Source organism: Pseudomonas sp. GW821-FHT03E01, assembly GCF_059420765.1.
On record NZ_JBWKUI010000005.1, the window covers coordinates 1 to 115,343 of the forward strand.

A 115,343-nucleotide genomic window follows, 5' to 3' on the forward strand; every position below is an offset into this window, starting at 1 on the left:
GTGTCAATCAATATTTACGTAGACTGACACGCCGCCTTCGCGGGCAAGCCTCGCTCCTACAAGAGGTCACTCAGTGGCCGGAAGCAGCCGGCCCCGCCTTCGCCGCAAACGGCGGTTTCGCCAGCCATACCAGCAGAATCAAGCCCATGAACGCCCACCCCAGCAACGTGAAGTAATCCACGGTGGAGAGCATGTACGCCTGGCTGGTCAGTACATGATCCAGTTGCGCGTAGGCCGGGTTGCCCGCCCCGCCCAGCGTGTTCAACGCCTCCCGGGTTGCCGGCTCATAGGTGGTGATGCTTTCACTCAGATACGCATGGTGCTGATCGGCCCGGCGAATCCAGATCCAGGTGGTCAACGACGCCGCAAAACTACCGCCCAGGGTCCGCAGGAAGGTCGCCAGCCCCGCGCCGTCGGCAATCTGGCTCGGCGGCAGGTCCGACATCAAAATGCTCAAGGTCGGCATGAAGAACAGCGCCACGCCAATGCCCATGAACAGCTGCACCAGGGCGATGTGCTGGAAGTCCACTTCGTTGGTAAACCCGGCGCGCATGAAACAACTCAAACCGATGCACAGGAACGCGCCACCGGCCAGCAATCGCAGGTCGAATTTGTGCGCGTACCTACCGACAAACGGCGACAACACCACCGGCAAAATGCCGATCGGTGCCACCGCCAGGCCAGCCCAGGTGGCGGTGTAGCCCATCTGGGTTTGCAGCCATTGCGGCAGGATCAGGTTGATGCCGAAGAACCCGGCGTATCCGCCCACCAGCACGATGGTGCCGATGCGGAAGTTGCGGTAGGCGAACAGCCGCAGGTTGACCACCGGGTGTTTGTCGGTCATTTCCCAGATCACGAACACTGCCAGCGCAATCACCGAAATAGCCGCGCCGATGATGATGAAGTTCGACTCGAACCAGTCCAGGTCATTGCCCTTGTCGAGAATCACCTGCAATGCGCCAACGCCAATGATCAAGGTGATCAGACCCACGTAATCCATCGGCTGGTAACTGGTCTCCACAGGACGCGCCTTGAGTTGCTGGCGCACCACCATCACGGCGAAAACCCCGATCGGCACGTTGATGAAGAAGATCCACGGCCAGCTGTAGCTGTCGGTAATCCAGCCACCGAGGATCGGACCGGCAATCGGCGCCACCACCGTGACCATCGCCAGCAACGCCAGGGCCATGCCGCGCCTGGCGGGCGGATAGACCGCGATCAACAGCGTCTGGGTCATGGGGTACAACGGCCCGGCCACCAGGCCTTGCAGTACCCGAAAGCCGATCAGCTCCGGCATCGAAGTCGAGATACCGCACAGAAACGACGCCAGCACGAACAGCATCGTCGCCCAGAGAAACAGTTTCACCTCACCAAAGCGCCGGCTGAGCCAACCCGTCAGCGGCAGCGCGATGGCGTTGCTCACGGCAAACGAGGTGATCACCCAGGTGCCCTGCTCCGAACTCACGCCCAGGTTGCCGGAAATCGTCGGCAAAGCCACGTTGGCGATGGTGGTGTCGAGCACTTGCATGAACGTCGCCAGCGACAGGCCGATGGTGCTGAGCACCAGGCTGGGCGGCGAGAAAGAGGCGTTATGGCTCATCGCGAATCCTTTGGAGCTGATTTTTTTGGAGCGGGATTGGCACAGCGCCTGTCACTGACGCAGCTGACCTTGTGGGAGTGAGCTTTGTGGAGAGGGAGCTCGCTCCCACAGGGTCGGTGTGATGGCGAATCAGCGGTGCGCGGTTTTGCTGACCGCGGCGCTGTTATCGTGGATCAATTGGGTGATCATCGCGTCGGCCTCGACCAGCTGACGGTCATACACATTGGTACTGAACGAAGCCTTTTGCGGTGGCTGCTGCGCCAGCACCGGACCGCTCTGGTCGCGCAGGTTCACCTCGACCTGAGTCGACAGGCCGACCCGCAACGGGTGCTTGGCCAGTTCTTCGGCATTGACGTGAATCCGCACCGGCACCCGCTGCACGATCTTGATCCAGTTACCGGTGGCGTTCTGCGCCGGCAGCAAGGCAAACGCGCTGCCGGTCCCGGCACCGAGGCTGTCGATGGTGCCGCTGTATTTGACGTTGCTACCGTAGAGATCGGCTTCAATGTCCACCGGCTGCCCGATGCGCATGTCACGCAGTTGGGTTTCCTTGAAGTTCGCGTCGATCCACAGCTGATCCAGCGGAATCACCGCCATCAGCGCGGTGCCCGGCTGGACACGCTGACCGAGTTGCACGGTACGTTTGGCGACATAACCGGTGACCGGCGCGATCAAGGTGCTGCGGGCATTGTTCAGGTACGCCTGACGCACTTGCGCAGCGGCGGCCATCACGTCCGGGTGCGACGACACCACTGTGTCATCGACCAGCGCGCTGGTGGTCTTGAGCTGTTGTTGGGCGTTGGCCAGGGCGTTCTGCGCCGAGGTCAGGTCATCACGGGCGTGGGACAGCTCTTCCTGGGAAATCGCCCCGCCGGCAGCGAGGTTTTTCCGCCGATTGAAGTTCTCCTGAGCCTTTTGCACTTCGGCCTGCTGCGCATTGACCTGGGCTTTCATGCCGTCGACGTCACTGTACAAACCGCGCACCTGGCGCACAGTGCGGGCCAGGTTGGCCTGGGCGCTTTGCAGACCGACTTCGGCGTCGTTCGGATCGAAGTTGATCAGCACCTGGCCTTCATGGACCAAATCGCCATCGTCAGCGCCGATGCTGACCACGGTGCCGGTGACCAGCGGCGTGATTTCCACCACGTTGCCGTTCACGTAGGCGTCATCGGTGCTTTCGCTCCAGCGGCCGAAGAATTGGTGATAACCCCAGACGCCGGCTCCGGCGAGGATCACCATGATGGTCAGGACAAACAGCATCACTTTGCGCTTGCGCGGGTTGCTCGTGTCTTGAGCGTTGTCAGGGGCTTGAGTTGTATCGACAGTGGCCATGACGAGTACCTTGAATTAGTTGTGCTGCGTGGCTGGGGTTGCGTTGGCGGCGGTCAGGGTGTCGCCCTGAAATCCGCCACCCAGCGCTTGCATCAGTTGAATCGACAGGTCGATCTGCTCGGCATTCAGGTTGGCCAGCTGACGCTGGGCCTGGAGCAACTGCTGCTCGATGCTGAGCACGTCGAGGTAGTTGCCGATGCCGGAACCGTAGCGCTGGACCACGGTGTTGTAAGAATCCCGGGCGATGTCGGTGGCGTGTTGCTGGGCACCGATTTGCCGGCCGATATCGTGCAACTGGTTGATGGTGTCGCTGACATCGCCTAAAGCTTTCACCAGGCTTTTGTTGTACTGCGCCACCGCGAGGTCGTAATCGGCGTCGCGGGAATCGAGGTTGGCACGCAGGCGGCCGCCGTCGAAAATCGGCACCGAGATCGTCGGCGCGATGTTGAAGAAACGGCTCGCCGATCCAAACATCGCATCGCCCAGTAAAGATTCGGCACCCGCCGCCGCGCTCAAGTTCAAGTTGGGATAGAACTGTGTTTTGCCAGCGGCGATGTTCTTGCTCGCGGCCTCGACCCGCCAGCGCGCGGCCACGAGGTCGGGACGACGACCGAGCAGTTCGGCCGGCAATACCGACGGCAATGCAACGGCGCTGGCCTGAAGGACTTTCGGCCGGGCGATTTCGTTGCCGCGATCCGGGCCTTTGCCCAGCAGCACCGCCAAGGCGATTTTCGCGCTTTGCAGGCGTTTCTCGGCGTCGATCAGGCTGGCTTCGGCGCTGGCTTCAAGGCTTTCGGTTTGCTGGAACTGGTACTGACTGTCGATCCCCGAGCTCAGGCGACGCTGGCTGAGGTCGAGCATTTGTTTGGTGCGCTTGAGGTCTTCGCTGGCCAGGTCATGGATGATGTGCGCCTGCCCCAGATCGCTGTAGGCACGGGCGACGTCGGCGGACAAGGTCAGTTGCGCGGCCTGCTGATCGACTTCGGCGGCGCGGGCCTGGCCCAACGCGGCTTCCCAGGCATCGCGCTGGCCGCCCCAGAGATCGAAGGTGTAATTGAAGCTGGCGCCGAGATTACGCACGGTGGAGTAAGTGCCACCCTGCCCGCTCGGGTCTTTGTCGCGGGCCAGACGCGAACGGCTGACACCGGCATTGGCATCGAGGGTGGGCATCCGTGCAGCATCGGCGGCGTAGGCGGCAGCACTGGCCTGGTGAGCGCGGGCGTCGGCGATTTGCATGTCGGGGCTGTCGTGCAGGGCTTCGCGGATCAGGCCGTCGAGCTGCGGGTCGCCGAGGCTTTTCCACCAGTCGCTTTTCGGCCATGCGGCGGGTGTCAGGGTCACGCCATTGAGCGACTGCCCGGCCTTGAGGTTCTTCGCATCGAGGCTGACACCTTCGGTGCTCAGGCCACTGTAACTGGCGCAACCGGCGACGCTCATGGCCAACAGCACCAGGCTCAGTCCGGTACGCAGGCGTTTACTGTTCATTGCCACCTACCCGCAGCAAGGTGATCGAGTCACCCGCCGCTACCAGGATTTTCTTCAGGATGTGTTCCAGGGCTTTCAATTCTTCCGGGGTGATGGCCCCGGCCAGTTCATTCATGGCATCGGCGCCGATTTCCGGCAGACGGTCAGTCAACTGTTGACCTTGTTCGGTCAGCACCAGTTGCACCTGACGGCGGTCTGCTTCGGAGCGTTGGCGGGCGAGGAAACCTTTCTGTTCCAGACGATCGAGCATGCGGGTCATCGAACCACTGTCCAGCGACAGGTGGCGGCACAGCTCGGCCGGGGTATCGACGCCGAACTGGGCCATGATGATCAACACTTTGAACTGCGCGGCGGTGATGCCGTGGGGTTCCATGTGAGTGTCGATGATCCGGTCCTTGAGCAGCGCGGCGCGTCCGAGCAAGAGGCCGAGATGGCAATTATGGAAATCGTATGAGGAGAAATGTTTCATCGGACCACCAATTAGCTGCCTAGGCAGTGAATGTATGTCGAGATATTACTGCTTAGGCAGCCAATGTCAACGCAATAGTTAGGATGCTTTGTATTCGACTGATAAAAGGCGCACGACCGACCACCACAAATCTCTGTGGCGAGGGGGCTTGTCGGAACGCCGCACCGCCCCGTTCGGCTGCGAAGCAGTCGTCGCTTTTCGATTTGCAGGGTTTCAGAAGGAATGAAATGGCAAGTTTTGGGGCCGCTGCGCGGCCCAACGGGGGCAAGCCCCCTCACCACAGGGATCGCGCAGGGGGTTAGAAATCCCGCTTGTAGAAGATGTCCAGCGAACTGGCCACGCCGCTGGCGGCTTCGAGGTAGACTTTTTTGCTCAGCTTGTAACGCAAGGCGATGGTGTTGGCCGGTTCAAACACGCCTACGCCATAACGCAGGCTGAGCTTCTCGGAGATGTTGCCGCTGGCCACCACACTGGTGGTATTGCCGCTGCCTTGGGTATCGAGCTGGAAGTCCTGAATGCCCAGATCCTTGGCCAACCCGCTAGTGACCCCGGAGCTGCCCATCAAACCCAAGCCGAGGGCGGCCTGGGCGAGCATGTTGTTGTCTTCACCGGTGGTACTCAGCGGACGCCCCAGCACCAGGTAGGACAACGCCTGCTCCTGACTCATCGCCGGCTCGGAAAAAATCTGCGTGGTCGGCTGTTCGGCACTGCCGCTCAAGCGAATGCCGGCAATCACGTCGTCGGTCTGGCGAATCGCTTCGATGTCCAGGTACGGCTGATCGATGGGACCGGCAAACAACAGGCGGGCCCGGCGCACCGTCAGGCGCTGGCCGTAGGCGCGATAACGCCCGTCGTTGAGCCAGAGCTCGCCGCGTGTGTCCATGTTGTCGCCGATGTGCACATGACCTTGCAGGTTGGCGGTCAGGCCGAAGCCGGCAAAGCTGAGTTTGTCTTCCCCGACCACCACGTCGATGTCCATCGCCATGGCCATCGGCGGCTTGCCCTCTTCGGTCTGCTGGCCGACGATCACCGTGTCATCGGAGACCTTGACCGTCGACGGCGGCAGCTCACGCACGGTGATTTCGCCCTTGGGCACCAGCACTTTGCCGACGATTGCGAGTTTGTCGTCCTTCATGGAGATTTTCAGGTCCGGCGCGACTTCCAGCGCGGCGTAGGGTTCGACGGTGACCGGCAACTGCGAGCCCTTGAGCGCCAGGTCCACCACCAGCGCCTGGCCCCAGGCGATATTGCCATTGAGAGTGCCCTGCCCGGCCTTGCCGCTTTTCCAGCCGCCGTTCAGCTGTACGGTTTCGCCGGCAATCACCGCTTGAAGTTGCAGGGCCTGGAGCGCCATCGGCAGTTCCGGCCCGGAGATTTCACCGTCGCGCAGCTCAAGGTTGCCGTTGACCAGCGGCGCCAGCAACCCGCCAGACAGCGTGCCGCTGCCGTTCAAATGCCCGGTGAGTTTCTCGACCATCGGCACAAACGGCCGCGCCACCGACAAATCCAGGCCATTGAGGCGGAATGAGCCGGTCAGCGGTTTGTTCTTCGGCAACGGGTTGATCTGCGCCTGCAGCATCAGCTCACCAAGCTTGCCACCGACGAAGCTGAGGTCGGTGTCGATGCGTTTTGGCGTGAGTTTGCTGGTGAGTTTCAGGGTCTGGTACGGGAAGTCCAGCCACTGGTCCTTTTCCTTCATGCGCAATGTGCCACCGCTGGCATCGACGCTGATCTGGCCGTTCGGGCCGCTGGCCGGCAAGTCCAGTTGCAGGTCGGCGTTGAGCCGGCCCTGCCAGGCAAAATCCTTCGGCAGCCATTGCGCCAGGCTGTCGATCGGGAACTGCTTGAGGTGGTAACGCAGCTTTGGCTCCGGCATCAAGCGCTGGTCTTCGCCACACAGGCTGGCCGGGCCGGACATCCAGCAATGGGCACCGAAGTTGATTTTGCCGTCCGCCAGCCGTTCGAGTCTGGCCGGGTTTTGCAGCTTCCAGTCCTGACCACCGGCCTGGATATCGCCACTGGCCAGACGCCCGCGCCAGTTACCTTTATCCAACGCGCCGTCAAGACCGAGCGCCAGTTTCAGTTTCGGTCCTTGCAGGTCGAGGGTCAGCTTCTGGTTTTTGATGTCGCCCTGGCCGCTGGCGGTCAAGGTGCCCAGTGACGTGTCGCCGGTCTGAATGCCGCTGCCCTTGAGGTCGATCTTCGCCCGTTGGGCACTGTCGAGGGTGGCATCCAGATTGAGGCTTTGCAGGCGGTTGTCTTCGAAAACCAGTTGCGTGCCTTGCAGGGCGAGCTTGCCTTGCGGTGCCTTGAGCGTGCCGGCGACATTGACCCGACCATTGAGCTGGCCGCGCAGTTGCGGCCAGAGTTGGGCGAGGCGCGGCATTTTGATGTCGATCTGGCCGGCGAGTTTCTGTTGCAGGCTGCCTTGGCCATTGATGCTGTTGTCACCCAGGCGAATCTGCAACGCGCTGAGGTTCCATTGCTCGCCGCCGCCATCAGCCTTGGCTTGCAACACCGCCGGCTGCCCGCGCAGTTTGCCTTTCAGGTCCAGGTCGGCGGTCAGGCTGAGCCTTTCATTCTTCATCTCGCCTTTGCTGCGTAACGGACCCGCCAAGGTACCCGGCAACTCCGCGAGCCAGTACGCCGGGTTGATCGCCGAGAGGTCCAGCGCGGTATCCCAGGCGATGCCGTCGGCAAATTGCAGGTTCAGGTGCCCTTCGGCCTTGCCCTGCCCGGCTTCGAGCTTGAATTGCGGCAGATGGATTTGGCTCAGGTCGCCGCTGAACGGGCTGTTCAGGCTGAACGCCCCGGCCGGACCATCCAGTGCGGCCTTGAAGTTACCGATGTAGTTGCCGTCGGTGTAGGAGACTTCACCGTTGAAGCTGCGCAGTGCCACTTGCGGCTCGTCGATCAGCGGATAGAGGCGGTGCCAGGGGAAATCCAGCCAGTCGATTTTCGCTTCGGCACTGAAGCCTTTGCTCCAGTCCAGTTGCCCGGTGAGCTTGAGGCTTTGTTTGTCATTGGCGGTCAGGTCGAGACCCGCGATTTGCGCGCCCTTGGCGTCAACCTTGCCTTGCAGCGACAACGCGACCGGGCCAAGTTCGGCAGGCAACGTGGCTTTGCCGAGCAACTGGTAGCCGTTTTTCAGGTCGCCATCGCCGGTGAGTTCCAGTTGATTGAGTTGCAGGGTGTCCGGCAGCTCGGCGCTGGCCTTGAAGCCGTCAGCGGTGATGCGCACTTTTGCCGGCAGGTTTTCCACCAGTGGCTGCAATTCGCCAGTCAACTGCCCGTTCAGGTAACCGCTGCTGTCGGCTTTCAGGTTCAAGGTTTTCAGCAGATCGCCGTCGACCTTCAAAGCCAGTGCCCAGGGTTCGGTGCCCGGCGCCGGCAAGGTCAGCTTGCCTTCGGCGGTCAGCGGCCAGTTGCCGATCGGTTGCAACAGGCCAGACAGGTTCAGGCTCAGTTCATCCCGCTGCAAGTGCACCGAGTCGATCTTCAAACCCTGTTCGGTCCAGTGCGCCGCCAGTTGCAGGCCTTTGAGCTCTTCGCTGCCATTGAACAGCAAACGGCCGACCTTGACGTCACCCAACTCGATGGCCAGCGGCAACTTCAAGTCCGGAAGGCTGATCGGCCCGCTGCTTTGCTCTTCTGCGCCTGGCGGAAATTGCAGGCTGACCTGCTCAGCCTGCAATTGCTCGATGCACAGCGTCATGCGCGTCAGGCACAGCGGCGACCAGGCGAAAATCGCCTGGTTCAGCTCAACCCGGCTGTTGTCCTGCTGCCACAGCAGATGGTCGGCGCTCCACTGTCCACCCAAACGGCCCTGGAAATTCTCCACGGTCAAACCCGGCACAAACCCGAGCGCCCAGCGACTGCCCGTCGCCGTACCCAGCACGATGATCAAGGCCAGCACGACCAGCATCAGCAGCGCCGGGATCGCCAGCAGCGCTATTTTCAAACCACGCTTCACAGCTCAGGCCCCATGGAAAAGTGCAGTCGAATGCCGCCGTCGTCGTCCATCGCGTGGGCCAGGTCGAGGCGAATCGGCCCTACCGGCGAAACCCAGCGCACGCCAATACCGACGCCGGTCTTCAGGTTCGGCAGTTCGAGGGTGTTGAAGGAGTTGCCCTGGTCGATGAAGGTTGCGACCCGCCATTTTTCGGCGATGGAGTATTGATACTCGACGCTGCCGGCCACCATGTAACGGCCACCGATACGGTCGCCATCGGAGTTCTCCGGGGACAGGCTCTGGTAGTCGTAACCGCGCACGCTCTGATCACCACCGGCAAAGAAGCGCAGAGACGGCGGCACCGATTTGTAACCGTTGGTGGCGCTGCCGCCGACCTGCACCCGACCGAGGAAGCGGTGTTTATCGAAGACCGTGGTCAGGCCTTTGACCAGTGCCGTGCCATACACCAGGTTGGTGTCCGAACCCAATCCTTCCTTGGCCACCTTGGTTTCGAATTGCAGGCGATAGCCATTATGCGGATCGATGCGGTTGTCGCTTTTCAGGTACGAATAGCTCACGCCGGGCATTAGCAAGGTACTGAGCCCCGAGTCGTCACCGAGTGTGTATTCCTCGCGTTGCCATTTAAGCGACACCACCCGCTGCCAGCCGCTGGGCAACTTGCTGTGCCATTCGGGGCCAAGGGTCAGCAATTTGCTGCGGGAGTCGGTGCCAGCGATATCTTCATATTGATAGCCAGCGGCCCAGCGCAGTTTGTCGGTCAGCGGTGGGTCCAGGGGAATGTCGTAAAACACCCCGACGTTCTGCCGTGGTGCCGACAGTTCGGCTTCCCAGCCATAGCTGTCGCCTTGCGGGTTGACCCAGTGCCGGGTCCAGTTGGCCTTGATTCGCGGGCCGACGTCGGTGGAAAACCCCAGACCCAAGCCCATGGTCCGAGGCTTGCGGGTGTCGAGTTTGACCGCCACCGGGATCACGTCGTCCTTGGAGGCCGTTGGCGCCGCGTCGACGCGCACGCCTTCGAAATAACCGCTCGATTGCAGCGCCTGATTGAGTTCGGCGATCAGTTCCGAGTCATAGGGCGTACCGGCCTTGAACGGCACCATGCGTTGCAGCAGGTCTTCGTCGAACGGCGTGTCGCCTTCAAAACTGACTTTGCCCAGCGCATAACGCGGGCCGCTGTCGTAGATCAATTCGATATCGGCGACGCCCGCGCGCGGGTCCACCAGCAGCTTCTGGCGAGTGAAGCGCCCACTGAAGAAGCCGAAACGCGAGGCCTGGTTCTGGATCAGCCGCTTGGCGTCTTCGTAACGGCCATGGTTAAGCACCGCGCCTGGCATTAGCAGGTCGCTTTTGGGCACACGAAAGGATTTGAGCGAGGCGGCAGGACCGTCGACACGTATCGTGACGTTGCGCAAATGGATCGGCTCGCCGGGATCGATGTTCAGCACCAGGCGCGGCGTCTTGCCGCCCTTCACGTCGCTGTCGATTTGCGGCTGGTAATACCCCAAGGCCTGGGCGGCCTTGCGCGCCTGTTCTTCGGCGCCGCGACTGAAGCGCAGCAAGGCTTCTTCATCGCGATCGCCGAGGCTACCGATATAGCCCTCTATATTGGCCTTCAGTTCATCGTTGGACGGTTTGATCCGCACATCCAATTCACTTTGCGCCAGCGCCGCGCAGCTGGATAACAGCATCAACAGGCCGCTGGTGATTCTTCCTGGAACATTCATAGGCGCGGATGCTATCACGAGCTTGGGAGCCTGATAGAGCCGGACTTGTCCCATAAGTTCGGCGATTACGCTGTTGCTGTTTGTAACACCTGCGGGTTGGCGTGGAAAAACACGTGCTCACGAATCGGTCCTACGGCCACTTCGCCGATTTCCTCATAGCCCTGACGCTTATAGAACTCCAGATAGCGAGGATTCCCGGTGTCGAGGATCACGCCTTGGGAGTGCTCATCGACTGCGCACCAGTTGTGCACCGCTTGCAGCAACTGTTCGCCAAAGTGCTTGCCCTGGAATTGCGGGTGAACCCCCAGCAATGGCAGGACGTGCACCGAGTCGGACGGCACGCACGCCATCACGGCGGCGTGGTAATCGAGGTAGCGTCGGGTACAGCGAAACCCGGTGCTGAGCACCATCCGCAGGCGCCAGGCCCAGCTTTCGGTGATGCCCAGGCGGCGTTGCGGCGGCGCGATCAGGGCGATGCCGATCAAGCGGTCATTCACCAGCAGGCCGATGGCCGGCAAATCCTGCAGAAAGTGCTGTTTGATCAGTTCGCGCACCGTCGCCCGGACTCGCTGTTCATAACCGGGGCGTTCGGCTTCGAACAGGTAGCCGAACGTCGGCTCGTGCCGGTACGCCTGGTACAACAGGGAACGCGCTTCGCGGGAATAGCCGCTGTCGAGCATGTGAATATCGGCGATGGCGGTCGAGGTTTCGGGCATAACGGCGGATCTCCCTGGGGCACAGCTCAGATGGCTGCGCTCTTCTTGGTACGAGCCTTGGGGTGGCTTCACAGTTCCCCAGACAGGTATAGACCAAGCGAGGAGCTTCATCGACCGGGCTTGCCCGCGAAGAGGCCGGATCTGCCAACACATCTCTGACAGGACACAACGAATCCCCTCACCCCAAAGCTGGCCCCATTCCTACATGTCAGCTAGCATCGCACTTTTGCCAGGACTGCCGACCATGAAGATCGTCTCCTTCAACATCAACGGGCTGCGCGCTCGCCCGCATCAGCTGGCGGCGCTGATCGAAAAGCATCAGCCGGACGTGATCGGGTTGCAGGAAACCAAGGTCCACGACGACCAGTTTCCCCTGGCCGAGGTGCAGGCGCTGGGGTATCACGTGTATTTCCACGGCCAGAAGAGTCACTACGGCGTGGCCCTGCTCTCGCGCCAGGAGCCGATTGCGCTGCACAAAGGTTTCGCCACTGATGAAGAAGACGCTCAACGGCGCTTTATCTGGGGCACGTTCGCCGACGCCAATGGCGTGCCGGTGACCATCATGAACGGCTATTTCCCACAGGGCGAAAGCCGCGATCACCCCACCAAGTTCCCGGCCAAGGAACGTTTCTACAGCGATTTGCAGCAATTGCTGGAAAGCCAGTTCAGCAACGACCAGCCGATCGTGGTGATGGGCGATGTGAACATTTCCCCGGAAGACTGCGACATCGGCATTGGCCCGGATAACATGAAACGCTGGCTGAAAACCGGCAAATGCAGCTTCCTGCCCGAAGAACGCGAATGGATGGCACGCCTGAAGAACTGGGGTCTGGTGGACAGTTTCCGTCACCTGAACCCGGAGGTTGCCGACCGTTTCAGCTGGTTCGACTACCGCAGCCGCGGTTTTGAAGATGAGCCCAAGCGTGGGCTGCGGATTGACCTGATCATGGCGTCCAACGGGTTGTTGCCTCGGGTCAAGGACGCAGGCGTGGATTACGAACTGCGCGCAATGGAAAAGCCTTCCGATCACGCGCCGATCTGGCTTGAGTTGAGCTGATAACGTTTTGCTGATTATTCCCACGCTCCGCGTGGGAATAATCACTGTCATCGTTCAGAAACCTTACTGACTTATTCTCCCGGCACTTTCTTTGGCTTATTAAGGTGCCGGCATGTCCCTGCGCGTGTTGTTCCTGCTGCTCGGCGCCGTGCTGCCGTTGACAGTATCGGCCGGTGATCTGCCGACGCCCGAACGCGGCCCGGTGCTGCGCATCCAGGGTTCCAACACCATTGGCGCGGCGTTGGGGCCGGCGCTGGTCGAGGGGTTGATGCATGAACAGGGCCTGCTCAAGGTGCACCGCGAAGCCCCGGACAAAGCCAACGAACAACGCATCGTCGGAGAAACCGCTCAGGGCCGCCGAGTGGAGGTGGAAGTCGCGGCCCACGGTTCCAGCACCGGATTCAAAGCCCTGAAAATCGCCTCCGCCGATCTTGCGGCCTCGTCACGGCCGATCAAGGACAGCGAACGACTGGATCTCGAACCGCTGGGCGACCTGAAAAGCCCGGTTGCCGAACAAGTCATCGCCATCGACGGGCTGGCCATCATCCTTCATCCGCACAATCCGCTGAAGCAGCTCAACACCGAGCAACTGGCGCGAATTTTCAGCGGCGAAACGAAAACCTGGGAAGAGCTCGGCGGCACCGGTGGGACGATTCATCTCTACGCGCGGGATGACCAATCGGGCACCTACGACACGTTCAAGGAGTTGGTCCTCAGCCCGCGTGGGAAAATGCTGAGCGGCAACGCGAAACGCTTCGAATCCAGTGAGCAATTGTCCGACGCGGTGAGTCTGGACCCGCAAGCCATCGGCTTCATCGGTTTGCCTTATGTGCGCCAGGCCAAAGCCGCGGCCATTGTCGATGGTGACTCCCAGGCCATGCTGCCGCTCAATAGCCTGATCGCGACGGAAGATTACCCGCTGTCCCGTCGGCTGTTCTTTTACCTGCCGCCGAACGGGAAAAATCCCTGGGCCAAGGCCTTGGTCAAGTTCGCCCAAAGCAGCAAAGGCCAGGCGATTGTCGCGGCTAACGGTTTTATCGCGCAGACCGTTCAGGCCATGGCGGTCACACCGAATGCGCTGATGCCCGAGGGTTATCAGGCACTCAGTCGGCATGCCCAGCGGCTGACGGTGAATTTTCGTTTCGAAGAAGGCAGCGCGACGCTGGACAACAAGGCCCGCCAGGACCTGTCGCGGGTGCTCGACTATATAAGGCAGCACGACAAAGCCAATCGGCAGGTGACGCTGGTAGGGTTTGGCGATGCCAAGAGCGACCCCGCGCGGGCCGACCTGCTGTCGAAACTGCGGGCCATGGCGGTGCGGCGAGAACTGGTGAAAAGCGGCGTGGTGTTTCGCGAAATTCGCGGTTTTGGCGCCGAGATGCCGGTGGCGGCCAACAGCGGGGATGAAGGGCGGATCAAGAATCGGCGGGTTGAGGTTTGGGTGTATTGAAGTAAGCACCAAACATTGTGGCTTGGGGGCCTACTGTGGCGAGGGGGCTTGCCCCCGTTGGACTGCGAAGCGGGCCTCAAACCGGCCACCGCATTTTTCCTGGAAAGACGCGGTGTACAATTTACGACTGCTGCGCAGCCGAACGGGGGCAAGCCCCCTCGCCACAGGTCTCAGTGCCCGCTGCGCATCATTTCCTTAGGCACGTACTTGCCGATCTCGAACTTGCCAATCGCCGCGCGGTGCACTTCGTCCGGGCCGTCGGCCAGGCGCAGGGTGCGTTGCATGGCATACATGTAGGCCAGCGGGAAATCGTTGGACACCCCTGCCCCGCCATGGATCTGGATCGCCCGGTCGATCACCCGTAACGCCACGTTCGGTGCAACCACTTTGATCTGCGCGATCTCGCTCTTCGCCACTTTGTTGCCGACGGTGTCCATCATGTACGCCGCTTTCAACGTCAGCAGTCGCGCCATGTCGATCTCCATCCGCGAGTCGGCGATTTTGTCAATGTTGCCGCCCAGACGCGCCAGAGGTTTACCGAATGCAGTGCGGTTGACCGCCCGTTTGCACATCAGCTCCAGCGCACGTTCAGCCATGCCGATCGAACGCATGCAGTGGTGAATCCGGCCCGGGCCGAGGCGACCCTGGGCGATTTCGAAGCCGCGTCCTTCGCCCAACAGGACGTTTTCGTACGGCACCCGGACGTTCTCGAATAGCACTTCGGCGTGGCCGTGAGGCGCGTCGTCGTAACCGAACACCGGCAGCGGACGCACAATCTTCACGCCCGGCGTATCCACCGGCACCAGAATCATCGAGTGCTGAGCGTGGCGTGGTGCATCCGGATTGCTCAGGCCCATGAAGATCAGGATCTTGCAGCGCGGATCGCAGGCCCCTGAAGTCCACCATTTCTTGCCGTTGATCACCCACTCATCGCCATCACGCACGGCACGGGCAGCCATGTTGGTGGCGTCGGACGAGGCCACGTCCGGCTCGGTCATGGCGAACGCCGAGCGGATCTCGCCGCGCAACAGCGGTTCGAGCCAGCATTGCTTCTGCTCTTCGTTGGCGTAACGCACCAGCACTTCCATGTTGCCGGTGTCGGGCGCCGAGCAGTTGAACGGCTCAGGGCCCAGCAATGAGCGACCCATGATTTCCGCCAATGGCGCGTATTCGAGGTTGGTCAGGCCGGCACCCAGTTCAGACTCAGGCAGAAACAAATTCCACAGGCCTTCGGCCTTGGCCTTGAGTTTGAGTTCTTCCATGATCGCCGTCGGCTGCCAGCGATCGCCCTCGGCGACCTGGCGTTCGAACACCGCTTCGGCGGGATAAACGTAGGTGTCCATGAACGCAGTCACGCGCTCACGCAGTTCCTGGACCTTGGGCGAATAAGCGAAATCCATGGCAGCTCTACCTTTTTAACAGGGGTTCAGAGGAGTTGTTCAGGTCATGCAATCGATGCTAGAACAGCTACGAAAATTTACCTAACCTATTCTCGGCGTGTATTAACATTCATCACCGATATATGATCGGCTGATTGCCAAGGCCCTCGGGTCCGATCAAGACGCCCCTGATAACAAGAGTGCAGCGCATGAATCTGAGCAAGGTCGACCTCAACCTTTTCATCGTCTTCGACGCGATCTACACCGAAGCCAACCTGACCCGCGCCGGGCAGATCGTCGGCATTACTCAACCGGCGGTGTCGAACGCTCTGGCCCGCCTGCGCGAAACCTTCAACGACCCGCTTTTCGTGCGCACCGCCCAGGGCATGGTGCCCACACCGATGGCGCAGAACATCATCGGCCCCGTGCGTAACGCCCTCTCCCTGCTGCGGGTGTCGGTGCAGGAAAGCCGCATCTTCAACCCGTTGCAGGCGGTCAAGACCTACCGCATCAGCATGACCGACCTCACCGAAGCGGTGATCCTCCCGCCATTGTTCCAGCGCCTGCGCCGCCTGGCGCCGACGGTGATCATCGAAAGTTTCCTGTCCAAACGCCGCGAAACCACCAAGGAACTGGCGGCCGGGCGCCTGGATTTCGCGGTGGATGCGCCGCTCAACACCGACCCGCAGGTGCGCCACGTCAAGTTGATGGAAGACCGTTATGTGTGCGCCATGCGCAAGGGCCATCCGCTGGCGGGCAAAGAGAAATTCACCCTCGACGATTACCTGTCCCTGACCCACATCCATATCTCCAGCCGCCGCAGCGGCCTGGGCTATGTCGACCTGGCCCTGGGCAAAATGGGCATCCAGCGCAAGATCGCCCTGCGCTCCCAGCATTACCTGATGGCGTCCCAGGTGTTACAGCAGACCGACATGGTCATGACCGTGCCGGAACGCTTCGCCCGTCGCCATGATTTGTACTCGGTGAACCTGCCGGTCAAAGAAGTTCCGCCGGTGGAAACCCACCTCTACTGGCACGAAAGCACCGACCAGGACCCGGCCAACCGCTGGATGCGCGAGCAGATGATCGAGTTGTGCCAGCAGGTCACGGCGCACGAGAAGAAGCTGGATACGGTGTAGGACGTTAATCCGTGTCATTGTTCTTCGCGGGCAAGCCTCGCTCCTACAAGGTTAGCGTCGAACCACGATTAAATGATCGACACCAAACCTGTAGGAGCGAGGCTTGCCCGCGAAGAGGCCCGTCACTACACAGACAATTCATGCCCCTTGACGTAAACGTCAACCTGACATTAGCTTAGCGCCATGACCTTTTTCGAGCGCTTCCATGAGCAGCCAGACCTATAGCATTTCCGACCTCGCCCGCGAGCTCGACATCACCACCCGGGCCATTCGCTTCTATGAAGAGCAAGGCCTGCTCAGCCCCGAGCGTCGCGGTCAGGAACGCATTTATTCGCCCCGTGACAAGGTCAGTCTGAAGCTGATCCTGCGGGGCAAGCGCATTGGTTTTTCCCTGGCCGAATGCCGCGAGCTGATCGAGCTCTATGACCCCTCCAGCGGTAACACCAAGCAATTGCACAGCATGCTGGCGAAAATTGCCGAACGTCGGGAACAACTCGAGCAGCAACTGCTGGACATCGAACAGATGAAGCTGGAACTCGACACAGCCGAGGAGCGCTGCACCCAGGCGCTGGAGCAAACGATCAAGAGCCAGCAGCTCGTGTAGGAGCTGAGCTTGCTCGCGAAAGCGGTATGTCCTTCAACATGGATGTCGACTGACCTAACGCTTTCGCGAGCAAGCTCAGCTCCTACAGGGCTCTGTGAACATTCATACAATCTCAACAGGTCGATTCCCATGTCCCTCCCCACCCACGTACGCCTGGTCGAAGTCGGCCCCCGCGACGGTCTGCAAAACGAAGCCCAACCCATCAGCGTCGCGGACAAGGTGCAACTGGTCGATGCGCTCACCGCCGCTGGCCTCGGCTATATAGAAGTCGGCAGTTTCGTCTCGCCCAAATGGGTGCCGCAAATGGCCGGTTCCGCCGAGGTCTTCGCGCAGATCCAGCGCAAACCAGGGGTGACCTATGGCGCCCTCGCCCCCAACCTGCGGGGCTTTGAAGACGCTATCGCCGCCGGGGTCAAGGAAGTCGCGGTGTTCGCCGCAGCGTCCGAAGCGTTCTCCCAGCGTAATATCAATTGCTCGATCAGCGAGAGCCTGGAGCGCTTCGTGCCGATCATGGACGCCGCCAAACAACACGGCGTCAGCGTGCGCGGTTACGTGTCCTGTGTGCTGGGCTGCCCTTATGAGGGTGATGTCAAGCCTGCACAAGTCGCCCGGGTCGCTCGCGAGCTCTATGCGATGGGCTGCTACGAGGTTTCGCTGGGAGACACCATCGGCATCGGCACCGCTGGCGCGACCCGCAAGATGTTTGAAGTGGTTTCGGCCGACGTGCCACGGGAAAAACTGGCCGGGCACTTCCACGACACCTATGGCCAGGCCATGGCCAATATCTACGCCAGCCTGCTGGAAGGCATTTCGGTATTCGACAGCTCCATCGCCGGCCTTGGCGGCTGCCCGTACGCCAAGGGCGCCAGCGGTAACGTCGCCACCGAAGACGTGGTTTACCTGCTCAACGGCCTGGGCATCGAGACCGGGATCGACCTGGACGCCTTGATTCGCGCCGGCCAGCAGATTTGCGCGGTGCTGGGGCGCCCTACCGGTTCTCGCGTGGCCAAGGCTCGCAGCGCACAGTGACAGTGTGGATGTGTCCGGGTGTTACCGCGTGTTCTGGCACGTGGGGCGGAAACGAGTAACACGGAAACAAATTGTCAGGTTTGGTACGGGTGAAAAATCTCACAAAAAATCAAATCATTGATTTTAAAGGACTTTTCAAAGTTGGCATGGCTTCTGCTATCTCTATGGCATAACAAGAATAAAAAGCTGCAAACCAATAAAAATAAGACGTAACGACTCTGACATAACAAGAACAACACGGCAGAGACGCAGCTAACAGATTTTTTTGGAGAAGGTGTGCTTTTCAGGGTGCTTTTCGGAGTAACCCGCAACCGGGCAGAGAACAATAAAACTACCTTCAGGTAGCTCCCGAACTGGTTGGATCGCTTGGCGAAAAAGTAGATCAGCGCTCAAAAAAATACGTTTGCTCTTGATCCCGGATGGGGATCGACAAAAACAGCGGTAAAGGGCCACGGTTGCCAAAAACAACAACAGACCGCCCCTCAATAATAAAAAAAGAGCACGTAACGACAAAATTAAAGGGGAGCTTCGGCTCCCCTTTGTGCTTTCTTGTCTTTCTATTTTTCTCGACCCACATGTGGAAGCAGGCTCGCCCCCACACTGGTTATGTGTCAGGCGTTTTTGCTGCGCAGCTCCTCGATGCTGATCTCGCGCATCCGAAACTTCTGGATCTTGCCGGTCACGGTCATCGGAAACTCCTCGACGAACTTGAAGTAACGCGGCGTCTTGAAGTGCGCGATACGCTCCTTGCACCAGGCCTGCAACTCCTGTTCGGTGGCGCTGTGGCCGGGATGAAATTTGATCCAGGCGACAATCTCTTCGCCATACCGGGAGCAAGGAATGCCGATCACCTGCACATCGGCAACCGCCGGGTGGGTGAAGAAGAACTCTTCAAGTTCGCGCGGGTAAATATTCTCACCGCCGCGAATGATCATGTCCTTGTTACGCCCGGCGATGCACACGTAACCCTCTTCGTTCATGCTCGCCAGATCGCCGGTGTGCATCCAGCCAGCGTCATCGATAGCCTCGGCGGTGGCTTGCGGGTTCTTCCAGTAGCCGAGCATCACGCTGTAACCCCGAGTGCACAGCTCGCCAATGGTGCCGCGTGGCACCAGATTGCCCGCCTCGTCGATGATCTTGCTTTCCAGTTGCGGCTGGGTGCGGCCGACCGTGGTGACGCGCAATTCCAGGTCGTCCGACGGACCGGTCTGCAAAGACACGGGGCTGGTTTCCGTCATGCCGTAGGCAATCTGCACTTCGCTCATGTGCATTTCGCCGATAACCCGACGCATCACCTCGATCGGACACGTCGCCCCGGCCATGATCCCGGTGCGCAGGCTCGACAAATCAAATTCGGCGCGCTTGGGCTGATCGAGCATGGCGATGAACATGGTCGGCACGCCATAAAGCGCGGTGGCTTTTTCTTCGGCGACGGTGGTCAGGGTCAACAGCGGATCGAAGGCATCGTTGGGGTAAATCATGGTGCTGCCGTGGGTGACGCAGCCGAGGTTGCCCATGACCATGCCGAAGCAGTGATACAGCGGCACCGGAATCACCAGCCGATCATCGGCGGTCAGGCCGAGGCTTTCGCCGACCATGTAACCGTTGTTGAGAATGTTGTAGTGGCTGAGGGTCGCGCCCTTGGGGAAACCGGTGGTGCCGGAGGTGTACTGGATGTTCACCGCCTGGTCGAAATGCAGGCTGTCCTGGCGTTCGTGCAATGGCTCGATCGACACACTGGCTGCCAGATCGGCCAATTGCGACCACGGCAGGAAACCCGAGGGTGGCTGCGCATCCAGGCTGATGACCCCACGCAGTTCCGGCAGGCGTTCGCTCTGCAAGCGGCCGATGGATTGCTCCGCCAATTCCGGTACCAACCCTTGCAGCATGCCGTGATAGTCGGAGGTCTTGAAGGCCCCGGCGCAAACCAGCCATTGGCAGCCGGATTGCTTCAATACGTATTCGAGTTCCGAACTGCGATAAGCCGGGTTGATGTTGACCAGGATCACGCCGATTTTCGCACTGGCGAACTGGCTGATGCACCACTGGGCGCAGTTCGGGGCCCAGATGCCGAGCCGGTCACCGGTTTGCAAACCCAGCGCCAGGAATGCTCTGGCGTGCAGATCAACAGCATCCGACAGCTGCTGCCAGGTGTAACGCAGCTGTTGGTGGCGCACGACCAGCGCCTCCCCGTTCGGGTATTGCGCGACGGTGTTATCAAACGCCTGGCCGATGGTCATCGCCAGCAAGGCTTTGTCCTGGGAACCACGGGTATAGCTGCGCTGCGGGTTTGCACTGGGTTGATCCATGACGACCCCTATTGTCTTTATTAGTGGGCTGTACCGGCGACCTGTAGGAGCCGGCTTGTGTGGCGAGGGGCTTGCCCCCGTTGGGCCGCGCAGCGGACCCAAGATCTGCGAGCGCTGCGCACTCGAACGGGGGCAAGCCCCCTCGCCACAGTCTTTCAGAACTGGCTCTACTCTCGCTCAAGTTGACGTTAACGTAAAGGGTGATTGACAGCCATTCGTCACAGGCTTACGTTAACGTAAAGGTGAGAGCTGAATCACTGCCCTCCCCACCCTACAAAAAAGCCAAAAGGTGCCCCATGAGCTACCCATCCCTGAACTTTGCCCTCGGTGAAACCATCGACATGCTGCGCGATCAGGTTCAGTCCTTCGTCGCCAAAGAGATCGCCCCGCGCGCCGCTCAGATCGACATCGACAACCTGTTCCCGGCCGACCTGTGGCGTAAATTCGGCGACATGGGCCTGCTGGGCATCACCGTGCCGGAAGAGTACGGCGGCGCGGGCCTGGGTTATCTGGCGCACGTGGTCGCCATGGAAGAAATCAGCCGCGGTTCGGCGTCGGTCGCCCTGTCCTACGGCGCGCACTCCAACCTCTGCGTCAACCAGATCAACCGCAACGGCACTCATGAACAGAAAAGCAAATACCTGCCGAAACTGATCAGCGGCGAGCACATCGGTGCCCTGGCCATGAGCGAGCCGAACGCCGGTTCCGACGTGGTCTCGATGAAGCTGCGCGCCGACAAACGCGGCGATCACTACGTACTCAACGGCAGCAAGACCTGGATCACCAACGGCCCTGACGCCAACACCTACGTGATCTACGCCAAGACCGACCTGGAAAAAGGCCCGCATGGCATCACCGCGTTCATCGTCGAGCGCGACTGGAAAGGTTTCAGCCGCAGCAACAAATTCGACAAGCTCGGCATGCGTGGCTCGAACACCTGCGAGCTGTTCTTCGATGACGTCGAAGTGCCGGAAGAAAACATCCTCGGCGTACTCAATGGCGGCGTGAAAGTGCTGATGAGCGGCCTCGACTACGAGCGCGTGGTGCTTTCCGGTGGCCCGACCGGGATCATGCAGGCCTGCATGGACCTGATCGTGCCGTACATCCATGACCGCAAACAGTTCGGCCAGAGCATCGGCGAATTCCAGCTGATCCAGGGCAAAGTCGCCGACATGTACACCCAACTCAATGCCAGCCGCGCTTACCTGTATGCCGTGGCCCAGGCCTGCGAACGTGGCGAAACCACTCGCAAGGACGCCGCCGGGGTGATCCTCTACAGTGCCGAGCGCGCCACGCAAATGGCCCTCGACGCGATCCAGATTCTCGGCGGCAACGGCTACATCAACGAATTCCCGGCCGGTCGTCTGCTGCGTGACGCCAAGCTGTATGAAATCGGCGCCGGCACCAGTGAGATCCGTCGCATGCTGATCGGTCGCGAACTGTTCAACGAAACCCGCTAAACGGAGCTGTCCATGGCTATCCTGCATACCCAGCTCAACCCCCGTTCGGCAGAGTTCGCGGCTAACAGCGCGGCGATGCTCAAACAGGTCGACGCCCTGCACACCCTGCTCGCGCAAGTGCAGCAAGGTGGTGGCCCGAAGGCGCAAGAACGTCACACCTCGCGGGGCAAACTGCTGCCCCGTGAGCGGATCAATCGCCTGCTCGATCCGGGTTCGCCGTTTCTCGAGATCAGCCAACTGGCGGCCTACGCGGTGTACGGCGAAGACGTTCCCGCCGCTGGCGTGATTGCCGGGATCGGCCGGGTGGAAGGCGTCGAATGCATGATCGTCGCCAACGATGCCACCGTGAAAGGTGGCTCGTACTACCCGCTGACCGTTAAAAAACACCTGCGTGCGCAAACCATCGCCCAGCAGAATCGCCTGCCGTGCATTTATCTGGTGGACTCCGGTGGAGCCAACCTGCCGCGCCAGGATGAAGTGTTCCCGGACCGCGAACACTTCGGGCGGATCTTCTTCAACCAGGCCAACATGAGCGCCATGGGCATTCCGCAAATTGCGGTGGTCATGGGCTCTTGCACCGCCGGGGGCGCCTACGTTCCGGCGATGGCCGACGAGGCGATCATGGTTCGTCAGCAGGCCACCATCTTCCTCGCTGGCCCACCGCTGGTGAAAGCCGCGACCGGTGAAGTGGTCAGCGCCGAAGACCTCGGCGGGGCCGATGTGCACTGCAAGATTTCCGGGGTCGCCGACCACTACGCCGAAAGCGATGAACATGCCCTGGCATTGGCCCGGCGCAGCGTGGCCAACCTCAACTGGCGCAAGCTCGGCGAACTGCAACAACGTACGCCGATCGCGCCGCTGTATAGCAGCGACGAGTTGTACGGCGTGGTCTCGGCCGACGCCAAGCAACCGTTCGATGTGCGCGAAGTGATCTCACGACTGGTGGACGGCTCGGCGTTCGATGAGTTCAAGGCGCTGTTCGGGACGACGTTGGTGTGCGGCTTCGCCCACCTGCACGGCTACCCGATCGCGATCCTCGCCAACAACGGCATCCTCTTCGCCGAGGCCGCACAGAAAGGCGCGCACTTCATCGAACTGGCCTGCCAGCGCGGCATTCCGTTGCTGTTCCTGCAGAACATCACCGGGTTCATGGTCGGCCAGAAATACGAGGCCGGCGGCATCGCCAAGCACGGCGCGAAATTGGTGACCGCCGTGGCTTGTGCCAAGGTGCCGAAGTTCACCGTGATCATCGGCGGCAGCTTCGGCGCCGGTAACTACGGCATGTGTGGCCGGGCCTACGATCCACGCTTCCTGTGGATGTGGCCGAACGCGCGAATCGGCGTGATGGGCGCCGAACAGGCGGCGGGTGTGCTGGTGCAGGTCAAGCGCGAGCAAACCGAGCGCAGCGGGCATCGTTTCAGCGCCGAGCAGGAAGCCGAGATCAAGCAACCGATCCTCGATCAGTACGAAGAACAGGGGCACCCCTACTACTCCAGCGCCCGGCTGTGGGACGACGGCGTCATTGACCCGGCGCAGACCCGCGACGTGTTGGCCCTGGCCTTGTCGGCGTCGCTGAACGCACCCATCGAACCGAGCCGCTTCGGCGTGTTCCGGATGTGATCTGGAGAAAACCATGAGCGACTTCAATACCCTTGAGCTGCAGACCGATCCCCGTGGTTTTGCCACCCTGTGGCTCAGCCGAGAAGAAAAGAACAACGCGTTCAACGCCGAAATGATCCGCGAACTGATCCTCGCGCTGGACAAAGTGTCGAGCAATGCCAGCCTGCGTTTTCTGCTGATCCGTGGGCGCGGCAAGCATTTCAGCGCCGGTGCCGATCTGGCCTGGATGCAGCAATCGGCCGAACTCGATTACCACACCAACCTTGATGACGCCCGGGAACTGGCGGAGTTGATGTACAACCTCGCCAAACTGAAAGTCCCGACGCTGGCCGTGGTGCAGGGCGCGGCGTTTGGCGGCGCGCTGGGCCTGATCAGTTGCTGCGACATGGCGATTGGCGCCGACGACGCGCAGTTCTGCCTGTCGGAAGTGCGCATCGGCCTGGCGCCAGCGGTCATCAGCCCGTTCGTGGTGCAAGCCATCGGCGAACGCGCGGCGCGGCGTTATGCCTTGACTGCCGAACGTTTCGGCGGGCAACGGGCACGGGAAATCGGCCTGTTGTCGGAGAGCTATCCGATGGCTGAGCTGGAGCAGAAAGTCGATCAGTGGATCGACAATCTACTGCTCAACAGCCCGGCAGCCATGCGCGCCAGCAAGGATCTGCTGCGTGAAGTCGGCAACGGCGCGCTGACTCCGGCGCTGCGCCGCTACACCGAGAATGCCATCGCCCGAATTCGCGTCAGCCCGGAAGGCCAGGAAGGCCTGCGCGCCTTCCTGCAAAAACGTTCGCCCACCTGGCAAGCCGAAATCACCCTCAAGGAGCCGCGTTGATGAGCGCACCTGTTCTCACCACCCTGCTGGTGGCCAACCGTGGCGAAATCGCCTGCCGGGTGATGCGCACCGCCAAGGCTCTGGGCCTGACCACTGTGGCCGTGCACAGCGCCACCGACCGTGACGCCCGGCACAGCCGCGAAGCGGATATCCGCGTCGACCTGGGCGGCAGCAAAGCCGCCGACAGTTACCTGCAAATCGACAAACTGATCGCCGCCGCGAAAGCCAGCGGTGCTCAGGCGATTCATCCCGGTTATGGTTTTCTCTCGGAAAACGCCGGGTTCGCCCGGGCGATCGAGGCGGCTGGCCTGATCTTCCTCGGCCCGCCCGCCTCGGCCATCGACGCCATGGGCAGCAAGTCTGCGGCCAAAGCCTTGATGGAAACCGCCGGTGTGCCGCTGGTGCCCGGCTATCACGGCGAAGCCCAAGACCTCGACACCTTCTGCGATGCCTGCGAACGCATCGGTTATCCGGTGTTGCTCAAGGCCACGGCGGGCGGCGGCGGTAAGGGCATGAAAGTGGTCGAGGACGTCAGCCAACTGGCCGAAGCCCTGGCCTCGGCGCAGCGTGAAGCACAATCGTCGTTCGGCGATTCGCGGATGTTGGTCGAGAAATACCTGCTCAAGCCACGTCATGTGGAAATCCAGGTATTCGCCGACCAGCACGGCAACTGTCTGTACCTCAACGAGCGTGACTGCTCGATTCAGCGTCGGCATCAGAAAGTCGTCGAAGAAGCACCCGCTCCAGGCCTGACCCCGCAATTGCGTCGGGCCATGGGCGAAGCCGCCGTACGTTCGGCTCAAGCGATCGGCTATGTGGGCGCCGGCACCGTGGAGTTTTTGCTGGATGCGCGCGGTGAGTTCTTCTTCATGGAAATGAACACGCGCCTGCAAGTCGAACACCCGGTGACCGAAGCCATTACCGGCCTCGACCTGGTGGCCTGGCAGATTCGCGTAGCCCGCGGCGAAGCGCTGCCGATGACACAGGATCAGGTGCCGCTGATCGGCCATGCGATCGAAGTGCGGTTGTACGCCGAAGACCCGGGCAACGATTTTCTGCCGGCCACCGGACGCCTGGCGTTGTACCGCGAATCCGCCGAAGGGCCGGGGCGTCGTGTGGACAGTGGCGTCGAAGAAGGCGACGAGATTTCGCCGTTCTACGACCCGATGCTTGGCAAGCTGATTGCCTGGGGCGAAGACCGTGAACAGGCGCGGCTGCGATTGCTGAGCATGCTCGAGGAGTTTGCCATTGGCGGGCTGAAGACCAACATCAACTTCCTGCACCGGATCATCGGCCACCCGGCGTTTGCCGCCGCCGAACTGGATACCGGGTTCATTCCGCGTTATCAGGAGCAACTGCTGCCAGCACCTTCGCCGCTCAGTGATGAGTTCTGGCAAGCGGCGGCCCAGGCGTTTGCGCAAAGTCAGCCGGCTGTGTTGCGCGCCGATGATCCGAGTTCGCCGTGGGCCTTCAACAATGGTTTCCGTGCCGGGTTGCCGACAGAAATCACCCTGCATTTGAGTTGCGAAGGGCAAGACCGGGCGCTGACCCTGGGCGATGCCGACGCGCATACCGCACGGCTCAAGGGTGAATACCTGCTGACCGAGCACAGCGGTTTGCGCCGCCAGCACCGGGCCATCCGCCGTGGCGATGCGCTGTATCTGCAATGGGACGGCGAGCTGCGCCGCATCGAGTCGTATGACCCGATCGGCGCCGTCGAAGCCAGTCACAGCCATCAAGGCGGGCTTACCGCGCCCATGAACGGCAGCATCGTGCGGGTGTTGGTGGAGGCCGGGCAAACGGTCGAAGCCGGGGCGCAACTGGTGGTGCTGGAAGCGATGAAGATGGAGCACAGCATTCGCGCGCCCCACACCGGGGTAATCAAGGCGTTGTATTGCCAGGAAGGCGAAATGGTCAGCGAAGGCAGTGCGTTGGTGGAGTTGGAGCAAGCGTGAAATGAAGATCGGTCCTACGCGTTGCGAGGACCGATCCGATTAGAATTTGGCAGTCGCCTGAACCACCACGCCGATGATTCGGCATTCCTCGGTGTAAAGGGCTTTCGGATACGTCGGATTGAGCGGGACCAGGTAACGCTGCCCGCCCTCTTCGATCAGTTTGCGAAAGACCGCCTCGGCGCTGCCGGGCCATTGGGCGATCACCAGTTTGCCAGGCTCCGGCACGATCGCCGGGTCGACCAGAATCAGCATGCCCTCGGCAATGCTCGCTCCCGTAGGGGCGGTCATCGCGTCGCCGACCACCACCAGCCAGAACGCCGCGCCCTGTGCGTGGTAATCGGACAGCTCGAAACGTGGCTTGCTGACAGCCAGCGAAGTACCGTAGGTCGATAGCTCGCCGTCGCGCACCTCCCCGGTTTCCCGCCAGTCACTGACCGGGTAGCGAAAGTACGGGTTGTACTTTTGCGCCAGGGAGATCTCCTCATCCTCTGAGGGCAGCGGCTCCCTGATCACCATCGCCACTTCCAGATAGTCCATGCCGAGCGCCCGCAAGACACGATTCATCTCTGCGATGCCGGGCTGACGACGTTTATTGAGCCAGTGGCCGACGCCACCCTGGGACATCCCGATGCGCTCGGCGAGTATTTCCTGAGTGACTTTGAGTTCACTCATTTTGGCCTTGACCAATTCAATCCATTTATCCATGTGCGGCACGATACGTGGGGTACTCCGACCATCAAAACACAAATTGTAGTATTAAAACTGAAGACACAAATACAGTAAGTACTAAGCTGGGCTCACGGATTTGAATTTCTCACGGAGCTCGCCATCGTCATGACCATCCCCAGCAATACCTTGCCCGATATGCAAATCGACACCAGCCTCACCTCGCCAAAAGGCTCTGCCGCGGCGCAGCGCGCACTGGACTATTACTTGAAACCAGCTGTGTCAGAAGTAGCCAGCGAAGAACGTTTCTTTGATGTGAACCGTAACATCAGCAGCGAAGAGGCGCTGGTCCATGCTTCGGATCTGCTGCGGTGTGCCGTCGCCACCGCGCATGAGTCAGCCAACCAACTGCAGGGCGCAAGCCGGGATCTGGCGTTTTCGACGGTGCACATGATCGACATGGCCAAGGCGATGGTCGAACGGGCCCTGGAGGGCAATCAGAACAATTGAGGCGGGAGCGCATTGGAGGAGGACAGGAAAATTTTTCCAATCGCGCAGGTAGAAACATTTGACTTGCAAATGATAATGATTATTATTGCATCAACTGGTCGCGAGATCAGTCGATAGTCCAAGAGACCTTAGGTCGGACTCCTGGACTATCTCCTCATCAGGCTAATCACGGTTTTTGACCCGGCTTTTTGCCGGGTCTTTTTTTTGCCAGTCAGGCTGGCTTTGGCTTCAGGCTAATGAAGTCTGTAGGTGCTGCAAAATTCGATTGGCGCGGATGATATCAAAAGAATATCTACTGCCAAGAGAAGCCCGGCAGCACTGGGCCAAACTAACGAAAAATAGCACTTGAGAATCAATTGCGCAGTCTCTAAGCTGCATCGGCGTCAAGGAGGACGCCCCCCTTTTACCCCCCCGTAATTTCCCCCCGGTTTCTCCCCCTCTTGCGTGTAAAGTAGCAGCCATAAAAATCGTATTCAGGAAATGATTATGGCCGGGGCTAAATCTTCTTTCGACATCAGCGCTAACTTCGACAGCGGCAACATTGATGTGCTGGACATCAGCAATCCTCTGCAAGCATTGCTGGCCATCAGGCCAGACACTCGCAGCCAGCATTTCCAGTGGTTCCATTTCAAGGCCAGCGGCCTGCATGTGGGTCAGGAGCATTGGTTTCGTCTGAACAACGCCAGCAAATCCTCATACAACAAGGCCTGGGATGGTTATCAGGCGGTGGCGTCCTACGACCACGTCAACTGGTTCCGGGTGCCGACCATCTTCGAAGGCGACTGCCTGCGTTTCAGCCTTGAAGCCACTGCCACCCATGCCTGGTTCGCCTACTTCGAACCCTACAGCCGTGGCCGTCACGATTGGCTGATCGAACAGGCACTGACCAAGGCCGGCACCGAACTGTTGGCCACCGGCAAGAGCGTTGAGGGTCGTGACATCCAGCTGTTGCGCAAAGGGACTGGCGCCGAAGGTCAGCGAAAGGTCTGGATCATCGCCCAGCAACACCCCGGCGAACACATGGCCGAATGGTTCATGGAAGGCGTGATCGAACGCCTGGAAAAACACGACGACCCGGTGCTGAATAAGCTCCTGGCCAGCGCCGACCTGTACCTGGTGCCGAACATGAACCCGGACGGCGCCTTCCACGGTCATTTGCGCACCAATGCCATGGGCCAGGACCTGAATCGCGCCTGGCAGAACGCCAGCCAGGAAATCAGCCCGGAAGTGCTGTTCGTTCAGCAGCAAATGGAAAAATACGGCGTCGACCTGTTCCTCGACATCCATGGCGATGAAGAAATTCCCTACGTGTTCACCGCCGGTTGCGAAGGCAACCCCGGCTATACACCGCGGATCGAAAAACTCGAAGAGCGCTTCCGCAGCCATCTGAAGCACCTGACCAAGGACTTTCAGACCAAACACGGCTACACCCGCGACGAACCGGGCAAAGCCAACATGACCCTGGCCTGCAACAGCGTCGGTCAGAAGTTCGACTGCCTGTCCTTTACCATTGAAATGCCCTTCAAGGACAACAACGACGCGCCGAATGCGCTGACCGGCTGGTCTGGTAAGCGCTCGAAGCAGTTGGGCAAGGATGTGCTGACGACCATTGCCGACATGGTCGATACCTTGCGCTGATCACCCTTGGACAAAAGATCGCAGCCTTCGCAGCTCCTGCAAGGCGGCGATTTTTTGATGTTTTACTCAGCCGGGATCCGCACACAATCCTGGGGCCCCAACAGCCGCCCATCCTCGGCGCGCAATTCCAGCGGCCGCACCGGTCGACCGTTCTCACGATCGACAACCTGCGAATGCGCCTCCCCCGCCTCATAGAAAAACGCCTCGCCCCACTGCCGCAACCCGATGATTAACGGGAACAAGCCCTGGCCCTTCTCCGTCAGCACATATTCCTGATACGCGCTGCCATCCGACGCCGGCACCAGATCGAAAATCCCGTGGGCCACCAATGTGCGCAGGCGTGCCGAAAGAATGTTCTTGGCCATGCCGAGATTGCGCTGGAACTCACCGAAGCGTCGCAGGCCATCGAACGCATCGCGCACGATCAATAGCGACCACCAATCCCCAATCGCATCCAGTGAACGAGCGACCGGGCATTCGGCGCCTTCCATGCTTGTACGTTTAACCATGACCGCGTCCGCCGGCAACCAATGTGGTTGCAATATAAAACCAGAATCCTTACCGTACAACTGGTTTTATATTGCAACCACACAAGGAAGCCTGTGATGAAACCTGACCACCCGTTAAGCGGCGCCGTGGTGCTGCTGTTTGCCGTCGCCTGCGGCCTGGCCGTCGGCAATGTGTATTACGCACAACCATTGCTCGATGCCATGGCCGAAGCCTTCGCCATGGACCCGGCAACCATCGGTATCATCATCACCCTCACTCAGATCGGTTATGGCGTGGGCCTGTTGTTGCTGGTCCCTCTGGGGGATCTGCTCAACCGCCGCCGATTGATCGTCTTGCAAACCCTGCTGTCGGCACTGGCCTTGTTGATGATTGCGTTAGCCCCGAGCAGCACCTGGCTGTTGCTCGGCATGGCGCTGACCGGGTTACTGGCGGTCGTTACGCAAGTCCTGGTGGCCTACGCCGCGACGCTGGCCATCCCGGCGCAACGTGGACGTGTGGTAGGCGTGATCACCAGCGGCATTGTCGTCGGCATTCTATTGGCACGAACGGTGGCCGGCGGCATGGCCGACCTGGCTGGTTGGCGTTCGATTTATCTGCTGTCCGCCGGGTTGACCCTGGTGATGGCGCTGCTGTTGTTTCGTGTGCTGCCCAGGCACGAAGACGCGCGACCGGATAGCGCTTACGGCGCGTTGATCGGCTCAGTCTTCACGTTGTTCAAGGAAGAACCGGTGTTGCGTCAACGGGCCATCCTTGCCCTGCTGACGTTCGCCAGTGCCATGGTGCTGTGGACCCCTTTGGTATTGCCGTTGAGCGCCCCGCCGCTTTCACTGTCCCACACCGAAATCGGACTGTTCGGGCTGGCCGGGGCTGCCGGCGCACTGGCCGCTGCTCGCGCCGGGCATCTGGCCGATCGTGGCCTGGGTCAATGGACCAGCGGACTGTCGTTGTTGCTGATGCTCGCCTCATGGCTGCCCATCGCCCTCACTCAATCCTCGCTGTGGGCGCTGCTGCTCGGGGTGATTACGCTGGATCTGGGTTTGCAGGCCGTCCATGTCACCAGCCAGAGCATGATCTACAGCGTGCGCCCCGAAGCGCAAAGCCGACTCACCGCCGGCTACATGCTGTTCTATTCGATCGGCAGCGCCTTGGGCTCTATCGGTTCGACGGCGATGTATGCCTGGGGCGGCTGGATCGCGGTGTGCTGGCTGGGTGCGGGCATCAGCGCCGTAGCGTTGATCTATTGGTGGCTGACGCTGGCCACCAAAACACCCAACACCTGTGGCGAGGGAGCTTGCTCCCGATCGGCTGCGCAGCAGGCGTAAATCGATCAGACGCAGGAGCGTCTGACCAACCGCATTTGGGGCTGCGTTGCAGCCCAACAGGGGCAAGCCCCCTCGCCACAGTTATCGGCAGTCGCCCAACTCACCCACGGTCCCTGCCCCGCAACATGCTGTCCAGCACCTCATCGCGGCGCACCCAACCGTGAAACAACGCCGCCGCCAGGTGCAGCAGCACGGTCAGGAACAGTAGATACGCCAGATACCTATGTGCCTTGCGCAGGAATGCAAACACCTGCGCATTCGCCGGCAGGATCGACGGCAGTTGCAACGAGCTGCTGAGCATCACCGGATCGCCAGCCGCCGAAATCATCGCCCAGCCCAGCAGCGGCAAAATCAGCATCAAGGCGTACAGCAAGACATGCGAAGCCTTCGCCGCGAGCACTTGCCAACCCGGCAAGTCCGCCGGCAGCGGTGGTTGCCGGGTCGAAAAACGCACGGCCAGACGCACGACCACCAACAGCAGAATGGCGATGCCCAACGGTTTGTGCAGGTGGATCAGCCACTCGTGACGCTCGGACACCGAGGCCACCATGCCGGCGCCGATGAACAGCATCGCGATGATCATCAGCGCCATCAGCCAATGCAGCAGCCGCGCCAGGGGAGCGAAATGGTTCGGTTGAGCGCTCATTGATGAGCCTCCTGCTTGGCGTTGGGCAACTGATTCACTTCGCTGGTGCGACGCAGATAGGAATTGGCATAGCCCGCTGAACGAGCGGCGAGCAGCGGGTCGTCGGAGCCTTCGATACCGCTGGGCAATACCAGTGGGTCGTAGTTGATGTCACGGCACTCGCCATTGAGTTGTGGCTGGGTGCTTTCGAGCACCAGAGTGCCGGCGTTCACAACTTTTCGGTCGCCGGGCCAGGCCTTGCTCGCGTCGTTGACCGGGTCCCCCGGGTTCGCCAGGGTGATGTTCAACTGCCAACGCAGCGGTCCGGCGGACAAACGCTGAACCAGATCCTTCTCCAGAAAGTCAGCGCCCTCCGGTGCCGTCGCGCCCGCCGCATCCTGAGCAACCGGGGTCATGCTCCAACGCACCGCTTGCCGCTGCCCCGCTGCGTTCACCAGGTAAAACGCATTGACGCTGTTATACGTCTCGGTCGCATAACTGGCAGAAGGTTTGGCAGTCTTGATCCAGGCAAGAAAAGGCGCGGCTTCCGGGTGAGAACCGAAGAACGCCGGCACTGCCGCAGGATTCGGTTTGCCGGTGGCCGGGTCCGGTGACTGCGCCTGTTGCAGCTGATAGAACGCCTCGGGCGTGCCCACCGGGAACACCGGCATGCTGTTCATCCCGGTGCGCCACTGCTGACCGTTGGCCTGGGTAAAGCGCAACGCCAGGCTGCGGATCGGCACGCTGTTGTCCGGTGCGTAAGGGTTGCCGGCAGGCAGCGCGAAACGCCCGACCACCGGGGTCCGCGCTTCATTGAACACTTGGGCGCTGGAATACTCGCGCACCTGGCCGCTACTCTCGAAATGCCCGATAACGCACACCCCTTTGGCGTGGTTACGACGGAACCCCGGGTGCACGCCGTTGTTTTTCTCCAGCACATTGATCAACGCTTTCGGCGTCAGGCGCTGTGGGTCGAGTGTGCCGTTGACGTAGGCAAAAGCCCCGGCCAGCGCGGCGACCACCACGGCAATGCCGGTCAGGCGCAACGTCAGGCTCGCGGTGCTCAGGGGCGGCCGAGACGGCCCTGTTGTAGATGAGCGATCAACCATGAAAGTCTCCGGGGCCATAGGCCACAGGGGGAAAGAGCTATGAGACGAACGTCACGTAGGATTATTCCCCCTGAACTGTAGTTTCTTTCAAAGCACCGCCAGCGACGAATCCTCAAGGTTGGTCAAACCGGGTTAAAACTCGGCTCACGCTTCTGCAAAAAAGCCTGCATACCTTCCTGTTGCCCCCCCGTGGCAAACAAACCATGAAACACTCTTCGCTCGAAAAGAAGGCCATCGCGCAATCCTGACTCCAGTGCCCGGTCCACTGCTTCTCGCGCAGCCAGTGTGGCGGTTTTGGCGAAACCGGCAATGATCTGCGCTGCGGCCAAGGATTGCTCCAGCAGATCGCTGGCAACGATGACCCGCGACACCAATCCTGCCCGCTCGGCCTCTTCGGCCGACATCGAGCGTCCGGTCAAAATCATGTCCATGGCCTTCGACTTGCCGATCAGGCGCGTGAGACGTTGGGTCCCGCCCATTCCAGGCATCACCCCCAACCTGATTTCCGGTTGGCCAAAACGAGCGTTATCGGCAGCAAAGATCAGATCGCACATCATGGCCAACTCACAGCCGCCACCGTATGCATAACCGGCAACAGCGGCCAGCTTGGGCGTACGCAACGCGGCAAAGGCTTCCCAATCGGCGAAATAATCCTCATGGACCATGTCCAGGTAAGATTTTCCGTACATCTCCTTGATGTCGGCACCCGCCGCAAAAAAATCCGCTGTCCCGGTGATCACGAAACAGCCGACTCCGGGGTCGCGATCCAGCCGTTGCAAGGTGTCCAGCAGTTCGCGCATCAAGGCCGAACTCAAAGCATTCTTGGCCTGCGGCCGATTAAGACGAATCAATACGACTCGATCATGACGTTCGATCAATGTGTGCATGGTGATCTCATTAAATAGATGTGAAATGTTTGAATGAAAAAACGCTCTTGGCACACTTCAGGAATCCCAGATTGCGCCATACGCCGGAATGCCCCGCCCCTCCATTTCCTCAACCACTCGCTGGGTGAGCGTCTGGTTCGAAATGCAGATCACCGCCTCGGCACCGAACGAGCGAACCGCGTCATAAGCCAGTTGCACAAGGTCTGGCTTGCCGAGCACATCGGTGTCCCAGATCAAGGCATCAGGATTGGCCCGCAGGATCTCTTCCACCAGTTCGTCACCGTAGGTTTTTCGCGGGCTGCGGGTCGACCAGACCAGCCGTATCGGTACTTGCCTGGCCAACAAATGGGGCAACACCGGGCCGATGCCGCTGCCCGTGGCGATGTACACCACCGATTTGAACAGGGTTTCGATGTGCGCCACGCCAGCGGTGGTAATGCCTTTGACCCAGACATGCGTCGGCATTTGCTCGATGAACTCGCCGGTCCAATCACCTGCCCGGGAAATGATCAGGCGAAAACCCGCTTCACCCGGTGCGGGAATATTGGCAAAGGAATGCCACTCCATCAGCGGGTTGAGACTGATAGCGTTGGAGGAGCCGGCAAACGGCGTGACATGGCCAAAACGGGCTATTACCGCATGAGAAGAAGGCCTGATCAGTTGCACCGGCACTTTGCGCAGACGAAACCATGGCAAGGCGATGCTGAACGTCAGCACAATCAGCATCCAGAATGCCACCGACGTCGACAGCGCCTCGCTCACGAAGGCCTGCGGGTTCTGGTCCCGGGTAAACAGAACGCTCCATACCCAGAACAGGGCAAGTGCGGTCCACCCACCAAAGCGGTGCATTCGCTCGAAGCCGTTGTGAAAACGCCCGCGAATCCGCGGATGAGCCATGACGGCCACCAGCAGCAAGATCCCCAGCAACCCGGCGCTCACCCCGAGCAGCGCCAGAGAAACGCCGCCCAAACTTTCAGTCCAATGCCAGGCCAAAGAGCCGCTCAACACCGCGAACCAGCCAATCGCCGCCAGCGCCCCGCCACTGTGCAAGCCGCCGAAGTGGTAAACCTTGGCCAGTGATCGGCGTATCGCAAGCGGCCAGGAAGTGGGCGCCCGGGTTGCCAGCCAGAACAGCAGATTGATGATGTATTGCTGGCGAATCAAAATCGCCAGCGACAGATTCGCCACCACCAATCCCGACAGCGCCTCAAGGACTATCCCCGTGGATGTCCACCATTGCCCGGCGGTCAACCCATGCGCCAGTGCCGCGATATTGAGTGCAAGCACCAGCGCTACGAGGCGGTTGTAATGAGAAAATATCGGCAACGTCCCCAATCGCCGCCACAGCACGCGCTTGACCGGCAGTGCGGTATCCGAATTGCCCCCCTTCATGCGCTCACCCCTTGCCGGGTCGTCGCGTCGGCCTGGTGCGTCATCGCCCACTCCAGCAGCAAGCGTTTGTCGACCTTGCCGCGTGAGGTCAGCGGAATGTGCTCCACGGCGAGGATCAGCGAAGGGACGCAATAGTAGGCAAGCCGCTCTTCACAGCGCCGTCTTGCATCATCGATGTCCGTGGTAACGGGATAGACGAAGGCCACCAGATGGCGACTGTCGAGTTTCAACGTGACCGCCCGCTCGCAGCGATCAGATGACTCCAGAGCCGCAGAAACAGAGTCGAGCTCCACCCGAAACCCTCTGACCTTGACCTGATCATCGACACGTCCCAGGTGTTCAAGTTCGCCGTTCACTGTCCAGCGCCCCAGATCACGTGTGCGAAACATCATCCGGCCCTGCCCCAGAAACGGATCGGGCCGATAGCGTTCGGCGGTCAGCGTCGGGTTACTCAAATAACCGGCGGTCACACAGTCGCCGCCAGCCCACATCTCACCTTGCTCACCCGCCTGACAGAGCTGGCCCGCCTCATCCAGCACGTACACCGTGTTGTTGGGCGTGGGTTTGCCGATCGTCAATGCACCTGCGCCCCTGTAATGCTGCATGGTGTTGACGATCGTGGTTTCGGTCGGGCCGCAGGCATTGTAAAAAGTGCAGAACGAGGACCAGCGATCAGCCAGGGGCTGAGGGCAAGGCTCCCCGGCAAGGGCCACGACCTTGACTTGCTGACAACGCAATGGATCGAGTGTGCCGAGTATCGAAGGTGTAGCGATCAGCACGTCGCATTGTTCGGCCGTCTGGGCGATGTCCTTGCCACGGATCATCAAGGTCGCACCATGAGCCAGGCACCCGAGTATTTCCCAGGCCGCCATGTCAAAGGCGATGTTAAGTATCTGTCCGACCTTGAGCCCAGGCCGCATGCCGAGATTGCCAGGGGCTGTCAGCAAAATATTGCACACATTGCGGTGGGTCACCCGAACCCCATTGGGCAGGCCGGTGGTGCCGGAGGTAAACAGCACGAAACACAACCGGTCCGGGGTCGATGAAAGCGAACAGGCCACATTCAGGTCATCAGCGGGTGTTGACGCAACCGCCATGAACTCATCGAGGCAAATGCAGTGTTGCTGCGACGTCAGGGGAATTCGCGACTCGAGGCTCGACAGTGTCAGCACCACCCGCGTCGAGGCCACGTCCATGATGTGGCGCAATTGCGCGGTGGGAGTAATCCCTACGTGCTGAGGGATGTAGGCAGCACCCACTTTCAATGCGGCCAACATTCCCACCAGCATCGGGATCGAACGCTCCACAAACAAGGCCACGTGATCGCCCGGGGCGACGCCCTGCTGACGCAACAGCGTGGCCAGTCGGTTGGCCTGCCGGTTCAGTTCACCGTAGGTGATGGCTTCGCCCTCACAATGGGCGGCAATGTCCTGAGGTCTGGCGGCGGCTTGCGCCTCGATGGCGTGATGGATCAGAAGATACTCAGGCTCAACCGTCGGCCCACGACCGAACTGCGGCCACACGTCATGGGTGTTGTTGTCCGGAAGCAGCGAACACATCGATGCCGACTCAAGGGAAATTTTGCACTCTTGCATGTTAAAAATTCTCTTCAGGCTCAATATTTACGTTCAAGCACGGGTGGTTCTGCGCAGCCTGGTGAGAGGCTGGGCTGACTGCCTGAGCTTGCTGCATGGGTTGAGCCGCGAAGTTCGATGCCATTACATGGATTACAAACCCCTCAGAAATCTCCTACACAAATAAGTAATAGTTTTCCCCGACGAAGGAATAAACCACGGTAGCCGGCGTCCTTCTTGTCAGTGCCATTCATCACAGCCAGAGAACACGCCTTTTCCATGAACAACATCGACGGACAATTGCGTGAAATCATTCCCAGGCTGCGACGCTTCGCCGTGTCGCTGACGCGCAACCCCAGCAGTGCCGACGATCTGGTGCAGGCAAGCCTGGAACGAGCGCTGTCGAATTGGAGCGCTAAACGTCCGGAGGGCGACCTGCGGGCCTGGCTGTTTTCGATTCTTTATCGGCAGTTTCTCGACGCCCACCGCCGCTCCCGGCGGTATGCGCGGATGCTCGAATTCTTTACCGGGCGCGACGATGCGCAGCCTTCGGTAGAACGCACGGTAATCGCCCAGTCGACCCTGCAAGCCTTCGATCAGCTCAACACCGAACAGCGCGCGCTGCTGCTCTGGGTATCGGTGGAAGGCTTGAGTTACAAGGAGGTCGCCGAGATTCTCGACGTCCCCATCGGCACCGTGATGTCACGCCTGTCCCGCGCGCGTCAGGCCTTGCGCCAGCTCAGCGACGGCGAAATCACCCGCCCTTCCCTGCGGAGACTCAAATGATCAGCCTGCCTCCCAACGAGCGTGACCTGCACGCCTACGTCGATCACCAACTCAGCGATGCCGACCGACATCAAGTGGAAATTTATCTGGCCGGCAACGCCGAAGTGGCCGCACAAGTACGCGCCTGGCAGCAAGACGCCCAACAATTGCGCGCAGCCCTGAGCGGCGCCTTGCAGCAACCGGCCAACCCGCAACTTGACCCGGCGCTGATTCGCCAGCGCCTCAAACGCCAGTCCCGCCGTCATCTGGCCAGTGCCGCGATGTTGTTGATTGCGGTCAGCGTCGGCGGATTGGGCGGTTGGCACGCGCGGGAGATGACTCTGGTCAGCCCCCCACTGCCGATGGCCGATGCGATGCAGGCCTACCGACTGATTGCCCAGCAAGGCATGCTGCCGGCGGATTACCAAGTCAGCGACGATGGCGACATGCAGGGTTGGCTCGACCGCTATTTCAGCCAGGCCCATCGCCTGCCGAACTTGGCGGGAGCAGGCTACAAACCGGTCAGCGGCCGTTTGCTCAGTACCGAACAAGGGCCGGCAGCGATGGTGGTCTACGAAGATCAGGGCGGCCACAAAGTCAGCTTTTACGTCCGTCCGCCGGGACCGAAAAACTTCCTCCTGCCCCGCGGCAGCCGCAGCGACGGCGAACTGCAGGCCGAGTATTGGTCGGATGCCGGGTACAACTACGCGATGGTCAGCCCGAGTGACACACCGGCGGCGCAGATACTCAAGCAGACACTGAAGTTCTGATCCGGGTTGTGGTCACCCCTGCCCAAACACCTGCGAAGGCCTGCGCAACAGCGGGTCGAACGGGTTGATCCGCGGCCCGATCAACGCCGCTTCGCGCTTGAGCATTTCCACCACGGTCGGCAAACGATCCGGCCCCAGGCGATCACTGATCGTGGCTACGCTCAACGCCGCCACCGCCCGGCCGTCGCGATCGAGGATCGGCACGGCCACGCCGGCCATGCCCTGCAACACGCCGGTGTTGCGCCCGGCGTACCCGAGCGCGCGCACATTCTCGACTTCCGAGCGCAGGAACACTTCGTCATACAGGTGAAAATCCTTGAGCCGCGGCAAGTTGTAGTGAATCACCGTGTCGCGTTCCTCTTGCGGCAGGAATGCCAGAATCGCCAGGCTGCCCTGACCCACGCCGAGCGCCACCCGCCCGCCGATGTCACCGGTAAATGTGCGGATCGGAAACGGCCCTTCACTGCGGTCCAGACAGATCGCATCAAAGCCACTGCGCGCCAGCAAAAACAGCGAATCGCCCAGCGATGCCGATAACCGCAGCAATGCCGGCCGCGCCAGTTCTCGCAGGTTGTTGGTATTGCCGGCGCGGGCCGCCAAGGCAAAAAACTCCAGGCTCAGGCGATAGCGTTTGCTGCGGGCGTCCTGTTCGACCATGCCCTCGTCCATCAAGCTGCGCAGCAAGCGGTGGGTAGTCGGTTGCGACAAGCCGATGCGCTGCGCCAGTTGCGTCACGCGTTCGCCGCCCTCGACGGTGTCACCCAGGCTGCGCAGCACCGCAAACAGTCTTGAGACCGCACCGACACCGACTTCATTTTTGTTTTCATTCCGATCAGTGGAATCTGACATTTGATTTCTCATCAATAAATTTACTCACTGAATAAAACTGAAAATAGTCATCGCTTCAGTGAAATAGGTTATTGAGCCCATCCTATTCTTCGTCCTACTCTGCGTCCATACAGGGGCGATTCGAACAACAACGGCAGCCGACACATGTCGAGCGCCAACACCCCCCGCAACATCTTTTCGTATCTGCCCATACAAAAAAGCGCGCCGTTGGCGACGCATAACAATCTCAGGTGGAGCGCAGTCATGGCCTTTGTGCAGCTTGAAAACCTCGGCAAACGATATGGCGAGATCGACGCAGTCGTCGCCACCAACCTGTCGGTGGAAAAAGGCGAGTTCGTCTCACTGCTCGGCCCCTCCGGCTGCGGCAAAACCACCACCCTGCAAATGATCGCCGGCTTCGTCGAAGTCAGCAGCGGACGCATTGTGCTGGACGGTCGCGACATCACCCACGCCAAACCCGCCAGCCGTGGCCTGGGCGTGGTATTCCAGAGTTACGCGCTGTTCCCGCACATGACCGTGCAAGACAACGTCGCCTTCGGCCTGCGCATGCGCAAAGTGCCCAACGGTGAGTTGCAGCAACGGGTGGACCGAGTGCTGAAACTGGTTCGCCTGCACCAGCACGCCGAGCGTTACCCGCGAGAGCTTTCCGGCGGCCAGCGCCAGCGTGTTGCACTGGCCCGGGCGTTGGTGATCGAGCCGCCGGTGTTGCTGCTCGACGAACCGCTGTCCAACCTCGACGCCAATTTGCGCGAAGAGATGCAGTTCGAAATCCGCCGCATCCAGCGTGAAGTCGGGATCACCACGCTGATGGTCACCCACGACCAGTCCGAAGCGCTGTCGATCAGCGATCGGGTGGTGGTGATGCAGGCCGGGCGCATCACCCAGATCGACGCCCCTTACACCCTCTACGAACACCCGCGCACCGAGTTCATTTCCGGGTTCGTCGGCAAAGCCAATCTGCTGCCCGGTGAGCGGGACGGCGCCGGTGTGGTTCAGGTGTGCAACACCGGCAACGGCGAACTGACGCTAAGCCTGCGCCCGGAAAAAATCGATCTGCGGGAAAAAGGCCATGGTCGTCTGCAAGGCAAGATCGCCAGCCGCTTCTTCCTCGGCAGCCAATGGTTGTACGGCGTAACGACAACCCTGGGCGAACTCTGCGTGGTGCGTCGCAACGACGGCTCGGCGCCACTGGCCGAAGGCACGGCGGTCGGCCTCGACTGGGACGCGGCACTGCTGCGGGTGCTGAGTGTCGACGAGGTGTCGGCATGAATACGCTCGCCGCCATCCGTCAGGGACGCCAAGGGTATGTGTTGTCGGCGCCGGCCCTGGCGTTGTACGTCGGCCTGCTGGCGATCCCGCTGCTGCTGACGCTGGTGTTGTCGTTGAACGTCTTCGACTACAGCTCGGGGATCAACAGCGACGCCTACACCTTCGCCCATTACAGCAGCCTGCTGGGCGATCCGTACTTCTACGAGATCTTTCTGCGCACGATGTGGATCAGCGCCCTGACCACCCTGCTCTGCGTACTGATCGGCGTGCCCGAGGCCTACATCCTCAGTCGCATGGGCGCACCGTGGCGTTCGATTTTCCTGATTCTGATCCTCACGCCGCTGCTGATTTCGGTGGTGGTGCGGGCGTTCGGCTGGAGCCTGTTGCTGGGCGCCGACGGGCTGGTCAACCAGACCTTGCAAGCCTTCGGTGGCTCGCCGATGAAGCTGCTCTACACGCCGTTCGCGGTGGTGATCGCGCTGGTCCACGTGATGCTGCCGTTCATGATCATTCCAGTCTGGACCTCGCTGCAAAAACTCGACCCGGCCGCCGAGCAGGCTGCGCTGTCACTGGGCGCCAGCCACTTCACGGTGATACGCAAAGTGGTGTTGCCGCAGGTCATGCCCGGCGTGCTCTCCGGCACCTTGATCGTGTTCGGCCTCGCGGCCAGTTCCTTCGCCATTCCCGGCCTGCTCGGCGGACGCCGGCTGAAGATGGTCGCCACGCTGATCTACGACCAGTACCTGTCGGAGCTGAACTGGCCGATGGGCGCCGCGATTGCCGTGGCCCTGCTGTTGCTCAACCTGCTGATCATGCTGTCGTGGAACCGGATGATCGAAGGCCGCTACAAGAAGTCATTGGGATAATTCGTCATGTCCAGAAACGGTCCTTTCGCCCTGCTGTTCCATGCCCTGGTGGTGCTGTTCATGCTCGCGCCGCTGGTGGTGGTGTGCCTCGTCGCCTTCACCCCGGAAAACACCCTGAGCCTGCCGACCACGGATTTCTCCCTGCGCTGGTTCCGCGCCGTGTTCGAACGTGCGGACTTTGTCGATGCGTTCTACAACAGCCTGATCCTGGCCTTCAGCGCGGCCAGTCTGGCGACGCTGATTGCGGTGCCGGCGGCGCTGGCGATCACCCGCTTCGAGTTCCCCGGACGGGACTTCTTCAACGCCCTGTTCCTGTCGCCGATCATCATTCCACACCTGGTGCTGGGGGTGGCGTTGCTACGCCTGTTCGCGCTGATGGGCGTCAACGGCAGCTTCGCCTGGCTGATCTTCGCCCATGTGCTGGTGATCACACCGTATGTGTTGCGGCTGGTATTGGCGTCGGCCATCGGCCTGGACCGCAGCGCCGAACACGCCGCGCAATCCTTGGGTGCCGGACGCTTCACGCTGTTCCGGCAAATCACCTTGCCGATGATTCTGCCGGGGGTCGCCGGTGGCTGGCTGCTGGCGTTCATCAACAGTTTTGACGAGGTCACGTTGTCGATCTTCGTCACCTCGCCGGCCACGCAAACCTTGCCGGTGCGCATGTACGTGTACGCCACCGAATCCATCGATCCGATGATGGCGGCGGTGTCGGCCCTGGTGATCGCGCTGACCGCGCTGACGATGATTCTGCTCGATCGGGTCTACGGCCTGGATCGGGTTCTGGTGGGTAAACAATGAGGGCGCCATGGCTCTGCTGAAACGACTGGCCGAAGGCGACCGCCCGGCCCTGGACTTTACCCTCGACGGCGTGCCTGCCAGTGGCTTGCTCGGCGACACCCTGCTGACCGCCGTGCTGACCTGCAGCGAACACCTGCGCGGCAGCGACTTCAGCGCCGAACCCCGCGCCGGCTTTTGCCTGATGGGAGCCTGCCAGGACTGCTGGGTACGCCTGGGCGATGGCCGCCGGGTGCGGGCCTGCTCGACGCAGCTTGAAGCCGGCCAGCAGGTCAGCCGCGAACCGGGGCGCTCGGTATGAACGCGGTGGTGATCATCGGCGCCGGCCCCGCCGGGATTCGTGCGGCGCAGACGCTGGTGGCGCATGGCGTGCGCCCGGTTCTGCTGGACGAAGCCGCACGCGGTGGCGGGCAGATTTATCGGCGGCAGCCGATGAACTTCAAGCGCTCGCCCGTCAAGTTGTATGGCTTCGAAGCCCCCAAGGCCAACGCGCTGCATCAAACCATCGACGCACTGCGCAAACAACTCGATTACCGCCCCGACACGCTGGTATGGAACGCCGAGGCCAACGCGCTCGACACCTTGCACGAGGGCCGCGCCATACGCGTGGCGTTCTCCCGGGTGATTGTCGCCACGGGTGCCACCGACCGGATTCTGCCGGTGCCGGGCTGGACGTTGCCGGGGGTGTACAGCCTCGGCGCGGCGCAGATCGCCTTGAAGTTTCAGGGCTGTGCCATTGGTGAACGCGTGGTGTTCGCCGGCAGCGGACCGTTGCTGTACCTGGTGGCGTATCAATACGCCAAGGCCGGTGCCAACGTGGTCGCGGTGCTCGACAGTTCGCCGTTCAGCGCTCAGGCCCGCGCCCTGCCCGGTCTGTTGTCGCAACCGGCTACCCTCGCCAAAGGCCTCTATTACCGCACCTGGCTGACCGCCCACGGCATCCCGGTGCATCAGGGCGCCAGCCTGTCAGGCATCGATGGCCAACAGCGTGTGCAATCGCTGAACTGGCGCAACGCAAAAGGCCAACATCGAATCGACTGCGACGCCGTCGCCTTCGCCCATGGCCTGCGCAGCGAAACCCAACTCGCCGATCTGCTGGGCTGCGAATTCACCTGGAACCCGCTCAACCGCGCCTGGCTGCCACAGCGCGACAGTGCCGGGCGCAGCAGTGTCGCCGAGGTGTACCTGGCGGGTGACGGCGCCGGCATCATGGGCGCCGACGCGGCGGAAATGGCCGGCGAACGGGCAGCCCTGGCGCTGCTCGAAGACAGCGGTTACCTGCTCTCGCCGCAACGTGCCACCCAGCTGGAACAGTCGCTGAAAGAAATCGGCAGATTCCGCCAGGGTCTTGAGCGTGCCTTTGCCTTCCCCGAAAGCTGGGCCACCGACGCTGCGGATGACCTGATGATCTGTCGCTGCGAAGAAGTACGCGCCGGCGACATCCGCCAGGTGGTGCGCGAAGGTCATTGGGAGATCAACCGGGTCAAGGCCCACTGCCGGGTCGGCATGGGTCGCTGTCAGGGCCGGATGTGCGGGGCCGCCGCCGCGGAAATCATTGCCTGCGAAAGTCAGCGTTCAGTAGCCGACATCGGTCGGTTGCGGGCTCAGGCACCGATCAAACCCTTGCCGTTCGGTCTGGAGGTCGAGCCATGATCGAAGTCGAGGCGGTCATCATTGGCGGTGGCATTGTCGGGGCCTCCGCCGCCCTGTTTCTGAGCAAGGCTGGCCGACGCGTAGCGCTGCTGGAACGAGATTTTTGCGGTTCGCATTCCAGCGGTGTGAACTATGGCGGCGTGCGTCGTCAGGGTCGGCCGCTGTCGCAATTGCCGTTGTCGCAACGAGCTCATGAGATCTGGGGGCAGCTGCCACAACTGATCGGCATCGACGGTGAGTACCAGCGCAGCGGTCACCTGAAACTCGCCCGCAGCCTCAACGATCTGCATGCCTTGCAGGATTACGCCGCCAGCAGCCAGGGGTTCGGCCTTGATTTGCAGCTGTTTGATCGCGATGAGTTGCGCGCACGTTTTCCGTGGGTCGGAGACGTCGCGGTCGGTGCTTCGCTGTGCCCGGACGATGGCCACGCCAACCCGCGCCTGGTGTCTCCGGCGTTTGCCCAAGCGGCACGTCGGCATGGCGCGCAGGTGCATGAGCAATGCGCAGTCACGGCGGTGGAACACAATGGTCAGCGCTTTCGCGTCAGCACTCAATCCGGCCTCGAACTGCGCGCCCCCTGGCTGCTGAACTGCGCCGGCGCCTGGGCCGGCAACCTTGCCGCGCAATTCGGTGAAGCGGTGCCGATGCACGCCGGGCACCCGGCGATGCTGGTCACCGAGCCGTTGCCGCTGGTGATGAATGCCAGCACCGGCGTCGAAGGCGGCGGCATCTATGCCCGTCAGGTCGCGCGGGGCAATTGTGTGTTGGGCGGCGGCCAGGGCTTTGCCCTTGATGGTGCCCGCGTCCGACCTGGCCAGAGCGCGGTGATCGAGATCCTGCGTCAGGCCGTCGAGCTCTACCCGTTTCTTGAAGGCGCCCAGGCGATTCGTACCTGGAGCGGCACCGAAGGTTATCTGCCCGATCGTCAACCGGTGATCGGTCACAGCAGCATGCAACCCGGTCTGTTGCACGCATTCGGCTTTGCCGGCGCGGGCTTTCAGATCGGGCCTGCGGTGGGCCAGGCGCTCACCGAGATCATCTGTAGCGGCGCGTCAAAGACGCCGCTGGATGCGTTTTCCATCACCCGGTTTCACTCCATCTCCGTAGCTTGATAGAGGAAGGTCGCGCCAATGAATAACCTCAAACGCACTGCACTGCTCGGTTTGTCCTGCATGAGCGCCCTGCTCACGGTCACTCAGGCCCACGCCGAACCGACGCTTTACCTGGGCATGAACGGCGGGACCATGGAGCGGCTCTACGCCGACAAGGTGCTGCCGGCTTTCGAGAAAGCCAACAACGTCAAAGTGGTGATCGTGCCGGGGACATCGGCTGATATTCTGGCCAAGGTCCAGGCCAGCAAAGGCAACCCGCAATTGCATGTAATGTTCCTCGACGACGGCATCATGTACCGCGCCATCGCCATGGGCTTGTGCGACAAACTCGAAGACAGCCCGACCCTGGCGCAGATTCCGCCCAAGGGCCGCATCAAGGACCAAGCGGTGGCGGTCAGCCTCGGCGTTACCGGGTTGGCGTACAACACGCGGCTGTTCAAGGAAAAGGGCTGGAACGCGCCGACCTCCTGGATGGACATGGCCGATCCGCGCTTCAAGGACAAACTGGTGTTCCAGTCGATGGCCTCCTCGACCTTCGGCCTGCACGGTTTCCTGATGTTCAACCGGATTCAGGGCGGCAGCGAAACCAACGTCGAACCGGGGTTCAAGGCCTGGCCGAACACCGTCGGGCGCAACGTGCTGGAGTACATTCCGAGCTCGGCGAAAATCTCCGAAATGCTCCAGACCGATGAAGCGGCGCTGTTCCCGCTGACCCCGACCCAGGTCACCGCGCTGAAACTCAAGGGCATGCCGGTGGAATATGCGCAGCCGAAGGAAGGCTCGGTGGTGCTCAACGTGGCCGAATGCGCCATCGCCAACAACACCCAGCCGGAACTGGCGCAGAAACTCGCGGCCTTCTTGCTGACGCCTGCCGCACAGGCTGCGGCGCTTGAAGACGGCGATCAGATTCCGTCGAACCCGAATACGCCAACCACCGACAAGACTCGCGGTCAGGTCGAGGCAATGAAACACTATCTGGAAACGGCGATTGCCATCGATTGGGATCAGGTCAACGAACAGCGTCCGACGTGGAATGACCGATGGAATCGCAGTATCGAGCGCTAACCTCGAAGATCAGGTGAGAGGGCTTTTGTGGCACGGGAGCTTGCCTGTGGCGAGGGAGCTTGCTCCCGTTGAACTGCGCAGCAGTTCCTTTTTTGGGGCCGCTTCGCAGCCCAACGGGAGCAAGCTCCCTCGCCACAAAAGCCTTCTCGACACAAAAGCTTGGTCGGCAGCAGTGGAAGGGAAATTACCCACTTGGTTAAACTACGCCGCTGCGGCTCAGGGGGAGCCGGCCTGAAGATTACGGGGTGACATCACATTGGCCGTACGACCGCCCAACCGTCCGCAACTCACACCACGCTGGTCCGCGCTACGCCGTTTTTTCGGCAAGGCATTCGCGGCGCCATCCAGTGGCAGTGCGCAAGGCCGGGTGATCCACGACTACTTCCGCCACAAGGCCCGTGTTCAGGGCTACACCCTCAGCCACAGCCAGTTGCGCGTGATCGACTGCATGGCGCAGCACGCGTCGGCGCTGCCGGGGTCATCGACGCCACTCCCCGGACTTTACCTCCATGGTGCGGTCGGGCGCGGCAAGAGCTGGCTGCTCGACGGTTTTTTCCAGGCCATCCCCGTCACGGCAAAACAGCGCCTGCACTTCCATGAGTTTTTTGCGCAGTTGCACCAGGGCATGTTCAGCCATCGCGATCAGCCCGATGCGCTGGCAACCACCCTCGACGAACTGCTGCAAGACTGCCGGGTGCTGTGTTTCGATGAATTCCACGTGCATGACATCGGCGATGCGATGCTCATCACGCGGTTGTTCAAGGCGCTGTTTCGCCGGGGGATTCTGCTGCTGGTGACCTCAAACTACCCGCCGGAAGGTTTACTGCCCAACCCGCTTTACCATGCCCGTTTCAAACCGGTGATCGACCTGATCAACACGCGCATGCAGGTGATGGAAGTCGGCGGCCCCCATGATTACCGCAGTCAGGCGCGACCCCGTGCGCAGCAGCTGTTTACCCAGGGCCAGTACGTCTGGCCGGCCACGGTGAGCCAGCGTCAGGCGCTGCACCTGCTCGAACACGACGCACCGCCCATTCGGCTGCCCGTCGGGACACGACACCTTCAAGCCCGATACTGCGAAGGGCGAACCATTGGCTTCACCTTCGCCGACTTGTGCGAACACCCCACCGCCGTCATGGACTACCTGGAACTGTGCCGGCGCTTCGACCGCTGGATCATCGACAAACTGCCCAGCCTCGCCGGCTGTTCAATCGCCGCCCAGCAACGCTTCATCAACCTGATCGACGTGTTGTACGACCAGGACAAACACCTGATTCTGCTCGGCCACCAGTCATTGCGCGAATGCCTGGATGGCGATGCCATCGACCTGGCGCGCACGCGCAGCCGGCTGGGGCAGTTACTGGAAGTCAGGGAACTCGCCTGACAGCCACCAGCACTTTCCCGCTATCATGTCGCCCATTTCCAGGCCCCAGCGCCTTCCTTCAGATCAATAGCGAACCTGCCTATGCACACCCTCGCACAACTGCGCGCCGGCCAACTGTCGGGTATCACCCGCCTGGACCTGGTCTGTGGCCTGACCGAATTCCCCCGGGAAATCTTCGACCTGGCGGACTCGCTGGAAGTGCTCAACCTCAGCGGCAACGCCTTGCGCAGCCTGCCGGACGATCTGCACCGCCTGACCCGTTTGCGCGTGCTGTTCTGCTCGGACAATCAGTTCACCGAACTGCCCGCCTGCCTCGGCCAGTGTACGGCGCTGACAATGATCGGTTTCAAGGCCAACGCCATCGAACACGTGCCGGCCGCCGCCCTGCCGCCGCTGTTGCGCTGGCTGATCCTGACCGACAACCGCATCACGGATCTGCCAACCGAACTGGGCGAGCGCCCGTACCTGCAAAAACTCATGCTCGCCGGTAACCGCTTACAGCGTTTGCCCGAGAGCCTGAGCCACTGTCATCGACTTGAACTGATCCGCATTGCCGCCAATCAGCTCACCGAGCTTCCCGAATGGCTGCTGACCCTGCCGGGCCTGACCTGGCTGGCGTACGCCGGTAACCCATTGGAAACCGAAGCCGATGCGGCCGCACTTGAAGCCACGACGAGCATTCCCTGGTCCGAGCTGAGCCTGGAGCAGAAACTCGGCGAAGGCGCGTCGGGGGTCATTCATCAGGCGCTGTGGGAGCAGACAAAACAGGTCGCGGTAAAACTCTACAAAGGCGAGATGACCAGCGACGGCTCGCCGTTGCACGAAATGAACGCCTGCATCACCGCCGGCATCCACCCTAACCTGATCCGGGTCGAAGGGCGGATCGTCGGGCACCCACAGGCGCAAGCCGGGCTGGTGATGCAACTGATCGATCCGAGCTACCGCAACCTGGCCAGCCTGCCGAGCCTGGCGTCCTGCTCCCGCGACATCTATGCCGACGACACCCGGTTCAGCGCCGGCGTGGCAATGCGCATCGCCAGTGGCATCGCCTCGGTGGCCGAACACCTGCACCGTCAAGGCATCACCCACGGCGACCTCTATGGCCACAACATTCTGTGGAACGAGCATGGCGATTGTCTGTTGGGGGATTTTGGTGCGGCATCTTTCCATGCCACCTCGGACAGCCTTGAAAGCCGCGCGCTGCAACGGATCGAGGTACGGGCGTTCGGGATTTTGCTGGGAGAATTGCTGGAGCGGATCGACTCAGGGTTGAGCGCTGAACAGCGGGTCGCGTTAGAGGATTTACAGCAGCGCTGCTGTCAGCCGGATGTGTTGGCGCGGCCGGGGTTCAGTGAGGTGGTGCGGGAGTTGAATGGATCCTGACCCGCAAAGATAGAACTGTGGCGAGGGGGCTTGCCCCCGTTCGGTTGCGCAGCAGCCGTCGCTTTTGGGGTCGCTTCGCAACCCAACGGGGGCAAGCCCCCTCGCCACAAGCAAGCCCTCGCCACAGGTTAAATCACAACGGTCAGAACCGCTTAACCCGCCAACCCGACAAACATGTCCTGCACGTCATCGTGGTTATCGAGGCCTTCGAGGAACGCTTCGACTTCTGCCATCTGCTCGTCGCTCAAGCCGCTCACCGGGTTCTTCGGCTGATAACCCAACTTGGCCGACAACACGGTGAAGCCTTGCTCCGGCAGCGCTTTCTGTACCGCATCCAGGTCCGCAGGGTCGGTCAGGAACAGCGTCGCGCCGTCTTCGCCCGGCTCGAAATCCTGGGCGCCGGCTTCGATCGCGGCCATTTCCGGATCGGCGTCAGGGCTGTCCGGGGATGCCTCGATCATGCCGACGTGGTTGAAGTCCCAGGCCACCGAACCGGAAGCGCCCAACTGGCCCTTGCGGAACGCCACGCGGATTTCAGCGACGGTGCGGTTGATGTTGTCAGTCACGCATTCAACGATCAGTGGCACCTGATGCGGTGCGAACCCTTCATACGTCACGCGATGGTATTGCACGGTTTCGCCGAGCTGGCCGGAGCCTTTCTTGATCGCGCGTTCCAGGGTTTCGCGAGGCATCGAGGCTTTTTTCGCCTGTTCGACCACCAGACGCAGGTGTGCGTTGGTGGCGGTATCGGCACCGTTGCGCGCAGCAATGGTGATTTCCTTCACCAGTTTGCCGAAGATCTTGCCCTTGGCGTTGGCTGCCGCTTCTTTGTGTTTAACCTTCCACTGTGCGCCCATTACTCACTCTCTTGATCTGTGGCGCCGAGACATCTATTGGCCGACGCGTAGCGCAAGTTTATACGGCCTAAAGATGCCAATCGACCAAAAAATTCCAACATCTTCAGCCCACGACGGGTCGACATCTTCACCAGCGTTTGTAGGGCGATTCTGAAAAGTCGATTTGCGGTGACGCTTCAGGGCTATGGTTTCGTACCCTCTGCGCCCGTTCTCCAAGGCAGAAGCGCGCTCGATGCACAACGACAAGGAAAGCCCCTACACCCTGACACTCCTCGACAGCGGTCTGAGTTTGCAGGTGTTGCAGTTCAATGGCCGCGAGGGCCTCAACCAGCCCTATCGATTCGACATCGAGGTGATCGGCCTCGCGCCGGCGATGAACCTGGATCGGTTGCTGCAACAGCCGGCGTTCCTGAGGCTGTCGGCTGATCAGGGCATTCACGGCGTGATCCACAGCGTCAGCCGCGAACATCGCGGCCCGTATCGGGTCGGCTACTCACTGGTGCTGGCGCCCCATCTGCAACGACTTCAGTTGCACAGCTCGCGTCGGGTTTTTCATCGTCTCAGCGTGCCGGCGATCATGCGTCAGTTGCTGGAAAAGCATCAGCTGCCCGAGCACAGCTATCGCTTCGACCTGACCTGCGGCCACTACCCGCTGCGGCCCTTTTGCATTCAGTACGATGAGAGCGATCTGGCCTTCATGCAGCGGCTGTGTGAAGAAGAAGGCATCCACTTCCACTTCGAACATCAGCACGACGGGCACGTGCTGGTCCTGGCCGATGACAGCCTGAGTTTCCCGCAGGAACCGCTGCTGATGCCGTTCCATGCCGACGTGTTCAACGACCCGCTCTTGCCGGCGATCAGCGAACTGTTCCAGCGCCATGACCCGGACCCCGCCCCGGCACAATGGGATGCCAGAAACCGCGGCGCGCACGTGATCGGCGACGGCGCGGCCAACCACCCGCTCACCGGAACGGGCCCGGTTACGGCAAGACCTGCGCCCGAACAGCTTCATCGCGAACAGCTGGGCCGCCGCTCGCTGGAACGCCTGCGTTGCCAGCACCGGCAGATCCACGGCCAAAGCACCCTGAACGAGCTGCGCAGCGGACGAATCGTACAAGTGGCGCAGCACCCGCTCTCGAGCTTCAACGATCAGTGGCTGCTCACCAACATCCAGCACCAGGGGCAGCAGCCGTCGATTCTCGCCGAGGACAAGCCCGACCATGACATTGCCGGGCGCTACAGCAATCGTTTCACCGCCATTCCCTGGTCAACGGTGTTCAGGCCGGCGCTCAAACAGGTCAGGCCGAGCATCCCGGGCTACCAGACCGCCCGGGTGCTGGGCCCCGTCGGGCAGCCGGCAGCGCTCGACGAGCAAGGCCGAATACAGGTCTGCTTGTGGCCGAAACCGGGGTTCGAGGCGGATGAGTCCGTTGGGCTCTGGCTACCGATCGCCCTCGCAGCACCGGACGGTAGGATCGATCCGTCCAGGCTGCCCTTGGCCGGCACCGAAGTGTTGGTCAGTTTTCTCGACAGCGACCCGGACCGACCGGTGTTGTGTGCCGGCATGAGCCACCTCCAGCCTTCCCGGCCCGCTCCCGAACCACGCCGCGATGCGCATCTGCTGCTCGGCTGGCTGATCAACCGCTCGGATCCCATGCCGTGATTTTACCGGGCCGCTCCCACAGGAATTTATGCTGGCCGCCAACCTTGTGTACGACGCAAAACCTGTGGGAGCGTGGCTTGCCCGCGATAGCCACGCCGCGGTCTACCCGACGGGCGCCAACCCAAAAAACGCCTGTATCAAGCGCAAATCCCGCCGCCGTTCCATACAACCGATCATGTGCCGATTGACCAGCCCCTCGCCAATGATCGGCACCGCCGCCACCCGTGGGTCGTGGCTGACTTCCACCGACGACACCACGCCCACGCCCAACTCGGCGGCCACTGCCTCGGTCACGGCCTCGCGACTGTCCAGTTCCAGCAACACCCGTGGATTGACCCCGGCCTGAACGCACGCCTCGTCGAACGTGCGCCGGGTAATCGAACTCGGCTCGCGCAGCACCATGATCACCTGATCCAACGCCTTGAGCGGCAGCCCTTGCGACTGCTGCGCCCACGGATGGCCCGCGGGCACCAACGCGCAAATCCTCGACTCGCTCAACCCTTGCAGATGCAACCCTTTGCGCGGCTCCACTTCGGTCAGCACCGCCACGTCGGCATGCTCCGACAGCAACGCCGCGAGGGTTTCCTGGGCATTGCCCAACCGCAGGTTCACGGTGATCCCCGGATAACGCGCACGCAGGCTGGCGAGCATCGGCATGACCATGTGCGGGCCATCCGCCGCCACTTCCAGGCGCCCGGTGAGTAGCTGCCGGTTGGCCTCCAGCATCGCCTGCGCTTCTTCGGCCAGGCCGAACATTGCCCGGGTGATCGCCGCGAGCCTGGTGCCCTCTTCCGTCAACTCGACCCGCCGCGCGGTGCGGCGCAGCAAGGTGATCTGGTAGTGCTCCTCCAGCGCCTTGATGTGCCCGGTGACCGCTGGTTGGCTGATAAACAGGCGCTCGGCGGCGCGGGTGAAGCTGCCCTCTCGGGCCACGGCATCGAAGGCACGCAGCTGGAACAGATTCATGAATAACTCTCACTGATGGCTGGCATAACAACAAACAATTTGATTGATAGCACGCCGAATTGCAATTTATGCCCCGTAGTTTCATCCCACCGAGCTTTTGCAAGGACACAAGAATGCGTACTGCCGAGCCCATCCTGCTCACCCCCGGCCCATTGACCACATCGCAACGTACCCGTCAGGCGATGATGGTCGACTGGGGTTCATGGGATGACCGCTTCAACCAATTGACCGCCAGCCTGTGCGAGAAATTGCTGGTGATCATCAACGCCGGCGACAGCCACCACTGCGTGCCCCTGCAAGGCAGCGGCACGTTCGCGGTCGAAGCGGCGATCGGCACGCTGGTGCCCCGGGACGGCAAAGTCCTGGTGCTGATCAACGGCGCCTACGGCAAACGCCTGGCGAAGATCTGCGAAGTGCTCGGCCGTTCGTTCAACACCTTCGAAACCGCCGAAGACGAGCCGACCACCGCCGTCGACGTCGACCGCTTGCTGCGGGCCGACGCCAGCATCACCCACGTCGCCTTGATTCACTGCGAAACCAGCACCGGCATCCTCAACCCACTGGCAGAAATCGCCCACGTCATCGAGCAGCACGGCAAACGCCTGATCATCGACGCCATGAGCTCGTTTGGCGCCCTGCCGATCGATGCGCAACAGGTGCCTTTCGACGCCCTGATCGCCGCCTCGGGTAAATGCCTGGAGGGCGTGCCGGGGATGGGCTTCGTTTTCGCTCGCAAAGAAGCGCTAGCGAACGCCGCCGGCAACTCGCACTCGCTGGCGATGGACTTGTTCGATCAGCACACCTACATGGCCAAGACCGGTCAATGGCGTTTCACCCCGCCGACCCACGTGGTCGCGGCGCTGCACGAAGCCTTGCTGCAATACCACGAAGAAGGTGGCTTGCCCGCCCGGCATCAGCGCTACGCCAACAACTGCCAGGTGCTGCTCGATGACATGGCCAAACTCGGCCTGCGCAGCTTCCTGCCCGCGGCGATCCAGGCGCCGATCATCGTTACCTTCCATGCGCCGAAAGACCCGCGCTATCAGTTCAAGGAATTCTACGAACGGGTCAAGTCCAAGGGTTTCATCCTCTACCCCGGCAAACTGACCCAGGTCGAAACCTTCCGGGTCGGCTGCATCGGCCACGTCAACCAGGCCGAAATGCACGCAGCGGTGGCGGCCGTGGCCGAGGTGCTGCGCGAGATGGAAGTCATCGAAATCTAAACCACCACTGTTCCCTGTAGGAGCGAGGCTTGCCCGCGAATGCAGACGACACCGGTGCGTCAGTTAAACCCTGTAATCGTTCTTCGCGGGCAAGCCTCGCTCCTACAGAGATCAGAGACATGAACTATGTAAACCCAACCAAACTGCAAGCCGCCATCCTCGACTGGGCCGGCACCGTGGTCGACTTCGGCTCCATCGCCCCGACGCAGATTTTCGTCGAAGCCTTCGCCGAGTTCGACGTCCAGGTTTCCATCGAAGAAGCCCGTGGGCCGATGGGCATGGGCAAGTGGGACCACATCCGCACCCTGTGCGATCAGCCATCAGTTGCCGAGCGTTATCGCCAGGTGTTCGGCCGCACGCCGACCGACGATGACGTCACCGCCATCTACCATCGCTTTATGCCGCTGCAGATCAAAAAAATCGCCGAACACTCGGCACTGATTCCGGGCGCCCTGGACACCATCGCCAACCTGCGTCAGCAAGGAATCAAGATCGGCTCGTGCTCCGGCTACCCGAAACAAGTCATGGACAAAGTGGTGGAACTGGCCGCCACCAACGGCTATGTCGCCGATCACGTGGTCGCCACCGACGAAGTGCCCAACGGCCGCCCATGGCCCGCTCAGGCCCTGGCCAATGTGATTGCGCTGGGCATCGACGACGTCGCGGCCTGCCTGAAGATCGACGACACGGTGCCGGGCATTCTCGAAGGTCGCCGTGCCGGCATGTGGACCGTGGCGTTGATCTGCTCCGGTAACGCGCTGGGTCTGGACTACGAAGGTTATCGCGCGCTAAGCAGCGACCAACTGGCCAGCGAACGCAAGCGCATTCATGCCCTGTTCGAAGGCTCGCGACCGCACTACATGATCGACACCATCACCGATTTGCCCGAGGTGATCGCCGACATCAACAAGCGCCTGGCCAACGGCGAGATGCCGCAAGCCAACTGATCGCACCCCTCGCCTCATAATACAAGCGCCAGTTCCTTGGATGGAACTGACGCTTTTTTGTGGTCGATCACTTGATTTAGAGCATTGAGCGGCCCATTTGCCTCGGGCAAATCCTGCGAAACAGGATTACAGTTAGTGCACGCCGTCGAACAAGAACGGTGACTTCAGACCAGAATTGTGAGGAAACACCGTATGCCCTGGAAGAATTCCGAATCACGCTACAGCACCGTATCGATCGCGCTGCACTGGTTGATGCTGGTTCTGTTAATACTGGTCTACGCCTGTATCGAATTTCGCGGGATCTTTCCCAAAGGCAGTGGCGGCCGAACGCTGATCAAGGAAGCGCACTTCATGCTCGGCCTGACCGTGTTCGTGCTGGTCTGGTTGCGGCTGTTCGCCCGCAGCCTGGGGCCGGCACCGCAGATATTCCCCGCCTCCCCTCGCTGGCAAACCGTGGTTGCCAGGCTGATGCATTGGGCACTGTATATTTTCATGATCACCGTGCCGGTTCTGGGTTGGCTGACTACCAGCGCCGAGGGGCATCGGGTGATGTTCTATGGCGTCGACTTGCCATTGCTGATCGAAGAAAACAAACCGCTGGCCAAGCAGTTCCAAGGCTGGCATGAGCTCGGCGCCACCATCGGTTATTGGCTGATCGGGTTGCACGCGGTGGCCGGGATTTACCACCACTATGTGGTGCGCGATAACACCTTGCTGCGGATGATGCCCAAACGCGGTTAATCGCGACCGCTTTGCTCGAAACCCCGGCGGCCCTGCAGGCCGCCGGTGTGGATGAAGATCAGGCGCGTGCCTTGGGGAAATTTACCAGCTTCGACTTGTTGCTTGAGAGCCATGAGCGCTTTGCCGGTGTACAGCGGCTCGAAAAGAATGCCGCTGGCCTGTTCGGTCTGCTCGATGAATGCAAGCAGCTGCGGATCGACTTTGGCAAAACCGCCACGGCTGGCGTCCAGTAGTTCATACAAGGGATCGACCCAACCGGCTTCCCGCCCGATCATCTCGACCTGCTGCGCCACGCCATGATCATCGGGCACCGCCAGCGCGCCATACACCGGGTGTTCACCCGCCTCGGCCAGCACCAGACCGGCCAGGGTCGTGCCCGTTCCGCAGGCCAGCCACCAGCCGTCGTAATGGCTCCAGCCCAGACTACTCAGTTGCTCGCGGGCCTGCGCCACCAGCTGCATGCAGCCCTTCGCCCCACGCAAGCCACCACCACCTTCCGGCACCGGTTGCAGCTCGGGATACTGCGCCCGCCACGGCTGCCAGAAACCCGGCTCATGCCGCGCTCGATAACCGCCATAACCCAGCCAGTGCAACTGCATGCCGAACGCCTGCAAGTCCTTTACTGTCGGGGTGTCTTGCGGATGCCCGCGCAGCAAACCGACCGTGGTGAACCCGAAGCGCTTGCCTGCGGCGGCCAATGCGTGGAGATGGTTGGAGTGAGCACCGCCCAGGCTGATGATGCCTTGGGCGCCGTTCTGGTCGGCGGCTTTCAGGTGTTCGATGAGTTTGAACCACTTGTTGCCGCTGATCAGCGGGTCGATCTGGTCCAAACGCAGGATGGCGACGTCGATGCCGGCGGTGGTGAGCCAGTCGAGGTGAAGGGGTTCGAGAGGGGCTTGGGGGAGCCAGTCTGTTGGAGGGGAAAGCATTGATGCGTTACGTTCTGACGAAAAACAGGAGTCTATCAGCCAGCACGATCCCTGTAGCAGCTGCCGAAGGCTGCGTTCGGCTGCGAAGCAGTCGTCAATCCTGACACCTCGGTTTATCTGGAATACCGCGATGGCTGATTTTGCGACTGCTGCGCAGCCGAACGCAGGCTGCGCCAGCTGCTACAAGGGATAGCTGCGAACGTTAGAGTTCAGCCGCCAACCGCGACCCCTGGTTGATCGCACGCTTGGCATCCAGCTCCGCCGCCACGTCCGCGCCGCCGATCAAGTGCACGTTCTGCCCGGCCGCAACCAGACCGTCGTGCAACTCGCGCAATGGATCCTGCCCGGCGCAGATCACGATGTTGTCCACCGGCAGCACCTGCGGTTCGCCGCTTTCGCCGATGCGGATGTGCAGGCCTTCGTCGTCGATCTTCAGGTACTCGACGCTGTTGAGCATTTGCACCTTTTTGTTCTTCAGACCGGTGCGGTGAATCCAGCCGGTGGTCTTGCCCAGGCCATCACCGACCTTGGAGGTCTTGCGTTGCAGCAGGAATACTTCGCGGGCCGGCGCATGCGGCGCAGCCTTGATGCCCGCGACACCGCCACGCGCTTCAAGGTGCGTATCGATACCCCACTCCTTCCAGAACGCGTCGCGGTCCTGACTGGTGGCCACGCCTTCGTGCACGAGGAATTCCGACACGTCGAAACCGATACCGCCAGCGCCGATTACCGCGACGCGTTTGCCCACCGGTTTACGCTCGAGGATCACGTCCAGATAGCTCAGCACCTTGGCGTGCTCGACACCCGGAATCGCCGGCACCCGCGGCGCGATGCCGGTAGCGAGGATGATTTCGTCGTAACCGCCCTCGACCAGCTGCGCCACGTCCACACGGGTGTTCAGGCACAGCTCGACGTTGCTGGTCTGCAACTTGCGGTTGAAGTAGCGCAGGGTTTCGAAGAACTCTTCCTTGCCCGGCACGCGCTTGGCGATGTTGAACTGGCCGCCGATTTCGCTGGCCGAATCGAACAGCGTCACCTGATGACCGCGCTCGGCCGCCACGGTGGCGGCGGACAGCCCCGCGGGACCGGCGCCAACCACGGCGATTTTCTTGATCTGCTGCACCGGCAGGTAATTGAGTTCGGTTTCATGGCAGGCCCGCGGGTTCACCAGGCAACTGGTCAACTTGCCGCCGAACGTGTGATCCAGGCAAGCCTGGTTGCAACCGATGCAGGTATTGATTTCATCGCCACGGCCGGCCGCCGCCTTGTTGACGAAGTCCGGGTCGGCGAGGAACGGTCGCGCCATCGACACCATGTCGGCATCGCCTTCGGCCAGGATCTGCTCGGCGACTTCCGGGGTGTTGATGCGGTTAGTGGTGATCAGCGGAATACTCACCGAACCACGCAGTTTCGCCGTGACCTTGCTGAACGCTGCACGCGGCACTTTGGTGGCAATGGTCGGAATCCGCGCTTCGTGCCAGCCGATGCCGGTGTTGATGATGGTCGCGCCCGCCTGCTCGATGGCCTTGGCTAACTGCACGATTTCTTCCCAGGTGCTACCGCCTTCCACCAGGTCGAGCATCGACAGGCGGAAGATAATGATGAAGTTCGGGCCGACCGCTTCGCGCACCCGACGGACGATTTCCACCGGCAGGCGCATGCGGTTTTCGTAGACACCTCCCCAGCGGTCAGTGCGATGGTTGGTGTGGGCCGCGAGGAACTGGTTAATGAAATAACCTTCGGAACCCATGATCTCGACGCCGTCGTACTCGGCTTTTTGCGCCAGGGTCGAGCAGGTAACGAAATCGCTGATCTGCTTCTCGATGCCTTCCTCGTCCAGCTCTTTAGGCTTGAACGGGTTGATCGGCGCCTGGATCGCGCTCGGCGCCACCTGTTTCGGGCTGTAGGCATAACGCCCGGCATGCAGGATCTGCATGCAGATCTTGCCGCCCGCCTCGTGCACCGCGCGGGTGACGATCCGGTGTTTGAGCGCTTCTTCATCGGAGGTCAGCTTGGCCGCGCCCGAGTAAACCCCACCCTCATCGTTCGGGCCGATACCGCCAGTGACCATCAGGCCTACGCCGCCACGGGCACGTTCGGCAAAGTACGCGGCCATGCGCTCGAAACCGCCGGGTTTTTCCTCGAGGCCCGTGTGCATCGAACCCATCAGGGTACGGTTGCGCAACGTGGTAAAACCCAGGTCCAGCGGGGCCAACAGGTGCGGGTAATGAGCGGCGGCCATCGGTAACTCCACAACGAGCGATCACGGAAAATTTGCAGGAGCTCTTCGGCCCCCGTCAGTCATGTTCGACAGACTAAGAGTCGCACCGCTGTCACTCAATGACCGTAACTGACAACTTATTGATCCAAATGCGCAGCGCCCCTTGGCAAGCGCTGGCATGGGCCCTACCCTAGTCGCGAACCCTGCACACGGCCGCTGACTGTTTTCCATGCGCAAACTTCTGTACCTGACCCTCTCCATGGCGTTGATCGCCGTTCTGACGACCTACGCGATGTGGGCCGCGGACCGTCCGGTGGGTCATTACCTGTCGGACCTGCGCATCAATCTCGCGGTCGATCAGGGCACACCCGCCGATCGTGGCAATCTGCTGGGCATCCAGCCCGAGCTGTTCCCCACCGACTATCAAAGCCCTGAACGCCTGCACCGCAAGCTCGCGGCCTATTTGCAGAAGGCCCAGGACCAGGGCCTGCTGAATGAAAAAACCATCGTCGTACTGCCTGAACATGTCGGCACCTGGCTGATGGTCAGCGGCGAGAAAGACGAGCTGTACCAGGCCACCACCCTCAAGGAAGCCATGAACTGGTTGGCGGTGAGCAACCCGCTGCAGTTCATCCGCGCCCTGATCAGCGCCGAAGGCAGCAACCGTCTCGACGACGCGCACTTGCGGATGAAAGCCAAACGCATGGCCAAGGATTACCAGGCGCTGTTCGGTGGCCTGGCGAAAGAATTCCACGTGACCCTGGTGGCCGGTTCCATCGTGCTGCCCGAGCCGAGCGTCAGCGACGGCACCCTGCACATCGGCCACGGTGCGCTGTACAACAGCAGCGTGGTGTTCAGTCGCGACGGTCTGCCAATCGGCCAGCCCCAGCGACAAGTGCACCCGACGTTCGCTGGACGTGGCACGCTCCAAGGCAACTCCGATCATCCGGTCAACGTCGTCGACACCCCGGCCGGACGCCTCGGCGTGCTGATCGGCAGCGACAGCTGGTACCCCGACAACTACCGCAAACTTGACGCCCAAGGCGCGCAACTGGTGGCGGTCCCGGCGTTCGTCGTCGGGCGTGGGTCCTGGGATCAACCATGGCGCGGCTATAGAGGCCTGCCCGCGCCGGGCTCTGTCAGCCTCAAGGCCGGCGAACTCAGCGAAGGTCAGGCCTGGCAGCGGCTGACGCTGACCGCCCAACCACCGGCCAGCCAGAGCATCGCCGGCATGAGTGTGTTCCTGCGCGGTCAGTTCTGGGACAAGAGCAGCGCCGGTCAAAGCTTCCTCAGCAGCAACGGGCAGCATTTCGCCGACAGCGATGCCCGCGGCGCGCAATTGCTGAACCTCTGGTTGTAAGCGATGAAACCGCAGCCGATGCGCCTCGGGGATCTGTCGGTGGGCTTCGTCCATAGCCTGGCCGACGCCGTGCGCAGCCATGGCCTGGACCCACAACCGTTGCTGGAACAGTACGGCCTCGACGCCGCGCGACTGGCCGAAGCCGGTGCCCGCCTGTCGATCCCGCGCTACATGCGTCTGGGCCACGGCGCTATTCAACTGACCGACGACCCGGCGCTGGGTTTGCGCATGGGCCAGCTCAGTCGCCTGAGCCAGGCCGGCTTGGCCGGCGTCACCGCCGCCCAGGCTCCCACCGTGCGCGAAGCGGCGCGCTGCCTGATTCGTTTCGAAGCGCTGTACGGCTCCAACTATCGAGGCCAGTCGAGCTTTCACGAAGACGCCCAAGGCGCCTGGCTGCGGTTCTATTCGATCAGCCCCTACAACGCCTACAACCGCTTCGTGGTGGATTCGATCATCGCTGGCTGGTTGCAGCAATTGTCCAGCGTGAGCCCTGCCCCACTGCGCGCCGAACGAATCGAGATCGAATTTGATGCACCGGATTACCTTGAGGCCTATGCCGTACTCGGCGACTGTCCGATTCAGTTTGGCGCCGAACAGAATCAACTGCGCCTGGGCCTGGACAGCCTCGCCCAGCGCAACCCGGAGCACTGCCCGAGCACCTGGCGGCACCTGCTGCAACTGTGTGAACGGGAACTTGAGCAACTGACACGCACCCGCAGCCTGCGTGAACGCATCACTCAGTTGCTGGGCCCGTTGCTCAATGGTGGCCGGGAACCCGACCTGGAAGAAGTGGCGGCACGCCTGAAGCTGCCAACCTGGACCTTGCGCCGCAAACTCACCGAGGAAGGCACGCAATTTCGTGCAATTCTCAACGATACACGTCGTGACCTGGCCATGACCTACATCCGCGACACTGAACTGGCGTTCGGCGAAATCGCCTATCTTCTGGGGTTTGCCTCAGCCGAAGCCTTTCAGCGCGCTTTCAAACGCTGGAACGGCCAGACGCCCGGCGAGTTTCGCCGCAGTCAGCGTAATTACAGCTCGGTAGCGTCTTCGGCCGGTTCCAGCGGGTCCAGTTCAAAGGCCTGATACTCGAGCAGTTCTTCTTGATAATCGTCCATTATTAAACCCCCATCGCTTGTTGAAAAAATCGCTTGAATAAATGACCAACGCCTTGAGCATAAAGTGCCCGCATGAAAGAAAAATGACGCGGGTACGACACTACGTCGCTACTGAATAAAACGTAGCAGGTGGTCAGGAATTTATCACTGGATTTTTCGACACGGACTGTGGGAATACAGCCCGACTTGATGTGGATCAGTCTTGAAGGACGTTACGGGAGCGGTATCGTCTGACCCGCCCCCATAACAAGCAAGCCCATTACTGGCCGGAGACAGGTATCGCCGAAATCGGCTCGGTCGGCGGCGGCAGCGTGCTCGAGTCCGCTACTGGAGTGACCGTTTCCGTGGACGACGTCGGCTCGGTGCTCTTGGCCGGGGTAATCGGCGCTGTTTCAGCAGGCGGCACAACAGGCTCCGAAGTGGCAGGCGCGGCGGCAGGTGCGGGCTCGGCTGCCGGCGCTGGTGCAGGTGCAGGTGCAGGTTCTGCCGCCGGTGCCGGGGTTGGCGCCAACTGAGCGGGGGCAGCCTTGGCTTCAGGCATTCCCAGTTCGGTTTTCGGCTTCTCGATAATGTGCGCGGCCTTCTTCGCTTCCGGCGGCAGGAACAGTTCGACCAGGGTAAAGAAACGCTCGTAGAACTTGGCCGAGGACACGGTTTCACTGGCGACCTTGACCATCGAATCATCGGACGAGCCGATCGGCATCGATACCGAGCCCAATACGCCGACGCCGAGGCTGGCGGAGTTGTTGGTCTTTTTCAGCGCATATCGGTCCTGCAGGGCGTTGGCGAACATGGTCGCATGGTGCCCCTCGCTGCCGTCATCGGCACAAACCACACTGAAGCTGATCTCCATATGGGTTTCGCCGGTCTGCTGGAAGCTCTTGTGCCCACTGACCAGTTTCGGATCGCTGCTGGTGATGATGTAACCCTGGCTAAGCAAGGCCCGACGGGCGGCTTCGCAGGTTTGCGCATCGGTCACCGGGTAGCTGCGCGAAAACGTTCCCGAGTCGTCGAAGTTCTCATGCTCATAGATGGCGGCCTTCTTCGACGAACAACCGGCAGCGGCGGCCAGCACCAAGGCCAGCCCTACAACACGCATGGGAATTGATTTAAACATTGAACATCCTGAGGAAAACGGTTCGAGGCGTATTGTGCAACAGATCGATGCTTAGCGGAGCAACGATTGTCTAAAACGGCTACAGATTCATTGACCATCATCTCGGGAGAAAGTCCCGCCGGAGCAAAAATCAAAAAATCACCGCCCGTGGCAGCGCCTAAAGATGACCGCGCGCGCCCCCCTGAAAGCGCTAGCGCAGGCTGCGATCTTTTCGTTTCCCTCATAAAAAAACCCCAACCTTTCGGCTGGGGTCCTTTGTGTCGCGCAAAACTCAGTCAGGCATCAGAAACGCTTGATCTCAGCCTCACGCTCCAGCAGCTTGCGGTAGGCCGCGAAGTCTTGCTGGCCAATGCGCGAGGCGAGGAAGCGACGGTATTGAGCCTTCTCTTCTTCGGTCGGCGCAGCGCCTTCATTCACGCCGTTCAGACGCACGACCACCAGGCTACCATCGGCCAGGGTCACGCTGCTGAAGGTCGGCTTGTCCTTGGAGACTGGCTTGGGCATGCGGAACAACGCTTGCAGCACGGTTGGGTCGACCCCTTCCTGAGCGCGAGTCGCGGTTGCGGTAACTTTCCAGTTCTGACCATCGATCGCCTTGTCCAGTGCAGTCTTGCAATCACGCAAGCTGGCGATCAGTTGATCGGCCTTGGTCTTGGCGGCGGCACTGGCGTGCTCCTTGGTCAATTGCACGCGGATGCTGGCAGCCACGCTTTCCAGCGGCAGTTGCTCAGGCTTGCGGTGCTCCTTGGCGCGCAGCACGATCACGGTTTCCGGATCCAGCTCGATGGCGGTGCTGTTGGCACCCTCATCCAGCACTTCAGGACTGAATGCAGCGGTCACCACGGCACGATTGGCCGCAACGCCTTCGCCACCTTCACGGCCGAATGGCGCGGACGTGTGAACGGTCAGCTTCAGGTCTTGTGCCGGCTGGGCCAGATCAGAGGACTCGAACGAGGAGTCTTCCAATTGCTTGGTCGCTTCGACGAAACGCTGCTCGACTTGCTGGGTTTTCAACTCGCGGGTCAGCTTGTCTTTCAGGCTGGCGAACGTTGGCACTTCAGGCGCTTCGACACCCAACAGCTTGATCAGGTGGAAACCGAAGTCAGTGCGAACCGGCTCCGAGACCTGATCCTTGGCCAACGAATACAGGGCTTTTTCAAACGCTGGATCGTAGACGCCCGGACCTGCAAAACCGAGGTCACCGCCGTTGTTCGCCGAACCTGGATCCTGGGAGAACTCCTTGGCCAGGGCCTCGAAACTCTCGCCCTTGGCCAGGCGCGCCTGAACTTCTTCGATCTTGGCCTTGGCTTGCGCCTCGGTCACCTTGTCGTTCACTTCGATCAGAATGTGCGCAGCCCGGCGTTGCTCGGACAGGTTCGCGGTTTCTTTCTGATACGCCGCTTGCAAGTCTTCGTCCTTGACGCTGACCTGATCGAAGAAGGATGCCTTCTTCAATTCAAGGTAATCGATGACCACCTGATCCGGCGTCATGAACTCCTTGGCGTGTTCGTCGTAGTAGGCCTTGACCTCATCGTCGGTCAGTTTCACTGCCGCCGGGTCTGCCTTGATGTTCACGGTGGCGAAATCACGGGTCTGCTTTTCCAGACGGGCGAAGGCCAACACCTGTGCATCGGTGACGAAACCGCTACCGGCCAGGCCAGCGCGCAGCTGACCGATCAGCATTTCCTGAGCCAGCATCTGACGGAATTGCAGACGGCTGTAGCCCAGTTGACGGATGACCTGGTCGAAACGCTCAGGGCTGAACTTGCCGTTCACCTGGAACTCAGGCGTTTGCAGGATCACCTGATCCAAAGCGGCTTCGGAGAAAGCGAATTTCGATTTTTCTGCGCCTTGCAGCAGCAGTTTGCGATCGATCAGGCCTTTGAGGGCCGATTCGCGCAGCATTTTTTCGTCGAGCAAGGAAGCATCGAAATCCTTGCCCAGCTGTTGCATGAGCTGACGGCGTTGCATATCGACCGCCTGGCTCAGCTCGTTCTGGCTGATTTCTTCGCCGTTGACCTTGGCCGCGTCATTTTTGTGCGTCGTGGCCTTGAAAATAGCGTCGAAACCGGTCAAAGCCATCAGTGCAACGATGACCCCGATAATGGTCTTGGCAATCCAGCCTTGTGAATTGTCCCTGATATTCTGCAGCATGCGTCCCCCAGAAACGGTTGAACTTCAAAATTAGGCAACCGTGGAGCGTGGGTAGAATCCGGATAGAAGAAAGGCGCATCCGAGGATGCGCCTTCTCGTAACTGGCGGAGCGGACGGGACTCGAACCCGCGACCCCCGGCGTGACAGGCCGGTATTCTAACCGACTGAACTACCGCTCCGCTGCCAAGTCAGGAATGACCCCGACCCGGATAGGCAAAAACCTGAATCGAACTTAGTTGACAGCTTCTTTCAGTGCTTTACCGGCTTTGAAACCTGGTTTTTTGGCTGCTGCGATTTCCAGCGTCTTACCGGTCTGTGGGTTACGACCGATGCGAGCTGGACGATCAGTCACGGAGAAAGTACCGAAACCAACCAGAACAACAGAATCACCAGCCTTGAGAGCGCCAGTGACGGATTCGATTACAGCGTCCAGCGCACGGCCAGCAGCAGCTTTCGGGATATCAGCGGATGCAGCGATAGCATCAATCAGTTCCGACTTGTTCACTCTAAGTCCCCTTATATCTATTTGAGTTTGATTCTAAGTTTTTTGGTGAAAGCAAAAAAACGAGTGCTGAATGGCCTACAGACACTTAAGAGCCGCTTTATAACAAGGGCTCTAAAAAACTGTCAAGGAAGCCCCCCAGGCAAATGCGTACTAATGCGTGCTAATTCTTTCCTTAGAGTCAGACTCGCGTTTGTCATCCTTTGCAACGATCTCCGGAACCACATCCGGCAAGGGTTCCGGCGCGTATTGCAGCGCAATTTGCAGGACCTCGTCAATCCATTTAACGGGTTTAATCTGTAGATCTTGCTTGATGTTGTCAGGAATTTCCTTCAGATCGCGTACGTTCTCTTCAGGAATGATCACCGTCTTGATTCCGCCACGGTGAGCAGCCAGCAGTTTTTCCTTCAAGCCACCGATCGCCAGCACCTGCCCACGCAAGGTGATTTCGCCGGTCATGGCGACGTCCGCTCTTACAGGAATGCCAGTCAATGCCGACACCAGGGCCGTGCACATGCCTACACCGGCGCTAGGGCCGTCTTTCGGGGTTGCCCCTTCAGGCATGTGGATATGCGTGTCGCGCTTCTCGTGGAAGTCCAGGGGAATCCCCAGGCTCTTAGCACGGCTGCGAACAACGGTCAGGGCTGCGGTGATCGATTCGACCATCACGTCACCCAGAGAACCGGTCTTGATCAGCTGGCCTTTACCCGGCACGACTGCGGCTTCGATGGTCAGCAATTCGCCGCCCACCTGGGTCCACGCCAGGCCGGTGACCTGACCGATCTGATCCTGCTGTTCAGCCAGGCCGTAACGGAATTTACGCACGCCCAGGAAGTGTTCCAGCATCTCGGCTGTCACCTTCACCGAGAAGCGTTTTTCCAGAGCATGCTCTTTGACCGCCTTGCGGCAAACCTTGGCAATCTGGCGCTCCAGCCCACGTACACCGGCTTCGCGGGTGTAGTAGCGAATGATGTCGCGAATCGCTTCGGCGTCGAATTCCAGCTCGCCTTTCTTCAGGCCGTTGGCAGCAATCTGCTTGGGCGAAAGGTATTTGACGGCGATGTTGATCTTCTCGTCTTCGGTGTAACCCGGCAGACGAATCACTTCCATCCGGTCCAGCAGCGCCGGTGGAATATTCATCGAGTTGGAGGTGCACAGGAACATCACATCGGACAGGTCGTAGTCGACTTCCAGATAGTGATCGTTGAAGTTGTGGTTTTGCTCGGGGTCGAGCACTTCCAGCAACGCCGACGCTGGATCGCCACGCATGTCGCTGCCCATTTTGTCGATTTCATCGAGCAGGAACAGCGGGTTACGGACGCCCACCTTTGTCATCTTTTGAATCAATCTTCCTGGCATCGAACCGATATAAGTCCGGCGATGACCACGAATTTCCGCCTCATCGCGCACGCCACCGAGGGCCATGCGGACGAATTTGCGGTTGGTGGCATGCGCAATCGACTCCGCCAGAGAGGTTTTACCCACCCCTGGAGGACCGACCAGGCACAATACCGGGCCGCGAATCTTCTTCACGCGCTTCTGCACGGCGAGGTATTCGAGGATCCGCTCTTTGACTTCTTCCAGACCGTAGTGGTCGGCGTCGAGAATGTCTTCGGCACGGGCCAGGTCCAGGCGCACTTTGCTCTGGGCTTTCCATGGCACTTGAACCAGCCAGTCGATGTACGAACGCACCACGGTCGCTTCCGCGGACATTGGCGACATTTGCTTCAGCTTGTTCAGTTCGGCCTGAGCCTTGGCCAACGCATCTTTCGGCAGACCGGCGGCATCGATGCGCTTTTTCAGCTCTTCGATTTCGTTGTGGCCTTCGTCGCTGTCACCCAGCTCTTTCTGAATGGCCTTCATCTGCTCATTCAGGTAGTACTCGCGCTGGCTGCGCTCCATTTGCTTCTTAACGCGGCCGCGAATGCGTTTTTCGACTTGCAGCAGATCGATCTCGGCATCCAGCAACGCCAGAACGTGCTCGACCCGGGCCGACAAATCGATGATTTCGAGGATTTCCTGCTTCTGCTCGATCTTCAGGGCCATGTGCGCGGCCATGGTGTCGACCAGGCGGCCCGGCTCGTCGATGCTGTTGAGCGACGACAGGACTTCAGCGGGGACTTTCTTGCCCAGCTGCACATATTGTTCGAATTGAGCCAGCAGGCTGCGGACAAACACTTCCGATTCGCGCTCTGGCGCTTCGGTTTCGTCGATCAACGAGACTTCGGCACGGCAGTGGCCGTCGACTTCGCTGAAGCGCTCCACGGCGCCCCGCTGCTCGCCTTCGACAAGAACCTTGACGGTGCCGTCAGGCAGTTTGAGCAGCTGCAGAACGGTAGCAATGGTGCCTACGCGATAAAGTGCTTCTTCACCGGGATCGTCGTCAGCAGGATTCCGCTGAGCCAGCAGAAGGATCTGCTTGTCGCCCGTCATCGCTGCCTCGAGAGCTTCGATGGATTTCTCGCGCCCCACGAACAGCGGGATAACCATGTGCGGATAAACCACGACATCACGCAATGGCAGGAGAGGCAATTCGATGGTCGTCTTCATGATTTCGCCTCTACGGCGGCCATAAGGCCGTAAACAGATGGAAGTAAGCTTGAAACCAAGATGGGGGCTGTTTTCAAAAAAAACAAGCGGATAAAAGAATCACTTAAAAAATCAGAGCTTACGGTAGCGCCTGCATTTATCCCGGCGCATCCAGAAATTCAGGTTAGCTGCCCCGTCTCCCACAATAGCAAAGGGGCCCGAAGGCCCCTTCTTTATTCCAGCAGTGTGACGCTTAAGCGTCTGGCGCTGCCTTGGCAGTCGGCTCACTGTTCTCATAGAGATACAGAGGCTTGGACTTGCCTTCTATAACGCTTTCGTCGATCACTACTTTACTCACCTCGGACTGCGAGGGGATTTCATACATAGTGTCGAGCAATACACCTTCGAGAATCGAGCGCAGGCCACGGGCACCGGTTTTGCGTTCCAGGGCACGTTTGGCGACCGATTTCAGCGCGTCGGCCCGGAATTCCAGGTCCACGCCTTCCATCTCGAACAGCTTGGCATACTGCTTGGTCAGGGCATTCTTCGGCTCGGTGAGAATCTGCATCAGCGCAGCCTCATCAAGCTCGTCCAGCGTGGCAAGTACCGGCAGACGCCCGACGAATTCCGGGATCAGACCGAACTTGACCAGATCGTCAGGCTCGACTTCACGCAGGGATTCACCGACTTTCTTGCCTTCTTCCTTGCTGCGCACTTCTGCGTTGAAGCCGATGCCGCCACGGGTGGAACGGTTTTGAATAACCTTTTCCAGACCGGAGAACGCACCACCGCAGATGAACAGGATGTTACGGGTGTCGACCTGAAGGAATTCCTGCTGCGGATGCTTGCGACCACCTTGAGGTGGAACGGAAGCGACCGTGCCTTCGATCAACTTGAGCAGGGCCTGCTGCACGCCTTCACCGGAAACGTCCCGGGTGATCGACGGGTTGTCAGACTTGCGCGAGATCTTGTCGATCTCATCGATGTAGACAATGCCCATCTGGGCCTTTTCTACGTCGTAATCGCACTTCTGCAGCAGCTTCTGAATGATGTTCTCGACATCTTCGCCCACATAACCCGCCTCGGTGAGGGTGGTTGCGTCGGCGATGGTGAACGGAACGTTCAGCAAGCGGGCCAGAGTTTCGGCAAGCAGGGTTTTACCCGAGCCTGTCGGGCCGATCAGCAAGATGTTGCTTTTGCCGAGTTCGACGTCGTCATTCTTTTTGTCGCGCTGGTTCAGACGCTTGTAGTGGTTATACACCGCTACGGCCAGAACCTTTTTCGCACGTTCCTGACCAATCACGTACTGATCAAGGATGCCGCTGATTTCTTTAGGCGAAGGCAATTTATGCGCGCTGCTTTCGGCCTGGGCTTCCTGCACCTCCTCACGGATGATGTCATTGCACAGGTCGACGCACTCGTCGCAGATAAAGACCGAGGGGCCGGCAATCAATTTGCGCACTTCATGCTGGCTTTTGCCACAGAAGGAGCAATAGAGCAGTTTGCCGTTGTCCTCGCCGTTGCGGGTGTCAGTCATTCGATCGATCCAAATCCGATAGGCTTGCAACACAAGATGAAGGCAATTGCAGGCTTTTTCAAGCCCGCAGGCGGTCAGTTACCCCGACCACCTACATTTGGGCTGCTTAGGCGGGCATTTTACGCTTGTCGATCACAGAGTCGATCAGGCCATATTCAGCCGCACGCTCAGCGCTCATGAAGTTGTCGCGCTCGGTATCGCGCTCGATGGTTTCGAGGCTCTGACCGGTGTGATGAGCCAACAGCTGGTTCAAACGCGAACGAATGTGGAGGATTTCCTTGGCATGGATGTCGATGTCCGACGCCTGACCCTGGAAGCCGCCCAACGGCTGGTGAATCATCATGCGCGAGTTCGGCAGGCAGAAACGCTTGCCGGCAGCACCACCGGCAAGCAGGAAGGCACCCATGCTGCAGGCCTGACCGATGCAGGTGGTGGAAACGTCTGGCTTGATGAACTGCATGGTGTCGTAGATCGACATGCCCGCAGTCACCGAACCGCCTGGTGAGTTGATGTAAAGATGGATGTCCTTGTCCGGGTTTTCCGCTTCAAGGAACAGCAGTTGCGCCGCAACCAGGTTGGCCATGTAGTCTTCTACCGGACCTACCAGGAAGATCACTCGCTCCTTCAACAGGCGCGAGTAGATGTCATAGGCACGTTCGCCACGGGCAGACTGCTCGATAACCATCGGGACCAGACCGCCTGCGGCCTGGATGTCAGAGCTCTGATAATAAGAATTGCGGGACATGTCTCGCAGTCACTCCCAAATAGTTATGTCTTGAATACGCATAAGCCAGCACGAAGGCTGGCTTATGGTGTGTACTTCTTACCGCAAAACCAATCAGTCGGCTTGTGGAGCTTCTACCGGCTTGACCGCTTCTTCGTAAGAGACCGATTTGTCGGTCACGCTAGCTTTCTGCAGAACAGTATCCACAACTTGCTCTTCCAGCACAACCGAACGGACTTCGTTCAGTTGCTGGTCGTTCTTGTAGTACCAGGACACAACCTGCTCAGGCTCTTGGTAGGCCGAAGCCATTTCCTGAATCATCTCGCGAACGCGGGCTTCGTCAGGCTTGAGGTCGAATTGCTTGACCACTTCAGCCACGATCAGACCCAGCACGACGCGGCGCTTGGCTTGCTCTTCGAACAGCTCGGCCGGCAGTTGGTCAGGCTTGATGTTGCCACCGAACTGCTGAACAGCCTGCACGCGCAGACGGTCGACTTCGTTGGACAGCAGAGCCTTAGGCACTTCGATCGGGTTGGTGGCCAGCAGACCGTCCATCACCTGATTCTTGACCTTGGATTTGATCGCCTGACGCAGTTCGCGCTCCATGTTCTTGCGAACTTCGGTGCGGAAGCCTTCCAGACCGGTTTCCTTGATGCCGAATTGAGCGAAGAACTCTTCGGTCAGCTCTGGCAGTTTAGGCTCGGAAACGGTGTTCACGGTCACGGTGAACTCAGCAGTTTTGCCTGCCAGGTCGAGGTTCTGGTAGTCCTCTGGGAAGGTCAGGTTCAGAACGCGCTCTTCGCCGGCTTTAGCGCCAACCAGACCGTCTTCGAAACCAGGGATCATGCGGCCGGAACCCAGCACCAGCTGAGTACCTTTGGCAGAACCGCCTGCGAACACTTCACCGTCGACCTTGCCGACGAAATCGATGTTCAGCTGGTCTTCGTTCTGGGCAGCGCGTTCGGCCACTTCAAAACGGGTGTTCTGCTTGCGCAGGACTTCCAGCATCTTGTCCAGATCGGCGTCAGCCACTTCGGCGCTCAGGCGCTCGACGGTGATGCCTTCGAAACCGGCAACGGTGAACTCAGGGAACACTTCGAATACGGCTACGTATTCCAGGTCCTTGCCCGCTTCCAGGGTTTTAGGTTCGATCGAAGGCGAACCAGCCGGATTCAGCTTCTGCTCGACGACAGCTTCGTAGAAGGAAGACTGGATCACGTCGCCCACGGCTTCTTGACGTGCATCAGCCCCGAAACGCTGACGGATCACGCTCATTGGCACTTTGCCTGGACGGAAGCCAGCGATCTTGGCCTTTTGGGCAGTCTGCTGCAGACGCTTGTTGACCTGAGTCTCGATGCGCTCAGCCGGCACGGTGATGCTCATGCGGCGCTCAAGAGCAGAAGTATTTTCAACAGAAACTTGCATGGATATTCCTCGTTGCACAGACGTTAGCCGGCCGTTTCCGACCCCAGAATCAAGGGCATGCATTCTAGTGGGTCAAACTCAAGAAGTCACCCTACTGAAAACGGGTAAAAAAACAGCAGGCAATTTATAGGCGGGGACAAACGGTTGTGCCTCGCCCTGTTAGCAAATACAGCCAATCAAGCCAGGGCTCTGCACCCACCTTCCTATATATAGAAGGAATCGGCAATCCGTCCCTGACAGCCAACCCCGCGAGGGGATCGGCGGGCAAATCAGGCATCATCGAGAAACATAAATACGACGAAGCGACCTGCCCCTGCGGCCCACAACCTGCAGCCACCGGCACTCAAACCACTGAAACAAAAAAGGCGCCAGACTGTTAAATCTGGCGCCTTTCGGAATATGGGGGTGGACGATGGGGATCGAACCCACGACAACGGGAGTCACAATCCCGTGCTCTACCAACTGAGCTACGCCCACCATATTGCGTGACAAAGAAGCCAAACAACTTCTTTGTTGAACCTCAATCATGCCAATCGGCATGAGTGAAGCTTTATTTGGTGCGGATGAAGAGACTCGAACTCTTACGCCTCGCGGCGCTGGAACCTAAATCCAGTGTGTCTACCAATTCCACCACATCCGCGGGTTGAAGCTGTTAAAGCAAAGGCGCCAGACTATTAATCTGGCGCCTTTCGAAATATGGGGTGGACGATGGGGATCGAACCCACGACAACGGGAGTCACAATCCCGTGCTCTACCAACTGAGCTACGCCCACCATATCGCGCTACTTGTGCCAATGCTGCCTAATGGCGCACCCGGCAGGACTCGAACCTGCGACCATCCGCTTAGAAGGCGGATGCTCTATCCAGCTGAGCTACGGGCGCCTTGTTAATCTGTACCCTTGAAGGACTACAAACTAAGTGCTTTTCAGCCTTGCGGAACCGTAACTCCGCTCGACCTTCTTAACCAGTGCTAGGCTGTGCCCGACAAGTGCGACGAATAGTATAGAGCCCCCTGAAGGTCGTCAAATCCTTTTTGAAAAAAATTCATTTAATTAAAGGAGTTAGGGGAATTTGCAGACCAAGCGCCTTTGCCCTCACCTCGTGACATGCGAGAATGCGCTCTCTTTTTTTCCCCTCTCGATGGTTAATCACGCGCAATGACTGCACAACTAATCGACGGCAAATCGATCGCCGCCAGCCTGCGCCAGCAGATCGCCAAACGAGTTGCCGAGCGTCGCCAGCAAGGCCTGCGCACACCCGGCCTCGCGGTGATCCTGGTCGGCAGCGATCCTGCCTCTCAGGTTTATGTCTCGCACAAGCGTAAAGACTGTGAAGAGGTCGGCTTCCTATCCCAAGCCTATGACCTGCCTGCCGACACCACTCAAGCAGCGCTGACCGATCTGATCGATCGCCTGAACGACGACCCGGCAATCGACGGCGTTCTGCTTCAGCTGCCTCTACCTGAACACCTGGACGCCTCCAAATTGCTGGAGCGCATTCGTCCCGACAAGGACGTCGACGGTTTCCACCCTTATAACGTCGGTCGCCTGGCCCAGCGCATTCCGCTGCTGCGCCCGTGCACGCCCAAAGGCATCATGACGCTGCTGGAAAGCACCGGCGTCAATCTTTACGGGATGGACGCGGTCATTGTCGGGGCTTCCAACATTGTTGGTCGTCCGATGGCGATGGAACTGCTGCTGGCCGGTTGCACCGTGACGGTCACCCACCGCTTCACCAAGGATCTGGCCGGCCACGTCGGTCGCGCCGACCTGGTAGTGGTTGCCGCCGGCAAGCCGGGCCTGGTCAAAGGTGAGTGGATCAAGGAAGGCGCGATCGTGATCGACGTCGGCATCAACCGTCAGGCAGACGGCAAACTGGTCGGCGACGTGACTTACGAATCCGCCCTGGCCCGTGCCGGCTGGATCACTCCGGTACCGGGTGGCGTCGGCCCGATGACCCGCGCCTGCCTGCTGGAAAACACGTTGTACGCCGCCGAAACACTGCACAGCTGAGTTAACTCTCACCCTGCTGCACCCAAAAGAACCCCGCCCATCGCGGGGTTCTTTTTGCCTGTAGCAAACAGCTCGATCACAGAGGTCGGACAACTGCAAAGCCAAATAGTAAAGAAAGAGTTACAGCATTAAATATTCTTCACTTTTACCCCCCGTCTTGCAGGCGCCTATGGCTTTCCTGGCACATACTCCTAAAATGCGTCGTTTTTAAGAAACAGCCCGTTACAGAACGGCATATCCACCCTTTATGAGTCTGCCAGCGTGAAAATCCGTCTTTCCATCCTGAGCCTAGTTTTTGCAGTTACAGGGACTTTCATCACGCCAACGGTCAACGCCGGTGAAACCACCGCGGCACCACGAGACACTGCACAACTGAAGATCGCTTCCGGCAGCGCTTTGCTGATGGATCTGCAAACCAACAAAGTCATCTATGCCAGCAATCCTGACGTCGTCGTACCCATCGCCTCCGTCAGCAAACTGATGACCGGCCTGGTGGTCGTAGAAGCGCGGCAGAACATGGACGAATATATTCCCGTTAACATCAGCGACACCCCGGAAATGAAAGGCGTGTTCTCCCGAGTCAAACTCCAAAGCGAATTGACGCGCCGCGAGATGCTGTTGATCGCCCTGATGTCATCGGAAAACCGTGCCGCCGCAACCTTGGCGCATCACTATCCGGGCGGTTACGTCGCGTTCATTGCCGCCATGAACGCCAAAGCCAAGGCGCTGGGCATGACCAGTACCCATTTCGTCGAACCGACGGGTCTCTCCCCGCGCAACGTGTCCACCGCCCGCGACCTCAGCAAACTGCTGATCGCCGCGCACAAGTACCCACTCTTGACCGAGCTGAGCACGACCAAGGAAAAAACCGTTACATTCCGTAAACCCAACTACAGCCTGGGTTTCCACAATACCGACCACTTGATCAACAAGCCGAACTGGGACATCAAGCTGACGAAAACCGGGTTTACCAACCAGGCCGGCCACTGCCTGGTGTTGGTGACCAGCATGGGCAACCGTCCGGTTGCGCTGGTGATTCTCGATGCCTTCGGCAAGTACACGCACTTTGCCGATGCAACCCGTATTCGCAGCTGGGTTGAAACCGGCAAGAGCACCAACGTGCCGTCCGTCGCCCTGCAATACAAGTCAGACAAGAACCTCAAGCATCGCCAGAGCGGTGTGATTGAAGCCTCAAAATAAGGTCGAAACATCCATAAATGAAAAGCCCCGAATATTCGGGGCTTTTTTTGTCCGGCGGTCAATCATTGGGCAACGGCATCTGATCGTCATCCGGAATGCCGTCCCCGGCACTCGGGTCTCGCCAGCCCTGCGGATGCTTCGTCGGCACCACGGTCGGCCTGGCCAAGGGATCCCTTAGCGGGCTGTCCGGATCCATCACCGGGTCCAGGTCCGCCTCGGGGGTTGTTGGAACGTTTTCGGGAGGGTCCGAATGTTTGTCGTCGAAGCTCGAATCGGTAGACATATGCACCTCTGACTAAGACTTGGGTTTCAGATTACCGAGCGGGTCGTAAGGCTTTGCCGGTGTCTTCTTGCCCTCTTCACCCGGTTTTATATCTTTGGGTGCCCTGGCAGGTCCGATGGGGTCGACCTGAGGATCAGCAACGTCCGGAGAGTCGGGGTCGAACCCCAACTCATTATCGGACGAATGCTCGGACGAGTGTGGGCCGACGGGGGTATTGGATTGAGCCATGGACGCCTCCTGGTCACGGCCCGGCGAGAAACCCGGGCCCTTTACATCAGAGGCGAACAACGTCGAGTAGTGCCCGGCGGATGACAAACGGAAACTACTGCGCGGTCAGCGCCTTCTTCGCCCTGGCTGCCGCCTGCTCCTGACCTGACTGGGCAAGATCGTTCGCCGCTTTCAGCCAGCGCTGCTGATCGACGTTGGCCGGAATCTGGTCCGGCTTCTGGATCAAAACGGCCCAACCGCCTGCATTCTCGAGCGCCGACTCAAAGGCGCTGAACCCCATCAGCAACCGACGATCCATCCCGGTGCGCAGCAACACGGTCTGCTTCTGACGGTTGTAACCGGCAAGAATGGCGTATCGCGGCCCGGCCCAGAAGGCCGAGCCTTCAGTAATGCGTACCATCACCGGATAACCGGCTGCGACCTGGGTCAGCAGCGCCGGCAATTGGCTGTCGAGGGGATAGACCACCATCCCGTATTCGCGGGCGAGGTTTTGCATGTTCTGCTGCAACCGGTCTTCGGCGCCCGGTAAATTCAGGGGCTTTTCGAGCAACCCTGGAGTTATCACGATGTCCTGTTGGGACAACAGGCTGGCCAGCACTTGAGGCCCGCTCTGATAACTTTGCCCACGGTAGAACGTACCGCTGAGTTCGACACGCTCCGGCAGACGCTTGATCTCAGGCGCTACGCTCCCCGCGCAGCCAGCCAGGCCGGCAACGCAGCCAACGATCAGTGCCAAAGATCGAATTCGAGAAAATACCCGCACCATCATCACTCTCTTGTTCAGACGCCAGGCGATCACGCAGCCGGCTTGGCCGTCGATCATAGGATGCCGCGCGACAGCGGTATAGCCTTAACCGGCAGTTGTTTGCATTTGATAGAGCGAACGGGTTGATGACAGGCGACCTTTGGTCAATAGCCTGAAACACAGCAACGGCTAGACTGTCCTTTACCAAGGAAGAGTGTGCGCCCGCGGCAGGGCAAAGAGGAGGCACTGATGAGCCTGACAATGACCATTGTGATGTTGATTTCCGGCTGGCTGGCAGTGGCCGCCGCCATGTTGTGGGGCGTTTTGCGCATTACCCGTCGGCACCATCACCACCCGATTAAATCGGCGCCCGCGGCCAAAACCGATAAACCGGCTACACACCCCATCACCGCGCACTGACTGGCGCTTTTCAGTCGTACAAACAAAAAACGGCCGCCTGGACTCTCGCAAGTTCAGGCGGCCGTTTCGTTTATCGGCGATTAAGCTTCTGCGGCAACGCGCCTCTGTTTGGCCCGCCGCGACAGCATGTTCAAGCCTTCGATCGTCGCCGAGAACGCCATGGCCGCGTAGACATAGCCTTTCGGTACGTGGGCGCCGAAACCTTCGGCGATCAGCGTCATGCCGATCATGATCAAGAAGCCCAGCGCCAGCATCACCACCGTCGGGTTGTCGTTGATGAACTTGGCCAACGGGTCAGCAGCCAGCAACATCACCAGGACCGACACCACCACCGCGATGATCATGATCGGCAAATGCTCGGTCATGCCGACAGCGGTAATGATGCTGTCGATGGAGAACACCATGTCGAGCATCAGGATCTGACCGATGGCGGCGGCAAAGCCCAGGGTCACGGTCGAGGTGGCCGACGTCGGGTCTACCGGCGACGGGTCCATGCTGTGATGAATCTCGGTGGTCGCCTTCCACAACAGGAACAGGCCGCCGGCGATCAGGATCATGTCCTTCCAGGAGAACGCGTGGCCGAGAATGTCGATCACCGGTTCAGTCAACTGGACGATAAACGCGATGGTGCTCAACAGCGCCAGGCGCAGGATCAACGCCATGCCGATACCAATGCGCCGCGCCTTCTGGCGATGCTGCTCGGGCAGCTTATTGGTGAGGATCGAGATGAAGATCAGGTTATCGATGCCGAGCACGATTTCCATCACCACCAACGTGGCCAGGGCGACCCAGGCGGTGGGGCTTGCAGCGAGTTCTAAAAGGTATTCCATGGGTCAGTCCTGACTCGTTGTAGACGGTTTAGATTTCCTGGGACGAAGAGTCGGTTTTGCCCGTCTCTTTGGCCGGTTGTTCTTTCTTGCTGATCAGGCCACTCGTGGCCTCGCTCAACGCTTGTTCGGCGGCTTTGTGGGTATCGTCAATCGCCTGTTTGGCGCTTTCGGCGGCCTTGCCCATCAATTGCTGAGCACTTTTCTCGGCCTGGTCGCAACCGGCCAACACCAGTAAAGAGGTGATCAGCAGCGCGGTGGTTTTAAGCTTCATGATGCTTTCCTCGATAGGACAGACAGAACCCGAAAGGCGATCCGTCGATAGCGAGGCAGTCTAAAGAGGCAAACACTTCAGGAAAATTCGTATTTTCAGCGGTTATACTTCGGTTTTTACGAATCCATAGCAAAACACACGCTACGGGGAACATGAATGCTGAATTATCGACAGCTGCATTATTTCTGGGTGGTGGCCAAGACCGGCAGCATCGTGCGCGCCTGCGAGCAGTTGAACCTGACACCACAGACCATCAGCGGGCAGATTTCCCTGCTCGAACAAACCTATGGCATTGAATTGTTTCGCCGGGTCGGGCGGCAGCTAGAACTCACCGAAGCCGGGCGTCAGACCCTGCCCTACGCCGAGCAGATGTTTCAACTCGGGGGCGAGCTGGAGCTGATGCTGCGGGCGCAGCCCAATGAGCAACAGATTCTGTTTCGGGTGGGCGTCGCCGATGTGGTGCCCAAATCCATCGTCTATCGCCTGATCGCGCCGACCATGGAGTTGAACGAGCCGCTACGCATCACCTGCCGCGAAGACAAACTGGAACGATTGCTCGCCGACCTGGCGATTCAACGCCTCGACCTGGTGATTTCCGACAGCCCGATGCCCTCGCATCTGGATATCAAGGGCTATAGCCAGAAGCTCGGCGAATGCGGTATCAGCTTCTTTGCCACCGCTGAACTGACGGCGCGATACGGCCAGGATTTCCCCCGCAGCCTGCACGGCGCCCCGTTGTTGATTCCCGGGCCGGAAACCGTGGTGCGCAGTCGCTTGCAACGCTGGTTTGCCGAACAGCAGATCCAGCCGCGAATCGTCGGCGAGTTCGACGACAGCGCTTTGATGCAGGCTTTCGGCCAATCCGGTAGCGGGATTTTCATCGGCCCGAGCGTGATTGCCGACGAGGTGAAACGCCAATGCGGTGTGGAGTTGATCGGCCAGACCGACGCGGTGCGCGAGTCGTTCTATGCCATTTCGGTGGAACGCAAGGTCAAGCACCCCGGCATTGTCGCCATTACCGAAGGTGCCCGACGCGAGCTGTTCACCGAGATGTAAAGCCTCAGGCGCAGACTTCGCGAGGTTTGAAGGTCATCAGCGCCATGGCCAGGAGAATCGAAACCAGGATAAAACCGGCTGCGGCGAAACCCAGTCCACCCAGGCCCACACTGTCGATCACCCGGCCGCCAACCATGGCGCCCAGGCCGATCCCGAGGTTGGCCCCGGCAATGTTCAACGACGCCGCGAAGGCCGGCGCTTCAGGCGCCGCCTTCATCAACCGCACATGACTGACCAGGAACAACGCCGCCTGGGTCACCCCCCAAATCCCCATCGCCGCCGCCAGCCCCAGCGGCGAGTGAATGTTCGGCACCAGCGTCACCATGCCGGCAATCATGAATGCGCAAAACGTCATAGAAGCGATCAGCGGGTGACGATCCACCGCGCGACCGCCCAGCGAGTTGCCGATCAGCCCGACCGCGCCGAAGCCCATCAGACACCAGCCGACCACGGTGCCGTTGAAACCGGCGAGGCGTTCAAGAATGTCGGCCAGGTAGGTGTAGGCGGTGAACATGCCGCTGAACACCAGGATCGACAGCAGAACATGACCCAGCATCAGCGGGCTGCGCAAGATCTTGAATTGCGAACGAAAACTCACCTGATGCTGGTGCAGGCTGGTTTTCGGCAAATAGATAAACAGCAGCAGCGCCTTGGCAAACGCAATCACCGCCAGAATGCCGAAAGCACTGCGCCAACCGAACGCATCGGAAATCAACGTGCCGACCGGAATGCCGAATACGGTGGCGCAGACGATGCCGAAACCAATCTTGGCAATCGCCCGCCCGGCGTAGTCCGGTCCGACGATGTCCACCGCGGTTTCACTGGCCAACGCCCAGAACACCGGCAACCCCAGCGCCGGAATCAACCGGGCAATGGCCATCACCCAAATGTTCGGCGCAAACGCCGCCAGCGTGTTGGCCAGGCCGAACATGATCAACACGCTGATGAACAGTTTGCGCCGTTCAAACCTTGCGAAATACGCTGTCAGGAACGGCCCGAACGCGGCCACGGTGAACGCAAACAGGGTCACCAGCAAACCCGCTTGAGGGATGCTGACGTCCAGGTCACGGGCGATTGCCGGCAACAGGCCGACGATGATGAATTCCGTGGTCAGCACCGTGAAACCGGCGGCGGACAACAGAAGAATGGGCAACAGCATGCAGAACTCCAGGAAAACGACGACACCAGCGACAGCCCGAAGGCCCACTGGCAGAACTAGAAAATGAGGATGGCGAAGCTTAACAGAGTGTTTCCAAACGAAGTTGCACGAACCTGCAAATCGCGTTGAACAATCGGGTGGCAGATCGTCACAGGTCTGAAGGATCGCGGCTACGCTGTGATAAAGTCCGCGACCCGCGAGATTGACACCTTGCTCATCGGCCATTGATTGGCATTGATGTGGCGACCCCTTCGGTTCCCTCCATGTAGCCTGCCCGGCTTTTTGCTGCATGAGCCAAGGAACCCTGCACCCTAATAAAATCAGAGATACCGTTATGACCGCTTCATCCCCTTCTCTTTTGCAACGCCTGAAACGCAGCAGCCTGGTCACGCAAATCATCATCGGCCTGATCGCCGGGATTGCCCTGGCCCTGTTCGCGCCTGAGGTGGCGAAGTCCACCGCCTTCATTGGCAAAGTATTCGTGTCGGCGCTCAAGGCTGTCGCGCCGATTCTGGTGTTCGTGCTGGTCATGGCCTCGATTGCCAATCATAAGCACGGCCAGGAAACCCATATCCGGCCGATCCTGTTTCTGTATCTGCTGGGCACCTTCGCCGCAGCCGTGGTTGCAGTGATCGCCAGTACGCTGTTTCCGTCGAGCCTGGTGCTGTCGACCCAGGACGTTGCGGTCACCGCGCCGGGCGGCATCAGCGAAGTGCTGCAAAGTCTGTTGCTGAGCGTGGTCGATAACCCGGTCAGCGCACTGATGAACGCCAACTTCATCGGCATTCTGGCGTGGGCGATCGGCATGGGCATTGCGATCCGCCATGCTGGCGAGACGACGCGCGAAGTGCTGGGCGACCTGTCCAATGGCGTGACCGTGATCGTGCGCCTGGTGATTCGCTTTGCGCCGCTGGGGATCTTCGGTCTGGTGGCTTCGACCCTCGCCACTTCCGGTTTCGGCGCATTGATCGGCTATATGCACCTGCTGGCGGTGCTGCTGGGCTGCATGCTGTTCGTCGCGTTGGTGATGAACCCGGTCATCGTGTTCTGGAAACTGCGCCGCAACCCGTATCCGCTGGTACTCACCTGCCTGCGCGAGAGCGGCATCACCGCCTTCTTCACCCGCAGCTCGGCGGCGAACATTCCGGTCAACCTGGAATTGAGCAAACGCCTGGGCCTGCATGAAGACACCTATTCGGTATCGATCCCGCTCGGCGCGACCATCAACATGGCCGGCGCGGCGATCACCATCACTGTGCTGACCCTGGCCGCCGTGCACACCCTGGGCATCGCCGTGGATATTCCGACGGCCATTCTGCTCAGCGTCGTCGCGGCAATTTGTGCCTGTGGCGCCTCGGGCGTGGCGGGCGGTTCGTTGTTGCTGATTCCGCTGGCGTGCAGCCTGTTCGGCATCCCGAGCGAAATCGCCATGCAAGTGGTGGCGGTCGGCTTCATCATCGGTGTGTTGCAGGACTCGGCGGAAACCGCGCTGAACTCCTCCACCGACGTGCTGTTCACCGCGGCGGCTTGCCAGGGTGAAGAGTTGAAGGCGCAGCGTTTGGCGTAAACGCACCGACGAAAACGAAAAAGCCCGCCAAGGCTTACACCTTGGCGGGCTTTTTTGTACCTGGGTGGTTTAGAACGCGCCCATGTAATCGCGCTTGCCCACTTCCACACCGTTGTGACGCAGCAACGCGTAGGCAGTGGTGACGTGGAAGAAGAACTGCGGCAGACCGTAGCTCAGCAGGTAAGCCTGGCCAGTGAAGCGCTTCTCTTTAGGGGTGCCAGGACGGGTCACGATTTCGATGCCTTCCTTGCCGTTGATTTGCTCGGGTTTGATCTCGCCGATGAAGGCCAGAACCTTGGCGATCAACGCTTGCAGTTCGGCGAAGGTGGTTTCGGTATCGTCGTATTTCGGCAGTTCGATTTCAGCCAGACGCGCCGAAACACCCTTGGCGAAATCAACGGCGATCTGCACCTGACGCACCAGCGGGAACATGTCCGGGTACAGACGGGCCTGCAGGAATGCGTTCGGGTCGATGTTTTTCGCGGTAGCGTGGGCTTCGGCCTTGCTCAGGTTGTTGCTCAGGGCGTTGAGCATTTGCTGGAAAACCGGAACGGATGCGGCGTACAGGGAAATAGTCATGGCAGTCTCGTGTGGTGACGGGAGTAAAAAACGTGGAGCGATTATAGCCATGCCGGCGCGCCCTGCGACTTGTCTTTTATCCAGCAAGGATTAGGCTAGGCGGCTCGACTGCCTAGGGAAAAGCGCGATGAGCACTGAACAAGAGACGACCTTCGACGAACCGCGGCTCAACAGCACGGAAATCCGCATTTTGGGCTCGTTGATCGAAAAACAGGCCACCAGCCCGGAAACCTATCCGCTGACCCTCAATGCCCTGGTGATTGCCTGCAACCAGAAAACCAGCCGCGAACCGGTGATGAACCTCAGCCAGGGCCAGGTTGGCCAGAGCCTGCGCGCCCTTGAAGGTCGCGGCTTCACCCGGCTGGTGATGGGCAGCCGTGCCGACCGCTGGGAACATCGGGTCGACAAGGCGCTGGAACTGGTGCCGGCGCAGGTGATTCTGACGGGGCTGTTGTTCCTGCGCGGTCCGCAGACGGTCAACGAACTGCTGACCCGCAGCGGCCGCATGCATGACTTCGAAGATGCCGAACAAGTGGTGCATCAACTGGAGCGTTTGATCGCCCGAGGCCTGGCGCTGTTGATCCCGCGCCAGGCCGGTCAGCGCGAAGATCGTTACATGCATGCGCTGGGTGATCCGGCGGATATCGAAGCGATCCTCGCGGCCCGACAGAATCCGGTGGAACGTGGCACCGGTGGCGGTGTGTCGGTTGAGCGAATCGAAGAGCTTGAAGCGCGGATTGCGGCACTGGAAGAACGCCTGGCGCGCCTCGAATAACCCTTCCCGATGTACCGAGTTCCCTGTGGCGAGGGAGCTTGCTCCCGTTCGGCTGCGAAGCAGTCGCAAGGCCGGCAAACTCGGTGTGCTGACTGCTTTGGGGCCGCTTCGCGACCCAACGGGAGCAAGCTCCCTCGCCACAGGTCCAACCGATAATCGGAATTCAGCTCCGGGCAAACGCCACGGCTTTCTGAAACTGCTCATCGGTCGGTCGCACGCCGGTGTACAACACGAACTGCTCCAGCGCCTGGATGGCAATCACTTCCAGCCCGGTGATCACCCGTTTGCCTTCGGCACGAGCACGCACGATCAGCGGTGTTTCCGAGGGAATCGCCACCACATCGAAAACCGTTTCGGCGGCAGCGATGGCTTCAGGGGGAAACGCCAGTTGATCGGCTTCCAGGCCACCGGTCATGCCGATCGGCGTGACGTTGATCAGCATCTGCGGGCGTTGAGCACCCAGTTCCGCCTGCCATTGGTAACCCAGCGATTCGGCCAGGGCACGCCCGGCGCGTTCGTTGCGGGCCACGATCAAGCCGTTTTTGTAGCCGCCATCGCGCAAGGCACTGGCCACAGCCTTGGCCATGCCGCCGCTGCCGCGCAGGGCAAAGGTCGAATCCTTGGGCACCTGGTGGGTTTCGAGCAACTGGGCGACGGCGATGTAATCAGTGTTGTAGGCCTTGAGGTGGCCGTTGGTGTTGACGATAGTGTTGATCGATTGAATAGCCTCGGCCGATGCATCCAGCTCATCGACCAGCGCGATGCAGGCCTCCTTGAACGGCATCGACACGCCGCAACCCCGAATACCCAACGCACGAATGCCGCTGACAGCCCCCGTCAGGTCCTGACTGCTGAAGGCTTTGTAGTAAAAATTCAGCCCCAGTTGTTCGTACAGATGATTGTGAAACCGCAGGCCGAAATTGCCGGGACGGCCCGAGAGTGACATGCACAACTGGGTGTCTTTGTTGGGGTTCATCTGCATCCGAATCTCCTTCAGTAGCACTTTCAGATGGACGGAATTAACAATTCCACCGGATTGTGGTCGATCATAAGGGTATGTCTGTACCAGACAGCACCGTAAAGAAACCGGTACAGACCTTACACAAAATTTACCCAACGGCTGTGCTGATTTTCAAAAAATTGCTGTCTTAGAAGTATCCCCGCGACAACTTGTGTCTATTGCAGACCCAAGCGCCGGGTCGAAGAACCGAGGACTTATCATGATCCGTAAAATCCCCACAGTAGCCTTGCTGATCGGTGCTCTCGCTATCGCAGGGCAGGCAGAAGCAGGTGGTCGTGGCTGGGAAGGTCCGGCTGTGTTTGGTGCGATCGTCGGCTCGGCAATCATCGGCTCGGCAATTATCGGCCGCGACCGGCCGGTGTATGTAGAGCAACCGGTTTACGCTCAGCCTCAACCGGTTTACGTACAGCCACCGCCCGTTTACTACCAACCGGCGCCGGTCTATGTCCAACAACCGATGTACTACCGCCCGGCACCGATTTATTACGGTCCACCACGCGGCTACTATGGCCCACCGCGCGGCTACTATGGCCATCCCCATGGTTATTACCGTGACGACCGCTGGTAACAGACTCATCAGGCCCCGCCTCAACAGCGGGGCCTTTTTTGTGGCCGCAAGGCGAACGGAGTCTGAATAAATCTCGTCAAGGTCGCTGTCGGGACAGTACCGGCAGGTAAAGTCGGTCATATTTATGTCATGACAGGCCCGCAAGCTTGATCTGTCCATAAACAACAGGTTGATAAAAACAAGGACGACCTCATGCCCACACAAAACCCGCACCGCATTGTCGGCTTGTGCACATCCAGCAAGGTGTACAACGCACTGACCGAGCTCAAGCACCTAGAAGGCCATCGCAGCGCCAAGTTTCTCTCGCTGCTGGCGGAAAACCTGGTGCGCAAAGGCCTGCTCAATGAACAGGAAGTCGTGCATATGCTCGATCAAGTCGTGGACTGATCGCCAACACTCACTGGCATCAATGACGACTATCGAAAGCGTTGATTTTCCACTCAAGCGTCCGATCCGTAAGGTAACCCCACAGATTGATGGAGGTACTTATGGCTCAGGTTCAGATTATGTCCGTTATCGGCAGCGCCGTTCCCGCACCGCTCAGAGCACTGGGATTGCTTGCCTGCTGGTATCTCGTACAGGACGGCGAACCGATCAGCGGCCCGCTCACTTCGCTTCCCGACGCCCAAGCCCTGTCGCAACGTATCGGCTCAGGCCAGCTCAACGCTTAAGGCAGCTGAACCCGCTGTTTGGTATCGACGAAAATCGCCCAGCTCGACATAAACAACGCGGCAATCAACGGGCCGATGACAAAACCGTTCAGGCCGAAAATCGCCAGGCCACCCAGGGTCGAGATGAGAATCAGGTAGTCAGGCATTTTGGTGTCCTTGCCCACCAGAATCGGTCGCAGGATATTGTCCACCAACCCGATCACGAACACCCCGAACAACGCGAGCACCGTGCCCTGCCAGATCGCACCGCTGAGCAGGAAATACGCCGCCACCGGCACCCAGACGATACCCGCCCCCACCGCCGGCAACAGCGACAGGAATGCCATCAACACCGCCCAGAGCAGCACGCTCGGGATATCCAGAAACCAGAAAATCAACCCGCCCAACGCCCCTTGCGTGATCGACACCAGCAAACTGCCCTTCACCGTGGCCCGCACCACCCGATTGAATTTGAGTTGCAAGCGACGCTTCTGGTTATCTTCCAGCGGTATCGCCGCGCGCACTTTGCGCGCCAGTTCAGACCCGTCCCGCAGAAAGAAAAACAGCAGATACAGCATGATGAAAAAACCCACCACGAAATCGAACGTCCCCTGGCCAAAACTGAACGCCTGGGACGCCAGAAACTGACTGCCTTGCATCATGCTCTTGATGATTTTCTCGCGAAGCCCACTCAGTTCACCCATGCCGAAACGATCGAGCAAGTGCTGAAAGTACGGCGGCAAGCTGTGTTTGAACTGCGACACATGCCCGGCAATGTCCAGTTCGCCGCTTTCGATTCGGCCATAAAGCGCCGCGCCCTCCTGAACCAGCAAGGTACTGATGATGATTACCGGCAGGATCGCAATCAGCACACATAGACTCAAGGTGCACAGGGCCGTCAGGTTGCGTGACCAACCGAATCTCAGCTGCAACTGATGCTGCAAGGGCGCAAACAGAATGCCGAGGATGGCCGCCCAGAACACCGCACCGTAGAACGGCAGCAGAATCCAGACGAAGGCAACGGTCACCACAGCCAGCAAGACCATCAGCGAAGTGTTCTGGAGCTTCGTTTCGTTCATGTCCGGTCCATGCCAATGCGCAGAGGCGAAAATTCGCGTCCTTATGTTTAGTCCGCCACGGTTGGCGCGAGTGCCATCTGTTTGTTGGTCAAGCATAGATCCAGATCAATAAACCCCGCGTGCAGGCCGCTTACCCTTGCCGGCTTTTGCGATCGACACTGCCATGACTTGCGCCATGCCACTCATCCCCCCGGAACTGCTCGCCCCTGCCGGCACCCTGAAAAACATGCGTTATGCCTTCGCCTACGGTGCCGATGCGGTATACGCTGGCCAACCGCGCTACAGCCTGCGAGTGCGCAATAACGAATTCGATCACGCCAACCTCGCGCTCGGCATCGCCGAGGCCCAGGCTCAGGGCAAGCGTTTTTATGTGGTGGTCAATATCGCCCCGCACAACGCCAAGCTGAAAACGTTCCTCAAGGATCTGGAACCGGTGATCGGCATGGCGCCGGACGCGCTGATCATGTCCGATCCCGGCCTGATCATGCTGGTGCGCCGGCACTTCCCGCAGATGCCGATCCACCTGTCGGTGCAAGCCAACACGGTGAACTGGGCCAGCGTCGAGTTCTGGCAGCAACAGGGCTTGAGCCGGATCATCCTGTCCCGCGAACTGTCGCTGGAAGAAATCGCCGAAATCCGCCAGCACGTCCCGGCGATGGAGCTGGAAGTGTTTGTGCACGGCGCATTGTGCATGGCCTATTCCGGGCGCTGCCTGTTGTCGGGCTACATGAACAAGCGTGACGCCAATCAGGGCAGCTGCACCAATGCCTGTCGCTGGAAATACTCGGCGACACCGGCCAGCGAAAATCAACTGGGTGAAATCGTCCAGCACCACTCTCCCGAACCGACCCTGGGCCTCGGCACGCCGACCGATCAGGTGTTCCTGTTGCAAGAGGCCAATCGCCCCGGCGAACTGATGCCGGCGTTCGAGGATGAACACGGCACCTACATCATGAACGCCAAGGACCTGCGCGCCGTCCAGCACGTCGAGCGCCTGACACAGATGGGCGTGCATTCACTGAAGATCGAAGGCCGGACCAAATCGCATTTCTATTGCGCGCGCACCACCCAGGTTTACCGCCGCGCGATCGACGATGCGGTGGCTGGCCGAGTGTTCGATCGCAGCTTGATGACTGATCTGGAGTCCCTCGCTCAGCGCGGCTACACCGAAGGTTTTCTACGCCGGCACGTGCATGACGAATACCAGAACTACCAGAACGGCAGCTCGGTTTCAGAGCGCCAACAGTTCGTTGGGGAGTTGACCGGCGAACGCCGCGACCGGCTGGCCGAGGTACGGGTGAAGAATCGTTTTGGCCTGGGCGATCACATGGAACTGATGACGCCCAAGGGCAACTTCCACTTCGACCTGCATCAACTGCAGAACCTCAGGGGCGAGGCGATTGAAGTGGCGCCTGGGGATGGGCACACGGTGTATTTGCCGATTCCGGATGCGGTGGATTTGCGTTATGGATTGCTGATGCGCGATATAGCGCCCCTGTAGGAGCGAGGCTTGCCCGCGAAGAACGATGACGCGTAATACCTGAAAAAACGCGGTGTATTCTTCGCGGACAAGTCGGATCGCCGCACTGCTCGCTCCTACGCACTGACGAATCAGCTGCCGCCCGCCGAAAAGCGGTCGCGGCTGTTGGTCAGGTGCAACCACATGGCTGCCCGCGCCGCATCCGGATCCTGGCGCTTGATGGCGTTGAGAATCGCCTCGTGTTCAAGGTTGGCGAGTTGCCCCAGCTTGCTCAAATCCGCTGACCCGCGCTCGGCGGCATTGACGCGGGTGCGGGGAATCATCGCATTGCCCAAGTGCTGCATGATCTCTGTGAAGCATACATTGCCGGTGGCTTCGGCGATCAGCAGGTGGAAACGTTTGTCGGCCTCGACGCAGCTGTCGTTGTTGGCCAGCAAACTTTGATAGTCATCCAGCGCTTCACGCATCTGCGCCAATTGCTGATCGGTACGACGCACCGCTGCCAGCGCGGCGGCCTGGGTTTCCAGGCCCATGCGCAACTCCAGAATGCTGCGCACCCCCAGCGCGGTATCGACATTCAGCCGCAACCCCTGCTCCGGCGCACGCTCGATGACAAAGGTGCCGATGCCGTGACGGGTTTCCACCAGCCCTGAAGCCTGCAATTTCGAAATCGCCTCGCGCACCACCGTACGGCTGACCCCATGCTCCTGAACAATCGAATTCTCCGAAGGCAGCTTGTCCCCCGGCAGCATCTGGCCGAGCAAAATGCTCTGGGTCAGCTTGGCCACCAGATCATGGGCCAGGTTGTGAGCGCGCTTGCGGGCGGGTGCGTCGATGTCTTCTTGCATGGTGATTATCCGTAAGGCAGGGCTATCCGGATCGTAGCACCGGAATCGATTGGAATCCCCAGAAAACAGCCTCAAACTTGTATGACAACACTCAACAAATTCACCATTCGAACACCATCACAACCCCACACCCGACCCAAAAAAGCATAGAAATCATCCGACAAATAGCCATTTTATTGGACTACAGTGCTTGTCGAATCGAAAAATTCAGTTGTATGATGTCTATCAACATCGCAATACCCAGCCACACCCCGCATAAAAATAACGAGTGGGAGAAAACGAAGTGAATACATCCATATCCGGGATGAACGATGGCGCCGATTCGGTCCTGAAGTCCGCCATCTCGAAAGTGAAACGCCACGTCCTGCCGCTGTTCGTGATCATGTTCATCGTCAACTACATCGACCGGGTGAACATCGGCTTCGTCCGCGCCCACATGGAACATGACTTAGGGATTGGCGCTGCCGCCTACGGCCTCGGGGCCGGTCTGTTCTTCATCGGGTACGCGCTGTTCGAAGTGCCCTCCAACATCCTCCTGCAAAAAGTCGGCGCGCGAATCTGGCTGACCCGCATCATGCTGACTTGGGGCCTGGTGGCCGCCTGCATGGCGTTCATCCAGAACGAAACCCACTTCTACATCCTGCGTTTTCTGCTCGGCGTGGCTGAAGCCGGGTTCTTTCCCGGGGTGATCTATTACTTCACCCGCTGGTTGCCCGGTGTGGAACGCGGCAAGGCGATTGCGATCTTCCTCAGCGGCTCGGCGATTGCTTCGCTGATCTCCGGCCCGCTGTCGGGGCTGCTGCTGCAAATCAACGGTTGGGGCATGCACGGCTGGCAGTGGATGTACTTCATCGAGGGCATGTTCTCGGTCGGGTTGTGCGTGTTCGTCTGGTGCTGGCTGGACTCCAAACCCCACGACGCCAAATGGCTGACCCTGGCTGAACAGGACGCGCTGGTCAAAGCCATCGATGACGAACAACTGGCCCGCGAAGCCGCGACGCCGATCAAACCGTCGCTGGGCACACTGCTCAAGGACCGCCAGATCATCCTGTTCTGCCTGATCTACTTCTTCATTCAATTGACCATCTATGCCGCGACCTTCTGGCTACCGAGCATCATCAAGAAAATGGGCGACCTGAGCGACATCCAGGTCGGCTTGTTCAACTCGATTCCGTGGTTGCTGTCGATCGTCGGCATGTACGCCTTTGCCTCGCTGTCGGGCAAATGGAAGCACCAGCAAGCCTGGGTCGCCACTGCCCTGCTGATCGCTGCGGCGGGAATGTTCATGTCCACCACCGGCGGGCCGATCTTCGCCTTCGTTGCGATCTGCTTCGCCGCATTGGGTTTCAAATCGGCTTCGTCGCTGTTCTGGCCGATTCCCCAGGCGTACCTGGATGCGCGGATCGCTGCCGGCGTGATCGCGCTGATCAACTCGGTGGGCAACCTCGGCGGCTTCGTGGCGCCGACCACCTTCGGTTTGCTGGAAGAGCACACCGGTTCAATCCAGGGCGGGCTCTACGGCCTGGCCGCCACCTCGATCATCGCCGCGATCATCGTCTTCGCCGCGCGCAATAAACCGAAACCCGCACCGGCCGTTGCACTGGGCAAACCAGCGCCGAATCACGCTTGAATATTGGTTGAAAGGACAAAAAAATGAACCCACAAGAAGCCGCAAAAGCCCCGATCATCACCAGCATGCAGGTTGTGCCGGTGGCCGGCCACGATGGCATGCTGCTCAACCTGAGCGGCGCCCATGGCCCGTTCTTCACCCGCAATATCGTGATCCTCAAGGACAACGCCGGTCACACCGGCGTCGGCGAAGTACCCGGTGGCGAGCGCATTCGCCAGACCCTGGAAGACGCGCGCGCACTGGTGGTCGGCAGCCCGATCGGCACCTACCAGAAGATCCTCAATCAAGTGCGCCAGACCTTCGCCGATCGCGATGCCGGCGGTCGCGGTTTACAAACGTTCGACCTGCGCATCACCATTCACGCGGTCACCGGCCTGGAAGCGGCCCTGCTCGACTTGCTTGGCCAGCACCTGGACGTGCCGGTCGCCGCTTTGCTCGGCGAAGGCCAGCAGCGTGATGAAGTGAAGATGCTCGGCTACCTGTTTTACGTCGGTGATCGCAACGAAACCGATCTGGCTTATCGCGATGAACCGGATGCCGACAATGACTGGTTCCGCGTACGTCACGAAAAAGCCATGAGCGCCGACGCCGTGGTGCGCCTGGCGGTCGCCGCTCACGCCCGCTATGGCTTCAAGGACTTCAAACTCAAGGGCGGCGTGTTGAGCGGCGACGAGGAAATCGAAGCGGTCACGGCCCTCGCCGAGCGCTTTCCCGATGCGCGCATTACCCTCGATCCGAATGGCGCCTGGTCGCTCAAGGAAGCGATCCGCCTGTGCCGTGATCAGCATCATGTTCTGGCTTATGCCGAAGACCCCTGCGGGGCGGAAAACGGTTACTCGGGCCGCGAAGTCATGGCTGAATTTCGTCGTGCCACGGGCCTGAAAACCGCGACCAACATGATCGCCACCGACTGGCGGGAAATGGGCCACGCGATCCAGCTACAGTCGGTGGACATTCCTTTGGCGGACCCGCACTTCTGGACCATGCAGGGCTCGGTGCGGGTAGCACAGATGTGTCACGAGTGGGGCCTGACCTGGGGCTCGCATTCCAACAACCACTTCGATATTTCCCTGGCCATGTTCACCCACGTCGCGGCCGCCGCGCCGGGCGAGATCACAGCCATCGACACCCACTGGATCTGGCAGGACGGCCAGCGCCTGACCCAGTTACCGCTGCAAATCGTCGACGGCTGCGTGCAAGTACCGAAAAAACCTGGCCTGGGGGTTGAGCTGGACATGGATCAACTGGCCAAGGCCCATGAGCTGTACCAAGGCATGGGGCTCGGCGCGCGGGATGACAGCGTGGCGATGCAGTTTCTGATTCCGGGATGGAAGTTCGATAACAAGCGGCCGTGCCTGGTGCGCTAAACCTCTGGAAACACCGCTCCCACAAGGAGTGGTGTTTCCACTATTTCATCTGGGCCGTTTGCAGCAGCCAGCCCCGGAACGCAGCCATCGCCGACGTTTCGGGACGCGACTGCAAGCGGGTCAGCCAGTAGCTGCCGGTGGTGATCCCGATGGCGAACGGTTGCTCGATTGCGCCCGCCGCCAGTTGCCGGGCAAACATCAGCGGTGGCGCCAATGCCACACCTGCACCTTGCAACGCAGCCTCCATCATCGCCAGCGAGGAATCGAAGACGATGCTCCGGGGCAGCACGGCATGGGCCGAAAGACCGGTCGCCTGAAACCACTCCGGCCACTCATCCGTGCGATAGGAGCGCAACAGCGTTTGCTGCAACAGATCCTCTGGCGCCTGCAATTGCCGGGCGATCTCCGGCACACAGAGCACCGACAGTGGTGCCTCGATCAACCGCACCGCTTCAATCCCATGCCACGCCCCCGCGCCAAAGCGGATGGCGTAATCCAGGCCTTCAGCGGCCACATCCACCCGGTTGTTATTGGTCGACAGGCGCAAATCTATGTACGGATGTTTCTTCTGAAAATCCGCCAATCGCGGCAACAGCCAACCGACCGCGAACGTCCCCACGGCGCCCACCGTCAACACTTCACGAAAATGCCCACCCTCGAAACGCTCCAGGGTTTCGGCAATCCGGTCGAAGGATTCGCGCAATACCGGCAGCAGGGTTTCACCTTCGCTGGTCAGCATCAGGCCGCGGGGCAGGCGTTTGAACAAAGTCACGTTAAGCTGGGCTTCAAGACTTTTGACCTGATGGCTCACCGCCGCCTGCGTGACGCACAACTCCACGGCCGCCCGGGTGAAACTCAAATGGCGCGCCGAAGCCTCGAAAGCACGCAACGCATTCAGCGGCAAATGAGGTCGAATCATGCCAGCCCCCAAAATTTTCTAATGGCTCATCCGAAATATCGTCGTTTGCCGGTCTTCGCCAAACTGCCTAGATTTGGCTCGCCCAACAGCGGACCGCCTTTAAAAACCGCTCGGAGTGTAGCGGTTAACACCACGAACAATCATGGACAGCGTCTCAATCATGCGTAAAAAAAATCAGAAGAAACTCATATCCTACAGCGCTTTCGCACTTCTCCTCGGTGCCAGCCACAGCTTTGCTGACGAGCGCATCGAAACCATCGTTAAAGCCGCCATCGAACCGGTGATGCAGCAACAGAAGATCCCCGGCCTCGCGATCGCAATCACCGTCCATGGTCAGCCGCATTACTTTAACTACGGCGTGGCCTCGAAAGAAAACGGTAAAGCCGTCACCGAAAACACCCTGTTCGAGATCGGTTCGGTGAGCAAAACCTTCACCGCCACCCTCGCCGCCTATGCCCAGGCGAGCGGCAAACTGTCCTTGTCGGACAACGCCAGCCAGGTACTCCCGGCCTTGCGCGGCAGCGCGTTCGATAACATCAGCGTGCTGCAACTCGGCACCTACACCGCCGGCGGCCTGCCCCTGCAATTCCCTGGCGAGGCAGACCGTCAGGACAAGATGCTCGGCTATTTCAAGCAGTGGAAACCGACCTACGCCGCCGGCACTCATCGCCAGTATTCAAACCCCAGCCTCGGGCTGTTCGGTTATCTGGCAGCCCAGAGCATGGGGGCGCCGTTCGATGAGCTGATGGAGAAAACCTTGCTGCCGAAACTCGGCCTCAAGCACAGCTACCTCAAGGTGCCGCAGGATCAGATGGCGCTTTACGCCCAGGGTTACAGCAAGGATGACAAGCCTGTGCGGGTCGAGCCGGGTGCGCTGGATTCCGAAGCGTACGGCGTGAAAACCAGCGCCGCGGACCTGCTTCGCTATGTTGAGGCGAACATGAATCCCGCGTCGCTGGAAAAGCCTTTGCAGCAAGCCATCGCCAGCACTCACACCGGGTATTACCGGGTTGGCGAGATGACTCAAGGGTTGGGATGGGAGCTCTACAACTACCCGGTGACGCTCGACACCCTACTGGCCGGCAACTCGTCGCAGATGGCGCTTGAGGCCCATGAAGTCCGGTGGCTGACCCCGCCACAACCTCAACGCGACACCGTGCTGATCAACAAAACCGGCTCAACCGGCGGCTTTGGCGCCTACGTCGCTTTTATCCCGGCGAAGGACATCGGCATCGTGATCCTGGCCAACAAAAACTACCCGAACCCGGAGCGGATCAAAATCGCCTACCAGATTCTGAGTGCGCTGACCAAATAGCCGAGGGCGACGCCCCGTAGCAGCTGCCGAGCCTGGAAATAATTGGCCGGATTGGCACAGAACCTGTGGCGAGGGAGCTTGCTCCCGCTGGGCTGCGCAGCGGCCCCAAACCAGTCACCGCGGTACATCAGATAGGCCTAGGGTGCAGGGTTTACGACTGCTACGCAGCCGAACGGGAGCAAGCTCCCTCGCCACAATGGATCACCAAGTTTCAGATTTCCGTTGGTAAACAAAATGGGCGACCTGTTGAGGTCGCCCATTTTCGTTACTGCATTTAAATCTGTGCCTGCAATCGTCGCCCGATCACATCCATCAAATCACAGCCGTCGCGCAGCGGAATCGCCAGCACCCGCGCGAAGTCCTGCAACAGCAATGCATCGCGGCTGATCCCCTCGCCGATGGAGAGGGTTTCCAGTAGTTGAGTCACGCTTCTGATGCGGTAGGCCGCCGTGTCATGCAACACATCCACAGGTGCTTCGGTATCAATCAGCAACGACGGGATTTTGCAGTCGATGCCCGTTATCGGCATGTATCGAGCCATAACTGAACCTCCCTGATCAATGTTGAGTGCCTGGCTGAACTGCAGTTGCGCCTTCGGGCGGATCGATAGTGTCCAGTGCGCGGTTCACCAACAATTCGGCGACTACCGCCAACTGCTGAATCGTCAGCGCCACGTTGCGGTTGGAGCTTTCCAGCTTGCAGGCCAGATCGGTGATCAGGACATTCAGGGACGCGAGGGTTTCGCAGGCGTGGCTTAGCAGGGTTTCTGTGTGGACACCGGGGACGATGGTGAAGATGTGGCTGATCGGGTCGGCGCGCCTGGGGTTACGTAAGCGAGCGCTGATGGCGGGTTCGGTCACTTCGGAAAGTTCGACGGGATCTAGGGAATCATCATCGGCTTGGGTTTCGGGAGGGTTAGGCGTTTGTTTCTTCATATGGGAAGTACTCTGTTGAGTTTCAGGGGGAGCTACCCATCTCACTTCCACATGAGGGTGGCAGCTGTACGCAGGTGTGGAAGACCAGGGAAACTCACCAAAACCCGGCGCACCCGAAGGTGCTCCCGCGCACAGCCGCCATAACGCGGCAATGTTGACATAAAAAATGTCGCCATGCGCTTTACAAGCGTTGGAAAGTATCTCTGACCACGGACTTCCACATCCGACCACTGATTTTGCAGCGGCAGAAGAAGGTTATCCGGGCAGTCGACGGGGCGATAGTTCATGGAATGCGCTACGTCTTGCAGGAAATGTCCGACGCAAACGAAGGCGCAGACTTAACGTCCTAGGACGCCCCAATTCCGTAGCAGCTGCCGAGCCTGGAAATCATTGGCCGGATTGGCACAGAACCTGTGGCGAGGGAGCTTGCTCCCGCTGGGCTGCGCAGCGGCCCCAAACCAGTCACCGCGGTACATCAGATAGGCCTAGGGTGCAGGGTTTACGACTGCTGCGCAGCCGAACGGGAGCAAGCTCCCTCGCCACAATGGATCACCAAGTTTCGGATTTCCGTTGGCAAACAAAATGGGCGACCTGTCGGGTCGCCCATTGGGGTAAGCCTTCTCACCACTACTCAGCTCAATTCAATCATCCGGCTGCTCAGCCGGCTTGGCGGGCTTCGCCGGTTTGCCTTTGGTGCCTTTAGCACCTTTGACCGGTGCGACTTCAGCCACCGGCGCTGGCACCGGTACTGTTGCTTCCTTCTCGGCCGTCGGCAGCTGGTCGACGGTGTTGAATATCTCTTTCAACTCGACCGCATCCGACTGCTCAAGCTTCTTTTCGCCATCCTTGCCGATCAGGATGATTTTGCTCTTCGCCCCGGCGCCCAGCTTGAGTGAGCGGATCAACGCCATCGTCGATTGCGGGTCGAGGTCTTTGCCGTCCCGTTGGCCCATCGTATTGATCACGGTGTACAGCACCATGTTTCGATCGGTGAAGCCTTTGCGGTTGGCAGAGTCGTCCAGTGACTTTTTCAGGTTGAGCCAAACCGGGTCCACCGAACTGGGCGCGATGACTATCAGGGGACGAGCCCGGCCCACGTCTTTAACCAGAGGGGAATCGTCATCGGCGGCAAATGAAGGACCGACGAAAGCCAACAGGGTAGCCAGGGTCAAAGACCTGATGAGCATGCGCATCTCCTTTTGATATCCACGCTCTAATGATTGCGCATCGCGGTGATCGTTCCGGGCGATGCACCGCGATTGTGTTCCGCCTTGCCCAAGCTTAGGTCAGGGCGGTCATTGCGCAACAGCCTGAGCTAATCTCATAGCTGATTCATCGTGAGGGTTTATCCATGAGCGCTCAGCTGAACCACACCATCGTCTGGTGCCGTGACAAACAGGTTTCGGCACGCTACCTGACCGACCTCCTCGGCCTGCCCGATCCCGAGCCGTTCGGGCCGATGCTGGTGGTCAAGTTTGATAACGGGGTGTCGCTGGATTTCTACAACAACGACCCGCCCATCGCGTCCCAGCACTATGCGTTCTTGATTGGAGACGACGACTTCGATGCGGCCTTCGCTCGCCTGCAGGCGATCAAGCAGCCGTGGTGGGCCGACCCCGGTAAGCAGCGGCCCAACGAGATCAACGATTACGCCGGTGGCCGGCGGGTGTATTTCGATGACCCGGACGGGCATCTGCTGGAGATTTTTACTCGGGAAGCGGTATCGGATCAGAACGCCAGTTTATAGCCGATCAGCACCAGCATCGTGGCCAGGCACGGACGCAGCAGTTCGTCGGAGATGCGCCCGGTCAAATGGCTGCCCAGGTAAATCCCTGGCAGCGAACCGACCAGCAAGAAGCCCAGGACGTGCCAATCCATATTGCCCATGCTCGCGTGGCCCAGGCCGGCGACCAGGGTCAGGGGCACCGCGTGGGCGATTTCGGTGCCGACCAGGCGACGAGTGGGCAGCAGCGGATACAGAATGAACAGCGCAACGGTGCCCAGGGCGCCAGCGCCGATGGAGGTCAGGGCCACCATGGTGCCTAGCACCAGACCGGTGATCACGGTCAGTGCATTCAACCGGGAACCGCTGGGGTTGTAGTGACCGCCCGCCCGTTTGTGAGCGAAATCGAGCAAGCGTTTCTTGAAGAAAATCGCCAGCGCCGTGGCGAACAATACGAAGCCCAGCGCCTGTTTGATGACGGCGTTCATCGCCTCGGGCGAGGTCTGCAAAGTGCTCAGGAACCACAGCGTCAGGGCTACCGCCGGCACGCTGCCGAGGGTCAGCCAACCAGTGATTGCCCAGTCGATGTTCTTGTTCTTGCGATGAACCAGCACACCACTGGATTTGGTAATGGCCGCGTACAGCAAATCCGTGCCCACCGCCGTGGCCGGGTTAACGCCGAACCACAGCAGGATTGGCGTCATCAACGAACCGCCCCCAACACCGGTCATGCCGACAATAAAGCCGACCACCAGACCCGCTACGACCAACCCGAAATTACCGAAATCCATTAATACGCCCAGAAATTCGCAGGAAACAAACCGGTCAGCAGCATAGCGATTTTTCTTATAACCACATATATCGATGCGGTCTATCGTTATGCCAATTCACCGATTTGAAACAGCGACTCCCCACTCAATACCAACCCCACAAGAATTGCGCTTTATCCGACATCTCACTGCACCGGCAAAAAATTCAGGAACAGCAGACTCTGGGCGTAGTTCAGGCCGATCCGCCGGTACCGCTCATCGAGCATCTGGGTCAGCAGGTCCAGTCGCGCGACGATTTTGCCGAACTCCACGGCAAAACTCAGGTTGCTGCCCTCCTCCGAAATTTCGTTGGAGAACAGCAAAGGCTCGCCTTGCCTGTTTTGCCGCTGGCTCAAGATCCAGGTGGCTTTTTCGATGTTGCGCGCGGCATTGCTGACGAAGGTCGGGTTGAGCGCATCCGTCATGTAGAACTCCAGCCGATTGCCATGGGCCGTCACCAGCATGCTGCCAATCGCATAGATGAATGCGCCGACCCGGTCACCGAGGAATTCCGGGCTCATGGCGAAGCTCAGCGCCGCGAGGTCTTTTTTGCCGCCGAGGGTGGGCAGCGGCTCTTGCTGTTCGATGGCCATGCGCACCTGTTTTTCTGCGGTGCCGACATCGAGGAAGCCAGATTTTTTCAGCTCCTGCGGGTTGCGCAGGTAGAGCTTGTTCATCAGCAGGTAGAGGCTTTCGAGGTTGTCGCGCATCGTCAGGGTCGCCATGCGGTCGACGCTGGTCTGGAGGAGTTCCTGGGGTTTGCCATCGCGAAACTGGCTGATGACATCGTTGCCCGGCTGATGGCTGCAACCACTGGCGAGGAGCATCGACAGGCTAATCAGCAGCAAGCAATGACGGCGAATGTGCAGGGTAAAACGGGGTAAAACTCGAGCCATGGGTTCTTGAACTTGGGCATGGGCCGGCAGTGGGGATCGCCGCGGGCTGGCCAAGGATAGAACCGTGAAAGCTGAAAAAGTGCAGTGCCGGTGGTCCGTAAGCTCTGGTCACCATGAAAGCGATCTCTTATTAGTCATACTTTTAATTGCAATGTTCAAGACATAAGCTATAAATCCTTCCTTGATCGCACTTAAACACGATCATTAGTATGACTACTTCTTAAAAACAACAAAAAGGAAGGTCAACCATGCTTCAATCCCGACACCTGCTCTCCGGCCTCGGACTGTCCCTGATGATCGCCACCCTCTCCGCTCACGCCACTGGTTTGTCCAGCGAACAAAAAGCCTTCGGCAAAACCAATGACGGCACGCCCGTCGAGCAATACATTTTGCGCAACAGCCATGGCCTGCAGGCCACGGTCATTACTTACGGCGGGATTCTCCAGTCGCTGAAAGTGCCGGATAAAAACGGCAAGCTTGACGATGTGGTGCTCGGTTTCGACGACGTGCAGGGTTATCAAAGTGGCACGGCGTTTTTCGGCGCGACCATTGGCCGCTTCGGCAATCGCCTGGCCAACGGCGCCTTCGAGCTGGATGGCAAGCGCTTTCAAGTGCCGCTCAACGACGGCAGCAATTCGCTGCACGGCGGGGCCCAAGGTTTCGACAAGCGGGTGTGGAAAGCCGAACCGAGCAAGGGCAAGGATTCGGTGGGCGTGACGCTGACGTACCTGTCGTCGGATGGCGAAATGGGTTTCCCCGGCAACCTGAAAACCGAGGTCACCTACAGCCTCACCGAGAACAATGAGCTGCGCATCGACTACAAGGCCAGCACCGATAAGCCCACGGTGCTGAACCTGACCAACCACAGCTATTTCAACCTGGCCGGCGCGGGTAACGGCGATGTGCTGAAGCAGCTGGCGACCTTGCACGCCGCCCATTACACGCCAGTCACCGGCAAACTGATCCCCACCGGTGAACTGGCCCCGGTCGCCGGCACGCCCATGGACTTCACTCAACCGACCGCCATCGGTCAACACATCAAGGCCGATCACCCACAGTTGAAATTCGCCGAACCGAAACAAGGCGGTTTTGACTTCAACTGGGTGCTGGACGCCAAGGGTGACCTGGGCAAACTCGCCGCCGATGTCAGCGATCCGCAATCCGGCCGTCGCTTGCAGCTCTACACCACCGAACCTGGCGTACAGTTCTACACCAGCAACTTCCTCGACGGCTCGGTCAAGGGCAAGGCCGGCAAGATTTACCCGCATTGGGGTGCCTTTACTCTGGAAACCCAGCATTATCCGGACTCGCCGAACCAGCCGAGCTTCCCGTCCACGCGGCTGGATCCGGGCAAGACCTATGCCCAGACCACCGTGTTCAGGTTCTCCGCCCGGTAGATCAAAAGATCGCAGCTTTCGGCAGCTCCAGGGGGCTGGATACACCCGTGATATCGCGGGTGTGCCCCGCCCTCGCAGGAGCTGCCGCAGGCTGCGATCTTTCATGATGACGACGGAACCACCCTGCTATTTTGCTGCCAACTGTAGTATCGATCGGACTTCGACAAGGAGGATTCATGCGGACTCTTGAGCTGGCCGGCCGCCCTGTGCCGGTCATCGGCCAAGGCACCTGGCACATGGGAGAGGAACGCTCCCGACACACCAGGGAAGTTGCAGCGCTGCGCCTGGGTATCGAGTTGGGCATGACCCTGATCGACACCGCTGAGATGTACGCTGAAGGGGGCGCCGAAGAGGTGGTGGGTGAAGCCATCACAGGCCTGCGCGACCAGGTTTTCCTGGTGAGTAAGGTCTACCCTCACAACGCCAGCCGCAGAGGCATCCCCCAGGCTTGTGAACGCAGCCTGCGGCGGTTGAATACCGATTACATCGATCTTTATCTGTTGCACTGGCGCGGCGAGTATCCCCTTGAGGAAACCGTCGAGGCCTTCGAACGCCTGCGCGAAGACGGCAAGATTGGCCGTTGGGGCGTGTCCAATTTCGATCTGGATGATCTGGAAGAGCTGGCCTCACCGGCCTGCGCCACCAATCAGGTGCTGTATAACCTGGAAGAGCGCGGCATCGAATTCGATCTGCTGCCCTGGAGCCAACGGCAAAAGATGCCGGTGATGGCCTACTGTCCGATCGGCCAGGGCGGACACATGCTGGCCAATCCAATACTCAAACAAGTTGCCGCCCGTCACGAGGCGACACCCGCGCAGGTAGCGCTGGCATGGATTCTGCGTCAGAACGGAGTGATCGCCATCCCCAAAGCGGTCCACCCCGAGCATGTGCGGCTCAACGCACAAGCGGCGCAATTGCGTCTGGAGGCTGGGGATCTGGAGGCGCTGGACCAAGCGTTTCGCGCGCCACAACGCAAGCAGCGGTTGGCCATGGTCTGAGCCATCGCGGATCTATCAGAGGGCATCGGCATGAGAAGTACCGATCAGCTCGACTCTTTCAATTTGCCACGCTTCGTCCAGGCGCAGGATCCTGTGTTCGAGTGGGTTCAGGATGAACTGCGCGCCGGCCAAAAGCGCCGACACTGGATGTGGTTCATCTTTCCGCAGTTTGCCGGATTGGGTGACAGCGAAATGTCCCGCTACTTTGCCATTCGCTCCAGTGAAGAGGCCGCGGCGTACCTCGAGCATCCGTTGCTGGGGCCGCGCTTGCGCACCTGCACGCAATTGGTGCTGGATGCTCCTCAACGTTCGATCACCAAGATTTTCGGGCACCCCGACAACCTCAAGTTTCATTCATCGATGACGCTGTTCGCCCAGGTTTCGCCAAAAGGCAGCCTGTTCCATCAGGCGCTGGATCAGTACTTTCACGGCATACCGGATGACTGGACGCTGTCGCTGCTGGACTCAAAACAGGCCCAGCTGCCCCCCAATCAGCGTTGAGAAATCGTCATCCACGAACGGCAGGATGGCATCCGCCACCGGTTGCAGCTGCCGGGTGATGTAATGGTCGTAGTCGATCGGCGTGCTGCGCACTTCCAGCGGCTCGGGGCCAGCAACCGTGATCACGTAACGGATCCAGCCGCCGTTGTGATACTGCCGCGGCCGCCCCTGTTGGTCGTTGTAGTCATCGGCGATCCGCGCGGCCCGCACATGGGGCGGCACATTGCGCTGATAGTCATCGAGGGGCCGACGCAGGCGTTTGCGGTAGATCAGGCGCTCATCGAACTCACCGGCCAACGTCTTGCGCACATAGTCACGCACGTAATCCTGATAGGGCTTGCGGTTGAAGATGCGCAGGTACAACTCCTGTTGGAATTGCCGGGCCAGCGGCGACCAGTCGGTGCGCACGGTTTCCAGGCCTTTGTAGACCATCTCGTCGGAGCCATCGGCACGGGTAACCAATCCGGCATAGCGCTTCTTGCTGCCCTCCTCGGCACCGCGAATGGTCGGCATCAGAAAGCGTTTGTAGTGGGTTTCGAACTGCAACTCCAGGGCACTTTCCAACCCGTACTCCTGCTTCACATGCTCGCGCCACCATTGGTTGACGTGGTCCACCAGCGCGTGACCGATCTGCGCGGCTTCGGCCTGACCATGGGGGCGACGCAGCCAGACGAAAGTCGAGTCGGTATCGCCGTAGATCACCGCGTGGCCCTGAGCTTCGATGAGTTGGCGGGTACGCAGCATGATCTCGTGCCCGCGCAGGGTGATGGACGAAGCCAACCGGGTATCGAAGAAGCGACAACCGCTGGAACCCAGTACACCGTAAAACGCATTCATGATGATTTTCAGCGCCTGGGACAGCGGCGCGTTGTGTTCGCGCTTGGCGGTTTCGCGGCCTTCGGCGACTCGGGCGACAATGGCCGGCAGGCAATGCCGGGTCCGTGAGAAACGTGCGCCGCGAAAGCCTGGCACCGACTCGCTGTCGTCAGGATGCTTGAGCCCCTCGATCAAGCCCACCGGGTCGATCAGGAAGGTGCGGATGATCGACGGATAGAGGCTTTTGTAGTCGAGCACCAGCACCGACTCGTATAACCCCGGCTGCGAATCCATGACAAAACCGCCGGGGCTGGCCTGCGGTGGTTTATTGCCAAGGTTCGGTGCGACGAAACCCTGGCGGTGCATCAACGGCATGTACAAATGGGTGAACGCCGCTACCGAGCCGCCGCTGCGATCCGCCGGCAATCCGGTGACGCTGGCGCGCTCCAGCAGGAAAGTCAGCAACTCGGTCTTGGCGAAGATTCGCGTCACCAGTTCGCAGTCCTTGAGGTTGTACTTGGCCAGGGCCGGTTTGTCCTCGGTGAACATGCGATTGATTTCATCCATGCGCTGGTACGGGTTGTCGATCGACTTGCCCTCGCCCAACAGGGTTTGCGCGACGTTTTCAAGGCTGAACGAGGGGAAGCTCCAGGTGGCCGAGCGCAACGACTCGATGCCGTCGATGATCAACCGGCCGGCAGCCGAGGCGAAATAATGATTGCCGCTGCCGTGCTCGCGCCACTGCATTTCTTCGCCGCCACGCCCCAGCTTCAAAGGCACCGCCAGGCGCCGGGCATGTTCGTGCAGGACGCGCAGGTCGAACTGCACGACGTTCCAGCCGATGATGGCGTCGGGGTCATGCCGGGCGAACCACTCATTGAGTTTTTTCAGCAGCAGGGTTCGCGAATCGCAGTATTCGAGCTGGAAATCCACCCCACTGTCATCACCATTGGGCGACCCGAGCATATACACCTGACGCTCGCCGCAGCCTTCCAGGGCGATGGAGTACAACTCGCCCTGGGCGGTGGTTTCGATGTCCAGCGAGACCAGCCGCAGGTTCGGCCGATAGCCGGGGGCGGGTTTCATTTGCGCGTCGAGCAGCAGGCCGTCGGCGCCAGCCGTGCCACCGAACAAAACCGGCGCGGTGATGAACCGCTCCATCATGTAGCGTTCCGGCGGGCGGATGTCGGCTTCAAACACCTCGACGCCTGATTTGCGCAGTGCGGTTTCCAGGCGCATCAGCTGGCCGTGCTGCTGGCAATACAGGCCCAGCACCGGGCGGTGCTCGAAGTCCAGCAGCGCCAACGGCCGCAGTTCAACGTTCTTTTCGCCGCGCAACACCGCTTCGGCTTGCTCGCGCATGGCCTGTGGAATGAACGCGACCGACGGTTGATGCGGCAGGCGGATGCGCCGGGGACCGGCATCGGTCGCCAGCCAGAACTCGACTTCGGTGCCGGCCGGGGTATCGCGCCAATGCCGGGTCAGGACGAAGCCCTGCTGTAAATCCACCACTGCGACCTCAACGATTTGATTCAAGGGGTGATTCTACGCGTCATTGGGCAACCGTGTGGATGCGTTGGGATAGGTGCGTCCCTTGTCACCTGTCATATCTGACAGGTTACACACCCCTCGTACGTTGATAGCATCGAGCCTTGGAGAAAATCCTTGCCGTGACCGATGCTACGCATTGAAGGAGATAGAGAGATGGATCTCACCGTGCATCGGAACACCTCTTCGATTACTGCCAATGATGGCCGCGGCCTGGCGGTTCGCCATGTGGCCTACCTGCGCAATAGCGCTCGCGAGCCTCTGGAAGCGCTCATCACCCGACAGCGTCATGACGTCACCGGCAGACCGGTGGAACACTGGGATCCGCGTCTGTATGGCTCCAGGCCCACCCTGACGACGGTCCATGGGCTGACCGGCCAACCGCTGAAGGTCGACAGCGTCGATTCCGGCTGGCGTCTGAGCTTGCTCGGGGTGGCCGGTGAAGTCCTCTGCCGCTGGGATGAGCGCGGCAATCAATGGCGAAATACCTACGATGATCAACTGCGCATGTTGGCGGTTGACGCCAATGCGCAACCGAACGTCGAAGTCTTGACCTATGGGCGGGGCGATGCGGATCCCGGGAAAAACTTGCGGGGTCAGCTGATCAAGAAAGTCGATCCTTCGGGTTCGATTGCATTCGATTCCTTTAGTTTGCATTACCTGCCTTTAGAAGAAACCCGCACGTTATTCGATGGCTGCGTCTACACCACACGATGGCGCTACGGTGCAGACGGCAAGGCGCTGAGCCAGACAGATGCCGGCAACCATCAGCAGCATTCACGCTACGACGTTGCCGGGCAACTCAAGCAAGTGACACTGCAAATCAATGCCAGCGACTCCGCTCAGGACATCCTCAAGAACGCGCAGTACAACGCCGCCGGCCAGGTCATCGAGCAACAACTCGGCAACGGCATGACCAGAACCTGGATCTACGACCAGGCGGATGGTCGGCTGACACGCATGAAGGCGGGAGTGCCTGGCCAGAACCTGCGGCAAGATCTGGAATATGACTATGACAAGGTCGGTAACGTACTGAGCATAAAGGATCACACCTTCAATCCGGTGTTCTTGGCCAACCAGTACATTGATGGAGCCCGCGAATTCATATATGACCCCCTGTACCGGTTGGTCAGCGCCACCGGTCATGATAGCCCCCCGCCGTCCAGCATGCCGGGGAGGCCGCTGCCCAACGACCCCAACAACTTCCTGAAGTACACACAAACCTTCGAGTACGATACAGGCAACAACCTGATCAAGATTACTCATAGCCGCGCGGTACGCGGTTACACCCATCGGATGCGCATTGATCCGTCCAGCAACCGTGGCGTGCGCTGGAAAGAAGGGGATCCTGAACCCGATTTTTCAAAGCTGTTTGACCGCCATGGCAATCTCCAGGCCTTGCAACCGGGCCAGGCGTTGCAATGGAACAGCCATGATGAGCTGGCCTCCATCACGCTGATCGAGCGCGAAAATGGCCTCCACGATACGGAAACCTTTCGCTACAGCAATGGCGTACGTGTCTATAAACGCCACGAAACCCATACATCATCGACCAGCCATTTCCACGAAGTACGCTACCTTCCCGGATTGGAAATACGCTGCCGCGACACGGGTGAAGAGCTGCACGTCATCACCTTGCCGAACGTAATAGGCAACGTACGCTGCCTGCATTGGCTCCAGGGTAAACCGGAAGACATTGATGCCAATCAGGTGCGCTACTGCCTCGACGACAGCCTGGGTTCCAGCCTCATCGAGCTCGATCAAGCGGGCCGCCTGATCAGTCACGAGGACTATTATCCCTTCGGCGGCACGGCCTCGCTGAGAGCGGATTCGGTGCGGGAAGTCAGTTATAAAACCATCCGCTATTCGGGCAAGGAGCGGGATGACAGCGGACTTTACTACTACGGACGGCGTTATTTCGCGTCGTGGTTGCAACGCTGGATCAGTGCCGACCCGGCGGGAACAGTGGACGGGTTGAATCTGTATGAGATGGTGGGTAGTAACCCGATGAGTTTTGTCGATAGGCTTGGGCTTACCAAAGGAGCCGCGCTTAACCAGAGGGTAAGTGCCCGAACCACCGCCATGCTTGAGGTGCCGCGCACTCATCCGGTGCCTAAAGTGAAAGGCTCCGCGACAAAACAACTGGCTGCAAGCGAAGAACACTTTAAGACACATCCAGATGCGCGGTTCTCAAAAACGTTTAGATCCGAGGTCGCTGTCGCACATGCGGGAGTAGCGATTGAAGGCTCAACACCTGACGATGCCATTTACATCACCGACTTTTTCAATATCCCTTTGGAAAGAAATATAACGCTCACTAAAGCCAAACATGGCGTAGAGATGCACAGACAGGCGGATGATAGCCTCGGTAGAGACAATCCGGTCACAGGTGGCATCCTGAGATTCACCGACCCTGATCGATATACGGAATATTTGAGCAACCGGTATATCGAGCGAATCAAAGATCCTGCGCTTCCTGTAAAAATCTACCGAGGGACGACATCTGAAACGATTGACCTGGCCGGCATAGAGTATGAACAAACGCCACTTCACCCGCTGATAAAGAACCGTATTCAAGGTCATATAGCGGCAAGCGAAGGTGACCTGCCCCAATCCAGTGGACTCCCTGCCGCCCACGCAGAAGTTCAAGCGGCCAATCTGGCGCTTTATATCCAGAAAGCGCAGACCGGGACAACCGACCCGGCGCTCATTCAAGTGGTGACGCAAAAACTACAAGGGGCGATAGCAGCGCAGGCCTTTCCCGCTTGTTTCAACTGCACCCATATCTTGCTTGAGTCCTACGACAATACATCAGCCTTTGATGTCTTGACGGGGAGAACGGCGACGACTCGGTCCCAGTGGAACAGCGCGATAGTGGAATACCGGTAGGGCAATATCCTTCTGGAGCCAAACACGCTAACGGCCCCAAAAAAACCGGTCTGTGCGCAACGACAGACCGGTCGCGTGATGCGATGCGGTACCGTGCAGGCTATGCGGCCTTTTTCCACACCTGCGCTGTCAGCGTCCTCAATAATCCCTTACGCCCCTCGGCCAACTCAAGAAGTTCGCGCTCATATACCTGCTGTGAGACGGTGCCCGCCAAATGCCGATTGAGCAGCTCCTCTGAGCGAGCATTAAACGCCGTCGAATTCTGTGCGAATGCTTGCGCATGGCGACTCTTCAGGTACTTGCACCAAAACCGCTGCTCAATAATCCGGTTCACCAGCCCCTCACCCGCCTCAAGCGTCAAAACCGATTCATGCGCCTGATCTATCTGCGCATCACTGACCTCGGCCATCTCCCGGAACAACATGCCCCGAGATTGCCATGGCAGATCAAGCCGATCCGCCAGACCGGTCTGAAACGCCAGATAAACTTCCACTTCGTCGATGGTACCGGTGATGTCCCCGTCTTCATCGACCGCCATAAAGCTTTCACCGGCCTGCAATCGGCTCTGGACAGTGGCGCGCGCGATTTCATTGACCTGATCCAGACGGGACTTGCCCTTCGCCAACCTGATCAGGCTGGTTTCGATCTGCTCAGGGCTGCCGGCCAGATACGCTTCGTGAACCAGTACTTTGAACCCCATTTCATTGAAAATCTGCGCACCGGCGTCGGCGCATGAATCAGGGTTGCTCGCCAGGCGAAACAGTTCTTCGCGCAGCGGGGTATCCTGGGCAGCGGCATCGAGCAGGCGCCACACTCGTTGTGTCAGCTCCGGGCGACTGGCTTCTTCGACGTAATCGGCTGAGTCGGCGAGTTGCTCCAGCACCTCGAAAAACCCCTGGGCATTCGGCTCCCCTTCAAGCTCATCCCACAACGTTTGCCTGCTTTGTCGTTCTGCGCCAGACAAACCTTCCAGCCAGTACACACTGGTTTCCTCGCCTTTGGGCGGGTAACTGCGTGCCGGGTCATACCCTACAGAACGCATATAGCTCTGAAATTGTTCACGACCTTGATCTGACAACCGGTCGCGGCTCAAGCGGGTGCGGGCAACAAGCCGTGCCTGCTCCGAACCGGGTGTCACTTGGGGGACCTGTTCGATCGGATTGCCCTGCAGATCCAGTTCAAAGGCGCGCGGTCGCGGCAGCGTGAGCAGGCCGGTGGGCCACTCCGTGATACCGGTATCGTGCAAATCCAACAGGTGGAGTTCAGCCATCCGGCTGACATCCGGCTGCTGCGACAGCGCCGGGTTGCCGGCCAGTCTCAGTGTTTGCAGACGAGTCAGACCAGCCAGATCCGCCACACTGTCAGCGGTCAGCGTCAGTTGGTTATTGGACAGGTTCAGATGCTCGAGCACCGGCAGACTTTCTTGCAAGCGAGGGGCGGCGACCAGCGCGTTATCACTCAAATCCAGCGCCCTCAAGTTGGAAAAATAACGAAGAAAACCGGTGATATCGGTACGCAGTTCGACATGGCGGAACTGTAGCGAACTGACATGCCGGAAATCAGCATTCAATGCTGGCAGATACTCCAGAAAATCACTCGTCCAGTGAAAATTCAGATCCAGGGCGTAGCCGTCCGGCCCCGAAGTTAGTGCAGCCTGCCAGCATTGCTTGATCGCCTTGGCAAAACGTCCCTTGTGGTAGCGTTGATCCATGGGCAGAAGCTCGCCTCTCTCGATCGCCACCCAGCTATCCAGGGCTTTGGTCAGTTCCTCGAACTCCAATTCCCGTTCGCCGATGCCCCGCAACGCCTGAGTCTGCGAGCCGGATGAGCGGACAAAATCGGCAAACGTATCCGCACTCGCCTGCGGGTACAGCACCTTGAACCGATCCTCCAGACTCAAGGTCCCCCCTGTACCGAGCAGAGGCTCATTGATCCGTGCATACCCCTGAACGGCTCCGCGCAAACGGGTTGCGGCCGCGGTGTCCATTACATGTCGAATGGAGGGATCCGGGAGAATTTCGCGCAACGCCGCATGCGTCAGCGGTGCGTTCTGTAATGTCTGTCGCAACTGGATGCCCTGGCCGATTTCGTGGCCCAGTTTTCTGCGCGCGGCGTCAGGCAAGGCTTGTAACAGGGCGGTATAGAAATCGTCGCCGCCATGCAGCGTATTACCCTCTTCGTCATGGGACTGAAAGGTGTTTTCCATGGTTCGCACCAGCACTTTGCGAATGGACACGCGTTCCGGCCCGATACTGTCGAGCAGCGGTCCCTCGAATGACTGGTTGCGAATTTCGATGCGTACCTCGGGCGACCAGCCCGGCAGGCGCTCGAGGCTGTGCAACGCCAGCCGACTGGTATCCAGATTCGCGCTCGAGGGCAAATACAGCCCCTCGTACGCCCGAACAATCCGCCATTCGCGCATCGCCGTGCGGACCTCCTGCCGCAGACGAAACGGCAAATGCTGTCGATCGCTCATCTGTCTTTGTTCCGCCTCGGTGATACCGACCAGCAGCTCATCCATGATGGCACCCGGCAATTGAGGAAACTCACTACGCAACCATCCAACGTGCGCCGCAACGTCGGGGCCGACAGGAGCTTCATCAAGGCTGAAACGAGCATCCACCAACGTCGTTTCTTGCTCACTGGCCGCCGTGGCGATAAGCGCACGCAGTCTGGCCGCCCGCACATCCAGGGCGATGATTCCATTGCCAAACGCTTCATCCAGCAGCGTCTTGACCTCCTGTTCCTGCAGTTGGGAGAGCATCGTTGCGGCCAGATCGTGGTAACCGGTCTGCCCGGATCTGACCTTGATGATCGATTCGCCCAGGTCTGGCGAAGATTGCCAGAGCACCTTGTCTTGCGCATCGAGCCACTGCACGGTGCGGTTCTTGGGCCATTTGCGATGACCCGTCAGCAGCTTCAGTTGAGTCTGCACATCGGCCTGACCATACACCTGCGGGTCACGGCTACTTATTCGCTCGATGAAAGTTTTAACCTCCTGGTCAGCGGTAAAACGCTTGATGGTTGCCACCAGCAACGCCGGCGGCCGCTCATGCTCGACATGTAGTTTGCGCAATACCGCGTCGTCAACACCGCTGACGATCCGGATCAGCTCCAGGGTTTGATCGGAAAACGAATCGACGCGATGTCCCAGGCGTCGCATCAGGGTGACGCCCTGCCAGGTCTGAGGGCGCTCAGCCTCATGCGCCCACGCACCAACGCCATTGTGTACAAGACGGGGGGCATAGGCGTCGCCCCGACGGGGATGCTGGATGCGGTACTGATCCGATCCAGGATCAGGCTCAATCACAAACTGCGTGCCATCGAGCGGCAGCACCTCCTGTCCGGAATGTCGATAAATGCCCTTTTCATCCAGCCGGACAGACTCATCAAGGGTAATCGACTGTGCGTAGCGCTGCAGATCCGCGTCCCATAACCGCGACCTGCCATCGCTCTTTTCTACGACCCTCATGCCCTCGATAAAGGGCGACGACTTGAGCGGCAACAGGGTGCCCACTACTTTGCCTCCTGCCGCGAATGCACCCAACTGGATCAGGCTTTCAGCCACACCGATCAAATGCCCGGCAGCTTCGCTTCTCTGTCCCTCTGACCACTCGACAATCCCTTCGAACGTTTCATCAAGCAGTTGATAGGCGGTATAGGCCAGCATCAGCTCGCCAAGTAACGGTACAAAGAGCGTCGCCACAAAAGTGGCCGCTTCAAGAACGACTGCGGCGACCTTTTGAAAACTATCCCAACGCGCCCAACGAGTTTTTTCATCTTCATCGCCAGTGGGAACCGCCATCGCCCGAGCGTCATTGAGGATCTTGTTCAGTTTCTGGTGAAAGTCACGGGGCCAGAAGTCACCGCTGTTTCGCAGATAGGTCATCCGCAAATCAGGATTGATATTCGGCTCCTCACGCCACGCCGGCTTTTGTTCAAACGGCAAGGATGCATGCCATTGAATGCTTGAAAGCCGGTTATTGAGCTGGAAAAAGAAGGTGCCTCGCTGTTGATGAGGGACAAACCGGCTGAAAAAGCGCTGATACTCAGGCACGCGTAATTGTGAGATCAGTTCTCTATGGAAGCTGGCCAGGGAGGGGTATTGTTTGACCGGATGTTCCGGATCATGGGGGACATAGGCGATGACTTGTTCAATCTGACGGCTGCTATCGAGGTCCGCCGCAATCAGAACAATGCCTGTCAGGGCCGTATCCATCATCCTCAACTCGTAACAGTGCATGGGTTGGCCCTGCAAAGTCAGTGCTTGATGCCCCGCAACCAGATTCAACAGCATGCGGTGAGTATCGTGATCGATGTCTTGTTTCATGAGCGCCAGAACACTGGCCGCACGCAACGCATCCTGTTGGCTGGCCTGTACTTTATGTTGTAACACCGCCCTTGCCACCGGGTTGGTGAACCCCATGAATGCCTTCAGGTAAGCTTGGTATCGAGCCCCGATATCCAGTTCACGACACAGCGCTGCAAAGGCCTCGACAGACAGTTTATGTTTGATCGGCACGACGTCGAATTGCCCGGAAGCGGAAGGCTTCGTAATGAAGTCGCTCGCCCTGTCGAAATAACCCGCTCGGGTTTCTTTAACTTCGAAGTTATGCAGCGAGGCCTCAAGCAGTGACAGCGTCCGCACATCAAACCCGACGACAATGCCCTTGGGGCAGTAAAGCCGCAGGTAGGTCGCTTTGACATCCAGGGTAATGCCGTATTTATCTTTCAGCGCAGTGATTAAAAGCTGTTCTGCGAACGTTTCGACTTCCTGAATTTTGTTCAGGGTTCTATCAGTTTCGTTTTGTGATACCCAACTGTCCTCAAACGCCCTTTTCATCTCACCACGTAATTGCGCCGACGCCATGTCATACCAGGGCATGGCAGGTCCAACATTCTGTTTTAAAGCGGTGCGATTTTCTGCACGGGTGCTCAATAGCCAGTCTGGAATAGACTTGGCAATAAAAGGTATGTGCGGACTCTGAGTCATAGACTCAGGAAGTGAACGCTGCGTAGATTCAGCAGCCGTTAGAGCATCAAACATAATGACGAGTCATCCATGACTTATTAGAGGTATGAGCCTACCCGAATTTCTTTATTCGATTTTCCTCCCTCTATTTCAAGGTATTAACCAAAAAACCCATAATCCCCGTTACCCGGTCTCCCCGGTCGACACGCGACAAAACTGAACGCCCTCCGGGCCTGAGCCTATCCTGCTAATCGACACATTCTCTCGATGAATCGGGGGGGGTTATGAAAAAAAAGCCTGAATGACGCTATTTGCGTGTTATCTGCCGCTTTCTCCCTTGCTCTGTGAGCGTGTCTCTACGATTCTTCAAGAACAACGACAACACCCGAGAAGCCGTCATGAAAACCGTCGCCCAGTTGCTCAAGTTAAAGGCCCAACAGAATCAGGCAGTCCACACCATTGCGCCTCATCAAATGGTGCTGGAAGCGCTGATGGTGATGGCCGCCAAAAACGTCGGCGCGTTACCGGTCCTCAAAGACGGAAAGGTCGTCGGCATCATCAGTGAGCGGGACTATGCGCGCAAACTGGTGCTCAAGGGGCGCTCCTCCGTCGGCACACCGGTCAGCGACATCATGGTGTCGCCGGTGATCACCGTGGACACCCATCAAACCGTCGAAACCTGCATGGGCATCATGTCCGACAAACGCCTGCGGCATTTGCCGGTGGTGGAGGACGGTGAGCTGATGGGCTTGCTGTCGATCGGCGACCTGGTCAAGGAAGCCATTGCCGAACAGGCTGAACTGATTCGGCAGCTGGAGCAGTACATTCGCGGCGAGTGATTGCACACTGTGCGAGGGGGCTTTTGTGGCGAGGGGGCTTGCCCCCTCGCCACAAAAGCTCCCTCGCCACAGATAAGCCCGCCCCTCCCCCACAACATGTGTTTGGCGGTGTTCCTATGGCCAATGCCGAGAGAAGACCGGCGCCAATGCAGGGTGGCGGTCGAAGCGTTCGAGCCAGGCGAAGAACCCCGGCCGCGCAATGCGCAAGTGTTCCCGGGTGCCCGCCCACCGCGTTACCACCGCTGCCAGAATATCCAGCGCGCCCGGTTTTCCATCGTCCAGGTACAACTTGCCGGCGAACTGATCGGCAAACACCTCCCAATGCCAATGCAGGCGTTGGCGGGCACCGGCCATGAGGTTTTGCCGGGACGACTCGTCCGCCTCGGCCAGCCAGCGTTCGGGGTAATCGATGATGCCGATGGCGGTGTAACAATTGCTGACGATATACACCAGGCCATGAATCACCTGATCGCGCTTGATCGGATTTTCCGGCAACAGATTCGACTCCGGAAACGTAAGGCCCAGGTGAATCAGGATGGCCGCACTCTCGGTAAGAACGCCGCCATCAGGCAGTTGCAGAGTGGGAACCTGCTTCAGCGGGTTGAGCTTCTCCAGCGCATGCAGCGCCTGCGGGGACGATGAAACGTCGATGAAGCGATAAGGAACCTCGCACAGTTCCAGCGCGGCTTCGATGGCGGCCGCCCCCGAATTCTGATGCCCATAGAGCTGGTACATGACTAAATCTCCTCTGCGACTCTCTCTTTGTAGCAGATGCCAAAGACTGCGCACGAACCATGTGGGAGCGAGCTTGCCCGGTTACCCTCCCGCGCGCTTCATACAGCGCTGATAGCGCTCGTCGACCCGCTTGGCAAACCACGCCGTGGTGAGTTTTCGGGTGATTTTCGGGCTTTGCAGCACGATCCCCGGCAACACCGCCCGGGGTAATGGCCGGCCTTCGGCCTGTTCGGCCAAAGCGAAGACGCGTTGATAGAGCGTGGTGTCCTCGAACTGAAGACTTTTGCCCTCCTCCAGTTGATCCCGAATGGTCGGGTTGCGCATGTCCAATTGCTTGCCAAGGGTGCGCACCGCCAGTTCCGTGGTGCCGGGCATGATCGAGTCGTAGCGCACCAGGTCGCCATCCAGCGCCAGCGGGATACCCGTCGCACGACTGACCGCGTTCTGAAACGCCGCATTGCGGCTGGCGTACCAACCGGCGTTGAAATCGGCGAAGCGATACAGCGGCTGCTGATAGCTCACCGGATAGCCGAGCAAGTGGGCGATACCGAAATACAGGCCACCGCGACGGGTGAACACTTCGTGACGAATCGAGCCGTTCACCGGGTAGGGATAATCCCGCACATGCTGCTCGGCAAAGTCGATGCTGACCTGCATCGGCCCGCCGGTGTGCACCGGGTTGAAGCCACCGAACAAGGTCCGGCCCATGGGCACCATGCCGATGAAGTCATCGAAAATCTCGCTGAGCTCTTTTTCGCTGCGCACGGCATTCAGCCGGTCGCTGTAGCTTTTGCCGTTGGGTGAACGCACCTGCAAGGCACCGCTGACCAGCAAGCCGGGGATGTGGGCCTTATCGGCGCGGCGGTCGATTTCATCCCGGGCGATCTTGCCCAGGCCTGGCACCAGCGGGTCAGCCTGAAACGTCGACTCCTGCTCAGCGACCGCGAGTACCGAACACAGGTTTTGCGTGGTCGGCGAAATCTTTTGCGCGGCAAATGCTGCGTAGATGTCCGTGGCCCAGCCCTGACGGTCGACCGTTTTGGCCGGCAGCAGGCTGACGATCTCGGCCTTGACCTCGGCAGGCTTGCGGGCCGGCGGTTCCTGAGGGCGCTGAGTGCCGCAACCGGCCAGTACCAACAGCGCGGCCACGCTCATGATCAATCGATTGGCTTGCATGGTGCTCCATCAAATCCGTTGAGCCGGGTTAACCATACGATCAATGGCATGGCGCAGGCTATGACTATCCCGACCTCTCCCTGTTCCGTAGCAACTCGTTCGCCGTAGCAGCTGTCGAGCCTGCGAGTGCCCCCCGGTTGAACCATACTTGATCCACACACCGAGGAGGACAGGCTCATGAACCGTAGCGACGTGCTGATCATCGGCGCCGGCCCGACCGGGCTGGTCCTGGCACTGTGGCTGAGCAAGCTGGGGATTGGGGTGCGGATTATCGACAAGACCTCGGCCCCCGGTACTACCTCACGCGCGTTGGCAGTACAGGCCCGAACGCTGGAGCTGTATCGCCAGCTCGACCTCAGCGACGCCGTGGTGCAGAACGGCCATAAAGTGTGCGCCGCGAATTTCTGGGTCAAGGGCGAACCGGTCGCACACCTGCCGCTGAGCGCCATCGGCGAGGGGTTGACGCCCTATGCGTTCCTGGAAATCTATCCGCAAGACGAGCATGAACAACTGCTGATCGAACGCCTGGAGACCTTTGGCATTACGGTGGAGCGCAACACCGAATTGCACAGTTTCGAGGAAACTGGCGATGGCATCACCGCAACGCTGCGCTTGCCCGATGGCCAGCAGCAAACCTGCCAGGCCTGCTACCTCGCTGGCTGCGACGGCGCCCGCTCGATCGTGCGCAAATCCCTGGACACCGATTTTCCGGGGGGCACCTACCAACAGATTTTCTACGTGGCGGATGTGCAGGCCCGCGGCCCGACGTTCAACGGTGAATTGCATGTGGACCTCGACGAAGCCGACTTTCTCGCCATTTTTCCTTTGTCCAGCGAAGGTCGCGCCCGACTGATCGGCACGGTTCGCGACGAACGCGCCGAGCGCGCCGAAACCCTCCAGTTTGCAGACGTCAGCAGGCGGGCCATCGAGAATTTAAAGGTGCAGATCGATCAGGTGAACTGGTTCTCGACCTACCGCGTGCATCACCGGGTAGCGGATCACTTTCGTACCGGACGCGCGTTTCTGTTGGGTGACGCCGCCCATGTCCACAGCCCGGCGGGTGGCCAGGGCATGAACACCGGGATTGGCGACGCGATCAATCTGGCCTGGAAGCTCGCGGCGGTGTTAAGCGGCAGCGCCACGGCCAAACTGCTCGACAGTTATGAAACCGAACGCATCGCCTTTGCCCAGCGCCTGGTGGCCACCACTGATCGGGTGTTCAATTTTGTCACGGCCGATGGGCCAATTGCCGACGTAATGCGCATGCGCGTGGCGCCCTTTTTGATCCCGAAAATGATCTCGTTCGAGGCCGTCCGGGAGTTCCTGTTTCGCACGGTGTCACAGACCACCCTCAACTATCGCGGCATGCCGTTGAGTGAGGGCGTTACCGGCCATATTCACGGCGGTGATCGCCTGCCCTGGGCCCACGACGATGAAGGGGACAACTTCGAATCGCTGAAATACCTGACCTGGCAGGTGCATGTGTATGGCGAAACCAGCGACGAGATGATCGCCTGGTGCAGCGCGCATCACCTGCCGTTGCAGGTGTTCGACTGGCGACCGGTGTTTGAAACCGTGGGACTGGCGCGCAACGGGTTTTACCTGCTGCGCCCCGATACCTATGTGGCGATCGCCGATTACAGCGCCGATCCGAAGGTGATCGAACGGTATTTCCGCGATCATGGGATACGGCCTTATATCACCTGAAGATCTTTTGATTTGTTAGATCCCGGCCAGGGCCAGGTCCATTGCGAAGTAGGTGAAGATCAAATCCGCCCCCGCCCTTTTGATCGCCCCCAGACTCTCACGCACGACGCGATCTTCATCGATCGCCCCAGCCTGGGCGGCGAATTTGATCATCGCGTATTCACCGCTCACCTGATACGCCGACAACGGCAGACGCGAGGCTTCGCGGATGTCGCGGATGATGTCCAGGTACGCGCCGGCCGGCTTGACCATCAGCGCGTCGGCGCCTTCCTGTTCGTCCAGCAACGACTCACGCACCGCTTCACGACGGTTCATCGGGTTCATCTGATAGCTTTTGCGGTCACCCTTGAGCGCACTGCCGCCGGCTTCGCGGAACGGGCCATAAAGCGCCGAGGCGAATTTGGTCGAATAGGCCATGATCGCCGTCTGGCTGAAACCCGCCGCATCGAGCGCCCGGCGAATCGCCTGGACCTGCCCGTCCATCGCCGCCGACGGCGCGATCACATCGGCGCCGGCCCGGGCGGCGGCCACGGCTTGTTTGCCGAGGTTGATCAGGGTCTGGTCGTTATCGACTTCGTGCTGGTGCAACACGCCGCAATGGCCGTGGTCGGTGTACTCACAAAAACAGGTGTCGGACATCACGATCATTTCCGGCACGGCGTTTTTGGCGATGCGCGACATGCGCGACACCAGGCCGTTATCGTTCCAGGTGTCGCTGCCGTTGCTGTCCAGATGATGAGACACGCCGAAGGTCATCACCGACTTGATCCCGGCCCGGGCGTAACGCTCAATCTCGCCGGCCAGTTTCGACTCGGGAATGCGCATCACCCCGGGCATGCTCTTGATCGGCACGAAATCGTCGATCTCTTCCTCGACGAAAATCGGCAGCACCAGGTCATTCAAGCTGAACTCGGTTTCCTGGAACAGGCTGCGCAGGCTCGCATTGCGGCGCAGACGGCGTGGACGTGCTTCGGGGAACTGACTGGACATGGACCTTCCTGAAGAGACGAAATTCGTAGGGCGCAGAGCTTATGCCCTGCAAGGTGCGGGACACAAACCTCGATCGCTCAAGACAACGTTACCGCGACGGCAACAATCGCCCGCATC

General features: G+C 59.8%; 98 protein-coding genes and 5 tRNA genes. 49 read left to right on the top strand and 54 right to left on the bottom strand.

What is annotated here, in order from left to right:
• Positions 1-70: 70 nt before the first annotated feature.
• From AC07VO_RS09750 to AC07VO_RS09780, 7 genes are all read right to left on the bottom strand, one after another.
• Entirely contained in the window at positions 71-1,600 is a 1,530-nt protein-coding gene (locus AC07VO_RS09750; protein ID WP_018925480.1) for a DHA2 family efflux MFS transporter permease subunit, read from the bottom strand.
• Positions 1,601-1,729: 129 nt separating this feature from the next.
• The gene (locus AC07VO_RS09755) at positions 1,730-2,932 is read right to left on the bottom strand and encodes an HlyD family secretion protein (protein WP_086945000.1); all 1,203 of its coding nucleotides are present in this window, start codon (positions 2,930-2,932) and stop codon (positions 1,730-1,732) included.
• Between the two features lie 15 nt (positions 2,933-2,947).
• Positions 2,948-4,417 (bottom strand): efflux transporter outer membrane subunit, encoded by a 1,470-nt coding sequence (locus AC07VO_RS09760; RefSeq protein ID WP_086945001.1) that lies wholly within the window; start codon positions 4,415-4,417, stop codon positions 2,948-2,950.
• Positions 4,407-4,886 carry a MarR family winged helix-turn-helix transcriptional regulator gene (locus AC07VO_RS09765; RefSeq protein ID WP_018925477.1) on the bottom strand — a complete coding sequence of 160 codons (480 nt, stop codon included), beginning with the start codon at positions 4,884-4,886 and terminating at the stop codon, positions 4,407-4,409. The genes AC07VO_RS09760 and AC07VO_RS09765 overlap by 11 nt, the downstream gene beginning before the upstream one ends.
• Before the next feature lie 298 nt (positions 4,887-5,184).
• A complete protein-coding gene (locus AC07VO_RS09770; protein ID WP_086945002.1) occupies positions 5,185-8,859 on the bottom strand; it encodes a translocation/assembly module TamB domain-containing protein in 3,675 nt (1,224 codons plus the stop codon).
• Complete coding sequence (locus tag AC07VO_RS09775; protein ID WP_207238872.1) at positions 8,856-10,583, bottom strand: autotransporter assembly complex protein TamA; 1,728 nt, start codon at positions 10,581-10,583, stop codon at positions 8,856-8,858. The genes AC07VO_RS09770 and AC07VO_RS09775 overlap by 4 nt, the downstream gene beginning before the upstream one ends.
• Positions 10,584-10,648: 65 nt before the next feature.
• Complete coding sequence (locus AC07VO_RS09780; protein WP_018925466.1) at positions 10,649-11,299, bottom strand: GNAT family N-acetyltransferase; 651 nt, start codon at positions 11,297-11,299, stop codon at positions 10,649-10,651.
• Positions 11,300-11,543: 244 nt separating this feature from the next.
• Between AC07VO_RS09780 and xthA the strand changes: the two genes are divergently transcribed.
• Both xthA and AC07VO_RS09790 read left to right on the top strand, forming a co-directional pair.
• Positions 11,544-12,356: an exodeoxyribonuclease III gene (gene xthA, locus AC07VO_RS09785; RefSeq protein WP_018925465.1), complete on the top strand. Its 813-nt coding sequence runs from the start codon at positions 11,544-11,546 to the stop codon at positions 12,354-12,356.
• Between the two features lie 112 nt (positions 12,357-12,468).
• Positions 12,469-13,806 (top strand): substrate-binding domain-containing protein, encoded by a 1,338-nt coding sequence (locus AC07VO_RS09790; RefSeq protein WP_086945004.1) that lies wholly within the window; start codon positions 12,469-12,471, stop codon positions 13,804-13,806.
• Between the two features lie 170 nt (positions 13,807-13,976).
• Here the strand turns inward: AC07VO_RS09790 and AC07VO_RS09795 are convergent, their stop codons facing one another.
• Positions 13,977-15,206 carry an acyl-CoA dehydrogenase gene (locus tag AC07VO_RS09795; protein WP_086945005.1) on the bottom strand — a complete coding sequence of 410 codons (1,230 nt, stop codon included), beginning with the start codon at positions 15,204-15,206 and terminating at the stop codon, positions 13,977-13,979.
• Positions 15,207-15,394: 188 nt separating this feature from the next.
• On the opposite strand from AC07VO_RS09795, the gene AC07VO_RS09800 reads away from it, so the two are divergent.
• From AC07VO_RS09800 to AC07VO_RS09810, 3 genes are all read left to right on the top strand, one after another.
• Positions 15,395-16,324: a LysR family transcriptional regulator gene (locus AC07VO_RS09800; RefSeq protein ID WP_018925462.1), complete on the top strand. Its 930-nt coding sequence runs from the start codon at positions 15,395-15,397 to the stop codon at positions 16,322-16,324.
• Between the two features lie 205 nt (positions 16,325-16,529).
• Positions 16,530-16,928 (top strand): MerR family transcriptional regulator, encoded by a 399-nt coding sequence (locus tag AC07VO_RS09805; protein WP_007904077.1) that lies wholly within the window; start codon positions 16,530-16,532, stop codon positions 16,926-16,928.
• Positions 16,929-17,057: 129 nt separating this feature from the next.
• Entirely contained in the window at positions 17,058-17,957 is a 900-nt protein-coding gene (locus AC07VO_RS09810; RefSeq protein ID WP_086945006.1) for a hydroxymethylglutaryl-CoA lyase, read from the top strand.
• A 611-nt stretch (positions 17,958-18,568) separates the two neighbouring features.
• On the opposite strand, the gene AC07VO_RS09815 is transcribed toward AC07VO_RS09810, so the two are convergent.
• Positions 18,569-20,266: an AMP-binding protein gene (locus tag AC07VO_RS09815; RefSeq protein ID WP_086945007.1), complete on the bottom strand. Its 1,698-nt coding sequence runs from the start codon at positions 20,264-20,266 to the stop codon at positions 18,569-18,571.
• Positions 20,267-20,562: 296 nt separating this feature from the next.
• Here AC07VO_RS09815 and AC07VO_RS09820 point away from each other — a divergent pair, with 296 nt between their 5' ends.
• From AC07VO_RS09820 to AC07VO_RS09835, 4 genes are read left to right on the top strand one after another with little or no spacing between them, the layout of a single operon-like run.
• Positions 20,563-21,726, top strand: a complete 1,164-nt coding sequence (locus AC07VO_RS09820; RefSeq protein WP_007940933.1) for an isovaleryl-CoA dehydrogenase — start codon at positions 20,563-20,565, stop codon at positions 21,724-21,726.
• Between the two features lie 12 nt (positions 21,727-21,738).
• The gene (locus AC07VO_RS09825; protein WP_086945009.1) at positions 21,739-23,346 is read left to right on the top strand and encodes a carboxyl transferase domain-containing protein; all 1,608 of its coding nucleotides are present in this window, start codon (positions 21,739-21,741) and stop codon (positions 23,344-23,346) included.
• Between the two features lie 13 nt (positions 23,347-23,359).
• Positions 23,360-24,175, top strand: a complete 816-nt coding sequence (locus tag AC07VO_RS09830) for a gamma-carboxygeranoyl-CoA hydratase (RefSeq protein WP_086945010.1) — start codon at positions 23,360-23,362, stop codon at positions 24,173-24,175.
• Positions 24,175-26,130 (top strand): acetyl/propionyl/methylcrotonyl-CoA carboxylase subunit alpha, encoded by a 1,956-nt coding sequence (locus AC07VO_RS09835; protein ID WP_086945011.1) that lies wholly within the window; start codon positions 24,175-24,177, stop codon positions 26,128-26,130. Before AC07VO_RS09830 ends, AC07VO_RS09835 begins: the two co-directional genes overlap by 1 nt.
• A gap of 39 nt (positions 26,131-26,169) precedes the next feature.
• Here the strand turns inward: AC07VO_RS09835 and AC07VO_RS09840 are convergent, their stop codons facing one another.
• A complete protein-coding gene (locus AC07VO_RS09840; RefSeq protein ID WP_018925457.1) occupies positions 26,170-26,835 on the bottom strand; it encodes a LexA family protein in 666 nt (221 codons plus the stop codon).
• 129 nt (positions 26,836-26,964) lie between these two features.
• Between AC07VO_RS09840 and AC07VO_RS09845 the strand changes: the two genes are divergently transcribed.
• Together AC07VO_RS09845 and AC07VO_RS09850 are read left to right on the top strand one after the other, a co-directional pair.
• Positions 26,965-27,306, top strand: coding sequence for a DUF6124 family protein (locus tag AC07VO_RS09845; RefSeq protein WP_018925456.1), 342 nt, complete (start codon positions 26,965-26,967; stop codon positions 27,304-27,306).
• A gap of 486 nt (positions 27,307-27,792) precedes the next feature.
• A complete protein-coding gene (locus AC07VO_RS09850) occupies positions 27,793-28,944 on the top strand; it encodes a M14 family metallopeptidase (RefSeq protein WP_028941233.1) in 1,152 nt (383 codons plus the stop codon).
• Positions 28,945-29,006: 62 nt separating this feature from the next.
• Here AC07VO_RS09850 and AC07VO_RS09855 read toward each other — a convergent pair whose 3' ends face one another.
• Positions 29,007-29,453, bottom strand: coding sequence for a winged helix-turn-helix transcriptional regulator (locus tag AC07VO_RS09855; RefSeq protein ID WP_026286359.1), 447 nt, complete (start codon positions 29,451-29,453; stop codon positions 29,007-29,009).
• 96 nt (positions 29,454-29,549) lie between these two features.
• On the opposite strand from AC07VO_RS09855, the gene AC07VO_RS09860 reads away from it, so the two are divergent.
• Entirely contained in the window at positions 29,550-30,776 is a 1,227-nt protein-coding gene (locus AC07VO_RS09860) for an MFS transporter (RefSeq protein WP_086945054.1), read from the top strand.
• Positions 30,777-30,876: 100 nt separating this feature from the next.
• On the opposite strand, the gene AC07VO_RS09865 is transcribed toward AC07VO_RS09860, so the two are convergent.
• The 5 genes from AC07VO_RS09865 to AC07VO_RS09885 form a co-directional block, all read right to left on the bottom strand.
• Entirely contained in the window at positions 30,877-31,422 is a 546-nt protein-coding gene (locus AC07VO_RS09865; RefSeq protein ID WP_018925452.1) for a cytochrome b, read from the bottom strand.
• On the bottom strand, positions 31,419-32,510 hold the full coding sequence (locus AC07VO_RS09870; RefSeq protein WP_064618855.1) for a catalase family peroxidase: 1,092 nt from the start codon (positions 32,508-32,510) through the stop codon (positions 31,419-31,421). The genes AC07VO_RS09865 and AC07VO_RS09870 overlap by 4 nt, the downstream gene beginning before the upstream one ends.
• 122 nt (positions 32,511-32,632) lie before the next feature.
• Entirely contained in the window at positions 32,633-33,397 is a 765-nt protein-coding gene (locus AC07VO_RS09875; RefSeq protein WP_086945055.1) for an enoyl-CoA hydratase-related protein, read from the bottom strand.
• Positions 33,398-33,454: 57 nt separating this feature from the next.
• Complete coding sequence (locus AC07VO_RS09880) at positions 33,455-34,789, bottom strand: ferredoxin reductase domain-containing protein (protein WP_086945056.1); 1,335 nt, start codon at positions 34,787-34,789, stop codon at positions 33,455-33,457.
• Complete coding sequence (locus AC07VO_RS09885) at positions 34,786-36,348, bottom strand: amino acid adenylation domain-containing protein (RefSeq protein WP_086945057.1); 1,563 nt, start codon at positions 36,346-36,348, stop codon at positions 34,786-34,788. The genes AC07VO_RS09880 and AC07VO_RS09885 overlap by 4 nt, the downstream gene beginning before the upstream one ends.
• A gap of 294 nt (positions 36,349-36,642) precedes the next feature.
• Between AC07VO_RS09885 and AC07VO_RS09890 the strand changes: the two genes are divergently transcribed.
• Positions 36,643-37,149 carry an RNA polymerase sigma factor gene (locus AC07VO_RS09890; protein ID WP_086945058.1) on the top strand — a complete coding sequence of 169 codons (507 nt, stop codon included), beginning with the start codon at positions 36,643-36,645 and terminating at the stop codon, positions 37,147-37,149.
• On the top strand, positions 37,146-37,898 hold the full coding sequence (locus AC07VO_RS09895; RefSeq protein WP_064618867.1) for an anti-sigma factor family protein: 753 nt from the start codon (positions 37,146-37,148) through the stop codon (positions 37,896-37,898). The genes AC07VO_RS09890 and AC07VO_RS09895 overlap by 4 nt, the downstream gene beginning before the upstream one ends.
• Before the next feature lie 12 nt (positions 37,899-37,910).
• On the opposite strand, the gene AC07VO_RS09900 is transcribed toward AC07VO_RS09895, so the two are convergent.
• A complete protein-coding gene (locus tag AC07VO_RS09900; protein ID WP_018925445.1) occupies positions 37,911-38,747 on the bottom strand; it encodes an IclR family transcriptional regulator in 837 nt (278 codons plus the stop codon).
• A gap of 243 nt (positions 38,748-38,990) precedes the next feature.
• Here AC07VO_RS09900 and AC07VO_RS09905 point away from each other — a divergent pair, with 243 nt between their 5' ends.
• The 9 genes from AC07VO_RS09905 to AC07VO_RS09945 all read left to right on the top strand — a co-directional run bounded on the left by AC07VO_RS09905 (position 38,991) and on the right by AC07VO_RS09945 (position 48,277).
• The gene (locus AC07VO_RS09905; protein WP_064618870.1) at positions 38,991-40,016 is read left to right on the top strand and encodes an ABC transporter ATP-binding protein; all 1,026 of its coding nucleotides are present in this window, start codon (positions 38,991-38,993) and stop codon (positions 40,014-40,016) included.
• The gene (locus AC07VO_RS09910) at positions 40,013-40,882 is read left to right on the top strand and encodes an ABC transporter permease (RefSeq protein ID WP_086945059.1); all 870 of its coding nucleotides are present in this window, start codon (positions 40,013-40,015) and stop codon (positions 40,880-40,882) included. The genes AC07VO_RS09905 and AC07VO_RS09910 overlap by 4 nt, the downstream gene beginning before the upstream one ends.
• 6 nt (positions 40,883-40,888) lie before the next feature.
• Positions 40,889-41,683: an ABC transporter permease gene (locus AC07VO_RS09915; RefSeq protein WP_019580025.1), complete on the top strand. Its 795-nt coding sequence runs from the start codon at positions 40,889-40,891 to the stop codon at positions 41,681-41,683.
• Between the two features lie 7 nt (positions 41,684-41,690).
• The gene (locus tag AC07VO_RS09920) at positions 41,691-41,981 is read left to right on the top strand and encodes a (2Fe-2S)-binding protein (protein WP_018925441.1); all 291 of its coding nucleotides are present in this window, start codon (positions 41,691-41,693) and stop codon (positions 41,979-41,981) included.
• Positions 41,978-43,333, top strand: a complete 1,356-nt coding sequence (locus tag AC07VO_RS09925) for an FAD/NAD(P)-dependent oxidoreductase (protein ID WP_310393896.1) — start codon at positions 41,978-41,980, stop codon at positions 43,331-43,333. Before AC07VO_RS09920 ends, AC07VO_RS09925 begins: the two co-directional genes overlap by 4 nt.
• Complete coding sequence (locus AC07VO_RS09930; protein WP_086945061.1) at positions 43,330-44,445, top strand: NAD(P)/FAD-dependent oxidoreductase; 1,116 nt, start codon at positions 43,330-43,332, stop codon at positions 44,443-44,445. Before AC07VO_RS09925 ends, AC07VO_RS09930 begins: the two co-directional genes overlap by 4 nt.
• 18 nt (positions 44,446-44,463) lie before the next feature.
• Positions 44,464-45,510, top strand: coding sequence for an ABC transporter substrate-binding protein (locus AC07VO_RS09935; RefSeq protein ID WP_018925438.1), 1,047 nt, complete (start codon positions 44,464-44,466; stop codon positions 45,508-45,510).
• 256 nt (positions 45,511-45,766) lie between these two features.
• A complete protein-coding gene (zapE, locus tag AC07VO_RS09940; protein WP_086945062.1) occupies positions 45,767-46,894 on the top strand; it encodes a cell division protein ZapE in 1,128 nt (375 codons plus the stop codon).
• 81 nt (positions 46,895-46,975) lie between these two features.
• Positions 46,976-48,277, top strand: coding sequence for a leucine-rich repeat-containing protein kinase family protein (locus AC07VO_RS09945; RefSeq protein ID WP_086945063.1), 1,302 nt, complete (start codon positions 46,976-46,978; stop codon positions 48,275-48,277).
• A 152-nt stretch (positions 48,278-48,429) separates the two neighbouring features.
• On the opposite strand, the gene AC07VO_RS09950 is transcribed toward AC07VO_RS09945, so the two are convergent.
• The gene (locus AC07VO_RS09950; protein WP_007940960.1) at positions 48,430-49,134 is read right to left on the bottom strand and encodes a YebC/PmpR family DNA-binding transcriptional regulator; all 705 of its coding nucleotides are present in this window, start codon (positions 49,132-49,134) and stop codon (positions 48,430-48,432) included.
• 232 nt (positions 49,135-49,366) lie between these two features.
• Between AC07VO_RS09950 and AC07VO_RS09955 the strand changes: the two genes are divergently transcribed.
• Positions 49,367-50,797, top strand: a complete 1,431-nt coding sequence (locus AC07VO_RS09955; RefSeq protein ID WP_086945064.1) for a type VI secretion system Vgr family protein — start codon at positions 49,367-49,369, stop codon at positions 50,795-50,797.
• Between the two features lie 102 nt (positions 50,798-50,899).
• Here AC07VO_RS09955 and AC07VO_RS09960 read toward each other — a convergent pair whose 3' ends face one another.
• A complete protein-coding gene (locus tag AC07VO_RS09960; protein WP_018925434.1) occupies positions 50,900-51,763 on the bottom strand; it encodes a LysR substrate-binding domain-containing protein in 864 nt (287 codons plus the stop codon).
• A 113-nt stretch (positions 51,764-51,876) separates the two neighbouring features.
• On the opposite strand from AC07VO_RS09960, the gene AC07VO_RS09965 reads away from it, so the two are divergent.
• The 3 genes from AC07VO_RS09965 to AC07VO_RS09975 all read left to right on the top strand — a co-directional run bounded on the left by AC07VO_RS09965 (position 51,877) and on the right by AC07VO_RS09975 (position 54,674).
• The gene (locus AC07VO_RS09965; RefSeq protein WP_086945065.1) at positions 51,877-52,986 is read left to right on the top strand and encodes a 2-aminoethylphosphonate--pyruvate transaminase; all 1,110 of its coding nucleotides are present in this window, start codon (positions 51,877-51,879) and stop codon (positions 52,984-52,986) included.
• Between the two features lie 119 nt (positions 52,987-53,105).
• The gene (gene phnX, locus AC07VO_RS09970; RefSeq protein WP_086945066.1) at positions 53,106-53,933 is read left to right on the top strand and encodes a phosphonoacetaldehyde hydrolase; all 828 of its coding nucleotides are present in this window, start codon (positions 53,106-53,108) and stop codon (positions 53,931-53,933) included.
• 192 nt (positions 53,934-54,125) lie between these two features.
• Positions 54,126-54,674, top strand: coding sequence for a cytochrome b (locus AC07VO_RS09975; protein WP_018925431.1), 549 nt, complete (start codon positions 54,126-54,128; stop codon positions 54,672-54,674).
• Here AC07VO_RS09975 and AC07VO_RS09980 read toward each other — a convergent pair.
• Positions 54,671-55,603 carry a 1-aminocyclopropane-1-carboxylate deaminase/D-cysteine desulfhydrase gene (locus tag AC07VO_RS09980; protein WP_495007512.1) on the bottom strand — a complete coding sequence of 311 codons (933 nt, stop codon included), beginning with the start codon at positions 55,601-55,603 and terminating at the stop codon, positions 54,671-54,673. The two genes, AC07VO_RS09975 and AC07VO_RS09980, sit on opposite strands and share 4 nt — an antisense overlap.
• Positions 55,604-55,805: 202 nt before the next feature.
• A complete protein-coding gene (locus tag AC07VO_RS09985; protein WP_086945068.1) occupies positions 55,806-57,845 on the bottom strand; it encodes an oxidoreductase in 2,040 nt (679 codons plus the stop codon).
• 208 nt (positions 57,846-58,053) lie between these two features.
• Here AC07VO_RS09985 and AC07VO_RS09990 point away from each other — a divergent pair, with 208 nt between their 5' ends.
• Both AC07VO_RS09990 and AC07VO_RS09995 read left to right on the top strand, forming a co-directional pair.
• On the top strand, positions 58,054-59,184 hold the full coding sequence (locus tag AC07VO_RS09990) for a carbon-nitrogen hydrolase family protein (RefSeq protein ID WP_086945069.1): 1,131 nt from the start codon (positions 58,054-58,056) through the stop codon (positions 59,182-59,184).
• 3 nt (positions 59,185-59,187) lie between these two features.
• Positions 59,188-60,273: an AraC family transcriptional regulator gene (locus AC07VO_RS09995; protein WP_018925427.1), complete on the top strand. Its 1,086-nt coding sequence runs from the start codon at positions 59,188-59,190 to the stop codon at positions 60,271-60,273.
• Between the two features lie 291 nt (positions 60,274-60,564).
• Here the strand turns inward: AC07VO_RS09995 and AC07VO_RS10000 are convergent, their stop codons facing one another.
• The 12 genes from AC07VO_RS10000 to AC07VO_RS10055 all read right to left on the bottom strand — a co-directional run bounded on the left by AC07VO_RS10000 (position 60,565) and on the right by AC07VO_RS10055 (position 71,175).
• The gene (locus AC07VO_RS10000) at positions 60,565-61,422 is read right to left on the bottom strand and encodes a DUF2242 domain-containing protein (protein WP_064618906.1); all 858 of its coding nucleotides are present in this window, start codon (positions 61,420-61,422) and stop codon (positions 60,565-60,567) included.
• Between the two features lie 282 nt (positions 61,423-61,704).
• Entirely contained in the window at positions 61,705-63,576 is a 1,872-nt protein-coding gene (locus AC07VO_RS10005) for a SurA N-terminal domain-containing protein (RefSeq protein ID WP_086945070.1), read from the bottom strand.
• 102 nt (positions 63,577-63,678) lie between these two features.
• Positions 63,679-63,755, bottom strand: a tRNA-Asp gene (locus AC07VO_RS10010).
• Positions 63,756-63,808: 53 nt separating this feature from the next.
• Positions 63,809-64,081, bottom strand: coding sequence for an HU family DNA-binding protein (locus AC07VO_RS10015; protein WP_002552737.1), 273 nt, complete (start codon positions 64,079-64,081; stop codon positions 63,809-63,811).
• Positions 64,082-64,231: 150 nt separating this feature from the next.
• A complete protein-coding gene (gene lon, locus AC07VO_RS10020) occupies positions 64,232-66,628 on the bottom strand; it encodes an endopeptidase La (protein ID WP_007940400.1) in 2,397 nt (798 codons plus the stop codon).
• A 232-nt stretch (positions 66,629-66,860) separates the two neighbouring features.
• A complete protein-coding gene (clpX, locus tag AC07VO_RS10025; protein ID WP_018925424.1) occupies positions 66,861-68,144 on the bottom strand; it encodes an ATP-dependent Clp protease ATP-binding subunit ClpX in 1,284 nt (427 codons plus the stop codon).
• A gap of 106 nt (positions 68,145-68,250) precedes the next feature.
• Complete coding sequence (gene clpP, locus AC07VO_RS10030; protein WP_018925423.1) at positions 68,251-68,889, bottom strand: ATP-dependent Clp endopeptidase proteolytic subunit ClpP; 639 nt, start codon at positions 68,887-68,889, stop codon at positions 68,251-68,253.
• A 93-nt stretch (positions 68,890-68,982) separates the two neighbouring features.
• Positions 68,983-70,293 (bottom strand): trigger factor, encoded by a 1,311-nt coding sequence (tig, locus tag AC07VO_RS10035; RefSeq protein WP_026286355.1) that lies wholly within the window; start codon positions 70,291-70,293, stop codon positions 68,983-68,985.
• A gap of 400 nt (positions 70,294-70,693) precedes the next feature.
• Positions 70,694-70,771: transfer RNA gene (locus AC07VO_RS10040), tRNA-His, on the bottom strand.
• Positions 70,772-70,848: 77 nt separating this feature from the next.
• Positions 70,849-70,933: transfer RNA gene (locus AC07VO_RS10045), tRNA-Leu, on the bottom strand.
• Between the two features lie 57 nt (positions 70,934-70,990).
• Positions 70,991-71,066 (bottom strand) — tRNA-His (locus AC07VO_RS10050).
• Between the two features lie 32 nt (positions 71,067-71,098).
• A tRNA-Arg gene (locus tag AC07VO_RS10055) sits at positions 71,099-71,175 on the bottom strand.
• A 275-nt stretch (positions 71,176-71,450) separates the two neighbouring features.
• Between AC07VO_RS10055 and folD the strand changes: the two genes are divergently transcribed.
• Both folD and pbpG read left to right on the top strand, forming a co-directional pair.
• Positions 71,451-72,305 carry a bifunctional methylenetetrahydrofolate dehydrogenase/methenyltetrahydrofolate cyclohydrolase FolD gene (gene folD, locus AC07VO_RS10060; RefSeq protein WP_018925421.1) on the top strand — a complete coding sequence of 285 codons (855 nt, stop codon included), beginning with the start codon at positions 71,451-71,453 and terminating at the stop codon, positions 72,303-72,305.
• Positions 72,306-72,566: 261 nt separating this feature from the next.
• The gene (gene pbpG, locus AC07VO_RS10065) at positions 72,567-73,505 is read left to right on the top strand and encodes a D-alanyl-D-alanine endopeptidase (protein ID WP_018925420.1); all 939 of its coding nucleotides are present in this window, start codon (positions 72,567-72,569) and stop codon (positions 73,503-73,505) included.
• A 58-nt stretch (positions 73,506-73,563) separates the two neighbouring features.
• Here the strand turns inward: pbpG and AC07VO_RS10070 are convergent, their stop codons facing one another.
• The 3 genes from AC07VO_RS10070 to AC07VO_RS10080 all read right to left on the bottom strand — a co-directional run bounded on the left by AC07VO_RS10070 (position 73,564) and on the right by AC07VO_RS10080 (position 74,839).
• A complete protein-coding gene (locus AC07VO_RS10070; RefSeq protein ID WP_018925419.1) occupies positions 73,564-73,788 on the bottom strand; it encodes a hypothetical protein in 225 nt (74 codons plus the stop codon).
• Between the two features lie 12 nt (positions 73,789-73,800).
• Positions 73,801-74,016, bottom strand: a complete 216-nt coding sequence (locus AC07VO_RS10075; RefSeq protein WP_086945071.1) for a DUF6021 family protein — start codon at positions 74,014-74,016, stop codon at positions 73,801-73,803.
• Positions 74,017-74,110: 94 nt separating this feature from the next.
• Entirely contained in the window at positions 74,111-74,839 is a 729-nt protein-coding gene (locus tag AC07VO_RS10080) for a cysteine peptidase family C39 domain-containing protein (RefSeq protein ID WP_018925417.1), read from the bottom strand.
• Between the two features lie 171 nt (positions 74,840-75,010).
• On the opposite strand from AC07VO_RS10080, the gene AC07VO_RS10085 reads away from it, so the two are divergent.
• A complete protein-coding gene (locus AC07VO_RS10085; RefSeq protein ID WP_173861183.1) occupies positions 75,011-75,181 on the top strand; it encodes a hypothetical protein in 171 nt (56 codons plus the stop codon).
• 80 nt (positions 75,182-75,261) lie between these two features.
• Here the strand turns inward: AC07VO_RS10085 and AC07VO_RS10090 are convergent, their stop codons facing one another.
• Entirely contained in the window at positions 75,262-76,011 is a 750-nt protein-coding gene (locus AC07VO_RS10090) for a TerC family protein (protein ID WP_086945072.1), read from the bottom strand.
• A gap of 28 nt (positions 76,012-76,039) precedes the next feature.
• A complete protein-coding gene (locus tag AC07VO_RS10095) occupies positions 76,040-76,282 on the bottom strand; it encodes a hypothetical protein (protein WP_007940414.1) in 243 nt (80 codons plus the stop codon).
• Positions 76,283-76,438: 156 nt separating this feature from the next.
• Here AC07VO_RS10095 and nhaR point away from each other — a divergent pair, with 156 nt between their 5' ends.
• On the top strand, positions 76,439-77,338 hold the full coding sequence (nhaR, locus tag AC07VO_RS10100; protein ID WP_086945073.1) for a transcriptional activator NhaR: 900 nt from the start codon (positions 76,439-76,441) through the stop codon (positions 77,336-77,338).
• Between the two features lie 4 nt (positions 77,339-77,342).
• Here nhaR and AC07VO_RS10105 read toward each other — a convergent pair whose 3' ends face one another.
• Complete coding sequence (locus AC07VO_RS10105) at positions 77,343-78,497, bottom strand: MFS transporter (RefSeq protein ID WP_018925413.1); 1,155 nt, start codon at positions 78,495-78,497, stop codon at positions 77,343-77,345.
• Between the two features lie 334 nt (positions 78,498-78,831).
• On the opposite strand from AC07VO_RS10105, the gene sstT reads away from it, so the two are divergent.
• A complete protein-coding gene (sstT, locus tag AC07VO_RS10110) occupies positions 78,832-80,064 on the top strand; it encodes a serine/threonine transporter SstT (RefSeq protein ID WP_064618915.1) in 1,233 nt (410 codons plus the stop codon).
• 69 nt (positions 80,065-80,133) lie between these two features.
• Here the strand turns inward: sstT and AC07VO_RS10115 are convergent, their stop codons facing one another.
• The gene (locus AC07VO_RS10115; RefSeq protein WP_019579999.1) at positions 80,134-80,643 is read right to left on the bottom strand and encodes a DUF1993 domain-containing protein; all 510 of its coding nucleotides are present in this window, start codon (positions 80,641-80,643) and stop codon (positions 80,134-80,136) included.
• A 127-nt stretch (positions 80,644-80,770) separates the two neighbouring features.
• On the opposite strand from AC07VO_RS10115, the gene AC07VO_RS10120 reads away from it, so the two are divergent.
• Positions 80,771-81,418 (top strand): YceH family protein, encoded by a 648-nt coding sequence (locus AC07VO_RS10120; RefSeq protein WP_018925410.1) that lies wholly within the window; start codon positions 80,771-80,773, stop codon positions 81,416-81,418.
• 163 nt (positions 81,419-81,581) lie between these two features.
• Here the strand turns inward: AC07VO_RS10120 and AC07VO_RS10125 are convergent, their stop codons facing one another.
• Positions 81,582-82,400 carry a shikimate 5-dehydrogenase gene (locus AC07VO_RS10125; RefSeq protein WP_086945074.1) on the bottom strand — a complete coding sequence of 273 codons (819 nt, stop codon included), beginning with the start codon at positions 82,398-82,400 and terminating at the stop codon, positions 81,582-81,584.
• A 238-nt stretch (positions 82,401-82,638) separates the two neighbouring features.
• On the opposite strand from AC07VO_RS10125, the gene AC07VO_RS10130 reads away from it, so the two are divergent.
• The 3 genes from AC07VO_RS10130 (at position 82,639) to AC07VO_RS10140 (ending at position 83,678) form a co-directional block, all read left to right on the top strand.
• Entirely contained in the window at positions 82,639-83,007 is a 369-nt protein-coding gene (locus AC07VO_RS10130; RefSeq protein WP_018925408.1) for a hypothetical protein, read from the top strand.
• A 192-nt stretch (positions 83,008-83,199) separates the two neighbouring features.
• Positions 83,200-83,394, top strand: a complete 195-nt coding sequence (locus AC07VO_RS10135; RefSeq protein WP_018925407.1) for a hypothetical protein — start codon at positions 83,200-83,202, stop codon at positions 83,392-83,394.
• A 101-nt stretch (positions 83,395-83,495) separates the two neighbouring features.
• On the top strand, positions 83,496-83,678 hold the full coding sequence (locus tag AC07VO_RS10140) for a hypothetical protein (RefSeq protein ID WP_018925406.1): 183 nt from the start codon (positions 83,496-83,498) through the stop codon (positions 83,676-83,678).
• On the opposite strand, the gene AC07VO_RS10145 is transcribed toward AC07VO_RS10140, so the two are convergent.
• The gene (locus AC07VO_RS10145; protein ID WP_018925405.1) at positions 83,675-84,736 is read right to left on the bottom strand and encodes an AI-2E family transporter; all 1,062 of its coding nucleotides are present in this window, start codon (positions 84,734-84,736) and stop codon (positions 83,675-83,677) included. The genes AC07VO_RS10140 and AC07VO_RS10145 overlap by 4 nt on opposite strands.
• A gap of 175 nt (positions 84,737-84,911) precedes the next feature.
• On the opposite strand from AC07VO_RS10145, the gene trhP reads away from it, so the two are divergent.
• Entirely contained in the window at positions 84,912-86,237 is a 1,326-nt protein-coding gene (gene trhP, locus AC07VO_RS10150) for a prephenate-dependent tRNA uridine(34) hydroxylase TrhP (protein WP_064618918.1), read from the top strand.
• A 110-nt stretch (positions 86,238-86,347) separates the two neighbouring features.
• Here the strand turns inward: trhP and AC07VO_RS10155 are convergent, their stop codons facing one another.
• Positions 86,348-87,064, bottom strand: a complete 717-nt coding sequence (locus tag AC07VO_RS10155) for a FadR/GntR family transcriptional regulator (RefSeq protein WP_007940425.1) — start codon at positions 87,062-87,064, stop codon at positions 86,348-86,350.
• Positions 87,065-87,347: 283 nt separating this feature from the next.
• Here AC07VO_RS10155 and AC07VO_RS10160 point away from each other — a divergent pair, with 283 nt between their 5' ends.
• A complete protein-coding gene (locus tag AC07VO_RS10160) occupies positions 87,348-88,694 on the top strand; it encodes an MFS transporter (protein WP_026286354.1) in 1,347 nt (448 codons plus the stop codon).
• Between the two features lie 23 nt (positions 88,695-88,717).
• Positions 88,718-90,061: a glucarate dehydratase gene (gudD, locus tag AC07VO_RS10165; protein WP_064618924.1), complete on the top strand. Its 1,344-nt coding sequence runs from the start codon at positions 88,718-88,720 to the stop codon at positions 90,059-90,061.
• A gap of 40 nt (positions 90,062-90,101) precedes the next feature.
• On the opposite strand, the gene AC07VO_RS10170 is transcribed toward gudD, so the two are convergent.
• On the bottom strand, positions 90,102-90,980 hold the full coding sequence (locus AC07VO_RS10170; protein WP_018925401.1) for a LysR family transcriptional regulator: 879 nt from the start codon (positions 90,978-90,980) through the stop codon (positions 90,102-90,104).
• A 160-nt stretch (positions 90,981-91,140) separates the two neighbouring features.
• Here AC07VO_RS10170 and ampC point away from each other — a divergent pair, with 160 nt between their 5' ends.
• The gene (ampC, locus tag AC07VO_RS10175; RefSeq protein ID WP_281253752.1) at positions 91,141-92,295 is read left to right on the top strand and encodes a class C beta-lactamase; all 1,155 of its coding nucleotides are present in this window, start codon (positions 91,141-91,143) and stop codon (positions 92,293-92,295) included.
• Positions 92,296-92,569: 274 nt separating this feature from the next.
• Here the strand turns inward: ampC and AC07VO_RS10180 are convergent, their stop codons facing one another.
• From AC07VO_RS10180 to AC07VO_RS10190, 3 genes are all read right to left on the bottom strand, one after another.
• Positions 92,570-92,836 carry a hypothetical protein gene (locus AC07VO_RS10180; protein ID WP_007941174.1) on the bottom strand — a complete coding sequence of 89 codons (267 nt, stop codon included), beginning with the start codon at positions 92,834-92,836 and terminating at the stop codon, positions 92,570-92,572.
• A gap of 16 nt (positions 92,837-92,852) precedes the next feature.
• Positions 92,853-93,230 (bottom strand): DUF6124 family protein, encoded by a 378-nt coding sequence (locus tag AC07VO_RS10185; protein ID WP_018930331.1) that lies wholly within the window; start codon positions 93,228-93,230, stop codon positions 92,853-92,855.
• 641 nt (positions 93,231-93,871) lie between these two features.
• Positions 93,872-94,417, bottom strand: a complete 546-nt coding sequence (locus AC07VO_RS10190; protein ID WP_019579989.1) for a DUF4174 domain-containing protein — start codon at positions 94,415-94,417, stop codon at positions 93,872-93,874.
• 164 nt (positions 94,418-94,581) lie between these two features.
• Here AC07VO_RS10190 and AC07VO_RS10195 point away from each other — a divergent pair, with 164 nt between their 5' ends.
• Positions 94,582-94,977 (top strand): VOC family protein, encoded by a 396-nt coding sequence (locus tag AC07VO_RS10195; protein ID WP_007939410.1) that lies wholly within the window; start codon positions 94,582-94,584, stop codon positions 94,975-94,977.
• Here AC07VO_RS10195 and AC07VO_RS10200 read toward each other — a convergent pair.
• Positions 94,959-95,744: a sulfite exporter TauE/SafE family protein gene (locus AC07VO_RS10200; protein ID WP_018925398.1), complete on the bottom strand. Its 786-nt coding sequence runs from the start codon at positions 95,742-95,744 to the stop codon at positions 94,959-94,961. The two genes, AC07VO_RS10195 and AC07VO_RS10200, sit on opposite strands and share 19 nt — an antisense overlap.
• Before the next feature lie 164 nt (positions 95,745-95,908).
• Positions 95,909-96,658, bottom strand: coding sequence for a hypothetical protein (locus AC07VO_RS10205; protein ID WP_018925397.1), 750 nt, complete (start codon positions 96,656-96,658; stop codon positions 95,909-95,911).
• A 248-nt stretch (positions 96,659-96,906) separates the two neighbouring features.
• Here AC07VO_RS10205 and AC07VO_RS10210 point away from each other — a divergent pair, with 248 nt between their 5' ends.
• From AC07VO_RS10210 to AC07VO_RS10220, 3 genes are all read left to right on the top strand, one after another.
• Positions 96,907-98,055 (top strand): aldose epimerase family protein, encoded by a 1,149-nt coding sequence (locus AC07VO_RS10210; RefSeq protein ID WP_064618933.1) that lies wholly within the window; start codon positions 96,907-96,909, stop codon positions 98,053-98,055.
• A gap of 176 nt (positions 98,056-98,231) precedes the next feature.
• Entirely contained in the window at positions 98,232-99,053 is an 822-nt protein-coding gene (locus AC07VO_RS10215; protein WP_064618935.1) for an aldo/keto reductase, read from the top strand.
• A gap of 30 nt (positions 99,054-99,083) precedes the next feature.
• Complete coding sequence (locus tag AC07VO_RS10220) at positions 99,084-99,554, top strand: DUF1810 domain-containing protein (RefSeq protein WP_018925394.1); 471 nt, start codon at positions 99,084-99,086, stop codon at positions 99,552-99,554.
• Here the strand turns inward: AC07VO_RS10220 and AC07VO_RS10225 are convergent.
• Positions 99,519-101,879, bottom strand: coding sequence for a DNA polymerase II (locus AC07VO_RS10225; RefSeq protein WP_173861184.1), 2,361 nt, complete (start codon positions 101,877-101,879; stop codon positions 99,519-99,521). The genes AC07VO_RS10220 and AC07VO_RS10225 overlap by 36 nt on opposite strands.
• A gap of 195 nt (positions 101,880-102,074) precedes the next feature.
• Between AC07VO_RS10225 and AC07VO_RS10230 the strand changes: the two genes are divergently transcribed.
• The gene (locus AC07VO_RS10230) at positions 102,075-104,807 is read left to right on the top strand and encodes an RHS repeat-associated core domain-containing protein (RefSeq protein ID WP_087126078.1); all 2,733 of its coding nucleotides are present in this window, start codon (positions 102,075-102,077) and stop codon (positions 104,805-104,807) included.
• Positions 104,808-104,907: 100 nt separating this feature from the next.
• Here the strand turns inward: AC07VO_RS10230 and AC07VO_RS10235 are convergent, their stop codons facing one another.
• Positions 104,908-109,692 (bottom strand): NEL-type E3 ubiquitin ligase domain-containing protein, encoded by a 4,785-nt coding sequence (locus tag AC07VO_RS10235; RefSeq protein WP_495007513.1) that lies wholly within the window; start codon positions 109,690-109,692, stop codon positions 104,908-104,910.
• Between the two features lie 485 nt (positions 109,693-110,177).
• On the opposite strand from AC07VO_RS10235, the gene AC07VO_RS10240 reads away from it, so the two are divergent.
• Positions 110,178-110,618 carry a CBS domain-containing protein gene (locus tag AC07VO_RS10240; RefSeq protein WP_007939416.1) on the top strand — a complete coding sequence of 147 codons (441 nt, stop codon included), beginning with the start codon at positions 110,178-110,180 and terminating at the stop codon, positions 110,616-110,618.
• Between the two features lie 114 nt (positions 110,619-110,732).
• Here AC07VO_RS10240 and AC07VO_RS10245 read toward each other — a convergent pair whose 3' ends face one another.
• Together AC07VO_RS10245 and AC07VO_RS10250 are read right to left on the bottom strand one after the other, a co-directional pair.
• On the bottom strand, positions 110,733-111,353 hold the full coding sequence (locus AC07VO_RS10245; protein ID WP_018925392.1) for a glutathione S-transferase N-terminal domain-containing protein: 621 nt from the start codon (positions 111,351-111,353) through the stop codon (positions 110,733-110,735).
• Between the two features lie 81 nt (positions 111,354-111,434).
• Positions 111,435-112,529 (bottom strand): DUF1615 domain-containing protein, encoded by a 1,095-nt coding sequence (locus AC07VO_RS10250; RefSeq protein WP_064618944.1) that lies wholly within the window; start codon positions 112,527-112,529, stop codon positions 111,435-111,437.
• Between the two features lie 177 nt (positions 112,530-112,706).
• On the opposite strand from AC07VO_RS10250, the gene AC07VO_RS10255 reads away from it, so the two are divergent.
• Complete coding sequence (locus tag AC07VO_RS10255) at positions 112,707-114,236, top strand: FAD-dependent monooxygenase (RefSeq protein ID WP_064618947.1); 1,530 nt, start codon at positions 112,707-112,709, stop codon at positions 114,234-114,236.
• 15 nt (positions 114,237-114,251) lie between these two features.
• Here AC07VO_RS10255 and hemB read toward each other — a convergent pair whose 3' ends face one another.
• Positions 114,252-115,226, bottom strand: coding sequence for a porphobilinogen synthase (hemB, locus tag AC07VO_RS10260; protein ID WP_018925389.1), 975 nt, complete (start codon positions 115,224-115,226; stop codon positions 114,252-114,254).
• Positions 115,227-115,343: the final 117 nt, after the last annotated feature.

Bases quoted from the DNA above. Each gene is read 5' to 3' on its own strand.
- AC07VO_RS09750 (WP_018925480.1), bottom strand. From the start codon at position 1,600: ATGAGCCATAACGCCTCTTTCTCGCCGCCCAGCCTGGTGCTCAGCACC.
- AC07VO_RS09755 (WP_086945000.1), bottom strand. From the start codon at position 2,932: ATGGCCACTGTCGATACAACTCAAGCCCCTGACAACGCTCAAGACACG.
- AC07VO_RS09760 (WP_086945001.1), bottom strand. From the start codon at position 4,417: ATGAACAGTAAACGCCTGCGTACCGGACTGAGCCTGGTGCTGTTGGCC.
- AC07VO_RS09765 (WP_018925477.1), bottom strand. From the start codon at position 4,886: ATGAAACATTTCTCCTCATACGATTTCCATAATTGCCATCTCGGCCTC.
- AC07VO_RS09775 (WP_207238872.1), bottom strand. From the start codon at position 10,583: ATGAATGTTCCAGGAAGAATCACCAGCGGCCTGTTGATGCTGTTATCC.
- AC07VO_RS09780 (WP_018925466.1), bottom strand. From the start codon at position 11,299: ATGCCCGAAACCTCGACCGCCATCGCCGATATTCACATGCTCGACAGC.
- xthA (WP_018925465.1), top strand. From the start codon at position 11,544: ATGAAGATCGTCTCCTTCAACATCAACGGGCTGCGCGCTCGCCCGCAT.
- AC07VO_RS09790 (WP_086945004.1), top strand. From the start codon at position 12,469: ATGTCCCTGCGCGTGTTGTTCCTGCTGCTCGGCGCCGTGCTGCCGTTG.
- AC07VO_RS09795 (WP_086945005.1), bottom strand. From the start codon at position 15,206: ATGGATTTCGCTTATTCGCCCAAGGTCCAGGAACTGCGTGAGCGCGTG.
- AC07VO_RS09800 (WP_018925462.1), top strand. From the start codon at position 15,395: ATGAATCTGAGCAAGGTCGACCTCAACCTTTTCATCGTCTTCGACGCG.
- AC07VO_RS09805 (WP_007904077.1), top strand. From the start codon at position 16,530: ATGAGCAGCCAGACCTATAGCATTTCCGACCTCGCCCGCGAGCTCGAC.
- AC07VO_RS09810 (WP_086945006.1), top strand. From the start codon at position 17,058: ATGTCCCTCCCCACCCACGTACGCCTGGTCGAAGTCGGCCCCCGCGAC.
- AC07VO_RS09815 (WP_086945007.1), bottom strand. From the start codon at position 20,266: ATGGATCAACCCAGTGCAAACCCGCAGCGCAGCTATACCCGTGGTTCC.
- AC07VO_RS09820 (WP_007940933.1), top strand. From the start codon at position 20,563: ATGAGCTACCCATCCCTGAACTTTGCCCTCGGTGAAACCATCGACATG.
- AC07VO_RS09825 (WP_086945009.1), top strand. From the start codon at position 21,739: ATGGCTATCCTGCATACCCAGCTCAACCCCCGTTCGGCAGAGTTCGCG.
- AC07VO_RS09830 (WP_086945010.1), top strand. From the start codon at position 23,360: ATGAGCGACTTCAATACCCTTGAGCTGCAGACCGATCCCCGTGGTTTT.
- AC07VO_RS09835 (WP_086945011.1), top strand. From the start codon at position 24,175: ATGAGCGCACCTGTTCTCACCACCCTGCTGGTGGCCAACCGTGGCGAA.
- AC07VO_RS09840 (WP_018925457.1), bottom strand. From the start codon at position 26,835: ATGGATAAATGGATTGAATTGGTCAAGGCCAAAATGAGTGAACTCAAA.
- AC07VO_RS09845 (WP_018925456.1), top strand. From the start codon at position 26,965: ATGACCATCCCCAGCAATACCTTGCCCGATATGCAAATCGACACCAGC.
- AC07VO_RS09850 (WP_028941233.1), top strand. From the start codon at position 27,793: ATGGCCGGGGCTAAATCTTCTTTCGACATCAGCGCTAACTTCGACAGC.
- AC07VO_RS09855 (WP_026286359.1), bottom strand. From the start codon at position 29,453: ATGGTTAAACGTACAAGCATGGAAGGCGCCGAATGCCCGGTCGCTCGT.
- AC07VO_RS09860 (WP_086945054.1), top strand. From the start codon at position 29,550: ATGAAACCTGACCACCCGTTAAGCGGCGCCGTGGTGCTGCTGTTTGCC.
- AC07VO_RS09865 (WP_018925452.1), bottom strand. From the start codon at position 31,422: ATGAGCGCTCAACCGAACCATTTCGCTCCCCTGGCGCGGCTGCTGCAT.
- AC07VO_RS09870 (WP_064618855.1), bottom strand. From the start codon at position 32,510: ATGGTTGATCGCTCATCTACAACAGGGCCGTCTCGGCCGCCCCTGAGC.
- AC07VO_RS09875 (WP_086945055.1), bottom strand. From the start codon at position 33,397: ATGCACACATTGATCGAACGTCATGATCGAGTCGTATTGATTCGTCTT.
- AC07VO_RS09880 (WP_086945056.1), bottom strand. From the start codon at position 34,789: ATGAAGGGGGGCAATTCGGATACCGCACTGCCGGTCAAGCGCGTGCTG.
- AC07VO_RS09885 (WP_086945057.1), bottom strand. From the start codon at position 36,348: ATGTGTTCGCTGCTTCCGGACAACAACACCCATGACGTGTGGCCGCAG.
- AC07VO_RS09890 (WP_086945058.1), top strand. From the start codon at position 36,643: ATGAACAACATCGACGGACAATTGCGTGAAATCATTCCCAGGCTGCGA.
- AC07VO_RS09895 (WP_064618867.1), top strand. From the start codon at position 37,146: ATGATCAGCCTGCCTCCCAACGAGCGTGACCTGCACGCCTACGTCGAT.
- AC07VO_RS09900 (WP_018925445.1), bottom strand. From the start codon at position 38,747: ATGTCAGATTCCACTGATCGGAATGAAAACAAAAATGAAGTCGGTGTC.
- AC07VO_RS09905 (WP_064618870.1), top strand. From the start codon at position 38,991: ATGGCCTTTGTGCAGCTTGAAAACCTCGGCAAACGATATGGCGAGATC.
- AC07VO_RS09910 (WP_086945059.1), top strand. From the start codon at position 40,013: ATGAATACGCTCGCCGCCATCCGTCAGGGACGCCAAGGGTATGTGTTG.
- AC07VO_RS09915 (WP_019580025.1), top strand. From the start codon at position 40,889: ATGTCCAGAAACGGTCCTTTCGCCCTGCTGTTCCATGCCCTGGTGGTG.
- AC07VO_RS09920 (WP_018925441.1), top strand. From the start codon at position 41,691: ATGGCTCTGCTGAAACGACTGGCCGAAGGCGACCGCCCGGCCCTGGAC.
- AC07VO_RS09925 (WP_310393896.1), top strand. From the start codon at position 41,978: ATGAACGCGGTGGTGATCATCGGCGCCGGCCCCGCCGGGATTCGTGCG.
- AC07VO_RS09930 (WP_086945061.1), top strand. From the start codon at position 43,330: ATGATCGAAGTCGAGGCGGTCATCATTGGCGGTGGCATTGTCGGGGCC.
- AC07VO_RS09935 (WP_018925438.1), top strand. From the start codon at position 44,464: ATGAATAACCTCAAACGCACTGCACTGCTCGGTTTGTCCTGCATGAGC.
- AC07VO_RS09945 (WP_086945063.1), top strand. From the start codon at position 46,976: ATGCACACCCTCGCACAACTGCGCGCCGGCCAACTGTCGGGTATCACC.
- AC07VO_RS09950 (WP_007940960.1), bottom strand. From the start codon at position 49,134: ATGGGCGCACAGTGGAAGGTTAAACACAAAGAAGCGGCAGCCAACGCC.
- AC07VO_RS09955 (WP_086945064.1), top strand. From the start codon at position 49,367: ATGCACAACGACAAGGAAAGCCCCTACACCCTGACACTCCTCGACAGC.
- AC07VO_RS09960 (WP_018925434.1), bottom strand. From the start codon at position 51,763: ATGAATCTGTTCCAGCTGCGTGCCTTCGATGCCGTGGCCCGAGAGGGC.
- AC07VO_RS09965 (WP_086945065.1), top strand. From the start codon at position 51,877: ATGCGTACTGCCGAGCCCATCCTGCTCACCCCCGGCCCATTGACCACA.
- phnX (WP_086945066.1), top strand. From the start codon at position 53,106: ATGAACTATGTAAACCCAACCAAACTGCAAGCCGCCATCCTCGACTGG.
- AC07VO_RS09975 (WP_018925431.1), top strand. From the start codon at position 54,126: ATGCCCTGGAAGAATTCCGAATCACGCTACAGCACCGTATCGATCGCG.
- AC07VO_RS09980 (WP_495007512.1), bottom strand. From the start codon at position 55,603: ATGCTTTCCCCTCCAACAGACTGGCTCCCCCAAGCCCCTCTCGAACCC.
- AC07VO_RS09985 (WP_086945068.1), bottom strand. From the start codon at position 57,845: ATGGCCGCCGCTCATTACCCGCACCTGTTGGCCCCGCTGGACCTGGGT.
- AC07VO_RS09990 (WP_086945069.1), top strand. From the start codon at position 58,054: ATGCGCAAACTTCTGTACCTGACCCTCTCCATGGCGTTGATCGCCGTT.
- AC07VO_RS09995 (WP_018925427.1), top strand. From the start codon at position 59,188: ATGAAACCGCAGCCGATGCGCCTCGGGGATCTGTCGGTGGGCTTCGTC.
- AC07VO_RS10000 (WP_064618906.1), bottom strand. From the start codon at position 61,422: ATGTTTAAATCAATTCCCATGCGTGTTGTAGGGCTGGCCTTGGTGCTG.
- AC07VO_RS10005 (WP_086945070.1), bottom strand. From the start codon at position 63,576: ATGCTGCAGAATATCAGGGACAATTCACAAGGCTGGATTGCCAAGACC.
- lon (WP_007940400.1), bottom strand. From the start codon at position 66,628: ATGAAGACGACCATCGAATTGCCTCTCCTGCCATTGCGTGATGTCGTG.
- clpX (WP_018925424.1), bottom strand. From the start codon at position 68,144: ATGACTGACACCCGCAACGGCGAGGACAACGGCAAACTGCTCTATTGC.
- clpP (WP_018925423.1), bottom strand. From the start codon at position 68,889: ATGTCCCGCAATTCTTATTATCAGAGCTCTGACATCCAGGCCGCAGGC.
- tig (WP_026286355.1), bottom strand. From the start codon at position 70,293: ATGCAAGTTTCTGTTGAAAATACTTCTGCTCTTGAGCGCCGCATGAGC.
- folD (WP_018925421.1), top strand. From the start codon at position 71,451: ATGACTGCACAACTAATCGACGGCAAATCGATCGCCGCCAGCCTGCGC.
- AC07VO_RS10070 (WP_018925419.1), bottom strand. From the start codon at position 73,788: ATGTCTACCGATTCGAGCTTCGACGACAAACATTCGGACCCTCCCGAA.
- AC07VO_RS10075 (WP_086945071.1), bottom strand. From the start codon at position 74,016: ATGGCTCAATCCAATACCCCCGTCGGCCCACACTCGTCCGAGCATTCG.
- AC07VO_RS10080 (WP_018925417.1), bottom strand. From the start codon at position 74,839: ATGATCGACGGCCAAGCCGGCTGCGTGATCGCCTGGCGTCTGAACAAG.
- AC07VO_RS10085 (WP_173861183.1), top strand. From the start codon at position 75,011: ATGAGCCTGACAATGACCATTGTGATGTTGATTTCCGGCTGGCTGGCA.
- AC07VO_RS10090 (WP_086945072.1), bottom strand. From the start codon at position 76,011: ATGGAATACCTTTTAGAACTCGCTGCAAGCCCCACCGCCTGGGTCGCC.
- AC07VO_RS10095 (WP_007940414.1), bottom strand. From the start codon at position 76,282: ATGAAGCTTAAAACCACCGCGCTGCTGATCACCTCTTTACTGGTGTTG.
- nhaR (WP_086945073.1), top strand. From the start codon at position 76,439: ATGCTGAATTATCGACAGCTGCATTATTTCTGGGTGGTGGCCAAGACC.
- AC07VO_RS10105 (WP_018925413.1), bottom strand. From the start codon at position 78,497: ATGCTGTTGCCCATTCTTCTGTTGTCCGCCGCCGGTTTCACGGTGCTG.
- sstT (WP_064618915.1), top strand. From the start codon at position 78,832: ATGACCGCTTCATCCCCTTCTCTTTTGCAACGCCTGAAACGCAGCAGC.
- AC07VO_RS10115 (WP_019579999.1), bottom strand. From the start codon at position 80,643: ATGACTATTTCCCTGTACGCCGCATCCGTTCCGGTTTTCCAGCAAATG.
- AC07VO_RS10120 (WP_018925410.1), top strand. From the start codon at position 80,771: ATGAGCACTGAACAAGAGACGACCTTCGACGAACCGCGGCTCAACAGC.
- AC07VO_RS10125 (WP_086945074.1), bottom strand. From the start codon at position 82,400: ATGCAGATGAACCCCAACAAAGACACCCAGTTGTGCATGTCACTCTCG.
- AC07VO_RS10130 (WP_018925408.1), top strand. From the start codon at position 82,639: ATGATCCGTAAAATCCCCACAGTAGCCTTGCTGATCGGTGCTCTCGCT.
- AC07VO_RS10135 (WP_018925407.1), top strand. From the start codon at position 83,200: ATGCCCACACAAAACCCGCACCGCATTGTCGGCTTGTGCACATCCAGC.
- AC07VO_RS10140 (WP_018925406.1), top strand. From the start codon at position 83,496: ATGGCTCAGGTTCAGATTATGTCCGTTATCGGCAGCGCCGTTCCCGCA.
- AC07VO_RS10145 (WP_018925405.1), bottom strand. From the start codon at position 84,736: ATGAACGAAACGAAGCTCCAGAACACTTCGCTGATGGTCTTGCTGGCT.
- trhP (WP_064618918.1), top strand. From the start codon at position 84,912: ATGCCACTCATCCCCCCGGAACTGCTCGCCCCTGCCGGCACCCTGAAA.
- AC07VO_RS10155 (WP_007940425.1), bottom strand. From the start codon at position 87,064: ATGCAAGAAGACATCGACGCACCCGCCCGCAAGCGCGCTCACAACCTG.
- gudD (WP_064618924.1), top strand. From the start codon at position 88,718: ATGAACCCACAAGAAGCCGCAAAAGCCCCGATCATCACCAGCATGCAG.
- AC07VO_RS10170 (WP_018925401.1), bottom strand. From the start codon at position 90,980: ATGATTCGACCTCATTTGCCGCTGAATGCGTTGCGTGCTTTCGAGGCT.
- ampC (WP_281253752.1), top strand. From the start codon at position 91,141: ATGCGTAAAAAAAATCAGAAGAAACTCATATCCTACAGCGCTTTCGCA.
- AC07VO_RS10180 (WP_007941174.1), bottom strand. From the start codon at position 92,836: ATGGCTCGATACATGCCGATAACGGGCATCGACTGCAAAATCCCGTCG.
- AC07VO_RS10185 (WP_018930331.1), bottom strand. From the start codon at position 93,230: ATGAAGAAACAAACGCCTAACCCTCCCGAAACCCAAGCCGATGATGAT.
- AC07VO_RS10190 (WP_019579989.1), bottom strand. From the start codon at position 94,417: ATGCTCATCAGGTCTTTGACCCTGGCTACCCTGTTGGCTTTCGTCGGT.
- AC07VO_RS10195 (WP_007939410.1), top strand. From the start codon at position 94,582: ATGAGCGCTCAGCTGAACCACACCATCGTCTGGTGCCGTGACAAACAG.
- AC07VO_RS10200 (WP_018925398.1), bottom strand. From the start codon at position 95,744: ATGGATTTCGGTAATTTCGGGTTGGTCGTAGCGGGTCTGGTGGTCGGC.
- AC07VO_RS10205 (WP_018925397.1), bottom strand. From the start codon at position 96,658: ATGGCTCGAGTTTTACCCCGTTTTACCCTGCACATTCGCCGTCATTGC.
- AC07VO_RS10210 (WP_064618933.1), top strand. From the start codon at position 96,907: ATGCTTCAATCCCGACACCTGCTCTCCGGCCTCGGACTGTCCCTGATG.
- AC07VO_RS10215 (WP_064618935.1), top strand. From the start codon at position 98,232: ATGCGGACTCTTGAGCTGGCCGGCCGCCCTGTGCCGGTCATCGGCCAA.
- AC07VO_RS10220 (WP_018925394.1), top strand. From the start codon at position 99,084: ATGAGAAGTACCGATCAGCTCGACTCTTTCAATTTGCCACGCTTCGTC.
- AC07VO_RS10230 (WP_087126078.1), top strand. From the start codon at position 102,075: ATGGATCTCACCGTGCATCGGAACACCTCTTCGATTACTGCCAATGAT.
- AC07VO_RS10235 (WP_495007513.1), bottom strand. From the start codon at position 109,692: ATGCCCTGGTATGACATGGCGTCGGCGCAATTACGTGGTGAGATGAAA.
- AC07VO_RS10240 (WP_007939416.1), top strand. From the start codon at position 110,178: ATGAAAACCGTCGCCCAGTTGCTCAAGTTAAAGGCCCAACAGAATCAG.
- AC07VO_RS10245 (WP_018925392.1), bottom strand. From the start codon at position 111,353: ATGTACCAGCTCTATGGGCATCAGAATTCGGGGGCGGCCGCCATCGAA.
- AC07VO_RS10250 (WP_064618944.1), bottom strand. From the start codon at position 112,529: ATGCAAGCCAATCGATTGATCATGAGCGTGGCCGCGCTGTTGGTACTG.
- AC07VO_RS10255 (WP_064618947.1), top strand. From the start codon at position 112,707: ATGAACCGTAGCGACGTGCTGATCATCGGCGCCGGCCCGACCGGGCTG.
- hemB (WP_018925389.1), bottom strand. From the start codon at position 115,226: ATGTCCAGTCAGTTCCCCGAAGCACGTCCACGCCGTCTGCGCCGCAAT.